The 86,188-nt window shown below is 66.6% G+C and carries 76 protein-coding genes and 3 tRNA genes; 40 read left to right on the top strand and 39 right to left on the bottom strand.

Annotated elements, in window-relative coordinates; genetic code table 11:
• Nucleotides 1-42: 42 nt before the first annotated feature.
• The 3 genes from lpdA to aceE are packed head-to-tail and all read right to left on the bottom strand — an operon-like array spanning nucleotide 43 to nucleotide 6,382.
• Nucleotides 43-1,920 carry a dihydrolipoyl dehydrogenase gene (gene lpdA, locus B2J89_RS07790; protein ID WP_169168575.1) on the bottom strand — a complete coding sequence of 626 codons (1,878 nt, stop codon included), beginning with the start codon at nucleotides 1,918-1,920 and terminating at the stop codon, nucleotides 43-45.
• 12 nt (nucleotides 1,921-1,932) lie between these two features.
• Nucleotides 1,933-3,627, bottom strand: a complete 1,695-nt coding sequence (aceF, locus tag B2J89_RS07785) for a dihydrolipoyllysine-residue acetyltransferase (RefSeq protein ID WP_169168574.1) — start codon at nucleotides 3,625-3,627, stop codon at nucleotides 1,933-1,935.
• Nucleotides 3,628-3,646: 19 nt separating this feature from the next.
• On the bottom strand, nucleotides 3,647-6,382 hold the full coding sequence (aceE, locus tag B2J89_RS07780; RefSeq protein ID WP_169168573.1) for a pyruvate dehydrogenase (acetyl-transferring), homodimeric type: 2,736 nt from the start codon (nucleotides 6,380-6,382) through the stop codon (nucleotides 3,647-3,649).
• 168 nt (nucleotides 6,383-6,550) lie between these two features.
• Here aceE and B2J89_RS07775 point away from each other — a divergent pair, with 168 nt between their 5' ends.
• From B2J89_RS07775 to B2J89_RS07755, 5 genes are all read left to right on the top strand, one after another.
• On the top strand, nucleotides 6,551-9,106 hold the full coding sequence (locus tag B2J89_RS07775) for a PAS domain S-box protein (protein ID WP_169168572.1): 2,556 nt from the start codon (nucleotides 6,551-6,553) through the stop codon (nucleotides 9,104-9,106).
• On the top strand, nucleotides 9,103-9,729 hold the full coding sequence (locus B2J89_RS07770; protein ID WP_169168571.1) for a response regulator transcription factor: 627 nt from the start codon (nucleotides 9,103-9,105) through the stop codon (nucleotides 9,727-9,729). Before B2J89_RS07775 ends, B2J89_RS07770 begins: the two co-directional genes overlap by 4 nt.
• Nucleotides 9,730-9,800: 71 nt before the next feature.
• Nucleotides 9,801-10,655: a bifunctional methylenetetrahydrofolate dehydrogenase/methenyltetrahydrofolate cyclohydrolase FolD gene (folD, locus tag B2J89_RS07765; protein ID WP_169168570.1), complete on the top strand. Its 855-nt coding sequence runs from the start codon at nucleotides 9,801-9,803 to the stop codon at nucleotides 10,653-10,655.
• Nucleotides 10,656-10,714: 59 nt separating this feature from the next.
• Nucleotides 10,715-12,745 carry a M3 family metallopeptidase gene (locus tag B2J89_RS07760; RefSeq protein ID WP_169168569.1) on the top strand — a complete coding sequence of 677 codons (2,031 nt, stop codon included), beginning with the start codon at nucleotides 10,715-10,717 and terminating at the stop codon, nucleotides 12,743-12,745.
• 49 nt (nucleotides 12,746-12,794) lie between these two features.
• On the top strand, nucleotides 12,795-13,454 hold the full coding sequence (locus tag B2J89_RS07755; protein WP_169168568.1) for a glutaredoxin family protein: 660 nt from the start codon (nucleotides 12,795-12,797) through the stop codon (nucleotides 13,452-13,454).
• A 55-nt stretch (nucleotides 13,455-13,509) separates the two neighbouring features.
• Here the strand turns inward: B2J89_RS07755 and rpiA are convergent, their stop codons facing one another.
• The gene (rpiA, locus tag B2J89_RS07750) at nucleotides 13,510-14,199 is read right to left on the bottom strand and encodes a ribose-5-phosphate isomerase RpiA (RefSeq protein WP_169168567.1); all 690 of its coding nucleotides are present in this window, start codon (nucleotides 14,197-14,199) and stop codon (nucleotides 13,510-13,512) included.
• A 36-nt stretch (nucleotides 14,200-14,235) separates the two neighbouring features.
• Between rpiA and B2J89_RS07745 the strand changes: the two genes are divergently transcribed.
• Complete coding sequence (locus B2J89_RS07745; protein WP_169168566.1) at nucleotides 14,236-15,306, top strand: quinone-dependent dihydroorotate dehydrogenase; 1,071 nt, start codon at nucleotides 14,236-14,238, stop codon at nucleotides 15,304-15,306.
• Between the two features lie 87 nt (nucleotides 15,307-15,393).
• On the opposite strand, the gene B2J89_RS07740 is transcribed toward B2J89_RS07745, so the two are convergent.
• The 15 genes from B2J89_RS07740 to uvrB all read right to left on the bottom strand — a co-directional run bounded on the left by B2J89_RS07740 (nucleotide 15,394) and on the right by uvrB (nucleotide 26,674).
• Nucleotides 15,394-15,708, bottom strand: coding sequence for a hypothetical protein (locus B2J89_RS07740; protein ID WP_169168565.1), 315 nt, complete (start codon nucleotides 15,706-15,708; stop codon nucleotides 15,394-15,396).
• Nucleotides 15,705-16,100 (bottom strand): phage holin family protein, encoded by a 396-nt coding sequence (locus tag B2J89_RS07735; RefSeq protein ID WP_169168564.1) that lies wholly within the window; start codon nucleotides 16,098-16,100, stop codon nucleotides 15,705-15,707. The genes B2J89_RS07740 and B2J89_RS07735 overlap by 4 nt, the downstream gene beginning before the upstream one ends.
• A 51-nt stretch (nucleotides 16,101-16,151) precedes the next feature.
• Nucleotides 16,152-16,463, bottom strand: coding sequence for a DUF883 family protein (locus B2J89_RS07730; RefSeq protein ID WP_169168580.1), 312 nt, complete (start codon nucleotides 16,461-16,463; stop codon nucleotides 16,152-16,154).
• A gap of 143 nt (nucleotides 16,464-16,606) precedes the next feature.
• Nucleotides 16,607-17,704, bottom strand: coding sequence for an NAD(P)/FAD-dependent oxidoreductase (locus B2J89_RS07725; protein ID WP_169168563.1), 1,098 nt, complete (start codon nucleotides 17,702-17,704; stop codon nucleotides 16,607-16,609).
• A gap of 176 nt (nucleotides 17,705-17,880) precedes the next feature.
• Nucleotides 17,881-17,955 (bottom strand) — tRNA-Val (locus tag B2J89_RS07720).
• A gap of 35 nt (nucleotides 17,956-17,990) precedes the next feature.
• Nucleotides 17,991-18,065: transfer RNA gene (locus B2J89_RS07715), tRNA-Val, on the bottom strand.
• Between the two features lie 25 nt (nucleotides 18,066-18,090).
• Entirely contained in the window at nucleotides 18,091-18,819 is a 729-nt protein-coding gene (gene dnaQ / locus B2J89_RS07710) for a DNA polymerase III subunit epsilon (RefSeq protein WP_169168562.1), read from the bottom strand.
• 1 nt (nucleotide 18,820) lies between these two features.
• On the bottom strand, nucleotides 18,821-19,159 hold the full coding sequence (gene fdx, locus B2J89_RS07705) for an ISC system 2Fe-2S type ferredoxin (RefSeq protein WP_169168561.1): 339 nt from the start codon (nucleotides 19,157-19,159) through the stop codon (nucleotides 18,821-18,823).
• 21 nt (nucleotides 19,160-19,180) lie between these two features.
• Nucleotides 19,181-21,064: a Fe-S protein assembly chaperone HscA gene (hscA, locus tag B2J89_RS07700; RefSeq protein ID WP_169168560.1), complete on the bottom strand. Its 1,884-nt coding sequence runs from the start codon at nucleotides 21,062-21,064 to the stop codon at nucleotides 19,181-19,183.
• A 67-nt stretch (nucleotides 21,065-21,131) separates the two neighbouring features.
• Nucleotides 21,132-21,650 (bottom strand): Fe-S protein assembly co-chaperone HscB, encoded by a 519-nt coding sequence (gene hscB, locus B2J89_RS07695; RefSeq protein ID WP_169168559.1) that lies wholly within the window; start codon nucleotides 21,648-21,650, stop codon nucleotides 21,132-21,134.
• A gap of 65 nt (nucleotides 21,651-21,715) precedes the next feature.
• Nucleotides 21,716-22,039 carry an iron-sulfur cluster assembly protein IscA gene (gene iscA / locus B2J89_RS07690; RefSeq protein WP_169168558.1) on the bottom strand — a complete coding sequence of 108 codons (324 nt, stop codon included), beginning with the start codon at nucleotides 22,037-22,039 and terminating at the stop codon, nucleotides 21,716-21,718.
• A 7-nt stretch (nucleotides 22,040-22,046) separates the two neighbouring features.
• A complete protein-coding gene (iscU, locus tag B2J89_RS07685) occupies nucleotides 22,047-22,451 on the bottom strand; it encodes a Fe-S cluster assembly scaffold IscU (RefSeq protein ID WP_169168557.1) in 405 nt (134 codons plus the stop codon).
• Nucleotides 22,452-22,493: 42 nt separating this feature from the next.
• Nucleotides 22,494-23,714 carry an IscS subfamily cysteine desulfurase gene (locus B2J89_RS07680; protein WP_169168556.1) on the bottom strand — a complete coding sequence of 407 codons (1,221 nt, stop codon included), beginning with the start codon at nucleotides 23,712-23,714 and terminating at the stop codon, nucleotides 22,494-22,496.
• Nucleotides 23,715-23,813: 99 nt separating this feature from the next.
• Nucleotides 23,814-24,350, bottom strand: coding sequence for a Fe-S cluster assembly transcriptional regulator IscR (gene iscR, locus B2J89_RS07675; RefSeq protein WP_169168555.1), 537 nt, complete (start codon nucleotides 24,348-24,350; stop codon nucleotides 23,814-23,816).
• A gap of 230 nt (nucleotides 24,351-24,580) precedes the next feature.
• Nucleotides 24,581-26,674, bottom strand: coding sequence for an excinuclease ABC subunit UvrB (gene uvrB, locus B2J89_RS07670; protein ID WP_169168554.1), 2,094 nt, complete (start codon nucleotides 26,672-26,674; stop codon nucleotides 24,581-24,583).
• A 114-nt stretch (nucleotides 26,675-26,788) separates the two neighbouring features.
• On the opposite strand from uvrB, the gene B2J89_RS07665 reads away from it, so the two are divergent.
• Nucleotides 26,789-27,985 (top strand): amino acid aminotransferase, encoded by a 1,197-nt coding sequence (locus B2J89_RS07665; RefSeq protein WP_169168553.1) that lies wholly within the window; start codon nucleotides 26,789-26,791, stop codon nucleotides 27,983-27,985.
• Between the two features lie 127 nt (nucleotides 27,986-28,112).
• On the opposite strand, the gene ygiD is transcribed toward B2J89_RS07665, so the two are convergent.
• Nucleotides 28,113-29,012 carry a 4,5-DOPA dioxygenase extradiol gene (ygiD, locus tag B2J89_RS07660; RefSeq protein ID WP_169168579.1) on the bottom strand — a complete coding sequence of 300 codons (900 nt, stop codon included), beginning with the start codon at nucleotides 29,010-29,012 and terminating at the stop codon, nucleotides 28,113-28,115.
• 116 nt (nucleotides 29,013-29,128) lie between these two features.
• Between ygiD and B2J89_RS07655 the strand changes: the two genes are divergently transcribed.
• Nucleotides 29,129-30,022 (top strand): CoA transferase, encoded by an 894-nt coding sequence (locus B2J89_RS07655; protein ID WP_169168552.1) that lies wholly within the window; start codon nucleotides 29,129-29,131, stop codon nucleotides 30,020-30,022.
• 373 nt (nucleotides 30,023-30,395) lie between these two features.
• On the opposite strand, the gene B2J89_RS07650 is transcribed toward B2J89_RS07655, so the two are convergent.
• Nucleotides 30,396-31,208, bottom strand: a complete 813-nt coding sequence (locus B2J89_RS07650) for a DNA-binding transcriptional regulator (protein ID WP_169168551.1) — start codon at nucleotides 31,206-31,208, stop codon at nucleotides 30,396-30,398.
• 228 nt (nucleotides 31,209-31,436) lie between these two features.
• On the opposite strand from B2J89_RS07650, the gene B2J89_RS07645 reads away from it, so the two are divergent.
• The 8 genes from B2J89_RS07645 (at nucleotide 31,437) to B2J89_RS07610 (ending at nucleotide 39,807) form a co-directional block, all read left to right on the top strand.
• Nucleotides 31,437-33,206 carry a bifunctional 3-(3-hydroxy-phenyl)propionate/3-hydroxycinnamic acid hydroxylase gene (locus tag B2J89_RS07645; protein WP_169168550.1) on the top strand — a complete coding sequence of 590 codons (1,770 nt, stop codon included), beginning with the start codon at nucleotides 31,437-31,439 and terminating at the stop codon, nucleotides 33,204-33,206.
• Nucleotides 33,207-33,239: 33 nt separating this feature from the next.
• Nucleotides 33,240-34,157 carry a 3-carboxyethylcatechol 2,3-dioxygenase gene (locus B2J89_RS07640; protein WP_240964769.1) on the top strand — a complete coding sequence of 306 codons (918 nt, stop codon included), beginning with the start codon at nucleotides 33,240-33,242 and terminating at the stop codon, nucleotides 34,155-34,157.
• A 42-nt stretch (nucleotides 34,158-34,199) separates the two neighbouring features.
• Nucleotides 34,200-34,982, top strand: a complete 783-nt coding sequence (gene mhpD, locus B2J89_RS07635; RefSeq protein ID WP_169168548.1) for a 2-keto-4-pentenoate hydratase — start codon at nucleotides 34,200-34,202, stop codon at nucleotides 34,980-34,982.
• 82 nt (nucleotides 34,983-35,064) lie between these two features.
• Entirely contained in the window at nucleotides 35,065-36,039 is a 975-nt protein-coding gene (locus B2J89_RS07630) for a tripartite tricarboxylate transporter substrate binding protein (protein WP_169168547.1), read from the top strand.
• 16 nt (nucleotides 36,040-36,055) lie between these two features.
• Nucleotides 36,056-37,006, top strand: a complete 951-nt coding sequence (locus tag B2J89_RS07625; RefSeq protein ID WP_169168546.1) for an acetaldehyde dehydrogenase (acetylating) — start codon at nucleotides 36,056-36,058, stop codon at nucleotides 37,004-37,006.
• An 11-nt stretch (nucleotides 37,007-37,017) separates the two neighbouring features.
• Nucleotides 37,018-38,085: a 4-hydroxy-2-oxovalerate aldolase gene (gene dmpG / locus B2J89_RS07620; protein ID WP_169168545.1), complete on the top strand. Its 1,068-nt coding sequence runs from the start codon at nucleotides 37,018-37,020 to the stop codon at nucleotides 38,083-38,085.
• 128 nt (nucleotides 38,086-38,213) lie between these two features.
• On the top strand, nucleotides 38,214-39,083 hold the full coding sequence (locus B2J89_RS07615; protein ID WP_169168544.1) for an alpha/beta fold hydrolase: 870 nt from the start codon (nucleotides 38,214-38,216) through the stop codon (nucleotides 39,081-39,083).
• 220 nt (nucleotides 39,084-39,303) lie between these two features.
• Nucleotides 39,304-39,807 carry a hypothetical protein gene (locus tag B2J89_RS07610; RefSeq protein ID WP_169168543.1) on the top strand — a complete coding sequence of 168 codons (504 nt, stop codon included), beginning with the start codon at nucleotides 39,304-39,306 and terminating at the stop codon, nucleotides 39,805-39,807.
• A gap of 57 nt (nucleotides 39,808-39,864) precedes the next feature.
• On the opposite strand, the gene B2J89_RS07605 is transcribed toward B2J89_RS07610, so the two are convergent.
• Nucleotides 39,865-42,231, bottom strand: a complete 2,367-nt coding sequence (locus tag B2J89_RS07605) for a YgiQ family radical SAM protein (RefSeq protein WP_169168542.1) — start codon at nucleotides 42,229-42,231, stop codon at nucleotides 39,865-39,867.
• 109 nt (nucleotides 42,232-42,340) lie between these two features.
• Nucleotides 42,341-42,796 carry an azurin gene (azu, locus tag B2J89_RS07600; protein ID WP_169168541.1) on the bottom strand — a complete coding sequence of 152 codons (456 nt, stop codon included), beginning with the start codon at nucleotides 42,794-42,796 and terminating at the stop codon, nucleotides 42,341-42,343.
• 193 nt (nucleotides 42,797-42,989) lie between these two features.
• On the opposite strand from azu, the gene B2J89_RS07595 reads away from it, so the two are divergent.
• The 4 genes from B2J89_RS07595 to B2J89_RS07580 all read left to right on the top strand — a co-directional run bounded on the left by B2J89_RS07595 (nucleotide 42,990) and on the right by B2J89_RS07580 (nucleotide 48,577).
• Nucleotides 42,990-43,583, top strand: coding sequence for a YigZ family protein (locus B2J89_RS07595; protein WP_169168540.1), 594 nt, complete (start codon nucleotides 42,990-42,992; stop codon nucleotides 43,581-43,583).
• Nucleotides 43,584-43,668: 85 nt separating this feature from the next.
• The gene (locus B2J89_RS07590; RefSeq protein ID WP_169168539.1) at nucleotides 43,669-46,569 is read left to right on the top strand and encodes an EAL domain-containing protein; all 2,901 of its coding nucleotides are present in this window, start codon (nucleotides 43,669-43,671) and stop codon (nucleotides 46,567-46,569) included.
• 179 nt (nucleotides 46,570-46,748) lie between these two features.
• Nucleotides 46,749-48,176, top strand: a complete 1,428-nt coding sequence (locus B2J89_RS07585; RefSeq protein WP_169168538.1) for a dihydrolipoyl dehydrogenase — start codon at nucleotides 46,749-46,751, stop codon at nucleotides 48,174-48,176.
• Nucleotides 48,177-48,271: 95 nt separating this feature from the next.
• Complete coding sequence (locus B2J89_RS07580; RefSeq protein ID WP_169168537.1) at nucleotides 48,272-48,577, top strand: helix-turn-helix transcriptional regulator; 306 nt, start codon at nucleotides 48,272-48,274, stop codon at nucleotides 48,575-48,577.
• A gap of 93 nt (nucleotides 48,578-48,670) precedes the next feature.
• Here B2J89_RS07580 and B2J89_RS07575 read toward each other — a convergent pair whose 3' ends face one another.
• The 4 genes from B2J89_RS07575 to B2J89_RS07560 all read right to left on the bottom strand — a co-directional run bounded on the left by B2J89_RS07575 (nucleotide 48,671) and on the right by B2J89_RS07560 (nucleotide 53,962).
• Nucleotides 48,671-49,381 (bottom strand): VIT family protein, encoded by a 711-nt coding sequence (locus B2J89_RS07575; RefSeq protein ID WP_169168536.1) that lies wholly within the window; start codon nucleotides 49,379-49,381, stop codon nucleotides 48,671-48,673.
• 345 nt (nucleotides 49,382-49,726) lie between these two features.
• Entirely contained in the window at nucleotides 49,727-51,085 is a 1,359-nt protein-coding gene (locus B2J89_RS07570; protein WP_169168535.1) for a sodium:proton antiporter, read from the bottom strand.
• Between the two features lie 153 nt (nucleotides 51,086-51,238).
• Entirely contained in the window at nucleotides 51,239-52,639 is a 1,401-nt protein-coding gene (locus B2J89_RS07565) for a sorbosone dehydrogenase family protein (protein WP_371809048.1), read from the bottom strand.
• Between the two features lie 477 nt (nucleotides 52,640-53,116).
• Nucleotides 53,117-53,962: a fumarylacetoacetate hydrolase family protein gene (locus B2J89_RS07560; protein ID WP_169168534.1), complete on the bottom strand. Its 846-nt coding sequence runs from the start codon at nucleotides 53,960-53,962 to the stop codon at nucleotides 53,117-53,119.
• A gap of 301 nt (nucleotides 53,963-54,263) precedes the next feature.
• On the opposite strand from B2J89_RS07560, the gene B2J89_RS07555 reads away from it, so the two are divergent.
• Both B2J89_RS07555 and B2J89_RS07550 read left to right on the top strand, forming a co-directional pair.
• A complete protein-coding gene (locus B2J89_RS07555) occupies nucleotides 54,264-54,875 on the top strand; it encodes a chromate transporter (RefSeq protein WP_169168533.1) in 612 nt (203 codons plus the stop codon).
• Complete coding sequence (locus B2J89_RS07550; RefSeq protein ID WP_169168532.1) at nucleotides 54,872-55,462, top strand: chromate transporter; 591 nt, start codon at nucleotides 54,872-54,874, stop codon at nucleotides 55,460-55,462. Before B2J89_RS07555 ends, B2J89_RS07550 begins: the two co-directional genes overlap by 4 nt.
• A 12-nt stretch (nucleotides 55,463-55,474) precedes the next feature.
• Here B2J89_RS07550 and B2J89_RS07545 read toward each other — a convergent pair whose 3' ends face one another.
• Entirely contained in the window at nucleotides 55,475-55,858 is a 384-nt protein-coding gene (locus B2J89_RS07545) for a glutaredoxin domain-containing protein (protein ID WP_169168531.1), read from the bottom strand.
• 149 nt (nucleotides 55,859-56,007) lie between these two features.
• On the opposite strand from B2J89_RS07545, the gene B2J89_RS07540 reads away from it, so the two are divergent.
• Nucleotides 56,008-56,964 (top strand): aldo/keto reductase, encoded by a 957-nt coding sequence (locus B2J89_RS07540; protein WP_169168530.1) that lies wholly within the window; start codon nucleotides 56,008-56,010, stop codon nucleotides 56,962-56,964.
• Nucleotides 56,965-56,971: 7 nt separating this feature from the next.
• Here the strand turns inward: B2J89_RS07540 and rlmB are convergent, their stop codons facing one another.
• Nucleotides 56,972-57,718 carry a 23S rRNA (guanosine(2251)-2'-O)-methyltransferase RlmB gene (gene rlmB / locus B2J89_RS07535; RefSeq protein WP_169168529.1) on the bottom strand — a complete coding sequence of 249 codons (747 nt, stop codon included), beginning with the start codon at nucleotides 57,716-57,718 and terminating at the stop codon, nucleotides 56,972-56,974.
• A gap of 258 nt (nucleotides 57,719-57,976) precedes the next feature.
• On the opposite strand from rlmB, the gene sstT reads away from it, so the two are divergent.
• The gene (sstT, locus tag B2J89_RS07530) at nucleotides 57,977-59,197 is read left to right on the top strand and encodes a serine/threonine transporter SstT (protein WP_169168528.1); all 1,221 of its coding nucleotides are present in this window, start codon (nucleotides 57,977-57,979) and stop codon (nucleotides 59,195-59,197) included.
• A gap of 39 nt (nucleotides 59,198-59,236) precedes the next feature.
• Here sstT and B2J89_RS07525 read toward each other — a convergent pair whose 3' ends face one another.
• On the bottom strand, nucleotides 59,237-59,929 hold the full coding sequence (locus tag B2J89_RS07525; RefSeq protein WP_169168527.1) for an ABC transporter ATP-binding protein: 693 nt from the start codon (nucleotides 59,927-59,929) through the stop codon (nucleotides 59,237-59,239).
• A 60-nt stretch (nucleotides 59,930-59,989) separates the two neighbouring features.
• Between B2J89_RS07525 and B2J89_RS07520 the strand changes: the two genes are divergently transcribed.
• Entirely contained in the window at nucleotides 59,990-60,622 is a 633-nt protein-coding gene (locus B2J89_RS07520; protein WP_169168526.1) for an arylesterase, read from the top strand.
• A gap of 8 nt (nucleotides 60,623-60,630) precedes the next feature.
• Here the strand turns inward: B2J89_RS07520 and B2J89_RS07515 are convergent, their stop codons facing one another.
• From B2J89_RS07515 to B2J89_RS07505, 3 genes are all read right to left on the bottom strand, one after another.
• Entirely contained in the window at nucleotides 60,631-60,822 is a 192-nt protein-coding gene (locus B2J89_RS07515) for a hypothetical protein (protein WP_169168525.1), read from the bottom strand.
• A gap of 98 nt (nucleotides 60,823-60,920) precedes the next feature.
• A complete protein-coding gene (locus B2J89_RS07510; RefSeq protein WP_169168524.1) occupies nucleotides 60,921-62,156 on the bottom strand; it encodes a PLP-dependent transferase in 1,236 nt (411 codons plus the stop codon).
• Between the two features lie 79 nt (nucleotides 62,157-62,235).
• Entirely contained in the window at nucleotides 62,236-62,751 is a 516-nt protein-coding gene (locus B2J89_RS07505; protein ID WP_169168523.1) for a BON domain-containing protein, read from the bottom strand.
• A gap of 117 nt (nucleotides 62,752-62,868) precedes the next feature.
• On the opposite strand from B2J89_RS07505, the gene B2J89_RS07500 reads away from it, so the two are divergent.
• Genes B2J89_RS07500 through B2J89_RS07485 form a run of 4 tightly spaced genes read left to right on the top strand, consistent with a single transcriptional unit; the run spans nucleotide 62,869 to nucleotide 67,042 of the window.
• Nucleotides 62,869-64,578 (top strand): SulP family inorganic anion transporter, encoded by a 1,710-nt coding sequence (locus tag B2J89_RS07500; RefSeq protein WP_205763744.1) that lies wholly within the window; start codon nucleotides 62,869-62,871, stop codon nucleotides 64,576-64,578.
• A gap of 45 nt (nucleotides 64,579-64,623) precedes the next feature.
• On the top strand, nucleotides 64,624-65,382 hold the full coding sequence (locus tag B2J89_RS07495; protein ID WP_206041316.1) for a diguanylate cyclase: 759 nt from the start codon (nucleotides 64,624-64,626) through the stop codon (nucleotides 65,380-65,382).
• A gap of 10 nt (nucleotides 65,383-65,392) precedes the next feature.
• A complete protein-coding gene (locus B2J89_RS07490; protein ID WP_169168522.1) occupies nucleotides 65,393-66,238 on the top strand; it encodes a MinD/ParA family protein in 846 nt (281 codons plus the stop codon).
• Nucleotides 66,239-66,289: 51 nt separating this feature from the next.
• Entirely contained in the window at nucleotides 66,290-67,042 is a 753-nt protein-coding gene (locus B2J89_RS07485; protein ID WP_169168521.1) for a sulfurtransferase, read from the top strand.
• A 56-nt stretch (nucleotides 67,043-67,098) separates the two neighbouring features.
• Here B2J89_RS07485 and B2J89_RS07480 read toward each other — a convergent pair whose 3' ends face one another.
• The 3 genes from B2J89_RS07480 to B2J89_RS07470 form a co-directional block, all read right to left on the bottom strand.
• Nucleotides 67,099-67,986, bottom strand: a complete 888-nt coding sequence (locus B2J89_RS07480) for a pirin family protein (protein ID WP_169168520.1) — start codon at nucleotides 67,984-67,986, stop codon at nucleotides 67,099-67,101.
• 92 nt (nucleotides 67,987-68,078) lie between these two features.
• Nucleotides 68,079-68,504, bottom strand: a complete 426-nt coding sequence (locus tag B2J89_RS07475; RefSeq protein WP_169168519.1) for a DoxX family protein — start codon at nucleotides 68,502-68,504, stop codon at nucleotides 68,079-68,081.
• A 35-nt stretch (nucleotides 68,505-68,539) separates the two neighbouring features.
• Nucleotides 68,540-69,241: a pirin family protein gene (locus tag B2J89_RS07470; protein WP_169168518.1), complete on the bottom strand. Its 702-nt coding sequence runs from the start codon at nucleotides 69,239-69,241 to the stop codon at nucleotides 68,540-68,542.
• 105 nt (nucleotides 69,242-69,346) lie between these two features.
• Between B2J89_RS07470 and B2J89_RS07465 the strand changes: the two genes are divergently transcribed.
• The 5 genes from B2J89_RS07465 (at nucleotide 69,347) to B2J89_RS07445 (ending at nucleotide 74,336) form a co-directional block, all read left to right on the top strand.
• Nucleotides 69,347-70,285, top strand: coding sequence for a LysR family transcriptional regulator (locus B2J89_RS07465; protein WP_169168517.1), 939 nt, complete (start codon nucleotides 69,347-69,349; stop codon nucleotides 70,283-70,285).
• A gap of 115 nt (nucleotides 70,286-70,400) precedes the next feature.
• Nucleotides 70,401-71,495 carry an NAD(P)/FAD-dependent oxidoreductase gene (locus B2J89_RS07460; protein WP_169168516.1) on the top strand — a complete coding sequence of 365 codons (1,095 nt, stop codon included), beginning with the start codon at nucleotides 70,401-70,403 and terminating at the stop codon, nucleotides 71,493-71,495.
• A complete protein-coding gene (gluQRS, locus tag B2J89_RS07455; protein ID WP_169168515.1) occupies nucleotides 71,492-72,466 on the top strand; it encodes a tRNA glutamyl-Q(34) synthetase GluQRS in 975 nt (324 codons plus the stop codon). Before B2J89_RS07460 ends, gluQRS begins: the two co-directional genes overlap by 4 nt.
• Complete coding sequence (gene trmB / locus B2J89_RS07450; protein ID WP_371809047.1) at nucleotides 72,463-73,251, top strand: tRNA (guanosine(46)-N7)-methyltransferase TrmB; 789 nt, start codon at nucleotides 72,463-72,465, stop codon at nucleotides 73,249-73,251. The genes gluQRS and trmB overlap by 4 nt, the downstream gene beginning before the upstream one ends.
• Before the next feature lie 26 nt (nucleotides 73,252-73,277).
• Nucleotides 73,278-74,336, top strand: a complete 1,059-nt coding sequence (locus B2J89_RS07445; protein WP_169168513.1) for a GGDEF domain-containing protein — start codon at nucleotides 73,278-73,280, stop codon at nucleotides 74,334-74,336.
• Between the two features lie 87 nt (nucleotides 74,337-74,423).
• On the opposite strand, the gene alaS is transcribed toward B2J89_RS07445, so the two are convergent.
• Nucleotides 74,424-77,048 carry an alanine--tRNA ligase gene (alaS, locus tag B2J89_RS07440; protein ID WP_169168512.1) on the bottom strand — a complete coding sequence of 875 codons (2,625 nt, stop codon included), beginning with the start codon at nucleotides 77,046-77,048 and terminating at the stop codon, nucleotides 74,424-74,426.
• 121 nt (nucleotides 77,049-77,169) lie between these two features.
• On the bottom strand, nucleotides 77,170-77,454 hold the full coding sequence (locus B2J89_RS07435) for a PepSY domain-containing protein (protein ID WP_169168511.1): 285 nt from the start codon (nucleotides 77,452-77,454) through the stop codon (nucleotides 77,170-77,172).
• Between the two features lie 207 nt (nucleotides 77,455-77,661).
• Between B2J89_RS07435 and B2J89_RS07430 the strand changes: the two genes are divergently transcribed.
• The 6 genes from B2J89_RS07430 (at nucleotide 77,662) to B2J89_RS07405 (ending at nucleotide 85,708) form a co-directional block, all read left to right on the top strand.
• On the top strand, nucleotides 77,662-79,152 hold the full coding sequence (locus B2J89_RS07430; protein ID WP_169168510.1) for an NAD-dependent succinate-semialdehyde dehydrogenase: 1,491 nt from the start codon (nucleotides 77,662-77,664) through the stop codon (nucleotides 79,150-79,152).
• A 192-nt stretch (nucleotides 79,153-79,344) separates the two neighbouring features.
• Nucleotides 79,345-79,418 (top strand) — tRNA-Gly (locus B2J89_RS07425).
• A 180-nt stretch (nucleotides 79,419-79,598) separates the two neighbouring features.
• The gene (locus B2J89_RS07420) at nucleotides 79,599-83,105 is read left to right on the top strand and encodes a response regulator (RefSeq protein ID WP_205763741.1); all 3,507 of its coding nucleotides are present in this window, start codon (nucleotides 79,599-79,601) and stop codon (nucleotides 83,103-83,105) included.
• 13 nt (nucleotides 83,106-83,118) lie between these two features.
• Nucleotides 83,119-83,955 (top strand): protein-glutamate O-methyltransferase CheR, encoded by an 837-nt coding sequence (locus tag B2J89_RS07415; RefSeq protein WP_169168508.1) that lies wholly within the window; start codon nucleotides 83,119-83,121, stop codon nucleotides 83,953-83,955.
• On the top strand, nucleotides 83,955-84,551 hold the full coding sequence (locus B2J89_RS07410; protein WP_371736013.1) for a chemotaxis protein CheB: 597 nt from the start codon (nucleotides 83,955-83,957) through the stop codon (nucleotides 84,549-84,551). The genes B2J89_RS07415 and B2J89_RS07410 overlap by 1 nt, the downstream gene beginning before the upstream one ends.
• A complete protein-coding gene (locus B2J89_RS07405; protein WP_169168506.1) occupies nucleotides 84,548-85,708 on the top strand; it encodes a hybrid sensor histidine kinase/response regulator in 1,161 nt (386 codons plus the stop codon). Before B2J89_RS07410 ends, B2J89_RS07405 begins: the two co-directional genes overlap by 4 nt.
• Here B2J89_RS07405 and B2J89_RS07400 read toward each other — a convergent pair.
• Nucleotides 85,685-86,185 (bottom strand): response regulator, encoded by a 501-nt coding sequence (locus tag B2J89_RS07400; protein ID WP_371809049.1) that lies wholly within the window; start codon nucleotides 86,183-86,185, stop codon nucleotides 85,685-85,687. The two genes, B2J89_RS07405 and B2J89_RS07400, sit on opposite strands and share 24 nt — an antisense overlap.
• Nucleotides 86,186-86,188: the final 3 nt, after the last annotated feature.

The raw sequence follows: 86,188 nt of genomic DNA, 5'->3' as shown, positions 1-86,188 counted from the left end.
TTCTTTGCCGCCATGGCCGGCTTTCAGTAAAAAAGGCGCTGCCTATTTCCGCGCCGGCGGCACGTCCGTGCAGCTGCCGTGCGCAATCTCGGCCGCCATGCCAATGCTCTCGCCGAGCGTCGGGTGCGGATGGATCGTTTTGCCGATGTCCACCGCATCGGCGCCCATCTCGATCGCCAGGGCAATCTCGCCAATCATGTCGCCCGCGTGCGTGCCGACCATGCCGCCGCCGAGGATCTTGCCGTGTCCATGGGCCTCGTCGCTGTCGTCGAACAGCAGCTTGGTGAAGCCTTCGTCGCGGCCATTGGCGATCGCGCGGCCCGAGGCCGTCCAGGGGAACAGGCCCTTCTTGACTTTGATGCCCTGCGCCTTGGCCTGGTCCTCGGTCAAGCCGACCCAGGCGACCTCGGGGTCGGTGTAGGCGACGCTGGGGATCACGCGGGCGTTGAAGGCGGCCGCGGCCAACTCCTTGTTGCCCTGCAGCTCGCCGGCGATCACTTCGGCCGCGACGTGCGCCTCGTGCACCGCCTTGTGCGCCAGCATGGGCTGGCCCACGATGTCGCCGATGGCGAAGATGTGCGCCACGTTGGTGCGCATCTGGATGTCGACCTCGATGAAGCCCCGGTCGGTGACGGCCACCCCCGCCTTGTCGGCGGCGATCTTCTTGCCGTTGGGCGTGCGGCCCACGGCCTGCAGCACCAGGTCGTAGACCTGCGGCGCGGGGGCGGTGCCGCCCGGCTCGGCGCTTTCAAACGCCACCTCGATACCTTCGGGCAGCGCGCGCGCGCCCACCGTCTTGGTCTTGAGCATGATGTTGTCGAAGCGCGGCGCGTTCATCTTCTGCCAGACCTTGACGAGGTCACGGTCGGCGCCCTGCATCAGGCCGTCGAGCATCTCGACCACATCGAGGCGCGCGCCCAGCGTGGAGTACACCGTGCCCATTTCGAGGCCGATGATGCCGCCGCCCAGGATCAGCATGCGCTTGGGGACTTCGGTGAGTTCCAGCGCGCCGGTCGAATCGACCACGCGCGGATCGTCGGGCATGAAGGGCAGGCGCACGGCCTGGCTGCCCGCGGCAATGATGGCTTTCTTGAAGGCGATGACCTTCTTGGTGCCGGTCTTGTCCTGGCCCGTGCCGGTGGTCTCTTCGACCTCGACATGGTGGGCGCCGACGAAGGCGCCGTAGCCGCGCACGGTCGTGACCTTGCGCATCTTGGCCATGGCCGCCAGGCCGCCGGTGAGCTTGCCAATCACCTTTTCCTTGTGGCCGCGCAGCTTGTCGATGTCGAGGCTGGGCGCGCCGAAGCTCACGCCCAGGTCGGCCATGTGGCTCACCTCGTCCATGACGGAGGCCACGTGCAGCAGCGCCTTCGAGGGAATGCAGCCCACGTTCAGGCACACGCCACCCAGCGTGGCATAGCGCTCGACGAGGACGACCTTCAGGCCCAGGTCGGCCGCGCGGAAGGCGGCGCTGTAGCCACCGGGGCCGGCGCCGAGCACGAGCACGTCGCATTCGAGGTCGGCCGTGCCGGCAAACTCGGCCGCTCCTGGAATAGGAGCAGCTGGCACTGGCGAAACCTTGGTTTCAGCCGGATTTGATACTGAAACGCTGGATGGACCTGCGCCGGCAGCTACAGATGCAGGAGCAGGAGCAGCCACCGGCGCGGGCGCTGCGGCATCGGCCGCCGCCTCGAGCGTCAGCAGCACGCTGCCTTCGGCGATCTTGTCGCCGAGCTGCACCTGGACCGTCTGCACCACACCGGCGTGGCTGGAGGGAATTTCCATCGAGGCCTTGTCCGACTCCACCGTGACCAGGCTCTGGTCCACGGCCACGGTGTCGCCGGGCTTGACCATCAGTTCAATGACCGTGACCTCGGCAAAGTCGCCAATGTTCGGAACCTTGATTTCAATGCTTGCCATCGTGCTGCTCCTTTACAGCAGGATGCGGCGGTAGTCCGCCAGCACCTGACCGAGGTAGGCGTTGAAGCGCGCGGCCGAGGCCCCGTCGATCACGCGGTGGTCGTAGGACAGCGACAGCGGCAGCACGAGGCGCGGGACAAACTTTTCCTTGTCCTCGTTCCACAGAGGCTTCATGGCGCCGCGCGAGAGGCCCAGGATGGCGACTTCGGGGGCGTTGATGATGGGCGTGAAATGCGTGCCGCCAATGCCGCCGAGCGAGGAGATCGACATGCAGCCGCCCTGCATGTCGGCCGCGCCGAGCTTGCCCTCGCGCGCCTTCTTGGCCAGTTCCGACATTTCCTGGCTGATCTGCAGGATGCCCTTCCGGTCGGCGTCCTTGAGCACCGGCACGACCAGCCCGTTGGGCGTGTCGGCGGCAAAGCCGATGTTGAAGTACTGCTTGTAAACCAGCGCGTCGCCGTCGAGGCTGGCATTGAAGTCGGGGAACTTCTTGAGCGCCGCCACCACGGCCTTGATGACGAAGGCCAGCATGGTGACCTTGGTGCCGCTCTTCTCGTTTTCCTTGTTGGTGGAGACGCGGAAGGCTTCGAGCTCGGTGATGTCGGCCTCGTCGTTGTTCGTGACGTGGGGGATCATCACCCAGTTGCGGTGCAGGTTGGCGCCGCTGATCTTCTTGATGCGGGAGAGCTCCTTGCGCTCGATGGCGCCGAACTTGGCAAAGTCCACCTTGGGCCAGGGCAGCAGGTCCAGGCCTGCGCCGCCACCGCTGGCGGCAGCGGCCTTGGGTGCGACTGCGGCCTGGGCCCGGGTCTGCACGCTGCCGACCATGACGGACTGGGTGAAGGCCTGCACATCGGTTTCGGTGATCCGGCCCTTGGGGCCACTGCCCTGCACTTCGGCCAGCGGCACGCCGAGTTCACGGGCAAACTTGCGCACCGAGGGCGATGCGTGTGGCAGCGCGCCCGTGGGTGCCACGGTGGGGTTGTGTGCCGGCACGGCGGCCTGCGGAGCCGAAGGCGTGGCAGCGGACTGGGGCGCTGCGGCCGGGGCCGCAGCAGGCGCTATGGCAGCGGCCACGGCCGCCGGAGCCGGCGCAGCGGCGGGTGCCGCGGCAGCGCCCACGCCTTCGATCTGGCCGACCATATCGCCGATGTTGACCTTGTCGCCCACTTTGATGCTGAGCGCCTTGAGCACGCCCGCGGCCGGCGATGGGATTTCCATCGAGGCCTTGTCGGACTCCACGGTGAACAGCGATTGCTCCAGGGCCACGGTGTCGCCGACCTTGACGAGCATCTCGATCACGGTGACATCCTTGAAATCACCGATGTCGGGGATGCGCAGATCCACCGTGCTCGCGGCGGCCGGCGTTGCCGGAGCAGGCGCTGCAGCGGGCGCAGGCGAAGGTGCCGCCACGGCGGGTGCCGCAACCGGTGCAGCCGCTGCGGGCGCCGGTGCGGGCGCTGCCGCGTCGGCGGTTTCCAGCACCACGATGACCGAGCCCTGCTTGATCTTGTCGCCCAGGGCCACGCGCAGCTCCTTGACCACGCCCGCGTGGCTGGACGGAATCTCCATCGAGGCCTTGTCGGACTCCACAGTGACCAGCGACTGCTCTGCCTTGATCGTGTCGCCCGGCTGGACCAGCACTTCGATCACGGCCACTTCGTCAAAGTCGCCGATGTCGGGAACTTGAATATCTACCATTGCCATAGTTGTCTCCCGTTCGTCTTCAGGCGTGCAGCGGGTTGATCTTGTCGGTGGCGATACCGTACTTGGCAATCGCTTCGGCCACCTTGGTCACCGGCACCTGGCCCCCATCGGCCAGTGCGCGCAGTGCCGCCAGCACAATGTAATGGCGGTCGATCTCAAAGTGCTCGCGCAGCTTGCGGCGGAAGTCCGAGCGGCCAAAGCCGTCCGTGCCCAGCACCTTGTAGTGGCGGCCCTTGGGCATGTAGGGGCGGATCTGCTCTGCATAGGCCTTCATGTAGTCGGTCGATGCGATCACGGGGCCGGTGCTCTTGGCGAGCTGCTCGGTCACGAACGGCACGCGCGGGGCTTCCAGCGGGTGCAGCAGGTTCCAGCGCTCCACCTCCTGGCCGTCGCGGGTCAGTTCGTTGAACGACGGGCAGCTCCACACATCGGCGGCAATGCCCCAGTCCTTTTCGAGCAGTTCTTGCGCGAAGAATGACTCGCGCAGGATGGTGCCCGAGCCGAGCAGCTGCACGCGCAGGCCGCTTTGCGGCACCTTCTGGCCAGGCTTGCACAGGTACATGCCCTTGATGATCTGCTCTTCCGTGCCGGCTTCGAGGCCCGGCATTGGGTAGTTCTCGTTGAGCAGCGTGATGTAGTAGAAGACGTTTTCCTGCTCCTGCACCATGCGGCGCATGCCGTCGTGCATGATCACCGCCACTTCGTGGGCGAAGGTCGGGTCGTAGGTCACGCAGTTGGGGATGGTGTTGGCCAGGATGTGGCTGTGGCCGTCTTCGTGCTGCAGCCCTTCGCCATTGAGCGTGGTGCGGCCCGAGGTGCCGCCGAGCAGGAAGCCGCGCGCCTGCATGTCGCCCGCCGCCCAGGCCAGGTCGCCGACGCGCTGGAAGCCGAACATCGAGTAGTACACGTAGAACGGGATCATGATCCGGTTGCTCGTGCTGTAGCTCGTGGCCGCCGCGATCCAGCTGCTCATGCCGCCGGCTTCGTTGATGCCTTCCTGCAGGATCTGGCCGGCCTTGTCCTCGCGATAGTACATGACCTGGTCTTTGTCGACCGGGGTGTACTGCTGGCCCGCAGGGTTGTAGATGCCGATCTGGCGGAACAAGCCTTCCATGCCAAAGGTGCGCGCTTCGTCGACCAGGATCGGTACGACACGCGGACCCAGTTCCTTGTCGCGCAGTAGTTGCGTGAGAAAGCGCACATAGGCCTGCGTGGTCGAGATCTCGCGGCCCTCGGGGGTCGGGTCGAGGATGGCCTTGAAAGTGTCGAGCGGCGGCACATTGAACTGCTCGTCGGCCTTGGTGCGGCGGTGCGGCAGGTAGCCACCCAGGGCCTGGCGGCGCTCATGCAGATAGCGCATCTCGGGCGTGTCGTCGGCCGGCTTGTAGAACGGCAGGTCGGCGATCTGGCTGTCGGGGATCGGGATGTTGAAGCGGTCGCGGAAAGCCTTGATGTCCTCGTCGCCCAGCTTTTTGGTCTGGTGCACGGTGTTCTTGCCTTCACCGATCTTGCCCATGCCAAAGCCCTTGACGGTCTTGACCAGCAGCACGGTGGGCTGGCCCTTGGTCTCGTTGGCAGCGTGGAAGGCGGCATAGACCTTCTGCGCATCGTGGCCACCGCGGCGCAGGTTCCAGATCTCGTCGTCGCTCATGTGCTCGACCATCTTCAACGTGCGCGGATCGCGGCCGAAGAAGTTCTTGCGGACGTAGGCGCCGTCGTTGGCCTTGAACGCCTGGTAGTCGCCGTCGTTGCACTCCATCATGATCTTGCGCAGCGCACCGTCCTTGTCCTTGGCGAGCAGATCGTCCCAGCGGCTGCCCCAGATCAGCTTGATCACGTTCCAGCCCGAGCCGCGGAATTCGCCTTCGAGCTCCTGGATGATCTTGCCGTTGCCGCGCACCGGGCCGTCCAGGCGCTGCAGGTTGCAGTTGATGACGAAGATCAGGTTGTCGAGCTTCTCGCGCGAAGCCAGGCTGATCGCGCCCAGCGATTCGACCTCGTCCATCTCGCCGTCGCCGCAGAACACCCAGACCTTGCGGTTCTCGGTGTTGGCAATGCCGCGCGCGTGCAGGTACTTGAGGAAGCGCGCCTGGTAGATGGCCATCAGCGGGCCGAGGCCCATGGACACCGTCGGAAACTGCCAGAACTCGGGCATGAGCTTGGGGTGCGGGTAGCTCGACAGGCCCTTGCCATCGACCTCCTGGCGGAAGTTGTTCAGCTGCTCTTCGGTGAGGCGCCCTTCCATGTAGGCGCGGGCATAGATGCCGGGCGAGACGTGGCCCTGGATGTAGAGACAGTCACCGCCGTGCTCTTTGCCAGGTTCGTTGCTCTCGGCGTGCCAGAAATGGTTGAAGCCGGCCGCGAACATGTTGGCCAGCGAGGCGAAGGAGCCGATGTGGCCGCCCAGGTCGCCGCCTTCGGGCGGGTGGATGCGGTTGGCCCTGACCACCATCGCCATGGCGTTCCAGCGCATATAGGCGCGCAGGCGCCCTTCGAGCTCCAGGTTGCCAGGGCAGCGCGCTTCCTGGTCTTTTTCGATGGTGTTCACATAGCCCGTGTTGGCAGAGAACGGCATGTCGATGCTGCTTTGGCGCGCGTGCTCGAGCAGCTGTTCGAGCAGGAAATGGGCGCGTTCTGCGCCTTCCTTGTCGATCACGGCGGACAGCGCATCCATCCACTCTCGGGTCTCTTGCTGGTCGGCGTCGGGGGCTGGCAATGCGCCGCTGCCGGCGCGAGGATCGGGCTGTGCTGACATGGTTTGTCTCCTGGAGATATAGACCGCAATTTAGTGCGTGCCGCCAAGTTTCTCATATTTTTTTCTTATTTCAAATTATGCTTTTAGATTTCATAATACGATAAATTGCTGCAAACGCACATTTTCCGCACCATCGCGGTGCACCCTGCGCTCCCCTACACTCGGCCCATGCACTCGCCCTCTCTCGCCCCCGCGCCATCGCGCACTGCCGCGCTCGCGCGCTCGTGGCGCGCATGGTGGCGCAGTCTCTCGCCCACGCGTCAGGACCGCTTTGCCGCGCTGGCTCCGCTGGCGGCCGTGCTGCTGTTCATGGCGGCCATCGTGGCGGCTTTCTGGTATCTGCGCATGGAGGAAGGCGAGCGCGAGCAGGAGGCGCTGCGCCGCGATGTGGAGTACGCACAGCAGCGCGTGCGCCTGCGCCTGCTCGAGCGCCAGGAACAGATCATGCGCATTGCACGCGATCTGTCGAACCAGGAGCTGGAGCGCCCCCAGTTCGACCAGCGCGCAGAGGCCCTGATCAGCCAGTACCCCGAGCTCCAGGCCATAACCTGGATCGATGCGCGCGGCCACATCCGTGCCAGCCACGCAGCGCCCACACTCTCGGGCGGCCAGATGCGCGTGCCCGGCGAGGTGCTGAAGAAAGGCGACACCGCCGACGCCTTCGACCTCACGCGCGACCTGCAGCAGCCGGTCTATGTGCAACCCGCCGCCGGCAGTGGCGAGCCCACGCCTTTGCTGCAGCTGCAGGTGCCACTCAATGTGCAGGGCAAGTTTGGCGGCGTGGTATTGGGCGAGTATTCCATCGACAGCCTGCTGCGCTACGGCACTCCCACCGAGGTACTGGCGCGCTATGCCGTGACGCTGCTCGACGCGCAGCACCAGGTGCTCGCCGGCACGCCGCTGGCGCCTCGCAGCGCCACCATGCCCTGGCAGCCCTGGAGCAAGCGCGCCAACGAATACGAAGTGCCCGTCTCGCCCGTGGGCAACGGCTTGGTGCTGCGGGCCCAGGCGTACCGCACCTCGCTGGGCGTGGTCGGCAGCGGCTTGTTCTGGCTGGTGGTCACGCTCAGCACCATGACGGCGTGGATGCTGATTGCCACCTGGCGCCACACACGCCGGCGCATGCAGGCGCAGATGGCCCTGGTGGCAGAAACCAATTTCCGCCGCGCCATGGAAAACTCGGTGCTCACCGGCATGCGCGCGCTCGACCTGCAGGGCCGCATCACCTACGTGAACGCAGCGTTCTGCCAGATGACAGGCTGGAGCGAGGCCGAACTGGTGGGCCAGACACCGCCGTTCCCCTACTGGCCCGACGCCGACCTGGACACGCTGCACGCGCGCCTGCAGGACGAGCTCAACGGCAAGACCGTGTCCGGGGGCTTCCAGGTGCGGGTGCGGCGCAAGAACGGCGCCATCTTCGATGCCCGGCTCTACGTCTCTCCGCTGATCGACGCGCGCGGCCAGCAGACCGGGTGGATGACCTCGATGACCGACATCACCGAGCCCAACCGCATCCGCGAGCAACTCTCGGCATCGCATGAGCGCTTCACCATCGTGCTCGAAGCGCTTGACGCCTCGGTCTCGGTGGCCCCCCTGGGCAGCGAAGAGCTGCTGTTCGCCAACAAACTCTACCGCCAGTGGTTTGGCTCACAGACCGACGGACACCTGCAGCTCGTGGCCCAGGCCGGCGTGCTGCCTGCCAAGAACGCCGGCAGCGACAGCGCAGACGGCGAAGACGGGCTCATGGGGCTGCCCACCGACACCCTGACCAGCGCCCACACCGAGAACGCCGAAATCTTCTTGCCCGAACTGGGCAAGTGGCTGGAAGTGCGCTCGCGCTACCTCAGCTGGGTCGACGGGCGCCTGGCCCAGATGGTGATTGCCACCGACATCACGCCCCGGCGCCAGGCCGAGGAGCAGACCGCCCGGCAAACCGAGCGCGCGCAGTCGGTCAGCCGCCTGATCACCATGGGCGAGATGGCATCGAGCGTGGCGCACGAGCTCAACCAACCGCTCACCGCCATCAACAACTACTGCAACGGCATCGTCTCGCGTATCCACAGCGGCCAGATCACGCAGGAGGCCCTGCTCGCGGCGCTGGAGAAAACCTCGCACCAGGCGCAGCGCGCCGGGCAGATCATCCAGCGCATCCGGGACTTCGTGAAGAAGAGCGAGCCCAACCGCACGCTGGCCGATGTCTCCAGCATGGTCGGCGAAGCGCTGGAGCTGGCGGACATCGAACTGCGTCGCCACAACGTGCGCCTGACGCACTATGTCGCGGCACGGCTGCCGCAGGTCATGGCCGACTCCATCCTGATCGAACAGGTGCTGATCAACCTCATGAAGAACGGCGCCGAATCGATTGCCCAGGCACGCCGCACGCCGGCAAGGCGCAGCGTGGAACTGCGTGTCGTGCCCAAGCAGATCGAGGGCCAGCAGGTGGTCGAGTTTTCGGTGCAGGACACCGGCCAGGGACTGGCGCAGGAAGTGCTCGAGCGCCTGTTCGAAGCCTTTTTCTCGACCAAGCAGGAAGGCATGGGCATGGGCCTCAATTTGTGCCGCAGCATTGTCGAATCCCACCAGGGGAGAATGCAGGCGGAGAACATCTACAATGGTTCCGAAGTCACGGGCTGCAGGTTCTCTTTTTGGCTTCCGCTTGCTGCGCCTGACAACGATGCTACGAATTCTGTAGCTAATGTACATCCCCCGAGGACAATTGCATGAGCTTGATTCCGAAAAAAGGCACTGTGTATGTGGTCGACGACGACGAAGCCGTGCGCGATTCGTTGCAGTGGCTGCTCGAAGGCAAGGATTACCGGGTGCGCTGTTTTGATTCGGCGGAATCCTTTCTCTCACGCTACGACCCGCGCGAAGTTGCCTGCCTGATCGTCGACATCCGCATGGGTGGCATGACGGGTCTGGAGCTGCAAGACCGCCTGATCGAACGCAAGTCCCCTCTGCCCATCGTCTTCATCACGGGCCACGGCGACGTGCCCATGGCCGTGAACACCATGAAGAAGGGCGCACTCGACTTCATCCAGAAACCGTTCAACGAAGAAGAGCTGATTGCCCTGGTGGAGCGCATGCTCGACCATGCGCGCGAAGCCTTCACCGGCCACCAGCAGGCGGCCAGCCGCGATGCGCTGCTGTCCAAGCTGACGAGCCGCGAAGCGCAGGTCTTGGAACGCATCGTCGCCGGCCGCCTGAACAAGCAGATCGCCGACGACCTGGGCATCAGCATCAAGACCGTGGAGGCGCACCGCGCCAACATCATGGAAAAACTCGGCGCCAACACCGTCGCCGACCTGCTCAAGATTGCGCTCGGCCAAACCACCGCCAAAGCCTGACCGCTACACTTTCAATAGCTTCTAGCGCTTACTACATAAGCGCTAGAGGCTTTTTTCATTGATATTTGACCATGACAGCCCAAACGATAGACGGCAACGCCCTTTCCCGCCAACTGCGCACCGACGTCGCCCAACGCGCCGCCACCCTGAAGGCCCGCGGCGTCACGCCTGGCCTGGCCGTGGTGCTGGTCGGCGACAACCCGGCCTCGCAGGTCTATGTGCGCAATAAGGTCAAGGCGTGCGAGGACAGCGGCCTGCACTCGGTGCTCGAGAAGTACGGCGCCGACATGACCGAGGCTGCGCTGCTGGCACGCGTCGAAGCGCTCAACAACGACCCGTCCATCCACGGCATCCTGGTGCAACTGCCCCTGCCCAAGCACATCGATGCGCAAAAGGTGATTGAAGCCATCTCGCCCGCCAAGGACGTGGACGGCTTCCACATCGCCAGCGCCGGAGCGCTGATGACCGGCATGCCAGGTTTTTGGCCCTGCACCCCATACGGCTGCATGAAGATGCTCGAATCCATTGGCTACGACCTGCGCGGCAAGCACGCGGTCGTCATCGGACGCAGCAACATCGTGGGCAAGCCGATGGCGCTCATGCTGCTGGCCCAAAACGCCACCGTCACCATCTGCCACAGCGCCACGCAGGACCTCAAGGCGCAGACCCTGCAGGCCGACGTGATCGTCGCCGCGGTGGGCAAGCGCAACGTGCTCACGGCCGACATGGTCAAGTCCGGCGCCGTCGTCATCGACGTCGGCATGAACCGCAACGACGAAGGCAAACTCTGCGGCGACGTGGACTTTGACGGCGTCAAGAACGTGGCGGGCCACATCACCCCCGTGCCCGGCGGCGTCGGCCCCATGACCATCACCATGCTGCTGGTCAATACCCTCGAAGCGGCAGAGCGCGCCGCCGGCGCCTGACACACCTCCCGCGCCCCTACCACCTTGAACCGCCCCCAGGCGACGCCATCTAAGCCCGCATGAGCAATCCCCTCCTCGACTTCTCCGCCCTGCCCGCATTCGACCGCATTGCCCCCAGTGACGTGGCGCCCGCCATGGACGCGCTGCTGGCGCGCGCCAGCCAGGCGCTCGAAACCGTCACGGCGCCCGCGTTTCCCGCGCGCTGGGACGACATCGCGCGCGTGCTGGACGTGGCCACCGAACAGCTGGGCCGCTCCTGGGGCGTGGTGAGCCACCTCAACAGCGTGGCCGACACGCCCGAGCTGCGCGCGGCCTACAACGAGGCGCTGCCGCGTGTGACCGAGTTCTGGACACGCCTGGGCGCCGACGAGCGGCTCTACGCCAAGTACAAGGCCATCGACCCGGCCGGGCTCAACACCGAACAGCGCCAGGCGCTCAAGAACGCAGTGCGCAACTTCGTGCTGTCGGGCGCCGAGCTGCAAGGCGCTGCCAAGGAGCGCTTTGCGCAGATCCAGGAGCGCCAGGCCGAGCTGCAGCAGAAGTTCAGCGAAAACGCGCTCGATGCGACCGACGCATACGCCTACTACGCCCGTGCCGACGAGCTCGACGGCGTACCCTCCGACGTCCAGCAGACCGCGCAGGCCGCCGCGCGCGCCGAGGGCAAGGACGGCTTCAAGCTCACGCTCAAGATGCCTTGCTATCTGCCGGTGATGCAGTTTGCCCGCAGCAGCGCGCTGCGCGAGACGCTGTACCGCGCCTACGTCACGCGCGCCTCCGACCAGGCCGCGGGCGAGGCCGTGAAATACGACAACACGGCCCTGATCCAGGAAATTTTGGCGCTGCGCCAGGAAGAGGCGCACCTGCTGGGCTACGCCAATTTCGGCGAGGTGTCCGTCGTGCCCAAGATGGCCGAGTCGGCCGACGAGGTGATCGCCTTCCTGCGCGACCTGGCGCACCGCGCCCGGCCCTACGCCGAAAAGGACGTGGCCGACCTGCGCGCCTTTGCCGCGGAGAGCCTGGGCCTGGGCGACCCGCAGGCCTGGGACTGGCCCTACGTTGCCGAGAAGCTCAAGGAAGCGCGTTACGCCTTCAGCGAGCAGGAGGTCAAACAGTACTTCACCGCCCCCAAGGTGCTGGCGGGGCTGTTCAAGATCGTCGAGACACTGTTCGAGGTGGCCATTCGCCCGGATGACGCGGCGGTCTGGAATCCCGCCGTGGCGTTCTACCGCATTGAGCGGGCCGGGCAGCTGGTGGGCCAGTTCTACCTCGACCAGCCTGCACGCACCGGCAAACGCGGCGGCGCGTGGATGGACGACATGCGCACGCGCTGGCTGCGACCCGACACCGGCGAGCTGCAGACGCCGGTCGCGCACCTGGTCTGCAACTTTGCCGGCGGCGTCGATGGCAAGCCGGCGCTGCTCACGCACGACGACGTCATCACCCTGTTCCATGAGTTCGGCCACGGGCTGCACCACATGCTCACGCAAGTGAACGAGCGCGACGTGTCGGGCATTGGCGGCGTCGAATGGGACGCGGTTGAACTGCCCAGCCAGTTCATGGAAAATTTCTGCTGGGAATGGGACGTGCTCAAGCACATGAGCGCGCACGTGGACACGGGCGAGCCGCTGCCGCGCACCCTGTTCGACAAGATGATGGCGGCCAAGAACTTCCAGAGCGGCATGGGCACGCTGCGCCAGATCGAATTCGCGCTGTTCGACATGCTGCTGCACACTTCGCACGATCCGGCGCACGACTTCATGCCGCTGCTGGCGCAGGTGCGCCAGGAGGTGTCCGTGCTGCAGCCCCCGGCCTTCAGCCGCACAGCGCACACCTTCAGCCACATTTTTGCGGGCGGTTATGCGGCCGGCTACTACAGCTACAAATGGGCCGAGGTGCTGAGCGCCGATGCCTATGCCGCGTTCGAGGAAACCGTCGGCCCCGACGGATCGCCCTGCCAGGAGACGGGGCGGCGCTACCGCCAGGCCATCCTGGAGGCCGGCGGCAGCCGCCCGGCCATGGAATCGTTCAAGGCCTTCCGCGGCCGCGAGCCCAACCTGGAGGCGCTGTTGCGCCACCAGGGCATGGCCTGAGCACGCCTTGCACCTTCACCCACTGCGCTGAACGTTCTGGAGATTGAGCATGCCCCTGCCCCGCCCCTTCCTTGCCCTGGCCACCCTGCTGTGCACTCTGGCCTGGGCCGGCCCGGGACAGGCCCAGCCGGTCTACCGCATCGTCGGGCCGGACGGCAAGGTGACCTTTTCCGACCGCGCGCCGGGCAACGACGCGGAGCCCGCCCGGGCCGGGCGGGCCGGCGCCGCACCAGAGGCCGGTCAGGCCACTGCCCTGCCCTACGAGCTGCGCCAGATCGCCACGCGCTTTCCGGTCACGCTGTACACGGGCGCCGACTGCACGCCGTGCGCCAGCGCGCGCAATCTGCTAGTCCAGCGCGGCGTGCCCTTCACCGAGCGCACCGTGGCCAGCAACGAAGACATCGACGCCCTGCAGCGCCTCAGTGGCGGCTCCAGCCTGCCCTTTGGCACCATCGGGGGCCAGCAGCTGACGGGTTTTTCGGACAGTGAATGGACGCAGTACCTGGATGCGGCCGGCTACCCCAAGCAGTCGCAGCTGCCCCCCCAGTACCGCCGAGCCGCGCCCACCCCTCTGGTGGCCATCCAACGCACGCCATCCCCTGCTCCCGCAACGGCGGCAGCCCCTGGCAATGCGCCGCCTGCCGTCCGCCAGGAACCGGCAGTGCCGCGCGGGCCGACGCCGCCCAACCCTGCGGGCATCCGCTTCTGAGGCACCGGCGCTCCACGCTACGTCCCCAAGCCGGCAATTCTCGCCGCGCAAACGCTCAATAGGCCAGCGTTTGCACCCCGTGCGCCGTGCCCAAAAGGCACACCGACGCCTTCTGGTGCGCAAAGATTCCTACGCAAACCACGCCGGGCCACTGGTTCACCTCGGACTCCAAGGCCAGGGGATCGGTGATCGACAGCCCTGTCACGTCCAGGATGTGCTGGCCGTTGTCGGTCACCAGCGGCGCCCCGTCCTTCAGGCGCAATGTGGCATGGCCGCCGAGCGCGGCAAACCGGCGGGCGATGTGCCGAGCCGCCATTGGAATGACCTCCACCGGCAGGGGAAACTTTCCAAGCACGGCAACGCGCTTGGACTCGTCCGCGATGCAAACAAAGCGCTGGGCGAGCGCGGCCACGATTTTTTCGCGCGTCAGCGCCGCGCCGCCGCCCTTGACCATGAAGCCGTGGTCATCGATCTCGTCGGCACCATCGACGTACACCGCCAGTTGCTCCACTTCGTTGGCATCCACCACGTCGATTCCCAGGGCGCGCAGGCGATCGGTGCTGGCGACCGAACTGGAAACGGCTGCGCGGACCTGGTCCTTGATGCCAGCCAGTGCGTCGATGAACTTGTTGACTGTGGAGCCGGTGCCGACGCCCACGATGTCGCCGGGCACGATATAGCGCAAGGCAGCCTGGCCGACTTGGGCCTTGAGTTCGTCTTGGGTCAGGGGGGAGGAGGTCGTCATGGGCGAGAATAAGAAGGTTAGCCCTGAATTATCCCCATGTCCCTGATTCCCTACGCCCTCACCCGCCCGTTTTTGTTTGGCATGGATGCCGAAGCGGCCCACGATCTCACCATGGACATGCTGGCCCGCGGTCAGGGCACGCCCCTGCAGTGGGCCTGGTGCCATGACACCGTGGACGACCCCGTCGAACTGGCGGGCCTGACATTTCCCAACCGCGTCGGCATGGCCGCCGGGCTGGACAAGAACGCACGCTGCATTGACGCACTCAGCGCCATGGGATTCGGTTTTGTCGAGGTCGGTACCGTGACGCCCCAGCCACAGCCCGGCAATCCCAAGCCGCGCATGTTCCGCCTGCCCGAGGCACGGGCGCTGGTCAATCGGCTGGGCTTCAACAACGATGGGCTCGAAGCGTTCGTGCACAACGTCCAGCGCGCCCGATTTCGCTCGCAACAACGGGCCCACCCCATGCTGCTGGGTCTGAATATCGGCAAGAACGCCAGCACGCCGATGGAAGAAGCCAGGAACGACTACCTGAGTTGCCTGGACGGTGTCTACCCGCACGCCGACTATGTGACCGTCAACATCAGTTCGCCCAACACGCAGAACCTGCGCACGCTGCAAAGCGACGCCGCCCTCGACGCGCTGCTGGGCGCGATTGCCGAGCGGCGCGAAGTGCTGGCACGCCAGCATGCGGGCACCGGCGGCAAGGAAAAGCGCGTGCCCATCTTTGTGAAGATCGCCCCGGACCTCGAGGAGGCCCAGGTCGCCGTCATTGCCAGCGCGCTCGAGCGCCACGGCATGGACGGCGTCATCGCCACCAACACCACCATACGCCGCGACGCCGTGCAAGGCCTGTGCCATGCGCAAGAGGCGGGAGGACTGAGCGGCGCCCCGGTCCTGGAGGCCAGCAACCAGGTCATACGCCAGCTGCGCGCGGCCCTGGGCAGCCGCTACCCCATCATCGGTGTGGGCGGCATCATGAGCGCGGAAGATGCCGTGGCCAAGGTGCGGGCGGGCGCAGACGTGGTGCAGATTTATACGGGGTTGATCTACGAAGGCCCTGCACTCCCCAGCCGCGTCGCACGCGCTCTCAAGACCATGGCCTGACGTCCGCCCGGGCCTGCGGACTGCCGCGCAACGCGGTTTGCCTTCGATCCGCGGCGCTCCTGAAGCACTTTTTTCCTGCCTTCCAGGCTAGCGCAAGCGCGTTAGCAACGGCAGCACGACACCGGCCCATGCCACGAGCCGCTTGGGTCCGAGCACCAAGGCCAGACCGGCCAAGGCGGCCAGTGCGGCCGGATGCTGCTTGGCAAACACCGCAACGCGCAAAGGCAAAGGCGCATCCGCGCCCAGCCCTCCCTCGGCCTTGCGCATCGCCAAGAACTGCTCGCGCCGCGCACGCCGTGCGCGCAGGCGTTCGCGTTGCGCGGCCATGCGCTCGATGATGCGTTGCTGCGCGGGCGTGGGAACAGGCAGATTCTTGTCAGAGAAAGATTCAGACTTGCTCACAGCTGCTCCTTGATGTCGTGCCAATCCTGGGCCAGTTCGCGGCGCGTGAGCGCAAACGCGCCCCCGGCCGCGTGCACCGTGGCCCACAGCGCCACCAGCGCACCAAGCCACAGCGCAAGCCACACGCCCGCGACGCTCCATGTCGCCACGGTGCGGTGCGGTGTGTCCCAGAACTGAACCACGAGCGCGAGCGACAGCAGCACCAAGGCCACCACCGTCAAGCCTGCGATCGCCAGCGCCAGCAGCACGGTGTTGCGCAGTCGGCGCTTGTGTTCTCGCCACTCCAACTGCGCCAGCTCCAGGCGGTCTTCTGCAGCCAGGGCGCCCTCCATGACAGCGGCACGCCAGCGTGCGACCATGGCCTCCAGACCAAGCAGGGAAATCCAGTTCATGCACGTCCTCCTGTCAGAGACCGGGCGGCCTGCGCAGCCGCCCACACAAGTTCAACGGCGCGACAGCAGGAAGCCGACCAGCGCGCCAACGGCGAGAGCGGCCCCGGCCACGCGCCACGGCTCGTCGTGTGCATAGCGGTCTGCCGCACGGGCGGCCTCCTTGGCTTGGCGCGCGGCCTCTTGCGCAGCTTCCACCGCGGCATCGCGCACGTTGTGCATGCCATCGTCCATGCGCTGGCGCAGGAGCTTGATCTGGGGGATGCTGTCGAGATCTCGGCTGGACAGCAACCCACGCAAATCGGAAACCAGTTTCTCAAGTTCGCTTTGGGTGGAAGAAATGGTGTCGGAAGCAGAGGTCGTCATATCAGCCTTTCGTTGTGTGAAAAACAGGAATCGATAGCGCGCAGCCTCGTGGCGGTGCTGCAGAACCCATCTTAGCGAGCTGTTCGGGCGCCAGGTACCCAAAGAGCGCATGGCGGTGCTTTTTGAGCCCCTGTCCGACAAATTCACGGCATCTTCGCTACCTGCTCCGCGATGGCCAGCGCGCTGGTCAGGCCTGGCGACTCGATGCCAAACAGGTTGACGAGCCCGCGCACGCCATGGTCGCGCTCCCCCTGGATCACGAAATCGGCGGCCGGTGCACCAGGGCCACTGAGCTTGGGCCGCATGCCGGCATAGCCCGGCACCAAGCTGCCTGCGCGCAGGCCGGGCCAGTACCGGCGCACTTCGCTGTAGAAGGCATCGCCCCGGGCCGGGTCCACGGTCAGGTCGTCGGGCGCCTCGACCCACTGCACATCGGGGCCGAACTTGGCCTGGCCGCCCAAGTCCAGCGTCAGGTGCACGCCCAGGCCAGCGGCTTCGGGCACCGGGTAAACAAGGCGGCTGAAAGGCGCCGTGCCGCTGAGGGTGAAGTAGCTGCCCTTGGCGTAATAGGGCGTGGGGACATGCCGTGGATCCAGCCCCTCGAAGCGCCGCGCCAGCAGCGGCGCCGCCAACCCGGTGGCATTGACAACGGTGCGTGCCTGCAGCTGCGTGCCATCCTCCGCTATCAACAAAATAGCATCTTGCGCGCACCGGGCATGGGCCAGAGGTGAATTCAATGCCACAAGCCCGCCCGCATGCTCCAGGTCGGCCTGCAGCGCCAGCATCAGGGCGTGGCTGTCGACGATGCCGGTGCTGGGCGAATGCAGCGCCGCCACGCACTCCAGGGCAGGCTCCAGCGCCCGCGCGGCATCGCGGTCGAGCCATTGCAAATCCACCACACCATTGGCGGCCGCGCGCGCGACGATGCCGTGCAGCTGCGCCAGCTGCTCGGCGCGGGTGGCCACGATCAGCTTGCCGCAGCGGCGGTAAGGAATGCCGCGCGCAGCGCAGTAGCCGTACAGCATCTCGCGGCCCTGCACGCACAGGCGCGACTTGAGCGACCCCTCGGGATAGTAGATGCCCGCATGGATGACCTCGCTGTTGCGCGAACTGGTGCCTGTGCCGATGGCCGGCGCGGCCTCCAGCACGATGACCTCGCGGCCACGCAGCGCCAGGGCGCGCGCAACCGCCAGGCCCACCACCCCTGCGCCGATGACGGCGCAATCCACGGAATCTGTCATTAGTAAGCTCCTGCAAGAGACCAGGGCGCCGGCCCTGGTGCGCCCGCACCGCGCAAGGTGCGGGTCGTCGCCGCCGTCCCGCAGTGCATTGTCTGTACCAATGCACGGCACCCCACGGACCCGACGTGCAAAAGGCAAAAAAAAAGACCAGCCACTGATGGCCGGTCTTTCGTTTTTGGTGGGCGATACATGGATCGAACATGTGACCCCTGCCGTGTGAAGGCAGTGCTCTACCGCTGAGCTAATCGCCCGATGAGACTGCCGACATCGGCACACTCATAAACACTGGTGGGTGATACATGGATCGAACATGTGACCCCTGCCGTGTGAAGGCAGTGCTCTACCGCTGAGCTAATCACCCGTGCTGTCTCTGTGACAGCCCGCAATTATGGCACAGCTTTTGGAGCGCTCTCTGAAGTCTTCCAAATTGTTTTGCCGCCGCTGGCCTTGTCCAGCTGCACCAGCATCTGTTCGTGGGCGGCGATCTCGGCATCGCTGGCCTGCAGGACCTGCAGCGCGATGCTGCGCAGGTCCACGGCGGCCACGTTGATGGCAGCACCACCGTCATCGCCCTCGTCGGCGATGAGCAGCGCATCCTGGCCGCGCGTGAGGTTGATGTACACGTCCGCCAGCAGCTCGGCGTCCAGCAGAGCGCCGTGCAGGGTGCGCCCCGAGTTGTCCACGCCCAGCCGATCGCATAGCGCATCGAGCGAGTTGCGCTTGCCGGGGTACATCTCCTTGGCCATGGCCAGGGTGTCGGTGACTTCGCCCACAAAGCTGCGCAGTCCCGGGCGGCCGATGAGCTCGAGTTCCTTGTTGAGAAAGCCCACGTCGAACGCGGCATTGTGGATGATGACCTCGGCGTCCTGCAGGTACTCCAGCAGCTCATCGGCCACGGCGGCGAACTTGGGTTTGTCCTTGAGAAACTCGTTGCTGATGCCGTGCACCTTCAGCGCGTCGGGGTGGCTGTCGCGCCCAGGGCTCAGGTAGAAATGCTTGTTGTTTCCGGTCAGCTTGCGCGCAAACAGTTCGACGCAGCCAATTTCGATGATGCGGTCTCCGCCCTCGGCGGACAGGCCGGTGGTTTCGGTGTCGAGAACGATCTGCCGGCTCATCTCAGTGGTTTTCCTTGGCGTGGTTGATCGAGTACTTGGGAATTTCCACCGTCACATCCTGGGCCGCCAGAATGGCCTGACAACTCAGGCGCGACTGCGGCTCCAGCCCCCAGGCGCGGTCGAGCAGGTCTTCCTCCTCTTCCTCTGCCTCGTTGAGCGAGTGGTAGCCCTCGCGCACGATGACATGGCAGGTGGTGCAGGCGCAGCTCATGTCGCAGGCATGCTCGATGTTGATGCGGTGCTCCAACAGGGCTTCGCAGATCGAGGTGCCCGCGGGGGCGGTGATCTCGGCACCGGCGGGACAGTATTCAGGGTGGGGCAGTATCTTGATGACAGGCATAAAGCGCTCTTGGGAACTGTTTTAAAGGGTTTGCACGTTTTTGCCGGCCAGCGCCTGGCGGATGCCCCGGTCCATGCGCTGCGCGGCAAAGGCTTCCGTGCCTTTGGCCAGGGCCTGCGTTGCGGCTTCCAGCGTGGCGGCGTCGCCGCCTTCGCGCAGGCTGTGCAGACGGACCATCAGCGCCTCCACGGCGGCGCGCTCGGATTGCGCCAGCAGGTCGCCGTCGGCATCCAGCGCGCTTTGCGTGGCGATCAGCATGCGGTCGGCATCCACGCGCGCTTCGGCCAGCGCGCGCGCCTGGATGTCCTGCTCGGCCGTGGAGAAGCTCTCTTGCAGCATCTGCGCAATCTGCTCGTCGCTCAGGCCGTAGCTGGGCTTGACGTCGATGTGCGCCTCGACACCGCTGAGCTGCTCGCGCGCGCTGACGCTGAGCAGGCCGTCCGCGTCCACCGTGAAGGTCACGCGGATGCGTGCGGCGCCGGCCGCCATGGGCGGGATGCCGCGCAGCTCAAACCGCGCAAGGCTCCGGCAGTCCTGCACCAGGTCACGCTCACCCTGCAGCACATGGACGGCAAGCGCCGTCTGGCCGTCCTGGTAGGTGGTGAAGTCCTGCGCTTTGGCGGTGGGGATGGTCTCGTTGCGCGAGACGATGCGCTCGACCAGGCCACCCATGGTTTCGATGCCCAGCGACAGCGGAATCACGTCGAGCAGCAGCAGGTTGCCCGCCGTGTTGTTGCCGGCCAGTTGGTTGGCCTGGATCGCCGCGCCCAGCGCCACGACTTCGTCGGGGTTCAGGTTGGTCAGCGGCGTGCGGCCAAAGAAATCGCCCACCGCGCGCTGCACCTGGGGCATGCGCGTCGAGCCCCCGACCATGACCACGCCCTGCACCTCGTCAGCCGCCAGCTGGGCGTCGCGCAACGCGCGGCGCACGGCCGCGAGCGAGCGCGCAGTCAGATGCGCGGTGGCCGCATCCAGGTCGGAGCGTTTTACGTCAAATTGCACTCCAGCGCCCGCCAGTTCTGCGCTGAAAGCTATATTTTCAGTAGCAGTCAATGCCTCTTTGCAGGCCCGCGCAGCCAGGCGTGCAGCGGTCTTGTCCGCGGGGCTGTGCACCTGCAGGTCCAGCTGCTGCAGCACCCATTCGGCCAGCGCCGCGTCGTAGTCGTCACCGCCCAGGGTGGAGTCGCCACCGGTTGCTATCACCTCGAACACGCCCTGCGTCAGGCGCAGGATGGAGATGTCGAAGGTGCCCCCGCCCAGGTCATACACGGCATAGACGCCTTCGCTGGCGTTGTCCAGTCCATAGGCGATGGCCGCCGCCGTGGGCTCGTTGATGAGGCGCAGCAGATGGATGCCTGCGAGCTTGGCCGCATCCTTGGTGGCCTGGCGCTGCGCATCGTCAAAGTAGGCCGGCACGGTGATGACGGCGCCATACAGGTCGTCGTTGAACGTGTCTTCTGCGCGGTAGCGCAGCGTGGCCAGGATGTCGGCACTGATCTCGACCGGCGACTTGACCCCGCCCGCCGTGGCCACGCTGAGCATGCCGGTGGAGGCCGCACCCGCGCCTGCCTCGGCCGCGCCCAGCAGGTCGTAGGGCAACTTCTCGGCGTTCGCAATGTCGTGCAGACCCCGCCCCATGAAGCGCTTGACGGAGGCGATGGTGTTGCGCGCATCCTGCTGCTGCTGCGCTGCGGCTTCGTGGCCAATCTGGCGTTTGCCTCCTTCGAGGTAGCGCACGATGGACGGCAGCAGCACCCTGCCCTGCCCGTCGGGAAGGCATTCGGCCACGCCGTTGCGCACGGCGGCCACCAGGGAGTGCGTGGTGCCGAGGTCGATGCCGACGGCAATGCGCCGCTGGTGGGGATCGGGAGATTGGCCGGGTTCGGAGATCTGCAACAGCGCCATGGATTCCTGTCTTCTGCGTGGGAGGAGCCTGCCTGCGCGGCAAGCCCTCGGGATATCGGGTGGGGCCTTATTGTCCCAGTTGGTCCTGGCGGCGCCCGATGTCCCCGGCAAAACGCGCAATGAACATGAGGGCTCTGACCTGCTCGGCGGCGGCCGCGAAGTCGCCGCGCGCGTCGATCAAGTCTGCGCAGCGCGCCAGCGCGGCACGCCGCGCCTGCTGCACTTCGCCGTCGAGCGCATCGATTTGCGCCATGCTGTGCGCGTCGTCCAGCGCCTCGCGCCACTCCATCTGCTGCATCAGGAAATCGGCCGGCATGGCCGTGTTGTCCTCCGCGCGGATCGGCGCGCCCTGCAGTTCGCACAGGTAGGCGGCACGGCGCAGCGGGTCCTTGATGCGCTGGTAGGCCTCGTTGATGCGCACAGACCACTGCATGGCCACGCGCTGCGCGGCCGCACCCTGGGCGGCGAAACGGTCGGGGTGCACCTCGCGCTGCAGTTCCTTCCAGCGCGCGTCGAGCACGCTGCGCTCCTGGGCAAAGCGCCGGGGCACGCCAAACAGTTCAAAGTCGTCGGATTGCAGGTTCATATCAACAAAAAACCGCCAGCACGGTGTGCGGTGGCGGTTTCACACAGGGCCGAAAAACGCGAGCATCAAACCCGGAAGCTCTCTCCACAACCGCACCGGTCGCGCTCGTTGGGGTTGCTGAAGCGGAAGCCCTCGTTGAGGCCTTCGCGCACAAAATCGAGCTCGGTGCCATCGATGTAGGCCAGGCTCTTGGGATCGATCAGCACCTTGACGCCGTGGTTCTCGAACACAACGTCTTCCGGGGCGGCCTCGTCCACGTATTCGAGCTTGTAGGCCAGGCCCGAGCAGCCGCTGGTCTTCACGCCCAGCCGCACCCCCAGGCCCTTGCCGCGCCGTGACAGGTAGCGGCTGACATGTCGGGCTGCCGCTTCGGTCAGCGTAATGGCCATGGCGTCCTCAGACCGTGGCGGCCGCTGCTGCGCCGTGCCGGGTCTTGTAATCGTTCACTGCGGCCTTGATGGCGTCTTCGGCCAGGATGGAGCAGTGGATCTTGACCGGCGGCAAAGCCAATTCTTCGGCGATCTCGCTGTTCTTCAGCGCCGCCGCCTCATCGAGCGTCTTGCCCTTGACCCATTCGGTCACGAGCGATGACGATGCAATGGCCGATCCGCAGCCGTAGGTCTTGAAGCGCGCATCTTCGATCACGCCGGTTTCAGGGTTGACCTTGATCTGCAGCTTCATGACGTCGCCGCAGGCAGGCGCACCGACCATGCCGGTGCCAACCGAGTCGTCGCCCTTGTCGAACGAGCCCACGTTGCGCGGGTTCTCGTAATGGTCAATCACTTTTTCTGAGTAAGCCATGGTGTTCTCCTCTTCAATTCGTGTGCAATGCGGCCGGGACGCTCAATGCGCCGCCCACTGGATGGTGCTCAGATCCACGCCGTCCTGGAACATTTCCCACAAAGGACTCAGCTCGCGCAACTTGGCGACGTTTTCGCGGATGGTGGCGATGGCGTAGTCAATTTCTTCTTCGGTCGTGAAACGGCCGATGGTCATGCGCAGGCTGCTGTGGGCCAGCTCATCGCTGCGTCCGAGCGCGCGCAGCACATAGCTGGGCTCCAGGCTGGCCGAAGTGCAGGCCGAACCCGACGACACCGCCAGGCCCTTGATGCCCATGATCAGCGACTCGCCTTCGACATAGTTGAAACTGATGTTCAGGTTGTGCGGTACCCGGTGCTCCAGGTCGCCGTTGACGAACACCTGCTCAATGTCCTTGAGCCCGTCGAGCAGGCGCTTCTGCAGTGCGCGCGCCTTGGCCTGGTCCTGCGCCATCTCTTCGCCGGCCAGGCGAAAGGCCTCGCCCATGCCAACGATTTGGTGCGTGGGCAGCGTGCCCGAGCGCATGCCGCGCTCGTGGCCACCGCCGTGCATCTGCGCCTCGAGGCGCACGCGCGGCTTGCGGCGCACATACAGCGCACCAATGCCCTTGGGTCCATAGGTCTTGTGCGACGCCAGGCTCATCAGGTCCACCGGCAGGGTTTGCAGGTCGATCTCGATCTTGCCCGTGGCCTGCGCAGCATCGACGTGAAGGAGAATGCCCTTTTCACGGCACAGTGCGCCAATGGCCGGAATGTCCTGGATCACGCCGATCTCGTTGTTCACGAACATCACGCTGATCAGGATGGTGTCGGGGCGGATGGCCGCCTTGAGCGACTCGAAGTCGAGCAGACCGTTTTCCTGGACGTTCAGGTAGGTCACCTCGAAGCCCTGGCGCTCCAGCTCACGCATCACGTCGAGCACAGCCTTGTGCTCCGTCTTGACCGTGATCAGGTGCTTGCCCTTGCCCTTGTAGAACTGGGCCGCGCCTTTGATGGCGAGGTTGTTCGATTCGGTGGCGCCGCTGGTCCAGACGATTTCGCGCGGGTCGGCATGGATCAGGCCGGCCACCTGGGCGCGCGCCTTCTCGACGGCCTCCTCGGCCTCCCAGCCCCAGGCATGGCTGCGGGAGGCAGGGTTGCCGAAATGCTCGCGCAACCACGGAATCATGGCGTCGACCACGCGCGGATCGACCGGTGTGGTGGCGCCGTAATCAAGGTAGATGGGAAAGTGCGGGGTCATGTCCATGGCTGGCTCAGTAAACGGTTCCGGTTGGCAAAACAGGAAAATTCGGGGCTTGCGATGCTGGGACGGGCCTTGCAGCCCGGTCCAGAACAAAAATGCGGCTCAAGACTTGGCGAAAACGTTGCCCAGGGCAAAAACCGAATTCGGTGCGTTCACGCGGATCGGCTTGACCACCGGGGTGGTGGAAATGGCACGGCGCACGGCGGGCTTGTCTTCGATCTGCACGCCCTTGGCCAGTTGCTCGTCCACCAGCTTTTGCAGCGTGACCGAATCCAGGAATTCGACCATGCGCTGGTTGAGCGCGGCCCACAGTTCGTGGGTCATGCAGCGGCCGGCTTCGCCCAGGCAGTTTTCCTTGCCGCCGCACTGGGTGGCGTCGATGGGTTCGTCCACGGACACGATGATGTCGGCCACAGTGATGTCAGCGGCTTTGCGCGCCAGGGTGTAGCCGCCGCCAGGTCCGCGGGTGGATTCCACCAGCTCGTGGCGGCGCAGCTTGCCAAACAGCTGCTCCAGGTACGACAGCGAAATGCGCTGGCGCTGACTGATGGCAGCCAGGGTGACGGGGCCGTTGTTCTGGCGCAGGGCCAGATCAATCATGGCGGTGACCGCAAAACGGCCTTTGGTAGTGAGACGCATCGCAAGCTCCTTCGTAGGCTTGTTGGTTCAAGAAACCCCTGTTTCGCTAGCTGATCGGCTGCGGGGGCGCCGTCTCCACCCAGTACCCTGCGCGGTCTTGTCGCTCAGGGCTCTTCATCGCGGGGTATTTGTTGAGTGTTTGAGGCAAGTATACCACAAATCCCCACTTAATTGGTCGGATAAGAATACCGATCGGTCACGATGTTTTCATTCGGGTCGCAAAACCCCTTTCACTTCTGGGGCAAAGCAATCACGTTGTCGCCACCGTGGGCGCCAAAGGCCTGGTCCTTGAGCCGGCTCAACTGGTCACGCACGCGGGCCGCCTGCTCGAACTCAAGGTTGCGCGCATGGTCCAGCATCTGTTTTTCGAGGCGCTTGATCTCGCGCGCGATGTCCTTCTCGGACATGTCCTCGACCCTGGCGCGCTGCAGTGTCTCCTGCTCCAGGCGCTCGGCATCCTTGCCTGCCTTCTCGCTGTAGACCCCGTCAATCAGGTCTCGCACCCGCTTGACAATGCTGCGCGGCGTGATTCCCTGGGCTTCGTTGTGTGCGATCTGCTTGGCGCGCCGGCGTTCCGTCTCGCCCATGGCTTTTTTCATCGAGTCGGTGATGCGGTCGGCGTAAAGGATGGCCTTGCCGCTCACGTTGCGCGCCGCACGGCCGATGGTCTGGATCAGGCTGCGTTCGGCGCGCAGGAAGCCTTCCTTGTCGGCGTCGAGGATCGCCACCAGCGACACCTCGGGAATGTCCAGGCCTTCGCGCAGCAGGTTGATGCCGACCAGCACATCGAATGCGCCCAGCCGCAGGTCACGGATGATCTCCACGCGCTCGACCGTGTCCACGTCCGAGTGCAGGTAGCGCACCTTGACGCCGTTGTCACTCAGGTAGTCGGTCAGCTGCTCGGCCATGCGCTTGGTCAGCGTGGTGATCAGCACGCGTTCGCCCAGGTCGGCGCGGATGCGGATTTCCTGCAGCACATCGTCCACCTGGGTCGCGGCCGGCCGCACCTCCACGAGGGGATCGACCAAGCCGGTCGGCCGCACCAATTGCTCCACCACCTGGCTCGAATGGGTCTTTTCATAGTCGGCCGGCGTGGCCGAGACGAACACGACCTGGCGCATGCGCCGCTCGAACTCCTCGAACTTGAGCGGCCGGTTGTCCAGCGCGCTGGGCAGCCGGAAGCCATATTCGACCAACGTCGTCTTGCGTGCGCGGTCGCCGTTGTACATGGCGTTGAGCTGCCCGATCATCTGGTGGCTCTCGTCGAGGAACATCAGCGCATCCTTGGGCATGTAGTCGGTCAGTGTGCTGGGCGGATCGCCCGGCGCGCTGCCCGACAGGTGGCGCGAGTAGTTCTCGATGCCCTTGCAGTGCCCCACTTCGCTGAGCATTTCCAGATCAAAGCGCGTGCGCTGCTCCAGCCGCTGGGCCTCGACGAGCTTGCCGTCGCCTACCAGCTGCTGCAGCCGCTCGGCCAGTTCGGTCTTGATGGCCTCGACCGCCATCAGCACCTGGTCGCGCGGCGTCACATAGTGGCTGCTGGGATAGACGGTAAAGCGCGGAATGCTCTGGCGCACGCGCCCCGTGAGCGGGTCGAACAGCTGCAGGCTCTCGACCTCGTCGTCGAACAGCTCGATGCGCACCGCCAGCTCCGAATGCTCGGCCGGAAACACATCGATGGTGTCGCCGCGCACGCGAAAATTGCCACGCGCGAAGTCGGTGTCGTTGCGCTGGTACTGCATGCGCACCAGCTGCCCGATCACCTCGCGCTGCCCCAGCTTGTCGCCCACGCGCAGCGTCATCACCATGCGGTGGTAGCTCTCGGGGTTGCCGATGCCGTAGATGGCCGAGACCGTGGCCACGATGACCACGTCGCGCCGCTCGAGGATGCTCTTGGTGCACGAGAGGCGCATCTGCTCGATGTGCTCGTTGATGGCGCTGTCCTTCTCGATGAACAGGTCGCGCTGCGGCACGTAGGCCTCGGGCTGGTAGTAGTCGTAGTAGCTCACGAAGTACTCGACGGCATTCTTCGGAAAGAACTCGCGAAACTCGGAGTACAGCTGCGCCGCCAGCGTCTTGTTGGGCGCGAAGACGATGGCCGGACGGCCCATGCGCGCGATCACGTTGGCCATGGTGAAGGTCTTGCCCGAGCCGGTCACGCCCAGCAGCGTCTGGAACACCTCGCCGTCGCGGACACCCTCGACCAGCTTGTCAATCGCCTCGGGCTGGTCGCCCGCCGGCGGATAGGGCTGGTACAGCTCGAACGGCGAATCCGGAAAGCTGACGAACTGCCCGGTGGCGGGCGCGGCAGAGACTTCGTGCATGGCGTGTGGTGTGGCTGCGCAGCCTGCGCGGCGCCGCTAAAATTCATGGGTTAACCCGAAAGCCTACCGTAGCTTGGGGCTAGCAGACCAATTTCCACCTCCCAAGGACTTTTCATGTCTCTGTTCTCCGCCGTCGAAATGGCCCCCCGCGACCCCATCCTGGGTCTCAACGAACAATTCAACGCCGACACCAACCCCCACAAGGTCAACCTCGGCGTGGGCGTGTATTTCGACGACAACGGCAAGCTGCCGCTGCTGCAGTGCGTCCAGGCCGCCGAAAAGGCCATGATGGACAAGCCCGCCGCACGGGGCTACCTGCCGATCGACGGCATCGTGGCCTACGACACCGCGGTCAAGGGCCTGGTGTTCGGCGAAGCCAGCGAACCCGTCACCGCGGGCCGCGTGGCCACGGTGCAGGCCATCGGCGGCACGGGCGGCCTGAAGATCGGCGCCGACTTCCTGAAGAAGGTCAGCCCCGATGCCAAGGTGCTGATCTCCGACCCCAGCTGGGAAAACCACCGCGCCCTGTTCACCAACGCCGGCTTCACGGTCGAGACCTACGCCTACTACGACGCCGAAAAGCGCGGCGTGGACTTCGACGGCATGCTGACGAGCCTGAATGCCGCCGCCCCCGGCACCATCGTGGTGCTGCACGCCTGCTGCCACAACCCCACGGGCTACGACATCACCGCCGAGCAGTGGGACCAGGTCATCGCCGCGGTCAAGGCCCGCGGCCTGACGGCGTTTCTCGACATGGCCTACCAGGGCTTTGGCCACGGCATCGCCGAGGACGGCGCCGTGATCGGCAAGTTCGTCGCCGCCGGCCTCAACTTCTTCGTCTCGACCTCGTTCTCCAAGAGCTTCAGCCTGTACGGCGAGCGCGTGGGCGGCCTGTCGGTGCTGTGCGCGGACAAGGAAGAAGCCGGCCGCGTGCTGAGCCAGCTCAAGATCGTGATCCGCACCAACTACTCCAACCCGCCCATCCACGGCGGCGCCGTGGTCGCTGCCGTGCTGGGCAACCCCGAGCTGCGCGCCCTGTGGGAAAGGGAGCTGGGCGAAATGCGCGTGCGCATCAAGGCGATGCGCCAAAAGCTGGTCGACGGCCTCAAGGCTGCCGGCGTTCGGCAGGACATGTCGTTCATGACGCAGCAGATCGGCATGTTCAGCTACTCGGGTCTGTCCAAGGACCAGATGGTGCGCCTGCGCAACGAGTTCGGCGTCTACGGCACCGACACCGGCCGCATCTGCGTGGCCGCGCTCAACCACAACAACATCGACTATGTCTGCCAGTCGATTGCCAAGGTGATCTGAGCAGCTGAACGCTGCATGCCCCTCGGGGACTGAAAAAACCGCCCGAGGGCGGTTTTTTCAGTCCTATTCAGGGCTCTAGCCCAATACCATCCATTGCCAACAGCTATTCATTCAATAGCATCCGTCCTCAACCCCACACCACCGAACGCATCGAAATCGAGGCGGCTTGGTAATTGGCATTGAAGAACCGCGGCATCTCGCCCGCATCCGCCGCCCCCGCGGCATAGAGCAGCGGCAGGTAATGCTCGTGCGTGGGGTGGGCCTGGAGCGCCACCGCGCCCAGCTTCTGAAAATCCTGCAGCGCGCCGAGATCGCCCTTCTTGATCTGCTCCTGCACCACCGTGTCAAATTCGACCGCCCAGTCGTAGGCTTCGTGCGCAGCCGTGCCGCGGCGCGTGGCGCGCAGGTTGTGCACGATGTTGCCGCTGCCCACGATCAGCACGCCGCGCTCGCGCAGCGCCTTGAGCTGCAGCCCCAGCGCGTAGTGCTCGGCCGGCGCCCGGCTGTAGTCCATGCTCAGCTGCAGCACCGGGATCTCGGCCGCGGGGAACATGGGCTTGAGCACCGACCAGGTGCCGTGGTCCAGCCCCCAGTCGCCCTCGTCCACGCTGATCGACTTGCCCGTGGACGGCGCTTTCAGCTGCGCGGCCAGCGCGCGCGCCACGGCGGGCGCGCCCGGCGCGGGGTACTGCTGGTCGAACAGCGCCTGCGGGAAACCGCCGAAGTCGTGGATGGTCTTGGGCCGGGCCATGCCCGTGAGCTGCCAGCCGCGCGTGAGCCAGTGCGCCGATATGCACAGGATCATCTGTGGCTGGGGGCCGCGTGCCGCGAGTTCAGCGCCCAGCGCCTGCCAGCTGCGGCGGTAGGCGTTGTCCTCGATGGCGTTCATGGGGCTGCCATGGCCCACGAACAGCACCGGCAGGCGCGGCGAGGGTTTCAAGGACTGCAGCGCAGGCAGCACGGCGGCGTCAGACAAGGGGGTCACGAAAGCTCCTGGAAATGTGCTCAGGCCCGCCAAGGCGGCCAGGGAAGTTCTGCGGTGCATGGTGGGGCTGATAATCTTTGCGCTTGGACCCCTGAGGGAGCGGGCCCACGGTCCGAAGTTCCAAGCGCCGCCGATTTCCTCCACGCCCGTCTTGTTCCATGAGCCTGCCCACCACACCCCAGCCCCTCCACGGTACGCGCATCCTGAGCCTGGCGCTCAACCTGCCCGGCCCGGCCGCCCTGCTGCGCTGCGTTCGCATGGGCGGCGAATGCACCAAGATCGAGCCGCTCGCGCCCACTGGCCACGCCAGCGCCGACCCCATGGGACTCTACAGCCCGTTGGCCTATGCCGCGCTGCACCCTGGCGTGCGCGTGCTGCAGGCCCAGCTCAAGACGCCCGAAGGCCAGGCCGTGCTGCAGGCCGAGCTGGCGCGCACCGACGTGCTGATCACCTCGTTTCGCCCCTCGGCCCTGGCCAAGCTGGGCCTGGGCTGGGACACGCTGCAGGCCCACCACCCGCGGCTGTCGCTGGTGCGCATCGTCGGCGCCGCCGGGTCCCGCGCCGAAGAGCCCGGCCACGACCTGACCTACCTGGCCGAGGCGGGCCTCATCACCGGCACCGAGATGCCGCCCACGCTCTACGCGGACATGGGCGGCGCGCTGATGGCCAGCGAGGCCGTGCTGCAGGCACTGCTCGAGCGCGCGCGCACAGGCCGCGGCGTGTGCATCGAGGTCGCATTGGCCGACGCGGCGGCCTGGCTCGCCCAGCCGCGCGACTGGAGACTGACCACGCCGGACGGTGACGTGGGCGGCAAGCACGCGGGCTATCGCATCTACCCCTGCGCCGACGGCCGCGTGGCCGTGGCCGCGCTCGAGCCCCACTTTGCTGCACGCCTGTGCGCCGCCGCCGGGCTGCCCGCCTTTGGCGACGCGGACATGCTGCGCGCACCCGCCACCCACCAGTCCGTGGCCGGCTTCATGCGCACCCAGACCCGTGCCCAGCTCGATGCCCTGGCCATCGCGCAGGACATCCCCCTGCACACCTTGGCCTGACCGCATCGGCTCCCTGCGAAAGCTGGACGCCATCGTCCGCAGGGACGCCACGCGCGCCCCCTTCCACGCAGCGTGAAGCCGCGCAGCGGGGACGCCGCGGCGGTGTACTGGCTAACGGTGGTGTTGCACTGTGCGCTCCTCGCGGCGGGGATCATGCATCTGGTTCGCTAGATGCCCCCGAGAAGGCATTTCAGTTTTGATAGCTGCCAGCACTTACCCAGTAAGCGCTGGCAGCCATTTTGACCAAAAATCCGGGCAGAGCGGCCCCAGCAGGCCCTCGGCTGGACGCAGCGCTCTGCCGGGGTTGCAGCGCCGCGCCCGTGGCGGCTCCTGGGCATCCCAGCGACGGCGGGCCGGGCCGGTTCTGCAGCCTTCAGTCGAGCCATTCACGGCTTGACTTTCCGATGACCGAGGCCAGCGCCTTGAGTGCAGGAACAAAACGCATCTGCAGGTCGGCCGGGGAGACCGCCGCCTTGGGAAATATCATATTGAGCACACCGAGCAGACGCTCCCCGCTGCGCAGCGGCACCGCCACTGCGGCAAAGTGCTGCTCGTGGATCCACTCGCCATCGTTGTAGGCATAACCGCGCTTCTGCGTTTCAAGCACTGTCTTGGCGACGGCCGCTTCGTCACGCGCCATGGCCCCGATCCAGTCGTTGCGCTGGGCCAGCATCGCCAGCAGTGCATTACGTTCGTCGTCCGAGCACGCCGCGAGATAGGCCCGCCCCAGCGCCGTCACAAACACCGGCATCTTCTCGCCGATCATGGCGCGGTGCTGCGACAGCGCGCTGTAACGGTGCGTCGATTCACGCACCACCATGAAGCCTGACTCCATCGTGCCCAGATCGCAGGGCCACAGCAGTTCGCGCACCGAGGCCCGCATCAGCGGCGCCGCGACCTGCGCGACCCAGGCCTCATCCTCGAAACCCTCGCTGAGGCGGCGCACCTCGAACGTGAGGTAGTACTGCCCTTCGCGCTCGCCGCGCCGCACAAAGCCCTCGGCGCGCAGGGTTTCGAGCAGCCGCTTGACCGTGGTGCGGTGCATGCCGCAGGCCTCGGCCAGCTCGGTCGTTGTGGCCATGCCGGCCGGTGCGCTGTTGAGCGCCTTCAGCACATCCAGCCCCCGCGCCAGGCTGCGCACGTCCTTGTACTGCGATTCGGTCACCAAGGGCTTGATCTGGGGCATGGGTGGGGGCTTCAAAGTCGACAATCTGCGGAAAAAACGGGGCTCAATGGCCCTCGAAATCAGGGTTAACCCGTTCGTTTGTGTGCACCTGGTGCACGCAGTTTACGGGTTGACATAGCGCAAACACAATCGCCTCCACTTGCGCTAAAGGCGCCGGCGGCCCGGGCTCTCCTCGGGCCTCCAGGTTTCCGACGCCGCGTGTTCCAACCACCCCCAGGAGCAAGGCCTATGGCCACGAAAACCGAGAAGACCCCCGCAGGATTCGATGCCGACGTCGTCATCGTCGGGGCAGGCCCCGTGGGCCTGACGATTGCCAACAAGTTGGGCATGGCCGGTGTTCCCGCGCTGCTGATCGAAAAGCTCGACAAGATCATCGACTACCCGCGTGCCATCGGCATCGACGACGAGTCCCTGCGCACGTTGCAGACCGCAGGCCTGGTCGACAAGGTGCAGGCGCACATCACGCCCGACCACTGGATGCGTTTTTTCACGGCCAGCGGCAAGTGCTTCGCCTCCATCGAGCCGCGCACCGACGAGTTCGGCTGGTCGCGCCGCAATGCCTTCATCCAGCCCCAGGTGGACGAAATCCTGTACCAGGGCCTCGCGCGCTTCAAGGACACCCAGGTCGTTTTTGGGCAGTCGGTAACTGGCGTGGTCCAAGACGCAGAAGGTGTCACGCTCACGCTGGAAGACAGCCAGGGTGGGCAGCGGACCGTGCGTGCGCGCTACGTGGTGGCCTGCGACGGCGGCAACAGCTTCGTCCGCCGCACGCTCAACGTGCCGTTTGAAGGCCGCACCAAGCCCAATAAGTGGATCGTGGTCGATGTGCGCAACGACCCGCTGGGCACGCCCCACATCGACATGCACTGCGACCCCGAGCGGCCCTATGTGTCGGCGGCGCTGCCGCACGGCATCCGCCGCTTCGAATTCATGGTGATGCCCGGAGAGACCGAGGAAGAACTCTCGAAGCCCGAGAACCTGGCCAAGCTCATGCGCAAGGTGGTGGCCGACCCGGACCAGGTCGATTACATCCGCAAGCGCGTCTACACCCACAACGCCCGCCTGGCCTCCACCTTCCGGGTGGACCGCGTGCTGCTGGCCGGGGACGCCGCGCACATCATGCCGGTGTGGCAGGGCCAGGGCTACAACAGCGGCATGCGCGACGCCAGCAACCTTGCCTGGAAGCTGGCCTGGGTGGTCAAGGGCCTGGCGGGCGACGCCCTGCTCGACACCTATGGCGACGAGCGGCGTGACCATGCCCGCTCGATGATTCACCTGTCCGAAGTGGCCGGTGACATCTTCGCACCCGAAAGCCACACCGCCGCCAAGCTGCGCGACACCGTGATGCTGGCGCTCAATGCGCTGCCCCCCGTGAAGCAGTACTTTGCCGAAATGCGTTTTAAACCGATGCCGCGCTACGAGCGTGGCGTGGTGGTGTTGCCCGAAAAACGCGCGAGCCAGCCCCTGCTGGGCAGCCTGCTCGACCGTGCGGGAGACCACCCGCTGGGCCGCCTGCTGGGCCTCATGGCCGAGAAGAAGGAATCGCCCCTGGGCCGCCTTCTCAATGGTTTCGAGGCACCGCTGGAGACGCCCGTGGGCCGCATGTTCATCCAGCCGCGCGTGACCACCGCAGCCGGCGACACCGTGCGCCTCGATGATGTGATCGGCCTGAATTTCGCCATCGTGGCGTGGGGCACCGATCCCACATTCAACCTGAGCCCCGAGGCCCGCGCCTTCTGGGAGAAGCTGGGCGCCAGGTTCATCACCGCCAAGCCCCAGGTGCAGATGGCCTATACGGGCGACCCCGCCGATGCCCGCGCCGGCGTCATCACGCTGGGCGACACGCAAGGCCGCCTCAAGGAATGGTTTGGCAAGCAATCCAAATCCATCGTGTTCGTGCGTCCGGACCGCTTTGTGGCGGCCCTGTGCTCGCCCCAGGAAGTCTCGGCCGTGACCGCGGCGCTGGCCCGCAAGCTCGCTGCATCTCTGGAGGCCTGAATGCCCAGCGCTGCCAACCGCGCCTTTCTCGGCATGTCGCACTCCCCCCTGCTCGGGCTCAACGCCATCGGCGCAGACGCCCAGGTCGCGCTGGACACCGCACTGGAGCAGGCACGTGCCCAGGTCCATGCTTTCAACCCCGCGTTGATCGTGCTGCTGGGCCCCGACCACTACCACGGCTTTTTCAACGAGCTGATGCCGCCTTTTTGCATAGGCAGCGCGGCCACTTCCGTGGGCGATTACCAAACGCCGTCCGGTGCCCTCAACACCGACGCGACGGTGGCCCTTGCGCTGACCTCGCACCTGATGGACGCGGGCTTTGACATCGCCCTGTCGCGCCGCATGCAGGTGGACCACGGTTTTGCGCAGGCCCTGCAGTTCCTGTGGGACGGCCTCGATACGCCCCCCGTGGTGCCGATCTTCATGAATGCCGTGGCCCAGCCCGGCATTCCGCGCCTGGCGCGCTGCCTGCAGTTGGGCGAGTCCATCGGCGGGTTTCTGGACACCCTGCCGCAGCGCACCCTGGTGATCGGCTCGGGCGGGCTGTCGCACGAGCCTCCCGTGCCGACGCTGGCCCACCCCGATGCGGCCGTGCGCGAACGCATCACCGTCAAGCGTGAGCCCACCGCGGCCGAACGCGACGCCCGGACCCAGCGCGTGATGGCGGCAGGCATGGCACTGGCGCGCGGCGAGTCCGGCATGAAGCCGCTCAACCCCGCATGGGACCGGCACTGGATGGACGCTCTGGAACGCGGCGCCTTTGGAGAGCTGACGGCCATGACGGAAGACTCGATCGAGCAACTGGCCGGGCTGTCGGCCCATGAATCCAAGACCTGGCTGATTGGCCGCGCCGCGCTGCCCGCCCGACCCCTGCCCTGCACGCTGCGCCACTACCAGGCCCTGCCCGAACTGATTGCCGGTTATGGCTTGCTGTTCCAGCACACCGTGTGACCGTTCCGCCCCCGCCTCGCTTCAACCCCACCGAAAGATGCCATGAGCACTCCTGAACAGATCAACGCTTGGGCCGAGCGCCTGCGCGTGGCCGAACAGACCGCGACACCGATGGCGCCGCTGCGCGAAGAAATCGCCGATGCCGCCGACGCGTATGCCGTGCAGTTGGCCAACGTGCGCCACGCGCAGGCCAATGGCCGCCGCATCGTGGGCCGCAAGATCGGCCTGACCTCGACCGCCGTGCAAAAGCAACTCGGTGTGGACCAGCCCGATTTCGGTACGCTGTTTGCCGACATGGTCTATGGCGATGACGAGGAAATTCCCTGGTCACGCACGCTGCAGCCCAAGGTCGAAGCCGAAATTGCCCTGGTGCTGGAGCGCGACCTCGACCTGCCCGACGCCACGCTGGTGGACGTGATCAACGCGACGGCCTATGTGCTGCCCGCCATCGAGATCGTGGGCAGCCGCATCGCGAACTGGAACATCAAATTCATCGACACCGTGGCCGACAACGCCTCAAGCGGGCTGGTCGTGCTGGGCGCCGTGCCTACACGCCTGAATGCGCTGGACCTCAAGCTGTGCGAGATGACCACCGAGCGCGCTGGCACCGTGGTATCGCAAGGCAATGGCAGCGCCTGCCTGGGCCACCCGCTCAACGCTGCCGTGTGGCTGGCGCGCAAGCTCGCCCCGCTGGGCCAGCCGCTGCGCGCGGGCGACCTGGTGATGACCGGCGCGCTCGGCCCCATGGTGGCAGTGCAGCCCGGCGACGCCTTCGAGGCCCGCATCAGCGGCGTGGGTACGGTGCGCACCCGGTTTGGCCAGTAGCCGCCATCGCGGCTTGGCCTCACACCCCCCAATTCAGTCGTTCATTTTCCTTCCCCCACCCTAGACAGCAAAAGAGACAAACATGACACATCGCCGCACCCTCCTCGCCGCATTGGCTACCACCATCATGGCCAGTGGCGCCTGGGCCCAGGCGCCTGCGTTTCCTTCGCGCGCGGTCACCATCGTCGTGCCGTTCCCGGCCGGTGGCATTACCGACACCATCGCCCGCGCCCTGGCCCAGAAAATGGGCGACACGCTGGGCAAGCCCGTGATCGTGGACAACAAGCCCGGCGCCGGTGGCCAGATCGCCGCGGCCCAGGTCAAGCAGGCCGAGGCCGACGGACATACCGTCTATGTGGCAGCGACCGAAATGTTTGCGATCAACCAGAACCTGTTTCGCAAGTTCTCCTACGACCCGCTCAAGGACTTCGCGCCCGTCACCTCGCTGATCGCATCGCCCCTCGTGCTGGTGGTGCCCAGCAACAGCCCCGCCAACTCGGTGGCCGAGCTGGTGCAACTGGCCAAAACCCGCAAGGACGGCCTGAACTTTGCATCGCAAGGCATGGGCTCCATCGGCCATCTGCTCGGCGAGGTGTTCCGGGGCAAGACCGGCGGCACCTTCCAGCATGTGGCCTACAAAGGATCGGCGCCGGCGCTGCAGGACGTGATGAGCGGCCAGGTCGACATGATGTTCGACCCCATCATCAGCACCGGCCCGCTGATCGCCGGCAAGAAGCTCAAGCCCCTGGCCATTGCCGCAGCCAAGCGCGCCGTCCAGATGCCCGATGTGCCCACGCTGGACGAACTGGGCATCCACGGCGTGGACGCTGGCGTGTGGTTTGGTGCCGTGGTCAAGGCCGGAACGCCGGCGCCCGCCATCGCCAAGCTCAACGAAGCCTTTCTGAAGGCGCTGAATGAACCCGACATCCAAAAGCGCTTTGCCGACCAGGGCATGCAGGCCTTCCCCTCGACCTCCGCACAGTTCGGCAGTTTCATCCAGTCCGAAATCTCGCGCTGGGCGCCACTGATCAAGGCCAGCGGCGCCACCGTTGACTGAACACGAAAGGCCCCCCATGACCCGCAAACTCCAAGCCGCCATCATCGGCAGCGGCAACATCGGCACCGACCTGATGATCAAGATCCTGCGCCACGGCCAGCACATCGGGATGGGCGCCATGGTCGGCATCGACCCCGCCTCCGACGGTCTGGCGCGCGCGGCGCGCATGGGTGTGGCAACCACGCACGAAGGCGTGGCAGGTTTGACCCGCATGCCCCAGTTCGCCGACATCGATGTGGTGTTCGACGCGACCAGCGCAGGCGCCCATGTCCAGAACGACGCCTTCCTGCGCAGCTTGAAGCCCGGCATCCGCCTGATCGACCTCACGCCTGCGGCCATCGGCCCGTACTGCATCCCGGTGGTCAACGGCGACGACCACCTCGACGCGCTGAACGTCAACATGGTCACCTGCGGCGGCCAGGCCACCATTCCGATGGTGGCCGCGGTCTCGCGCGTGGCCAAGGTGCAGTACGGCGAGATCGTCGCGTCGATCTCCAGCAAGAGCGCCGGCCCCGGCACGCGCGCCAATATCGACGAATTCACCGAGACGACTTCCAAGGCGATCGAGGTGGTGGGCGGCGCGGCCAAGGGCAAAGCGATCATCGTGCTCAACCCGGCGGAACCCCCGCTCATCATGCGGGACACGGTCTACACGCTGAGCGCTCTCGCCAACGAGGAAGCCATTGCCGACTCGATCGAGCGCATGGCCGCGGACGTGCAGGCCTATGTGCCGGGCTATCGCTTGAAGCAGAAGGTGCAGTTCGACCGCATCGAAGGCCTGAACATTCCCGGCGTCGGTAAGAACCTCAGTGGTCTTAAGACCTCGGTGTTCCTGGAGGTCGAGGGCGCCGCCCACTACCTGCCCGCCTACGCGGGCAACCTGGACATCATGACCAGCGCCGCGCTGCGCACCGCCGAGCACATGGCCCGGCGCATCCTGGCCTCTGCAACAGCCGTGGCCGCCTGAAGGAGAACCGCATGAGCACCCCCATTTCCAAAAAGATCTACATCTCTGACGTGACACTGCGCGACGGCAGCCACGCGATCCGCCACCAGTACAGCGTGGCCCAGGCCATGCAGATCGCCAAGGCCCTGGACGACGCCAAGGTCGATTCGATCGAGGTCGCCCACGGCGACGGCTTGCAAGGTGGCAGTTTCAACTACGGCTTTGGCGCCCACACCGATGTGGAGTGGATAGCCGCCGTGGCCAGCGTCGTCCAGCACGCAAAGATCGCCACCTTGCTGCTGCCTGGCATCGGCACCGTGCACGATCTGAAGGCCGCCTACGACGCCGGCGCGCGCATCGTGCGCGTGGCCACGCATTGCACCGAGGCCGACATCAGCCGCCAGCACATCGAGTACGCGCGCCACCTGGGCATGGAGGCCGTGGGCTTTCTGATGATGAGCCACATGCAGACGCCGCAGGGCCTGGCCCAGCAGGCCAAGCTGATGGAGAGCTACGGTGCCACGGTGTGCTACGTGGTCGATTCGGGCGGTGCCTTGAGCATGAACGACGTGCGCGACCGCTTCCGCGCATTCAAGGATGTCCTGAAGCCCGAAACGCAAACGGGCATGCACGCCCACCACAACCTGAGCCTGGGCGTGGCCAACTCCATCGTGGCGGTGGAGGAAGGCTGCGACCGCGTGGACGCAAGCCTGGCGGGCATGGGCGCGGGTGCGGGCAACGCGCCACTCGAAGTGTTCATTGCCGCCGCCGCCCGCCTGGGCTGGAACCACGGCTGCGACCTGTACCAGCTGATGGACGCGGCCGACGACATCGTGCGCCCGTTGCAGGACCGCCCGGTGCGCGTGGACCGCGAGACACTGGCGCTCGGCTATGCGGGTGTGTACAGCAGCTTCCTGCGCCACTCGGAAGTGGCCGCGCAGAAATACGGACTCAAGGCCGTGGACATCCTGGTGGAGCTGGGCAAGCGCCGCATGGTCGGCGGCCAGGAAGACATGATCGTGGACGTGGCGCTCGATCTGCTCAAGGCGCGCGAGCATGACCGCATTCATGCGCAGCCGGTGATGAGCGAAGCGGGCTGAGGCCCTGCGCCACCGAGCCCAGTCTTTCGCGGCACCCATCTCAGTGCCAAATCAGCCTCCAGCGCTTATTCAGTAAGCGATCTAAGCTATATTTTTGATAGTAAAAGCCACCCACACAAGGAACTCCCGTGACTGTCAACACCCCCGCCATCATCGAATCCGGTACCAGCAAGTTCGTCCGCATCAAGGAAGGCGATCTGGACCTGCAACTGCACTACAACGACGTCGGCCAGGGGGCAGAGACGGTGGTCATGCTGCATGGCTCTGGCCCCGGCGCCAGCGGCTGGGCCAACTTCAACCGCAACATCGAACCGCTCGTGAACGCGGGCTACCGCGTGGTCCTGATGGACTGCCCCGGCTGGAGCAAGAGCGACGCCATCGTCAACACCGGCTCGCGCTCGGAGTTGAACGCCCGCGCATTGAAGGGCCTGATGGATGCCATCGGCCTCGACAAAGTCCATATCGTCGGCAATTCGATGGGCGCGCACAGCACCGTGGCGTTTGCGCTGGCCCACCCTACGCGCGTGGGCAAGCTGATCCTGATGGGCGGCGGCACCGGTGGCCCCAGCCAGTTCGTGCCCATGCCCACCGAAGGCATCAAGCTGATCGGTGCGCTTTACCGCGACCCGACGATTGAAAACCTCAAGCGCATGATGAATGTGTTTGTGTACGACACGAGCCACCTGACCGACGCGCTGTTCCAGGCACGCCTCGACAATATGCTGGCCCGCCGCGACCACCTGGAAAACTTCGTCAAGAGCAGCACGGCCAACCCCAAGCAGTTCCCCGATCTGGGCCATCGCCTCGGCGAAATCTCGGCCGACACGCTGGTGATCTGGGGGCGCGACGACCGCTTCGTGCCCATGGATGTGGGCTTGCGCCTGATCTGGGGCATCCCCAACGCACAGCTGCACGTGTTCAACCAGTGTGGCCACTGGGCCCAGTGGGAGCACGCCGACAAGTTCAACCGGCTGGTGCTCGACTTTCTCACGCACTGATGGGTGCGCCGCACTGACGACCCGGCACGCCGGCCGCGGCACGCGCAGCAACAGCGCACACCACGTCCATCGTTGGTGGGCGCTTCAGCCCTCCGCCAGCTGACGGGGCCGAGGCTGCGACCGTACCTACCCGGTGCGCGCCGAGGTGAAGAGGCCTTTTCCTACATGCTGCCGGGTCGTTGCGCAGTCCAATGCAGAAACTGCACTCTGGGAGATTGGTATGCAACCGCTTGTCGTCACCTCGGCCATGACCACCCTGAACGGCGTCTTCTACCCGAAAGGACACGTGTTTGCGCTGTTCAAGGACGAAGACAGCGCAAAGCAGGCGGCAGATTCGCTGTACTCCTCACACCACCAGGGCAACATCGTGCACGCCGACCCCGACTGCATCCGGCGCGAGATCACGCACACTATCGAAGGGATAGAAACGACCTTGCCGTCCCCCGGCGCCGACAACGACCTGGTGCGCCGCATTGACGACCTGGCTCGCCGCGGCTTCCACGGCCTGCTGGTCGAGGTGCACGGCAAGGACAACATCGAGAACCTGCAGGCCGCCGTGGAGGCCCACGGCGCGGCGGCGGCGTTTTACTACCGCACCTTCATCATCGAAGAGCTGGTGGCCCAGCCCAAGGACATGGACGACCAGACGGTGGTGTCCGGCACCCACGCGGCCGGTCCGCACCCCGACGCAGGCACGCCGCCACGCACTTCAGGCCGCTCCTGACACCGCGGCAACGCCCGTTCCGCAAACGGTGTCCGCTATGTTCTCAAGCGGGAAATATCACCGTGGCCGGCGCGCCGCGGGCTTGGCGCTGCCGGTTTCGCGCGGCGGCAGGCCGGTGTGCTGCGTGAGCAGCCGACCCTTCTGCGGCTTGCCGGGCGCAGCAGCCTTGCCAGTGGTCGAATTGGTGCGGCGCGCGCTCTGGTAGCTGCCGTCCGTGGCCGGCTGGAATGTCGGGATCAGGTGGTGCTTGCCGTTGCCGATCAGGTCGGCGCGGCCCATGGCCTTGAGCGCCTCGCGCAGCAGCGGCCAGTTGTTCGGGTCGTGGTAGCGCAGGAAGGCCTTGTGCAGGCGCCGGCGCTTTTCGCCGCGCACGACAGACACCTCTTCGCTGTCGCGCGTGATCTTGCGCAGCGGGTTCTTGCCCGTGTGGTACATCGCCGTGGCCGTGGCCATGGGGCTGGGGTAGAAGGCCTGCACCTGGTCGGCGCGGAAGCCGTTCTTCTTGAGCCAGATGGCGAGATTCATCATGTCCTCGTCGCTCGTGCCCGGGTGGGCGGCGATGAAGTACGGAATCAGGAACTGCTTCTTGCCGGCCTCTTCGCTGAACTTCTCGAACAGCTGCTTGAACTTGTCGTAGCTGCCAATGCCCGGTTTCATCATCTTGTCCAGCGGACCGGACTCGGTGTGCTCGGGCGCGATCTTCAGGTAGCCGCCGACATGGTGCTGCACGAGTTCCTTGACGTATTCGGGCGACTTCACGGCCAGGTCGTAGCGCAGGCCCGAGCCGATCAGGATCTTCTTGACGCCGCGCAGCGCACGGCCCCTGCGGTAGATCTGGATCAGCGGGTCGTGGTTGGTCGTGAGGTTCTGGCAGATGCCGGGGAACACGCAGCTGGGCTTGCGGCAGGCGGCCTCGATCTCGGGGCTCTTGCAGCCCAGGCGGTACATGTTGGCCGTGGGACCGCCCAGGTCGGAGATGGTGCCCGTGAAGCCCTGCACCTTGTCGCGGATGTCCTCGATCTCCTGGATGATGGAATCTTCCGAGCGGCTCTGGATGATGCGGCCCTCGTGCTCGGTGATCGAGCAGAAGGTGCAGCCGCCAAAGCAGCCGCGCATGATGTTGACCGAGAAGCGGATCATCTCCCACGCCGGGATCTTGGTCGCGCCGTCGTGGCGCCCCTTCTCGTCGGCATAGCTGGGATGCGGGTTGCGCGCATACGGCAGGTCGAACACATGGTCCATCTCGGCCGTGGTGAGCGGAATCGGCGGCGGGTTGATCCACACATCGCGCGCCGTCGCGCCCTCGCCGTGCGCCTGCACCAGGGCGCGGGCATTGCCGGGGTTGGTTTCCAGGTGCAGCACACGGTTGGCGTGGGCATAGAGCACGGGGTCGCTCTTGACCTGCTCGTAGCTGGGCAGGCGGATCACGCTGCGCTCGCGCGGCGGCACCTTGAGCTTGGTGCGCAGCGCCGGGTTGGGCACGAAGCTGATGGCCTGCACCGACGGCTGGGCCGCTACGCTGGCCAGCGCCTTGGGGCCATTTTGGCCTGTAACGCAAGCTGCGCCTTCGTCATTAGCTCCTGAATCGGGAGCATCTTCCTTGCTGCAGCTGCTGCCCTGGGCCGCGGCCTGTTCGCTGGTCGTCTGGTAGGGGTTGATGTGTGACTCGACACGGCCGGGCTCGTCGACGCTGCGCGAGTCGATCTCGAACCAGCCGCCTGGCGCGCTGCGGCGCACAAAGGCGGTGCCGCGCACATCGGTGATGTGTTCCACGGGCTCGCGCGCGGCGATGCGGTGCGCGACCTCGACCAGGGCGCGCTCGGCGTTGCCGTACAGCAGCAGGTCGCACTTGGCGTCGACCACGATCGAGCGGCGCACCTTGTCGCTCCAGTAGTCGTAGTGCGCGATGCGGCGCAGGCTGCCCTCAATGCCGCCGAGCACGATCGGCACGTCCTTGTAGGCCTCGCGGCAGCGCTGGCTGTAGACGATGGCCGCGCGGTCGGGGCGCTTGCCGCCCACGTCGCCGGGCGTGTAGGCGTCGTCGCTGCGGATTTTGCGGTCCGCCGTGTAGCGGTTGATCATCGAATCCATGTTCCCGGCCGTCACGCCCCAGAACAGGTTGGGCTTGCCCAGCGCCTTGAACGGCTCGGCGCTCTGCCAGTCGGGCTGGGCAATGATGCCGACGCGAAAGCCCTGGGCCTCGAGCGTGCGGCCGATCACCGCCATGCCAAAGCTCGGGTGGTCGATATAGGCGTCGCCCGTGACCAGCACGATGTCGCAGCTGTCCCAGCCCAGTTGCTCCATCTCGGCGCGGCTCATGGGCAGGAACGGGGCCGTGCCAAAGCGTTTGGCCCAGTACGGGCGGTAGCTGGTCAGCGGTTTAGCGGCGCGCGCAAAAAAGGAAACGTCGACGGGGGCGTTCATGGGGCATGCATTCCGGGGGTAACCCGGCAGTGTACGTTTTAAAGGTTTCCGGCCCTGGGTAAGGGTTTCTATGCAGGATCTGCCACCGGCCCGCCGCCGGCCACGGTGCTTATTTGGCCAGCGCCAGCGTGCCCTTCATGAGGGCGGCATGGCCCGGGAACGAGCAGAAATAAGCGTAGGACTCACCCGCCTTGAGCACACTGGTGGCAAAGGTCACCGAGTCGCTCTCGCCGCCACCCACCACCTTGGTGTGCGCGATGGCGCGCGCATCGCCCGCTTTCACGTAGTTGTTGCCCAGGCCCGCGGCCGCTCCGTCGGTCACCACGCCCTGCATGTCGGCCGCCTTGCTCAGCACCCAGTTGTGCCCCATGGATGCCTTGGGCAACTTGCCCACATGCTTGAGCGTCACCGTGAACTGCTTGCAGCTCGCGGGCACCGCAATGCTGCTTTTGTTGAACTGCATCGCGTCATTGCCGTCGATTTCGGTCGCGCAGTCCGCTGCCCATACGGGCGTTGCCGCCACCAGCGCGAGCGCGAATGCCACAGGTTTCCAATGCTTTGCCATGACAAACTCCTTCAAAAATTGAAGAACAGGCGCTGCGCAGAACCAGCCCGCCGCAGCGGCCTGAAGGGAGCAGATCATGCGCTCCGGCCCGACAAGGCGCCACCACACCGCCAAAGGCTGCTTCACTGTCGCCGTCTTTCGCAGCAGGGTGCCGGGCTGCGCGCACAGGCCCCTGCGTTAAGCTCGCCCGCCCATGCCTTTCACCGTCTCCGCCCCCACCCACAGCGACCTCACCATCAAGAAAAGCCGCTTCATCGGCTGCGTCCAACCCATGGCCGACCGGGCCGCGGCCCAGGCCCATGTCGATGCGCTCTGGAAGCAGCACCCGGGCGCGGCGCACATCTGCTGGGCGCTGATGGCGGGCGGCCAGTCAGCGGCGGTGGACGACGGCGAACCCGGCGGCACCGCCGGGCGCCCCATGCTCGATGTGCTGCGCCACCACGACCTCGACGGCGTGCAGGCCACGGTGGTGCGCTACTTTGGCGGCGTCAAGCTCGGTGCGGGCGGCCTGGTGCGCGCCTACACCGACGCCGTGGCCCAGGCCCTGCTGGCAGCAGACAAGGTGCCGCTGCAGCGCATGGCAACGCTGCAATGCCTGGTGCCCTATGCGCTCGAAGGGCTGCTGCGCCGCGAGGTGGAAGCCGCCGGCGCCACGCTGCTGGACGTGCGGCACGGCTCGCTCGTCACGCTGCAACTGCGCCTGCCCGAGGCACAGGCTCACGGCTTCGTGCAGCGCGTCAACGACCACGGCCAGGGCCGTGTCGGCTGGACCGACGCACCGGATTGAGCGCGGACAAATAACAATTTGTTTCGCGCACTACACTTTCGCGCAAACTCACTTCGTCGGTTCAGCGCAACGAACCCGCCAGTCCATGCTGACCCATCCCAGCCACCAACCTGAAGCCCGCCACACCTTCCGTGCCGTGGGCACATTCTTGGTGCTGCTGCTGGCGATCTGCTGGCTGCCGTCCCTGCCGGGCACCAAGGGCGTGGCGCACTATCTGCCGTTGCACATGGCGCTGGAGACGCTGGCGATCGTGGTGGCCGGACTCACGTTTGGCGTGGTCTGGAGCGCGCGGCACGAGCAGTTGCCACGCAACGCATTGCTGCTGGCCTGCGCGTTCCTGGGCGTGGGCCTGCTCGACTTTGCCCACATGCTGTCTTACGAGGGCATGCCGGCCTTCATCACCCCCAACTCCCCCGAAAAAGCCATTCGCTACTGGCTGGCGGCACGGCTGCTGAGCGCGCTGGCCTTGATCGCGGTGGCCTGGCTGCCTTGGACCGCGAGCGCCTCGCAGCCGCGCGCCTTGCCTGTGCTGATGGTGGCCCTGGTGCTGCTGCTGGTCACTGCACTGCACGGCCTGTTTTTCTTTGACCCGCACCTGCTGCCCAACACCTTCGTGCCCGGAGAGGGGCTCACCGCCTTCAAAATTTTCTTTGAGTATGCGTTGATGGCGCTGAACCTGGCCGCGGCCGCCCTGCTGCTGTGGCACATGCGCCTGCCGCGCAGCTTCAACGCCAGCGGCCTGTTCGCGGCGGCGTGCGTCATGGCACAAAGCGAGTTCCTCTTCACACGCTACGCCGGCGTCACCGACATCTACAACCTGGCCGGCCACCTCTACAAGATACTGGCCTACGCCTTTCTGTACCGCGCCGCTTTTGGCGAAACGGTGCAGCACCCTTATGCCCTGCTGCGCGCTTCGCAGAGGCAGTTGCAGGCCACACTGGACGCCCTGCCAGACCCGCTGCTCGAGTTCGACGACGAGGGACGCACCCTGGATGTGCGCACCGGCCACGCCGGCCACCTGCTCGCTCCGTCCCGCCGTTTGCTCGGCAAAACCGTCCAGGACATTCTTCCTCCCGCAGACGCCCGGATCGCCCTGGCCGCTCTGAACGAGGCACGCCAGCACGGGTTCTCCCGCGGCCGCATCGTTGCGTTGCAGGTGCCCGACGGCACACGCTGGTTTGAACTGTCCGTGGCACGAAAGGCCCTGCACCCGGGGCAAGGACAGCGTTTCGTGGTCATACCGCGCGACATCACCCGGCGCAGGCACAATGAAGAGGCCATGCGCACTCTGTCGCAGGCGGTGTCGCAAAGCCCGGTCCCCATCGTCATCACCGACCTGCAGGCGCGCATCGAGTTCGTCAACGACGCCTTCACGCGCACCAGCGAATACACGGCAGCGCAGGTGCTGGGCAAGAACCCGCGCCTGCTGCAGTCGGGCAAGACCCCCGCATCCACCTATTGCAGCATGTGGGCCGAGTTGACACAAGGCAAACCCTGGCAGGGCGAACTGGTCAACCGCAGCCAAAGCGGGCGCGAATTCATTGAATCGGTGCTGATCTACCCGGTGCGCAACGCCGAAGGCGTGGTGACGAACTACCTCGCGCACAAAGAAGACGTGACCGAAATGAAGCGGGCGGCCGAACGCATCCAGCGGCTCTCACACTACGACCAACTCACCGGCCTGCCCAACCGCACGCTGCTGGACACCCGGTTTCAGTACGCCATCCGCCAAAGCGCAACCCTGGCGGTGCTGTGGATCGACCTTGACCGCTTCAAGGACGTGAACGATTCGCTGGGGCACAACGGAGGCAACCTGCTGCTGCTGGAAATATCCCACCGCCTGCGCTCAAGCCTGCAAGACCACGACACCCTGTCGCGCCACTCGGGCGATGATTTTGTCGCCCTGCTGCCCCACACTGGCCAGGGCGAGGCGGCCAAGCTCTGCGTCCGCCTGCTGGACGCGCTTGCACAACCGATGCTGGTGTCGGGGCACGAGGTGTTCCTGACCGCATCGATCGGCATCGCCATCTTCCCCGACGACGGCGACCACCTTGAAGCCCTGCTCAAGAATGCCGAGACCGCCATGTACCGCGTCAAGGACGACGGGCGCAACAACTACCGCTTCTTCACGCCCGAGATGCAAGTGCATTCCGCGCGTGCGCTGGCCCTGGGCAACGCCCTCAAGCAGGCCCTGCACCGGGGCGAGTTGCACCTGGTGTACCAGCCGCAGATAGCGCTCAAGGACGGCAGCGTCGTGGGTGCCGAAGCCCTGCTGCGCTGGAACCACCCGCAATGGGGCGCCGTGTCGCCGGCGGAATTCATTCCGCTGGCCGAGGCCAGCGGGCTCATCGTTCCAATGGGTGAATGGGTATTGAACACCGCGCTGCATCAGCTGCGCGCCTGGCTGGATGGCGGCCTGCCCATGATGACCATGGCGGTCAACCTCTCGGCCGTCCAGTTCGGGCAGCCCGGCCTGCCCGAACTGGTCGGAGAACTGTTGGAGCGCACCGGCGTGCCCGCCGAAGGCCTAGAGCTGGAACTGACCGAAGCCGTGGCCATGAAAGCGCCAGAAGTCGCGGCCCAGAAAATGCGGGAATTGCGCCAGCGCGGCGTCCGTTTGTCCATCGACGACTTTGGCACCGGCTACTCGTCGCTGAACTACCTCAAGCGCTTCAAGATCAACAAGCTCAAGATCGACCAGTCCTTTGTGCGCGACATCGGCACCGACCCGGACGACCAGGCCATCGCCACCGCCATCGTCCAGATGGCCCACAGCCTGGGCATGGCCACCATCGCCGAAGGCGTGGAAACCGCCGAGCAACTGGCCTTTCTGCGCGCGCGCGGCTGCGACGAAGTGCAGGGCTACCACTACAGCCGACCGCTGCTGCCCGAGCAGTTCGAATCTTTTGTGCGCGCCAACCTGCAAGAGCGCTCAGCCAAGGCCGCGCAAACGGGCCTCCGTGTGGCGGAATATTCTGCTATCTAAAAGATAGCTTTAAGCGCTTACCCTGTAAGCGATACGAGCCAAAAACCCGTCCATCCAGCGCAGGAACTCTGAAGTGGATCTGCAGCCTGGCCGTGCCCGTGCAGACCTGCCCTTCGCCTACACCGCAGCGCCATTGCCTGCGCCACACTGGCGCCTTGCCGTGCTTTCGGAGACAACCCATGGACAACGCCCCCCTCGACGCGGTCATCGTCGGCGCCGGCTCGGCCGGCCTGGCCGCGCTGCGCGAGGTGCGCAAGCGCACCGACCGTTTCCTCATCGTCAACGACGGCCCCTACGGCACCACCTGCGCGCGCGTGGGGTGCATGCCGTCCAAGCTGCTGATCGAGGCGGCCGACGCCTTCCATCGCCGCCACAGCTTCGAAGAGTTCGGCATCACCGGCGGCGCGGCCCTGGCGGCCGATCTGCCTGCCGTGCTGCGCCGTGTGCGCACGCTGCGCGACAGCTTCGTGGCCGGCACGGTGGGCATCACCGACGCGCTGGGCGCACGCAGCGTGGCCGGCCGCGCGCGCCTGCTCGGCCCCACGCAGGTGCAGGTCAACGGCCAGACCTACAGCGCCAAAAGCGTCGTTCTGGCGCCGGGATCGCGGCCCGTGCTGCCGCCCGAGTGGCAAGCGCTGGGTGCGCGCGTGCTCACCACCGATACGCTGTTCGAGCAGACCACGCTGGGCCCGCGCATGGCCGTGGTCGGCATGGGTCCGCTGGGCCTGGAGATGGCGCAGGCACTCGCCCGCCTGGGGGTAGAGGTGCACGGCTACGCCACACGCGACCTGCTCGCCGGGCTGAGCGACGCGTCGGTCAACGCCGCGCTGCGCGAGGCGCTACAGGGCGAATTCACGCTGCACGTCGGCGCCCAAGCCACGCTGCATGCCGTCGACGGCGGCATCGAAGTGCGCAGCGGCACGCAGCGCACCGTGGTCGACCAGGTGCTGGTCGCCATCGGCCGGCGCCCCCAGCTCGCCGGCCTGGGGTTGGAAACGCTCGGCGTGGCGCTCGACAAGCACGGCATGCCCCCCGTCAACCCGCAGAGCCTGCAGGTGGCCGACCTGCCCGTGTACCTGGCCGGAGACGCACACAACCACCGGCCCCTGCTGCACGAAGCGGCGGATGAAGGGCACATTGCCGGCATGAATACCATGGCGCCCGCGCCGCGCTGCTTTCAGCGCCGCACGCCGCTGGCTATCGTGTTCTCCGAGCCCAATGCCGCCGTGGTCGGCCAGGGCCTGACGGCGCTGCAACAGCAGGACGGCCTGGTGTTCGTCACCGGCAGCGTGGACTTTGCCCGCCAGGGCCGCGCGCGCGTTGGCCAGCGCAACGCAGGGCGCCTGAACGTCTATGCCGACCAGGCCAGCGGCCGCCTGCTGGGCGCCGAGCTCTGCGCCCCGGCCGGCGAGCACCTGGCCCACCTGCTGGCCCTGGCCATGGCCCAACAGCTCACCGTGGCGCAGCTGCTGGGCATGCCCTTCTACCACCCCGTCTTGGAGGAAGGCCTGCGCACCGCCCTGCGCGACGCGGATCGCCAGCTGCCCCAAACCAGCGAATCCGACCTCGCCACCTGCAGCGCCATCGGCGCAGACGCGCTCGACTGAGGCAGGCATACGGGCTGAACCATGCCATCTCGGTACCGGGGCCATGGCTGGCAGGTGGTCTGCGCCCTGGGCACAAAAAGCGTATAAAACTGCACATGGACCCCGATCTCATTCCCAGCCTGGCCCGAGCGCGCAAGGCCCACCACCTCACCCAGGCCGAACTGGCCGAACGCGCCGGCCTCAGCCGCATGACCGTGCAGCGGCTCGAAGGCGGCAGCCTGGACCCGCGCCTGTCCACCCTGCAGGAAATGGCCCGCGTGCTCGGCCTGGAGTTGGTCGCCGTGCCGCGCCACCTGCGCGCGGCGGTGCAGGACTTCATCCAGTCCGGCGGCGCCCCCCTCGGCCAGCGCGGCGGCGTGGACGCCTCGTCCTCCGCCGAGGGCAACCCGGGCGCGGTGTGAGCGCAGCAAGCGCTTCTCTATTTGCAGCTATCAACGCTTACCCAGCATGCGCTAGAGCCCATTTCGGTACATATTCTGACGGGCACGGCGCCCTCATCCCACCGACGCCCCGAACAGCGCCCCGACGCCGGCTGTGATGGCCATGGCGAGCGCGCCCCAGAAGGTCACGCGCCATGCGCCCACCCCCTGGCTGGCGCCGCCGGTGCGCGCGGCCATGGCGCCGAGCAGGGCCAAAAAGACCAGCGCGGTGCCGGGCACCCAGACCAGCAGGCTGCCCGCCGGCGCCGCGACCGCCACCAACAGGGGCAAGGCGGCGCCCGCGGCAAAGCTGGCAGCCGACGTCAGCGCGGCCTGCACCGGGCGGGCGGCCAGGGCCGGGGAGACTTCAAGCTCGTCGCGCGCGTGCGCGCCCAGCGCGTCGTGCGCCATGAGCTGCCGGGCCACCTGCTGCGCCAGCGCGGCGTCCAGGCCGCGGCGCTCGTAGATGGTGGCCAGCTCGCGCTCTTCGGCCAGCGGGTCGGCCGCCAGCTCGCGGCGTTCGCGGTCGAGGTCGGCTTTTTCGGTATCGGCCTGCGAGTGCACCGACACGTATTCGCCCGCCGCCATCGACATGGCACCGGCCACAAGGCCCGCCACCGCCGTCATGACGATGGCAGACGGGCTGACCTGCGCCGCCGCCACGCCCACCACGAGGCTCGCGGTGGAGACGATGCCGTCGTTGGCGCCCAGCACGGCGGCGCGCAGCCAGCCAATGCGGTCGCTGCGGTGGCGCTCCAGGTGCCGGCGGCGGGTGGCGGAGGTCATGCGGTCTTTCGTCGTGTGGAGCCCGGCAGGTTAGGGGCCACAGGGAGCCTCCGTCAAGCGCGGGCGGTGGCGGTGGGTAGGCGGCGTCCCCGCGGGCTCGGACACAGCGAAGACGCGGAGAGACAGGGAGTGGTGATGCCGGGCGACTTTGCGATCGAACGGGGGGACGCGGTGAAGGGCTGATCCCGGGCGCGCTGAAAGCTATTATATTCATAGCTACAAGCGCATTCCTGCATTGATCAAAAGGCCTTTTTCATTCATAAACACAAGAACAGGGGCGGCGAGTGCGCGCTGCCTTGGCTCGTCGCCGGCCGCTAGCACCGCCGTGCCATCCGCGGCTGCGCACTATTCGCCGCGCTTGCCGGAGCGCGAGCGGTGGCGAGCGTGCTTGCGCCGCTTTTCGTAGCGCTGCATCAGCGGCGTGACCGAGATGCCGTGCAGCACCACGGAGGCGACGACGACGGTGAGCGTGATGGACAGCAGCTGGCGCGCCAGCGCCGGCTCCAGCGCGTGGCCGATGGCATACACCAGGTAGTACACCGAGCCAATGCCGCGAATGCCGAACCAGGCGATCAGGCGCCGCTGCGGGCGTGCCACGGGCGCGCCCCACAGCCCGCTGACCACGGCCAGCGGCCGCACCAGCACGAACAGCAGGGGCACGAACCACAGCATGCGCCAGTCCCATTGCACCCAGGTCAACAGCGCACCTACCACCAGCACCACGGCCACCTCGGCCACGTGCTCGAGTTCGGTGTTGAAGCGGGCCACGGCACGCATGAGCTGCTCGGGCACGTCGGCGCCCTCCGCGGTGGGGGCGTGTTCTGCCGACACTGGCGCCCCCGCAGGGCTCTTGCGCACGCGCGCGGCCACCGGCGCAGCCTGCGCCACGGGTTCGAGCCGGCGCAGTGCCAGGCCGGCGGCAAACACCGCCAAAAAACCGTAGGCGTTGAGCCACAGCGCCACGCCGTACGCCAGCGCAATCAGGCCCAGTGCGAGGAATTCGTCGGCCCCGAGCGCTTCGTGGTGGCGCGTGCGCAAAACCAGAATCGCGCGCCCGACCAGGGCGCCCAGTGCATAGCCGATGGCCAGGCCGCCAGCCGCGGCCCACACCACGTCCACCGCCCACCAGCGCCAGCCTCCCGTGCCCAGGTCGTGCACATGCAGCAGGCCCAGCCCCAGCATGACGAACGGAAAGGCGGTGCCATCGTTGAGCCCGCCCTCGCCGGTCAAGCCAAAGCGCAGGCGGTCGCGGTCGCCGCCCCGGGCCACCTGCACATCGGACGCCAGCACCGGGTCGGTGGGCGACAAGATGGCCGCCAGCACCACGGCCGCCCCCAGTGACAAGCCCAGCAGCCCGTACCCCAGCGCCGTGACGACCCCCACGTTGATGCCCATCGACACCGTCGCCAAGCGCACCGGGATGCGCCAGCGCGGGTCGCGCAGCGGCAAATCCAGCTTGAGGCCGGCAGTGAACAGCGAGATCAGCACGGCAATTTCGGTCAGCCGCTCGATCAGCGCGCGGTCATCCTGGAACGGATCAAGCACCAGCAGGCCCAGACCCGCAGGCCCCAGCCCCACGCCGACCAGCAGGTAGAGCATGGACGCGCTGACCGGCAAGCGCGCGATCAGCGAGTTGCCCATGGTCATGGCAATCAGCAGCGCGCCGATCACCATGAACCCGACGGTGGCGGGCTCTACCGCCATGGGAGCCCCACCGCGCCTGCCGCCGAACGGCGGTGGCCACCGTTCGCAGAGCGCGCAAGAACCCGCCCCAGCGGCGCAAACAGAGGCTCAGGCGGGCACGGGGCAGGCCGCAGCATCGGTGCCTTACCCATTCGCGGCGGCCTGCGCTGTGGCTCAGCGTTTGCCGGGCTGTGCGGCGCTGGCAGCCGATGCGTTGGCGTTGAACTGGCCGCCGGTGACGCGCCAGACCACATTGCCGACATCGTCGGCCACCAGCAGCGCGCCACGCGGGTCGATCGCCACGCCCACAGGGCGGCCAAAGGCCTTGCCGTCTTCACTCAAAAATCCCGTGAGCACGTCCAGGGGCAGGCCGCTGGGCTGGCCCTTGTCAAAGGGCACAAACACCACCTTGTAGCCGCTCAGGGGTTTGCGGTTCCACGAGCCGTGTTCGCCAATGAAGGCACCGCTGGCGAGCTGCGGCGCAAGCGCCTGGCCTTGGGCAAATGCCATGCCCAGCGGGGCCACATGGCTGCCCAGCGCGTAGTCGGGCGCAATCGCCTTGGCCACCAGGTCGGGCCGCTGGGGCTTGACGCGCTCGTCCACGTGCTGGCCGAAATAGCTGTAGGGCCAGCCGTAAAACGCGCCGTCTTTGACGGACGTGAGGTAGTCGGGCACCAAATCGTTGCCGAGCTCATCGCGCTCGTTCACCACCGTCCACAGCGCGCCGGTGTCGGAAGCCCAGTCCATGCCGTTGGGGTTGCGCAGGCCGCTGGCAAACAGGCGCTTTGCGCCGCTGGTGCGGTCGATTTCCCAGATGGCGGCACGGCCCTCTTCGGCCGCCATGCCGTTTTCGCCAATGTTGCTGTTCGATCCCACGGTGGCATAGAGCTTCGTGGCGTCGCGGCTGGCAATCAGGCTCTTGGTCCAGTGGTGGTTGATGTTGCCGCCGGGCAAATCGGTCAACAGGGTGGGCGCGGCGGTGATGCGGGTCTGGCCCTCGGTGTACGGAAAACGGAGTACGGACTCGGTGGTGGCGACATAGAAGTCGTTGCCGACCAGCGCCATGCCAAAGGGCGAGCGCAGGTTCTGCAAAAAGACGCTGCGCGTATCGGCCACACCATCGCCATTGGTGTCGCGCAGCAGTGTGATGCGGTCGGCCGATGCCACGCCGGCACCGGCGCGCTTCATGACCTTGCCCATCACCCAGCCCTTGATGCCCTTGTTGTCCTTGTCGGCATCGGTGGGCTTGTCGGGCTTGTTGCTCTCGGCCACCAGCACGTCGCCATTGGGCAAGACATAGACCCAGCGTGGATGGTCTAGCCCGCGGGCCAGCGCCGTCACCGTCAGGCCCGCCATGGCCTGGGGGCCCTGGCCCTGCGGCCAGCCCAGCGCGGGGGCGATGTTGACGGTGGGCAGGAGGCTTTTCTCGGGCGCGGGCAGCCGTGGATGCGGCCCGACACCCACGGGCGCATCGGGTGCCGCGCCGGCGTCCGGAGCGGCCATGGAGCACCCGCACGCCGTGGCCGCCATGACCACGGCGGTCGTGCAGCGCACGGAAAAAAGCGAAGACAACATGACCGGTCCTTCGAGGGCGCCGCCCATCGCAAAAGCCCCATGCCGTTGCCACACGGTCAAGCGCGCGTGCTGCGATGGTGCGGCAGGAATGCGCGCCACCGTGTCGGTCAAATGCTGATATGGATGTCGGGCGCTACACGGCAATCGCCGCGCCTGTAGGCATGGGGCTACGGCGCGACACGGAGTCCGCCCACCTGCGCGCCTGCAGGCCACCTCTACAGTGAACGCATTCCCACCAACCTATCAGGAGATATCCATGCCCGTGATCCTCTGGATTCTTGGCGTTCCACTGACCGTCGTTCTGCTGCTGATGCTTTTTGGCGTTTTTTAAAACGCCCCGGCGCGCGGCAGCGATCTGCCTGTCGCCTGCGGCCTGGAACACCGCGCACCAGACCTCGCGTCCTGTGCGTTTTTTTGGCTTGCATGGCTGGCGCTACCACCGGAAAAACACGGGGCGGCAGCGCTCACCTCCTTACCTTAGCTTCCCACGCAGACCTGCGTCTGCTCGCCCAGGCCAGTGGCGCCCAGGCGCATGGTGTCGCCGGCTTTCAGGAACCAGGGTGCGGGCTTCTGGCCCAGGCCGACGCCGGCGGGCGTGCCGGTGAGCACGATGTCGCCGGGCTCCAGCGTCATGAACTGGCTGATGTAGGCCAGCACCGAGGGCACGCCGAAGATGAAGTTGCGCGTGTGGCCGTCTTGCATGCGCCGGCCGTTCACCTCCAGCCACAGCGCGATGGCGTGCGGGTCGGGCACTTCGTCGGCCGTGGCCAGCCAGGGGCCGATGGGGGCGAAGGTGTCGCAGCCCTTGCCTTTGTCCCATTGGCCGCCGCGCTCGATCTGGTAGCTGCGCTCCGACACGTCGTTGGCCAGCACATAGCCGGCGACGTGGGCGAGCGCGTCGGCCTCGGCGATGCGGCTGGCGCGGGTGCCGATGACGATGCCCAGCTCGACCTCCCAGTCGGTCTTTTGCGCGCCCGGCGGAATGCGCACCGGGTCGTTGGGGCCGCTGAGCGCGGTGATGGCCTTCATGAACAGCACGGGTTCGGCCGGTGTCGGCATGCCGGCCTCCAGCGCGTGGTCGGCATAGTTGAGGCCGACGCAGACGATCTTGCCCACGCCGGCCACGGGGCAGGCCAGGCGCGGGGTGCCGTCCACGGCCGGCAGGCGGCTGGCGTCGATGGCGGCCAGGGCCGACAGCGTGCGCGGGCCCAGTTGCGCCGGCCCCAGGTCGGGCAGCAACATCGACAGGTCGCGCAACACGCCCTGCGCATCCACCAGGCCCGCGCGCTCGGCGCCGGGCTGCCCATAACGAACCAGTTTCATTGTGTGTCTCCCTTGATGTGCTTGGCTTGAAAACCGATGGCGCGCTTTTTGGGGCGCACGCTGCATCTTAGAAGCCTGCGTGCAAATCCGAGGCGCAGCATGCCTCTCACGCCCACCCTGGCCATCAGCCCTGCCGATGACTGCATCGCGGTTCGCGATGCCTGCAGGGCCAGCGCTCGCGGCTTCCGACGTACCATTGGCCTCAAACACGCCAGCGTGCGGGGGATCCCGGAACTTACTCCTTATTTGATAGCTATCAGCGCTGTCCACCATTACATTTGAGACTGATCTCGTTCTTTTTATGCCAGTGCCATTGCCCTCCACGGCTGCTCTCGAAGCCCCTTTTCCCTGCATTGGCGAGCGGCCCCGGCCGCGCAACCCCGCCGACCTGTTCTGGTCCTTCACCTGGCTGGCCCTGCAGGGCTTTGGCGGCGTGATGGCGGTAGTGCAGCGCGAACTGGTCGAACACAAGCGCTGGATGACGAACGAGGAATTCATCGAAGAATGGGCCGTGGCCCAGGTGATGCCCGGGCCCAACGTGGTCAACCTGTCGATCATGATCGGCGACCGCTACTTCGGCCTGCGCGGCGCCATGGCGGCATTGGCCGGCATGGTCACCTTTCCGCTGGCGCTGGTGCTGGCCATTGCCGTGCTCTATGCGCAGTGGGCGACGCACCCGGCTGTGGCGGGCGCGCTGCGCGGCATGGGCGCCGTGGCGGCAGGGCTGATCGCGGGCACCGGGCTCAAACTGCTGTCCGCGCTGCGCCTGCACCCGCTGGGGCCGCTGCAAAGCGCGGCCTTTGCCGCTGCCACGTTTGCCGCCATGGCCTTGCTGCGCGTGCCGCTGCCATGGGTGCTGCTGGGGCTGGGCAGCGCAGCGTGCGCGCTCAGCTGGCGAAAGCTCGCGCCATGACCGGCCTGGTGCTGCAGCCTCTCGACTGGCTCAACCTCTTTGTCTACTTTCTGTCGCTGTCGCTGCTGGCCGTGGGCGGCGCCATCGCCACCGCGCCCGAAATGCACCGCCTACTGGTCGAACGCCAGGGCTGGCTGAGCGAGATGCAGTTCAACGCCAGCATCGCCCTGGCGCAGGCCGCGCCCGGGCCGAACGTGCTGTTCATCGCGCTGCTGGGCTGGAACGTGGGCCTGAACGCCGGCGGCACCGGCGCCATGGGGTGGCTGTACGGGCTGCTGGGCATGGCGGTGTGCATGCTGGGGATCATGGTGCCCAGCTCCACCCTGACCTGGTTGGCCACGCGCTGGGCGCACAAGCACCGCGAGCGCCGCGGCGTGCGCGCCTTCAAGCAGGGCATGGCGCCCATCGTGATCGGCCTGGTCATGGCCACCGCCTGGGTGCTGGGCCGCGCCCAAGGCCAGCTGGCCAGCGACTGGCCGCTGTGGCTGCTCACCGCAGCCACCATGCTGCTGGTGTGGCGCACGCGGCTGCACCTGCTGTGGATGCTGGGCGCGGGCGCGTTGCTGGGGGCGATGGGCTGGATCTAGGCGCGTGGAGATTTATCCGAGGCCGCGCAGGTGGGCGATGATTTTTTCCGAATCGTAGAGCCAGCGGCTGGCGCCGGCGGCGTCGGTGATCTTCAGGCAGGGCACCTTGGCCTGGCCGCCGCGCTCCAGCAACTCGGTCCGATCCGGGCCCGCGTGCTGCGCGTCAACGCGCCCAATGTTCAGCGACAGGCGGCGCATTTCCTGCCTGACCTTGATGCAAAAAGGGCAGGTCTTGTACTGGTACAACGCCAGGCTGCGGCACGCCAGGTCCACGCGGTCTTGCGCGGCCTGCGAGCGCACCAGGCCCCGGGGCCGGGTCAGCATTTCCCTCAGCAGCATCACCGGGCCCAGGACGGTGCGCAGGGTCTTGAAAAAGAGTCGGATAAAAAATTTCATGGGCGATTCTAGGTAATTGTCCAGGTCCGCGAATTCGCGGCCTGACAGCAGCAGCACCCCGCTGTCCTGTGTCCGGCCCACGCGCATGCGCGGCAACAATGGCGTCTGGCGGGCGCTCGGTCCCGCACAACCCACGCAAGGAGAACCCCATGCAACTTCGCTCCCTGGGCCGCTCGGGCCTGCAGGTATCGCCGCTGTGCTTTGGCGGCAACGTGTTTGGCTGGACGGTGGACGAGGCGACCGCGTTCTCGCTGCTCGACGCATGGTTGGACGCGGGGTTCAACTTCATCGACACCGCCGACGTGTATTCGCGCTGGGCGCCCGGGCACGTCGGTGGCGAGTCCGAAGCCATGATTGGCAAATGGCTTCAAAAATGCGGCCAGCGCCACCGTGTGGTGCTTGCCACCAAGGTCGGCAAGGACATGGGCGGCGGCAAGCACGGCCTGCGCCCCGAGTACATCCGCCAGGCCGTGGAGGCGTCGCTCCAGCGCCTGCAGACCGACCACATCGACCTCTACCAGTCGCACGACGACGATGCCAGCGTGCCGCTGTCCGAGACGCTCGAAGCCTATGCCGAGCTCATCAAGGCCGGCAAAGTGCGCGCCATTGGCGCCTCCAACTACAGCGCTCCGCGCCTGCTCGAAGCGCTGCACACCAGCCAGAAGCTGGGCCTGCCGCGCTACGAAAGCCTGCAGCCGCTCTACAACCTCTGCGACCGCGCCGTGTTCGAGAACGCGCTGCAGCCGCTGTGCGTGGCGCAGCAGGTGGGCGTGATCAATTTCTATGCGCTGGCGGCAGGCTTTCTGACCGGAAAGTACCGCAGCGCAGCCGACGCAGCCAAGAGCGTGCGCGGCAAGAACACCACCGACAAGTACCTCAACGCGCGCGGCCTGCGCATCCTGGCCGCGCTGGACCAGGTGGCCGAGCGCTATGCGGCGACACCCGCCCAGGTGGCGCTGGCGTGGCAGCTGGCGCAGCCGGGCATCACGGCGCCGATCGCCAGCGCCACGTCGCTCGCGCAGTTGCAGGAACTGGTGGGCGCGGTGCAACTGCAGCTCGACGGCGACGCACTGGCCAGCCTGAGCGACGCCAGCGCGGAGGCGTGACGCGGCATCAGGAGCGCTGGCGCAACGCCTCGTAGAGGCACACGCCGCTGGCCACCGACACGTTGAGGCTCTCGACGGCCCCCTTCATCGGGATGCTGACCAGTTCATCGCAGGTCTTGCGCGTGAGCTGGCGCATGCCATCGCCCTCGGCACCCAGCACCAGGGCCACGGGGCCTTTCAGGTCGACCTGGTAGATGGTCTTGGGCGCATCGTCGCTGGTGCCGATGATCCAGACGTTGCGCTCCTTGAGCTCGCCGAGCGTGCGCGCCAGGTTGGTCACCATGAAATAGGGCATGGTCTCGGCCGCGCCGCTGGCCACCTTGGCCACCGTGGCGTTGATGCCGACGGCGTGGTCCTTGGGGGCAATCACGGCGTGCGCGCCGGCGCCATCGGCCACGCGCAGGCAGGCCCCCAGGTTGTGCGGGTCGGTCACGCCGTCGAGCACCAGCAGCAGCGGCTGCGCAGTGCCGGCGGCTTCGAGGTCTTCGAGCAGTTCGTCGAGCGAGGTGACCTGCGCCACCGCCTCGACGCGCGCGGCCACGCCCTGGTGGCCGTGGCTGCCGGCCAGTTTGGCGATGCGCAGGCTGTCGGCTTCGATCAGGCGGGCGCCGGCCTCGCGGGCGCGGTCCAGGAACTGGCGCATGCGCGCGTCGCGCCGCGTGGCCTCGTAGTAGATCTCGATGATGGATTGGGGCGCGGTCTTCAGACGCACGCCCACGGCATGGAAGCCGAACAGGACTTTGGGGGAGGACATGGGGCGATTATCCGGGCAGCGGCGGTGCCGCGCCGCCGCCGGTCCGCGGGGATAAAGGCCCTCGCATAAAATCGCCGCCTCTCCCCGCCCGCAAGCCACGCCGCCCCGGTGCGCTGCTTCGGACCTTCGAAGCCTGCGGCGGTGGTTCTTGCGGGTGGCGCGGCGCGCCACCTTTTCTTCGTTGACTGCCACCTGGCTCCGGGGTTTGCACGCACAGCGTGCAGGCCTTGCGAACCGCCCTTTCTTTTTTCCATCACCATGTTTTTCACCCCCCTGCTGCGTTGGCTACAGCGCACGAGCCTGGTCGCACAAATCGTGCTTGGCCTGTTGGCCGGCATCGTTCTGGCAACGGCTTTCCCGGCCGCCACGCCCCAGGTGGCCATCCTGGGCACCCTGTTCATCTCTGCCCTCAAGGCGGTGGCGCCCGTGCTGGTGTTCATCTTGGTGATTGCGGCCATCAGCAACCACCGGCCCGGTGAAGCCACGCACCTGCGCGGCGTGCTGGTCCTGTACCTGGTGGGCACGCTGACTGCCGCCATCGTCGGGGTGGTCGCGAGCATGTGGTTTCCGTCCACGCTGGTGTTGCAGGCGCCGGCAGACGCCGCCAACGCGCCCGCGCACATCGAGGAAGTGCTGCTGGCGCTGGTGCGCAACGCCGTGGACAACCCGGTGCATGCGCTGCTGGAGGCCAACTACATCGGCATCCTGACCTGGGCGGTGGCCTTTGGCATGGCGATGCGCCACGCCAGCGCCGGCACGCGCGCAGTGATGGCCGACCTGTCGGCCGGTATCACGCTCATCATCCAGGTGGTGATCCGCTTTGCGCCGCTGGGCATTCTGGGCCTGGTGGCCAGCACGTTTGCCGAAGCGGGGGCGGGCGCGCTGTGGGTCTATGTGCACCTGCTGGCCGTGCTGATCGGCTGCATGCTGTTCGTGGCGCTGGTGGTCAACCCGCTGATCGTGTTTACCATGCTGCGCACCAACCCCTACCCGCTGGTACTGACCTGCCTGCGCGAGAGCGGCGTGACAGCGTTCTTCACGCGCAGCTCGGCGGCGAACATCCCGATCAACCTGGCCCTGGCCAAGCGCCTGGGCCTCAACGAAGACACCTACAGCATTGCCATTCCTCTGGGTGCCACCATCAACATGGCGGGCGCCGCCATCACCATCAGCGTGCTGTCGCTGGCCGCAGCCAACACCCTGGGTATCGCGGTGGACCTGCCCACTGCCATCCTCCTGTGCGTGGTGTCGGCCGTGTGCGCCTGCGGCGCCTCGGGCGTGGCCGGTGGCTCGCTGCTGCTGATCCCCCTGGCCTGCAGCCTGTTCGGCATCTCCAACGATGTGGCCATGCAGGTGGTGGCGATCGGCTTCATCATCGGCATCCTGCAGGACTCGGCCGAGACGGCATTGAACTCGTCCACCGACGTGCTGTTCACCGCCGCCGCCTGCGGCGCCGCCGAACGCAGGCTGGCGCGCTGAGCCTGGCCGCGCCGCACCCGTGCGGACCGGCGCGCTGCGTCAGGCCCTCGCGCGGCCCGCTTCGATGGTGATGCAGCGCTCGCAACGCTGCGCAATGCCCCGGTCGTGCGTGACCAGCACCAGCGTCGTGCCCTGCTCGCGGTTGAGTTCGAACATCAGTTCCATGATGGTCTCCCCGGTGGCAAAGTCGAGGCTGCCCGTGGGCTCGTCGGCCAGCAACACCGCGGGCTGCACGACAAAGGCACGCGCCAGCGCCACGCGCTGCTGCTCGCCGCCGCTGAGCACCTTGGGGTAGTGCCCCAGACGCTGTCCCAGGCCCACGTGGTCCAGCATCTCGGCGGCCGCCTTGCGCGCGTCGCGGCGGTTGGCCAGTTCGAGCGGCAGCATGACGTTCTCCAGCGCCGTGAGGTTGCCCATGAGCTGAAAGCTCTGGAAAACGAAGCCCACCTTCTGCGCACGCAGGGCGGCACGCGCATCCTCGTCGAGCGCGAACAGGTCCTGCCCGTCCAGGCGCACCGTACCGCGCGTGGGCGTGTCGAGCCCTGCGACGATCGACAGCAGCGTGCTCTTGCCCGAGCCCGAGGCGCCGACAATGGCCACGGTTTCCCTCGGTGCCAGCTGGAAATCGATATCCCGCAGAATGTCGAGCGTGCCAGTGGAATCGGTCACCGATTTGTACACATGCTCGACCGCAATGATGGGTGTGGCGGGTGCGGCGGAGAATTCGGACATGAAAGGCCTTGTACTGTGAATCAAAACGCGTATCGGCGCGACTTTATCCGGAGCCTGGCCATGGCAGCTGCCGGGCTGTGCGTTCTGCCAGCCCTGGCGCAAGGCACGAAGGCAGGCCCGGCGACGCAGCCCGCCACGCAGACCATCTTGGTCGTGGGCGACTCGCTGAGTGCGGAATATGGCCTGGCGCGCGGCACGGGCTGGGTTGCGCTGCTCGAAAAGCGCCTGACCGCGCAAAACGTGGCCGCCAGGGTGGTCAATGCCAGCGTGAGCGGCGACACCACGTCGGGCGGGCGGGCGCGTCTGGCAGCGCTGCTGGCGCAGCACCGGCCGGCGGTAGTGGTGATCGAGCTCGGCGCCAACGACGCGCTGCGCGGCCTGGCGCTCAAGAACACGGAGGAAAACCTCGCTTGGATGGCGCAGGAAGCACAAAAATCGGGGGCCAAGGTGGTGCTGGTGGGCATGCAGGTCCCGCCCAACTATGGCAGCGACTACGCCGCAAAGTTTGCCGGCCTGTTCGAGACCGTGGCACGGAAGAACAAAACGGCGCTGGTGCCGTTCCTGCTCAAGGGTGTTGCCGATGCACCCAACCCCACTGCCCTGTTCCAGGCCGACCGCATCCATCCGCGGGCCGAAGCCCATCCGCAAATGCTGGACAACGTCTGGCCCGTGCTGCGCAAGCTGCTGCGCTGAAAACCGGCTCAGCCGGGTTGGTTGCCCGGCCCGGTCCCGGAAGCATCGGACGCGCCGGCGGGGGCGCTGTCCTGCTGTTCAGGCGCATAGCCATCCGGCCTGCGCACGGCAGCGGACTTGGCCCGCAGCTTCTCTTCCTTCTTCTTCTTTTTGGCCAGCTCGCGCTGTCGTTTCTCGTATCCGTAGTTGGGTGTTGCCAAGGTAAGTGCTCTCCAAAGTGATGGGCCACTGTAACAGCTTGGTCTGGAGAGGCGCCGGGCGGCGCCATCAACCCCACGCCCCGGTGCGCTGCTTGCCCTCAGGCGGTGCCAAAGGCGCTTTGCATGGCTTGCTGCAGGTCGCACTGCAAATCCGCCACGGCTTCAAGGCCCACCGCAAAGCGCACGACCGTACCGGAGCGCAGGTGCGCACAAGGCTGGCTGCGCATGCTGGCGAGCTCGTAGGGAACGACCAGGCTCATCGGACCGCCCCAGCTGTAGCCGAGCTTGAACAGGCGCAGACCATCGCAGAATGCATCCACTTGCGCTTGCGAGTAGCGCGCATCAAAGACCACACTGAACAAACCCGCGGCCGCGCCATCGCCTCCCTTTGCGGCACCGCACAGCGCCTGCCAGTGCGCGTGTCCCGGTGACTCGGGCAAAGCCGGGTGCAGCACCTGCGCTACGGGCGCCTGCTGCTGCATCCAGCGCGCCAGGGCGCGTGCCGCCACGTCGTGCGCGCGGTAGCGCAGACCGATGCTGGGCAGAGAGCGCAGCACCGCCTCGGCATCGTTGGCGCCCACCCCCAAACCCAGGTGCATGTGCAACAACTTGATCTTCAAATGCAGCGCCGGGCTGCGCGTGATGGCGCTGCCCATGAGCACATCGCCGCCACCGCTGGGGTATTTGGTCAGCGCATGCACCGACACATCGACGGCCAGGTTGCCGCTGCCGTCCCCCTCCAGGTCGAACGGCGCAAACGCCAGCCCCGCCCCCCACGTATTGTCCAAGGCCGTAGGGACTCCGCGGGCTCGGCACAAGCGCACCATTTCGCACAGGTCGGGGAATTCCAGGGTGACCGAGCCGGGCGCCTCCAGCCATACCAAGCGCGTGGCGGAGGTGATCTTGGCGGCCAGATCGGCCAGGTCGAGCGGGTCGTACAGCATATGGCGCACGCCAAACTGTGCCAATGTGGCTTCGGCCATGGACTTGTTCGGGCCGTAGGCATTGTCGGGAATCAGCACCACGTCGCCAGTTTTGAGCAACGCGAGCGAGACGAGCGCAATGGCCGCCAAGCCGCTGGGCACCAGCACACACTGCAGGCCGCCCTCGAGTTCGCACAGGCGCTCTTCCAGGACGAACGTGGTCGGTGTGCCGTGCAGGCCGTAGGTATAGCCGCTCTTATCCTTCCATTCGCGCGTGCGCATGGCGGCCACATTCGGAAAGATGACGGTAGAGGCCTTGTAGACGCCCGGTGCGGGGGCCACAAAACCTGCCGGCGCGGTGTAGCCGTGGTGGACGATGCGGGTGGACAGTTCGTGGGCAGAGTCGTGCATGCCGCGATGTTAGCGTCCCGTGGCGGCCGCAGAAATGGCGGCCCCAAGGGCACCGCCTCAAACTGGCGCGTTGCGCCCCTCAGCCCGGCTTGATATCCAGCTGGTTGAGCACCGAACTCACGCCCTTGACGCCCTGGGCGATGGTCGCCGCTCTGTCCTTCGCCGCTTGGGAAGGGGCCGGCCCCTTGAGCGTGACCACACCGTTGTGCGTGTCCACATCAATTTTCAATGCGCTGAGATCGGGGTCCTTGGCCAAGCCCGAAGACACCTGGGCGGTGATGGCTCCGTCATCTGCCATGGCCAGGGCCGAATTGCCGGCCTGGCGCGCTGCAGCTTCCGCATCGCGCGCGGCCGCCTCTGCCTTGGTTGCGCCCTCTTCCACTTTCACCTGCGCCGCCTGCATGGCCTTCTGGGCATCTGCCTTCGCTGCTGCCGCAGCTTGCTCGGTCCGCTCCAGCGCCGAATCGATCTTCTGGCCGGTCGTGGGCTCCTTCATTTTCTCGCATGCCGCCAACCCCAGGGCCACGGCACTGACAGCCAGCAGGTTGGCAATGCGGGCGGCCGCAGGATGGCGCAAAGCCGATCGTTCTTGCATGGTATTTCTCCTATTTATGTAACTTCCGGCACTTTAGGAGATCGGTGGAGCCCGGCTGGTCGGAAAGCGCCGAAGTGCCTGTAGGACCAGGGCGACAGCCACGCGACAATACGCACCATGTTGAGCGTTGCCGTCCTTCACCGTTGGTTTCCTTTTCTTTCGTGGCCCCGGCCAGACCGCCAGATGTTGCGGGGCGAGTTCTGGGCCGGCATGACGGTGGGCCTGATGCTCGTGCCGCAAGGCGTGGCTTATGCGGCGCTGGCCGGCATGCCGCTGGTGACCGGCATCTATGCATCGCTCGTGCCGGCCATCGTGGCCGTACTGTGGAGTTCGTCGACGCGCCTGGGCGTCGGCCCGACCGCGTTGACCAGCTTGCTGATCGGCGCTTCGCTCACGGGACTGGCCGCGCCGGGCAGCGCGCAATGGGTGGCCCTGGCGGCCTGGATCGCGCTGCTGTCGGGGCTGCTGCAGTTGGTGCTGGGCGCGGTGCGCTTTGGCTGGCTGCTGAACCTCGTCACCTCGCCCGTCCTCAGCGGCTTCACGCAAGCGGCGGCCCTGCTGATCCTCGCATCGCAACTGCCTGCGTTGACCGGCCTGCGCGTGCCGCTGGAGTCGCTGGTGAGCGCGCCCCAGTGGGCCCAGTTCGACTGGAGCGCCGCTGGCTATGGTTTGGGCAGTGTGGCGGCGCTGGTGCTCGCCAAGCGCCAGTGGCCGCAGTTTCCGGCCGTGATCGTGGTCATGGGCGCAGCGGGCGCCCTGAGCTGGGCGACCGGGTTCGCCGGCCGCGGCGGCGCCGTGGTGGGTGCTCTGCCTGCGGGGCTGCCACAGCTGTACTGGCCCGGAGCCCTGACCTGGGACACGCTGGGCGCGCTGGTCATGCCGGTGCTGGTGGTGACGCTGGTGAGCTTTCTGGAGACCGCCTCCAGCGCCAAGGTCGACCACCAAAGCGGCGGCACACGCTGGGACGAGAACCAGGACCTGATCGCCCATGGCATGGCCAAGATCAGTGCCGGCCTGTGCGGCAGTTTCGCCACGAGCGCTTCGTTTTCGCGCTCGGCCATCAACCTGTATGCCGGCGCGCGCACCGGCTGGGCCACGGTGTTTGCGACCGCCCTCGTGCTGGTGGCTTTGCTGTGGCTCATGCCCGCGCTCTACCATGTGCCGCAGGCGGTGCTCGCCGCCGTGGTCGTGACGGCCATCACCGGCCTCATCAAGCCCTCCATGCTGCCCAAGCTGTGGCGCATCTCGCGCGTGGAAGCGGTCATCAGCGCCATCACCTTCGGCCTCACCCTGGTGACGGCCCCGCGCATTTACTGGGGGGTTCTGGCGGGCCTGCTGCTGAACCTCAGCCATTTTCTCTACCAGCGCCTGCATCCGCGCATCATTGAAGTGGGCTTGCACCCCGATGGCAGCCTGCGCGACCGGCACCTGTGGCAGTTGCCGCCGCTCGCAGACCATGTGCTGGCGCTGCGCATGGACGCAGAGCTCGACTTTGCCTCTGCCAATGCGCTCGAGCGCAGCGTTTCGGACCGGCTGGCCGAGCGGCCCGGCATTCAGCATGTCTGCCTGTTCGCGCTGCCCATCAACCGCATCGACGTGACCGGCGTGGAAACCTTTGCCCGGCTACAGACCTTGGTGCAAATGCACCACTGCACACTGCACCTCAGCGGCCTGAAACTGCCGGTCGAACAGGTCCTGCGCCGCGCCCAGGTGTTGCAGCCCGGCCCGCACCTGCGCATGTACCGCTCGGACACCGAGGCCCTTCAGGCGCTGCAGCAACTGCCCGTACCCGATGCCGAAGGAACAGCAACGGGCGTGGCGGCGTAAGGCTTCCGGGCCACGGTTACACTTGCGCCATTGCCCAGCTCACCCGTGCCGCACACCGTCCCCCCTGAACCCATCGACCTGCGCGAGCTGCGCTTGGACACGGCCCGCGCGCTGGTCGAGCAGGCCGGGAAACCGCTGGACGCGCGTTCGCCCCAGGCCTATCTGCAGGACCTGATCGATGGCCTGTGCGAGCTGTCGCTGCGCGACCCGCTCACCGGGCTGGCCAACCGGCGCCATTTCTATTCGGTGCTGGAGCGCGAAATCGACCGCGTGACGCGCTCGGGCGAGGCGGCCTTGCTGCTGATGCTCGACATCGACAATTTCAAGCGCGTCAACGACACCTACGGCCACCTGGCCGGCGACACCGTGCTGCAGTCCGTGGCCCAGACCCTCAGCAGCTGCGTGCGCCCCATGGACACTCTGGCGCGCTATGGCGGCGAGGAGTTTGCCGTGGTGCTGCCGGCCTGCCAGGGCAGCTTTGGCCGCGTGATCGCCGAGCGCATCCGGCGCGCGGTGGCCGACACGTCCGTGCGCATCAACGCCCACACCGAACTGCAAGTCACGGTGAGCGTCGGTGGCGCATTTGCACTGCAGTGGATACGCTCCACGACCACGCTGTGGACCGACCGCGCCGACCTGCAGCTCTACAAGGCAAAATCCCAGGGGCGCAACCGCGTATGCCTGGAAGACCCACCCGACAGCACGGTGAGTGCCGAGGAGAAAAGCCTGCTGTTCGGGCCGCTCTACACCCCTTCCGGCTGGGGCGACCTGCCCCCCCTGACTTCCACCGACAGCGCCTACTGAAAGCGATGAGATGAGTGACGCGCCGTCCCCCTCCCTCCCCACCCGCCCCTCTGCGGGACACGCCCCTGCGCCCGCCCCACAGGGCGCCCGCATCATTGCCATCACCAGCGGCAAAGGCGGCGTTGGAAAAACCTTCGTGTCGGCGAACCTCGCTACCGCGCTCACGCGGCGCGGCCAGCGGGTGCTGGTGCTCGACGCCGACCTGGGCCTGGCAAACCTCGACGTGGTGCTGAACCTGCACCCCAAAGTCACGCTGCACGACGTTTTCACCGGCAAGGCGCAGCTCGAAAATGCGCTGGTCGCTGCCCCTGGCGGGTTTTCTGTGCTGCTGGCGGGCTCGGGCATGGTCGAGTATTCGCGCCTCACGCCCGAAGTGCGCAACCAGCTGCTCCAGGTGATTCAGACCCTGGCGCCCCGCTTTGACGTGATCTTGCTCGACACCGGCGCCGGCATCTCCGACGTGGTGCTGTTTTCGGTGTCGCTGGCCTCCGAGGTGCTGATCGTGGCCACGCCCGAGCCCACCTCGCTGACCGATGCCTACGCGGCCATCAAGGTGCTGGCCTTGCAGCAAAAACGCCAGCATGTGCGCCTGGTCATCAACCAGGCTGCGCGCCCGGGCGATGGCCGCGCCATCACCGGACAACTGCAGCAGGTGCTCGACCGCTTCGTCTCCACCGAATCGGGCCGCTCCATGCGCCTGATCCACATGGGCGACATCCCTGCCGACCCGGCCGTGCGCGATGCGGTCATGCGCCGCCACCTGCTGCTGCTGCACACGCCAGGCTGCCCGGCAGCGCTGGCCATTGCGCAATTGGCCAACAAGATAGAAGACGCGCTGCTGGTGCGCGTGTCCTGAGTGCGCCCGAGCCTCCACGCCCGCAGTGCGGGCCTGCATGAGAACTGCACCGTGAATCCGATCCTCAACATCTCCTGCTACAAGTTCGTGTCCCTGCCCGATGCGCAGGCGCTGCGCGAGCTGCTGCTGGCCCGTGCCGTCGCGGCACAGCTCAAAGGCACCATCCTGCTGGCGGGCGAAGGCATCAACTTCTTTCTCGCCGGCGCCGCCGATGCGGTGCTCGGCTTCGTCGCTGCGCTGCGCGAAGACGCCCGCTTTGCCGACCTGGAGCCTAAGGAAAGCTGGTCCGCGCAGGTGCCGTTTCGCAAGATGCTGGTCAAGGTCAAGCGCGAGATCATCCGCATGGACCACCCGACCATCGAACCCGGCCGCGGCCGCGCGCCCTCGGTCGATGCCCCCACGCTGCGGCGCTGGCTGGCCCAGGGCCACGACGACGCCGGCCGCCCCGTGGTGACGCTGGACACGCGCAACGACTTCGAGGTGGACGCCGGCACATTCGACGGCGCCATCGACTGGCGCATCACCAAGTTCACCGAATTTCCGCCGGCGCTGCGCGAGCACAAGGCCGAGTTGGCCGGCAAGACCGTGGTGAGTTTCTGCACTGGCGGCATCCGCTGCGAGAAAGCTGCCATCCTGATGCGCGAGGAAGGCGTCGAGCATGTCTACCAGCTCGAAGGCGGCATCCTCAAGTACTTCGAACAGACCGATGGCGGCCACTACCACGGCGGCTGCTTTGTGTTCGACGAGCGCCGCGTGCTGGAAACCGACCTGTCGGCGAATGCGCAAAACGCTATGGATAAGTGAGCTTCAAGCGCTTGACTGGCAAGCGCTAGAGGCCGATTTGATTCGTATTTTGGGCATCAAGGCCTGAACCGGCGCTCGGGCAACGCAATCCACTCGTGGTCGCCCGGCACCTGGCCCATGCGCTGGTGCTCCCAGTCGCCAGCGGCCTGCACGATGCGCTGCTTGCGGCTGGAGACGAAATTCCACCAGATGTGGCGCGGCGCATCGAGCGCATCGCCGCCGATCACCACCAGGCGCACGCCCTGGCGGGCGGGCGCCTGCAGCCGCACGGCGCCACCAGGCGCCAGCACCGCCAACGTGTGGGCTGCCACGGCCTCGCCCGCGATGTGCAAACCGCCATCGACCGCATAGACCGCCATTTCAGGCGCCAGCGGTGGCAGTTCGAGCGTGGCGCCTGGCGCCAGTTGAACGTCCAGGTACAGCGTCGGGGCGAACGTGGCCACGGGCGAGGTCTGGCCGAACGCAGCGCCGATGAGCACGCGCACGGTGGCGCCGCCCTCCACCACCTCGGGGATGGCGGCAGCCGGCGTGTGCGCAAACGCGGGCTCGGTTTCTTCGTGCGCCAGGGGCAGCGCGGCCCAGAGCTGAATGCCGTGGTTGACATGGCTGCTCGCTGCCAACGCTTCGGGACGGCGTTCGGAATGCACGATGCCGCGCCCCGCCGTCATCCAATTGATGGCGCCAGGCTCGATCTGCTGCACGCTGCCCAGGCTGTCGCGGTGCAGCATGGCGCCCTCGAACAGATAGGTGACCGTGGCCAGACCGATGTGCGGATGGGGGCGCACATCGAACTGGTCGCTGGGCGCCACCGTGATGGGGCCAAAGTGGTCAAAAAATACGAACGGCCCCACAGCGCGGCGCTGCAGCGCCGGCAGCAGGCGCCGCACGGTGAAGCCCCCGCCCAGGTCCTTTTCGTGCCCCGCCAGTTGCAGGGAAACGCTCACGGCAGGCGCTCCTGGAACGCGGTGGTCAATGGGGTACGCATCACACAAGCTCCTTTAAGAGGCACCAAAAACAATCCCCGGTGCGCGGGCCGCTATGCAGGCACTCTGTGCCCGGCGCGCGCGTTGTCCACGCTCCAGGCGCCCGGGCCGAACGCAGCCAGCACCAGCAGGCCACCGACCACGGCGATGTTCTTGAAGAACAGCAGCTGCGTGATCATTTGCTGCTCGGCCGGCACAGCCCAGTAGGCATGGAAGTAAAAGCTGGCCACCAGGGTGAAGAAGGCCAGCACCAGGGCGGCAAAGCGGGTGCCCCACCCCAGCACCAGCGCCAGCCCGCCCAGCACTTCAATGGCCAGCGCGAGCGCTGCGGCGACCGTGGGAAGCGGCATGCCCACCGAGCCGATATAGCCCACCGTGCCCGCAAAGCCGGTGATCTTGCCCAGGCCGGCGGGCAGGAACAGCAGGGCCAGCAACAGGCGGCCGGCGAGGGCCAAGGGGTTTTGCAAGGATGCGAACATGGTCAACTCCTTCTGTGGAAAAAAGGGATGGGGTGTCAGGCCGCAAGATCAAACACTAGCACTTCCGCATCTTTTGCGTTGCCCAGGCGCAAAAGCGATTCGTTTTCGAGCAGCGCGGCGTCGCCCCCCTTCAGCGCCTGGCCATTGGCCTCCAGCGTTCCGCGCACCAAGTGCACATAGGCCTTGCGCGCCGGGTCGAGCGCCAAGTCAACGGTCTCGGCGCCGTCGAACAAACCCGCATACATGGCCGCATCGGCGTGCAGGCGCACCGAGCCTTGGGCGCTGTCGGGCGACGCCACGAGGCGCAGGGTACCGCGCTTTTCGGCCTCGGGAAAACGTTTTTGCTCATAACTGGGCTCGATGCCCGACACATTGGGCTCGATCCAGATCTGCAGGAAGTGCGTGGTCTGGCCCGCCGCGTGGTTGAACTCGCTGTGCACCACGCCGCTGCCGGCGCTCATGCGCTGCACGTCGCCCGGCGGGATGCCCTTGACGTTGCCCATGCTGTCCTTGTGCGCCAGCTCGCCGGAAAGCACGTAGCTGATGATTTCCATGTCGCGGTGGCCGTGCGCGCCAAAGCCGGTGCCGGGAGCGATGCGGTCTTCATTGATCACGCGCAGGTTGCCAAAGCCCATGTGCAGCGGATCGTAATAGCCCGCGAAAGAAAAGCTGTGGTACGAGCGCAGCCAGCCATGGTCGGCGTGGCCGCGGTCCTGGGATTTGCGAATGGTCAGCATGGAAACCTCCTTAGGGAAGCCCCCACTGTAGGCCTGCAGGCCGGGCATGCGGTGCAAGGACATTGACGGGATAATTCAAACAATTTCAACCGAATGATGCCTACCATGCAAAACGCACGCAATGTCCTGACCCCCGACAGCCTGGCGATGCTGCAGTGCATCGCCCAGGCCGGCAGCTTTGCCGCCGCCGCGCGCCAGCTTGGCTTGGTACCCAGCGCCCTGACATACCGCGTGCGCCAGATCGAGGATGCGCTCGACGTGCTGCTGTTTGACCGCAGCGCGCGCCAGGCGCGGCCCACCGAGGCCGGTGCCGAACTGCTGCGCGAAGGCGCGCGCCTGCTGCAGGAAATCGACGCCGTGGCCCACCGCGTGCAGCGCGTGGCTACGGGCTGGGAGCCGCAGCTGACCATTGCCGTGGACGGCGCCATCTCGCCCCACACCCTGCTGGAGCTGGTCGAGTCGTTTTACGCCCAGGCCCCGCCCACGCGGCTCAAGCTGCGCGACGAGATCCTGAGCGGCACGCTCGAGGCTTTGACGTCGGGCCAGGCCGACCTGGCCATCGGCGTGGCGGTGAACGCGTCCAACGTGGCGGGCCTGCAGCAGGGCCTGCTGGGCGAGACGCCCTTCATCTTCGCCGTGGCGCCGCACCACCCGCTGGCCCGCGCGCCCGAGCCGCTCAGCGACGCCACGCTGCTGCAGCACCGCGTGGTGGCCGTGGCCGACTCGGCCCGGGGCGACAACGTCAGCATGGGGATGCTCGGCGGGCAGGACGTGCTCACCGTGGGCTCCATGCAGGCCAAGGTGCAGGCGCAGCTGCGCGGCCTGGGCTGCGGCTTTCTGCCCGAGCCCATGGTGCGCCCCTACATCGAGGCCGGCCGGCTCGTGACGCGCCGGGTGGAGCGCTCGGCGCGCAGCATCCGCATGCATTACGCCTGGAACGGCACCCCGCACGGCCCCCAGGGCCGCGCGCTGCAGTGGTGGCTGGCCCAGCTGCAAAGTCCAGCCACCCAGGCCGCGCTGCTCGAGAACCACCACCATTTTTAGGCGCTGCGCTTCGCCAGGCGTGTAGAGTGGAAACATGAGACCGTGTTGCGCGGCCATCGATGGCTCGCACCCCACACGTCTTTAGACTGCCGCATCCCTATCCCGAAAGGCCGCCATGCCCCCCCGCTCCCCCGCTTCCGCCACCCGCTCCCGACGTCCCCGTGCACCCAGCGCTGCGCGCCATTTCGCTGTCATCGGCGCCGGCATCGCCGGTATCGCCTGCGCCCGCACACTGGTACAGGCCGGGCACCGGGTCACGGTGTTTGAAAAATCCGACCGGGTGGGCGGACGCACGGCCACGCACGACACGCCGTTTGGCGGCTTCGACGCCGGCGCGCAGTATTTCACCGTACGCGACGACCGCTTCGCGCAGGCCCTGGCCACGGTGCCCGGCGTGTGCCGGCCCTGGAGCGCCACGACGGTGCGCGTGCTCGACGCGGCCGGGCGCGTGGCGGCGGCGAGCCAGCCGCCCAGCGAAGCGCACTGGGTCGCCTGCCCCGGCATGGACGCCCTCGTCGGCGCCTGGGCACAGCCGCTGCAGCAGGCGGGCTGCCTGCTCACCGGCGCCCGGGTAGTGTGCATCGAGGCCGACCCCCTGCGCCCCCGCGGCTGGCAGGTCTGCACCGAAAGCGACGACGGCTCCCAGCAGGTGGTGGCCGGCTTCGACGCCGTGCTGATGGCGCAACCGGCCACGCCCGCACGCGCCCTGCTGGTGTCGTCCGACCTCTACACCCCGCTGGCCGATGCCCTGGCCGATGTGTCCATCGCCTCCTGCTGGACGCTGATGCTGGCCTTTCCCCAGGCCGTGCGCCCGGGCCTGACCACCCTCGGCCCGCAGTGGAACGCCGCGCGCAGCACGCACCACCGCATCGCGTGGCTGGCGCGGGAGTCGTCCAAGCCCCAGCGCAGCAGCGTGGAGCGCTGGACCGTGCAAGCCAGCCCGGCCTGGTCGGACGAGCACCTGGAAGACAACGCCACGCGCGTGCAGGACAAGCTGCTCAAGGCCTTTGCCGAGGTGACCGGCATCCGCGCCACGCCCAGCCACGCGCAGGTGCGCCGCTGGCGCTATGCGCAAACCCAGCAGCCGCTGGGTCGCAGCCACCTGTGGGATGCCGATGCGCAGCTGGGCGCCTGCGGCGACTGGTGCCTGGGCCACCGGCTCGAAGACGCATTCATCTCCGGACTGGAACTGGCCCTCGCGGTCGCATGACGCCGGCGGGCTACGTGGGGCGCTTTGCGCCCTCGCCCACCGGGCCGCTGCACGCGGGCTCCCTGGTGGCGGCGCTGGCGAGCTGGCTCGATGCGCGCGCATGGAACGGCGGGCACGGCGGCCGCTGGCTGGTGCGCATCGAAGACGTCGACACCCCCCGCTGCGCGCCCGGTGCTGGCGAACACATCCTGGCCCAGCTGGCCGCCTGCGGTCTGCACCCTGATGCACCGCCGCTGTGGCAGTCCACGCGCGCCGCGGCCTACCAGGGCGCGCTGGACCGGCTGTGCGCCAGCGGCCTGGCCTACCCCTGCGCCTGCTCGCGCAAGGACATCGCCGCCGCCCACGCCGCGCGCGGCCGGGCCCAGCAGCGCCACGTCGAGCACCCCTATCCGGGCACCTGCCGCCATGGCCTGCACGGGCGCAGCGCGCGCGCCTGGCGCTTCAACACCACAGATTTTTGGCCAAAACAGCCTCTAAGCCTTATGGATCAAGCGCAAGCAGCTATCCATAACGAAGCGCCGCAGGTGCTGCACTGGCACGACCGGCGCCTGGGCGCGCAGCAGCAGGACGTGGTGGCCAGCGTGGGCGACTTCGTGCTGCGCCGTGCCGACGGCCTGTGGGCCTACCAGCTGGCCGTGGTGGTGGACGACGCCGCGCAGGGCATCACCCACATCGTGCGCGGCGAGGACCTGGCCGACAACACACCGCGCCAGATCCTGCTGCAGCGCGCCCTGGGCGCGCCCACGCCGCAGTACCTGCACACGCCGCTGGTGCGCGCGGCAGACGGCGAAAAACTCTCCAAGCAGCATGGTGCGCCGCCGCTGGACCTGCAGCAGCCGCTGCAGGCGCTGGCGGCCGCGGCGGCCGTGCTGCAACTGCCCGCAGTGGCGCATCCCGACAACACCACGGTGCCCCAAGCGCTGGCGCAGTGGTGCAAGGCCTGGGCCGGTCTCTACAATCTCGCACCGTGACAGAACTTCCCTCCCCCTCCGCCCCGACGGGCACGCCCCCCGACCCCGACGCCGCTGCGCGCGCTACCCCTGTGGCGCCCGCGCCCAGCGAAGGCGTGGCCCCGGCCGGCGTGGCCCACCCCAAGACCATCAAGAGCTTCGTGCGCCGCGCCGGCCGCACCACGACCGGCCAGGCCAAAGCCTTCGAAGACCTGGGGCCGCGCTTCATCCTGCCCTACCGCGCCCAGCCGCTCGACGCCAGCGCCGCCTTTGGCCGCTCCGCGCCACTGATCCTGGAGATCGGCTTCGGCATGGGCGAGGCCACAGCCCACATTGCCCGCGTGCGCCCCGACGACAACTTCTTGTGCTGCGAAGTGCACGAACCCGGCGTGGGCGCACTGCTCAAGCGCCTGGGCGAGCAGGGCCAGACCAACGTCCGCATCGTGCAGCACGACGCAGTCGAGGTCATCGACCACATGCTCGCGCCCGCCAGCCTGGACGGCGTGCACATCTTCTTTCCCGACCCCTGGCACAAGAAAAAGCACAACAAGCGCCGCCTGATCCAGCCGCCGCTGGTGGCCAAGCTGGCCGCGCGCCTTAAGCCCGGCGGCTACCTGCACTGCGCCACCGACTGGCAGCCCTATGCCCAGCAGATGCTGCAGGTGCTGTCGCAAGAGCCGCTGCTGGCCAACAGCGCAGAAGGCTACGCATCGCAGCCCGGCTACCGGCCGCTTACCAAGTTCGAGAACCGCGGCCTGCGCCTGGGCCACGGCGTCTGGGACCTGGTGTTCATACGCAGCCGCTGAGCGCAGCCCCCCCTGCCCGCCCCGCCATGACGCACCTCCTGCAGAACCTGGTCGAGATGACGGGACACCGCGACCATCTGCGGCTCGAAGCGTCGGTGATGGCCACGCTGCACAAGCTCACCAGCGTCGTCGAGGTGCGTGCGCTGGAAGTCTTCCAACGGGAGGGTGAAGCCTGCCTGCGCCCGCGCAGCTGGATGGAAAACGGCCAGTGGGTGTCTACCGAAGCCGAGGCGCAGGCCGATGCACGGCGCCAGCCGCTCACGCACTTCCCGGCACTCCAGGCCTGCTTCGAGGCGCGCACAGAGCATGCGCGCTCGGCGCCCCAGAAGGGGCGCTATGTGGTCTGGCTGCCGGTGTGGGTGCACGACCAGGTCACCAGCTGCCTGGAGGTGAGCCAGTCGCGGCCGATTTCGGCCCACCGGCTCGATGTGCTGATGGGCATCTTCAACGTCTACAAGAATTACCAGAGCCTGCTGGACTACAGCGAACGCGATGCGCTGACCGGCCTGTTCAACCGCAAGACCTTCGACGAGCAGTTTGCGCGCCACGCCTCGTGCGGGGATGAGCGCGCTCGCGCGCCCCAGTCCGCCCCCGGTGCGCCCGCAGCACTGCCCGAGGGCGGCGGAAACCGCGAGCCGCTGCGGCAATGGCTCGCCGTGATCGACATCGACCATTTCAAGCAGGTCAACGACCGCTTCGGCCACCTCTATGGCGATGAAGTGCTGATCCTCATGGCCAACCTCCTGCGCAGCTCATTTCGCAGCCACGACCGCATCTTCCGCTTTGGTGGCGAAGAGTTTGTGGTGCTGCTGCGCGCCACCACGCTGGAGACGGCGCACAAGGTGTTCAACCGCTTCCGCCAGACGGTCCAGGACCACCACTTCCCGCAGGTGGGCCAGATCACGGTGAGCGTGGGCTTCACCGCGAGCGCGTCGGGCTCTCCGGTCGAAATTCTGGGCCAGGCCGACCAGGCGCTGTACTTTTCCAAGGAAAATGGCCGCAACCAGGTGCGTTTCTATGACGACCTCGTGGCCAGCGGGCACCTGCAGTCGCGCATCAGCCACGAAGACATGGAACTGTTCTGATCTTCCGCCTGTGCTGCGGGCACAAAAAAAGCACCCGGCCCACACCGGGCGCTTCAACCACAGCGGGGCGCGAGCGCCCCGCTCCTTTCAAAGGCGCTCTGCGACCCAGCTGGCCACCGACGCCAGCGCCGCCGGCACGCCCGCCGGATGCGTGCCGCCCGCCATCGCCATGTCGGGCTTGCCGCCGCCCTTGCCGCCGACCTGTTGCGCGACAAAGTTGACCAACTCGCCGGCCTTGACCTTGCCCACCACATCCGGCGTCACACCCGCGGCGATCTGCACCTTGTCGCCATCGACGGCGACGAGCACGATGGCGGCGCTCTTGAGCTTGTCCTTGAGCTTGTCCATGGTGTCGCGCAGCGTCTTGGCGTCCGCGCCTTCGAGCCGCGCGGCCAGCACCTTCAGGCCCTTGACATCGACCGCCTGCAGCAGCAGCTCGTCGCCCTGCGAGGACGCCAGCTTGCCCTTGAGCGCAGCCACTTCCTTCTCCAGCGACCGGACCTGCTCCAGCACCTGGCCAACGCGGTTCTGCAACTCCAGCGGATGGGCTTTGAGGCTGCCCGCGGCCGACTGCACGGTGGCTTCGAGCGACTGCAGGTAAGCCAGCGCGTTTTCGCCCGTGACGGCTTCGATGCGGCGCACGCCCGAGGCCACGCCGCTCTCCGCCACGATCTTGAACAGACCGATGTCACCGGTGCGGCCGACGTGGGTGCCACCGCACAGCTCCTTGCTGGAGCCAATGCTGAGCACGCGCACGGTCTCGCCGTACTTTTCGCCAAACAGCATCATGGCGCCGGTCTTCTGCGCCGATTCCATGTCCATCTCGCTGGCATCGGTGGCCTGGTTGGCGAGGATTTCGGCGTTGACGCGCGCTTCGATCTCGCGGATCTGCGCGTCCGTCACAGGCGCGTTGTGCGCAAAGTCAAAGCGCGTGCGCTCGGCGTTGACCAGGCTGCCCTTCTGCTGCACATGGCCGCCGAGCACTTCGCGCAGCGCCTTGTGCATCAGGTGCGTGGCGCTGTGATTGCGCACGGTGGCGGCGCGCAGCGCGGTGTCGACGCGCGCGCTGACGTGGTCGCCGACGTTCAGCGTGCCCTGCTCCAGCGTGCCATGGTGGCCGAACACATCGGCCTTGATCTTGAGCGTGTCGCCGACGGCAAAGCGGGCCGAGCCGCTGACCAGCTCGCCCTGGTCGCCGACCTGGCCGCCGCTCTCGGCGTAGAACGGGGTGCTGTCGAGAACCACCACGCCGTTTTGACCGGCTTTGAGTGCTGCAACGCTGATGCCATCTGCGTAGAGTGCTACGATTTTTGAAGCATCCTGCTCCAGTTGCGCATAGCCGACGAAGGCATTGCCACTGCCGGCGTATTCGAGCGCCCGGTCCATCTTGAACTTGCCGGCGGCGCGCGCCTGGGTTTTCTGCTTTTCCATGGCCACGGCAAACCCGGCCTCGTCCACGCGCAGCCCGCGCTCGCGGCAGACGTCGGCCGAGAGATCGAGCGGGAAGCCGTAGGTGTCGTGCAGCTTGAAGGCCACGTCGCCCGGCAGCACCTGCACACCGTCGGCCAGCGCCGCGTCCAGGATCTGCATGCCGACTTCGAGCGTCTCGAAAAAGCGCTCTTCCTCGGCCTTGAGCACAGCCGTGATGTGCGCCTCCTGCGCGCGCAGCTTGGGGTAGGCGTCGCCCATCAACCGGGCCAGCTCGGCCACCAGCTTGTGAAAGAAAGGCGTCTTCTTGCCCAGCAGGTAGCCGTGGCGGATCGCGCGGCGGATGATGCGACGCAGCACGTAGCCGCGGCCTTCGTTGGACGGGTTGACGCCGTCGGCCACCAGGAAGGCGGTCGCGCGGATGTGGTCGGCAATCACGCGCAGGCTCTTGTGGTCCAGATCCTGCACGCCGGTCTCTCGGGCGGCGGCCTGGATCAGGGCGGCGAAGATGTCGATCTCGTAGTTGCTGTGCACGTGCTGCAGGATGGCGGCCAGGCGCTCCAGACCCATGCCGGTGTCCACGCAAGGTGCGGGCAGCGGCGTGACCGAGCCGTCCTCGGCCATGTTGAACTGCATGAACACGTTGTTCCAGATCTCGATGAAGCGGTCGCCGTCTTCATCGGGGCTGCCTGGCGGGCCGCCGGGGATGTGGTCGCCATGGTCGTAGAAGATCTCGCTGCACGGGCCGCAGGGGCCGGTGTCGGCCATCATCCAGAAGTTGTCGGACTTGTAGCGACCTCCCTTGTTGTCGCCGATGCGGATCACGCGCTCGGGCGGCAGGCCGATTTCTTTCGTCCAGATGTCGTAGGCCTCATCGTCCTCTTCATAGACCGTGGCCAACAGGCGGTCGGCCGGCAGCTTATAGACCTCGGTCAGCAGCTCCCAGGCCCATTTGAGCGACTCGCGCTTGAAGTAGTCGCCAAAGCTCCAGTTGCCCAGCATCTCGAAGAAGGTGTGGTGGCGCGCCGTGTAGCCCACATTTTCCAGGTCGTTGTGCTTGCCGCCGGCGCGCAGGCAGGCTTGTACCGAAGCTGCGCGCACGTAGGGGCGCCTGTCGGTGCCCAGGAACACATCCTTGAACTGCACCATGCCCGAGTTGGTGAACATCAGCGTCGGGTCGTTGCCCGGCACCAGCGAGCTCGACGGCACCACGGTGTGGCCCTTGGAGGCAAAGAAGTGCAGAAAGGTCTTGCGGATGTCGGCAACGGTGAATGTGGGAGTCATGGGCTTTTTCTTCACGAAACGAAAATGCTGCGGCAGGCCTGCGCTGCAAACGCAGGCGAACCGCAGATTTTAGGGGGTTTCACGCACCACGCCCGCCCCCAGCTCGCCCTGAAGCGCAGCATCAAGAGGACCGCGACGCCATTTTCATTTTCATGACGCGGCCATCAACGGGATGGTGGACGATCTTGACGCGGTTGCCGTCCTTGTCCCAGCCACGCATTTGGTAGCAGCTTCCCTGCGTGATGCCGAAGCTCTCGATCGTGTAGCCGGCAGCGACCAGCTTGCCCAGCATCTGATCCTGTGTGAGCGGCGTGTCTTTCGGCGTAACCGTGCAGGGGGTTGCGGCAAAGGCGGATGTGCCCAGCAGCAATGCGGCGGCTGCGGTGCAAAGGGTACGTGTGTTCATGGTGGACTCCAGTGTGCATGCCGGTTTGGCATGGGGTCCATTCTGGAAAGCCTCTCTGAAGATGTGCTGAACACCCCCAGCACCCTTGGCAGCCCACAGAGAGGGCCCCTGGACAGGCCCGCATTCCCCGCTTCGGCGCAAGGGCCTGTGCGGCCAGGCGCCGTGCCTGGTGCTACGCTGCACCTGTCACCCCCCTGCGAGACAACCATGGACATGAAGACCTCTCCCCTTGCTCAGCTGAGCGACCCCAGCCTGCTCCAGACCGACGCGCTCATCAACGGCCAGTGGCTGTCCGGCAGCAGCCGCTTTGCCGTGCACGACCCGGCCACCGGCCGGCACCTGGCCGACGTGGCCAACCTGGGCGCGCCAGAGGCCGAGGCCGCCATCGCCGCCGCCAATGCCGCCTGGCCCGCCTGGCGTGCCAAGACGGCCAAGGAGCGCAGCGGCATCCTGCGCCAGTGGTTTGACCTGCTGATGGCGAACCAGGACGACCTGGGCCGCATCATGACCGCCGAGCAGGGCAAGCCCCTGGCCGAAGCCAAGGGCGAAGTGGCCTACGGTGCGAGCTTCGTCGAGTGGTTTGCCGAAGAGGCCAAGCGCGTCAACGGCGAGACCCTGCCGCAGTTCGACAACAACCGCCGCCTGATGGTGCTGAAAGCGCCGATCGGCGTGTGCGCGGCCATCACGCCGTGGAACTTCCCGCTGGCCATGATCACGCGCAAGGTGGCGCCCGCGCTGGCCGCCGGCTGCCCCGTCGTCATCAAGCCGGCCGAACTCACGCCGCTCACGGCCCTGGCCGCCGCCGAGCTGGCCGTGCGCGCGGGCATCCCGGCCGGCGTGCTCAACATGCTCAGCGCCGACGCGGCCCACTCGATCGCCATCGGCAAGGTGCTGTGCGCCAGCGACGTGGTGCGCCACATCAGCTTCACGGGCAGCACCGAAGTCGGCCGCATCCTGATGGCCCAGTCGGCGCCCACGGTCAAGAAAATGAGCCTGGAACTCGGCGGCAACGCACCCTTCATCGTGTTCGACGATGCCGACATCGACTCCGCCGTCGAAGGCGCCTTTGCCAGCAAGTACCGCAATGCGGGCCAGACCTGCGTGTGCACCAACCGCTTCTACGTGCAGGAAGGCGTCTACGACCAATTCATCGCCAAGTTCGCGGCCAAGGTCAAGACCGCCAAAGTCGGCAACGGCTTTGACGAAGGCGTGAACCAGGGCCCGCTGATCGAGGAAGCGGCGCTCGAGAAGGTGCAGCGCCACCTGGATGACGCCGTGGCCAGGGGCGGCCGCGTGGTGGCGGGCGGCAAGCGCCTGTCCACGCTGGGCAGCGGCCAGTTCTTCGAGCCCACGGTGCTGGCGCACGCCACGCCCGACATGCTGTGCGCGCGCGAGGAAACCTTCGGCCCGTTCGCTCCCGTGTTCCAGTTCAAGACCGAGCAGGAGGCCATTGATGCGGCAAACGCCACCGAGTTCGGCCTGGCGAGCTACTTCTACAGCCGCGACGTGGGCCGCATCTTCCGCGTGGCCGAAGCGCTCGAATACGGCATGGTGGGCATCAATGTCGGCATCCTGGCGACCGAGCATGTGCCGTTCGGCGGCGTCAAGCAGTCGGGCCTCGGGCGCGAAGGCTCGCACCACGGCATGGAAGACTATGTCGAGATCAAGTACCTGTGCCTGGGCGACATCCAGAAATAGACTGAACCGCTCTGCTTTTGATAGCTTTCAGCGCTTTATTCATAAGCCCTGGAGTAAAAAAACACTTCGCATTTCGCGCATCCCGCCGGCCAGTCCGCGGCGGCAGGGTGCGCAAAAGACGCACCCTTGGGCAAACCCTGGGCCGACGGGCTTCACTCCGGCGGGCGCAGGGTGCCTATAATCCGCAGCTTCGCGGGTGTCGTTCAATGGCAGGACTCTTGCTTCCCAAGCAAATAACGTGGGTTCGATTCCCATCACCCGCTCCAGTTTTTGCGCTGCGTGCCCCGACCGGGGCCACTGGCTGCGGCCCCTCCCGCAGCCGCAGACCGCAGCCCTCTGAAGTGGCCCAGGCCCCGGTGTTCCAACGCCCGCGGCACCAGGCGCACGCACTCTGACAGAATCGACCGCTTGCCACCGCGTCCGATCCACCTGATCTTTGAATGCGCATGACTTCTTCCTCTTCGTCTCTTGTGGCAGACCCAAGCTGGCGCGACCGCAATACTTTTCCCTACCGCCTCCTGGTCTGGTTCATGCTGGCAGCGATGGCCACCGTGCTGATCGCGCTGGTGTCGTACCGTGCTTCCGAAGAGCGCACGCGCTCGGTGCACCAGATGAACCGCTCGGTCAAGGCGATCGACCTGACCCAGCTGGTGCTGCTGTCGCTGCGTGATGCGGAAACGGCCCAGCGCGGCTATTTGCTCACCAACGACATGCGCTACCTGCAGCCCTACCTGGCGACCAAGGAAGGGTTGGCGCAGACCTTCAAGGGTCTGGATGCCCTCGAATGGTCGGAAGCGCAGAAAACGCAGTTGCAGCAGTTGCATGCACTGGCGCAGCAGAAGATGGACGAGCTGGCTGAAACGATCGCCCTGCAACGCGACGGAAAGCGTGACGCGGCAATGGCCGTGCTCGCCACGGATGTGGGCCGCCTGACCATGAACAGCATCCGCACCCTGGTGCGCGAGATGCTCGTCGCCGAGCGCGAGGAATGGGAAAAGCGCCGTCTGCTCTGGGAGGATGCGTCGCGATTTTCCACCGCAGCGACGTGGCTGGGGGCCGCGGTGCTGCTGATGCTGATCCTGATATCGGCAGTGATCAATGCGCGCGACCACCGGCTGAAAATGCAGCAAAGCTGGATCAAGTCCGGCCTGATGGGCTTGAGCGCACGTCTGCAGGGCGACCTGCGGCTGAACGATCTGGGCCAGCATGCGCTGGATTACCTGGCGCGTTTCATGGATGCCAAGGTGGGCGCGGCCTACGCGGCCGACGGTGCACTGGCGCTGCAGCGCTTTGGCCGCTACGCGATCGCCGAAGCGGACGCGCCGGCCCATATCGCCCCCGGCCAGGGCCTGGCGGGCCAGGTGGCGCAGTCGCGCACCTTGTTGCACCTGCACGATGTCCCGCCGGGCTACCTCACGGTCTCATCGAGCACCGGACGCGGCACACCGGCCGAGTTGACGGTCGTGCCCGCCGTGCAGCGCGACCAGCTGCACGCCGTGCTGGAGATGGGATTTTTTCGCAAACTCGACGCCACCGATCTGGAGTTCCTGGTGCGTGCCGCCGAACTGCTGGCCACGACCATCCGCTCGGCCACCGACCGCTCGCAGCTGGAGGAATTGCTCGAAGAGACGCAACGCCAGTCGGAAGAACTGCAGGCGCAGCAAGAAGAATTGCGCGTCAGCAATGAAGAGCTGGAGCAGCAAAGCCGCATCCTGCAAGACTCGCAGGCGCAGATGGAAACCCAGCAAAACGAACTGGAGCAAAGCAACCATTTCCTGGAAAAGCAGACGCGCCAGCTCGAGCGCCAGACCTCCGAACTGCTGCGGGCCCAGGAGGCCTTGTCCGAAAAGGCGCGCGACCTGGAAGCGGCCAGCCAATACAAGAGCGAGTTTTTGGCCAACATGAGCCACGAGCTGCGCACACCGCTCAATTCGAGCCTGATCCTGGCCAAGCTGCTGGCAGACAACAAGACCGGCAACCTGACGGACAGCCAGGTGAAGTACGCCCAAACCATTTCGGCGGCCGGGAACGACCTGCTGCGGCTGATCAACGACATTCTGGATTTGGCCAAGATCGAGGCGGGGCAGGCGACGGTCACGCCCGAACCGGTGGCGCTGGCGCGCACGGTGCAGGCACTGGTCGAGCCGATGGTGCCCCTGGCAGAAGAAAAGCACCTGGCGTTGCGCTGGACCGTGACGCCAGGCGTGCCCGAGCGCATCGACACCGATCCGCAGCGCCTGGGCCAGGTGATCAAGAACCTGCTCTCCAACGCCATCAAGTTCACCAGCCACGGCGAAATCACCGTGCGGGTCAGCGCGCCGACAGATGCCAGCGTCTCGTTTGCGGTCAGCGACACCGGCATCGGCATCCCTGCGCACCAGCAGCAGCTTATCTTCGATGCCTTCCGCCAGGCCGATGGCAGCACCCACCGCAAATACGGCGGCACCGGGCTGGGCCTGTCGATTTCCCGGAACCTCGCGCACCTGCTCGGCGGCCACCTCACGGTGCACAGCGTGCCGGGTGAAGGCAGTGTCTTCACCCTGACCCTTCCCACGACGCTGGTGGTGGCCGACCACGCGGAGGCGATGGCAGAGGCCCCTTCGCCCGCAACCGCGCCCCCCGCGTCGGGCGCGCAGCCTCCCGTGCCGGCGCAACGCGCGGCGGCCTTGCCAGCCTCGGCGCCGCCTGCGCTGGCGCCCTCCCCTGTGCCCGCGCCTGCCGCCGGCAGCGGGGCCCTCGACGACCGGGAGCACAGAGACCCGCGTGCCCGCACCATCCTGGTGGTGGAGGACGACGTGCGGTTTGCCCGCATCCTGCATGAGCTGGCGCACGAGATGGGTTTTCAGTGCCTGATGGCCGCCAGCGGCAGCGACGGCCTGGCCGCGGCCCTGCAGTACCTGCCCGACGCTGTGGTACTGGACGTGAACCTGCCGGATTTTTCGGGCCTCGGCGTACTCGACCAACTCAAGCGCAACCCGCTCACGCGCCATATCCCGGTGCACATGGTGTCCGTCGCCGACTATGCCCAAGAGGCCATGGGACGCGGCGCCGTCGGCTACGCGCTCAAGCCGGTCAAGCGCGAGGAACTGGTGCATGCATTCCAGCGCCTGGAGGCCAAGTTCACGCAGGTGCTGCGCCGCGTTTTGGTGGTGGAAGATGACGAAAACCAGCGCGAGAGCATGCGCGAGCTGCTCGGCAACGGGGAGGTGGAGATCGTGGGCGCAGAAAATGCGCAGCGTGCGCTGGAGCTGCTGCGCAGCACCACCTTCGACTGCATGGTGATGGACCTGAGCCTGCCCGACATGAGCGGCTACGAGCTGCTCGAACAGATGGCCGAGCAGGAAGACGTCGCCTTCCCTCCGGTGATCGTCTACACCGGGCGTTCGCTCTCGCACGGGCAAGAGCAGCAGCTCAGGCGCTTCTCCAAATCCATCATCATCAAGGACGCGCGCTCGCCCGAGCGCCTGCTCGACGAGGTCACGCTGTTCCTGCACCAGGTCGAGTCGACGCTGCCGGCCGACCACCGGCGCATGCTGCAGGTGGCGCGCGACCGCGACGCATCGCTCGAAGGGCGCACGGTTCTGGTGGTGGAGGACGATGTGCGCAATGTCTTCGCGCTCTCGAGCGTGCTCGAACCGACCGGCATTCGGGTGGAGATCGCACGCAATGGCCTCGAGGCGCTGGCCGCGCTGGAGCGCTCGCAGGCGCCGCAGGGCACGCCGGTCGATCTGGTGCTGATGGACATCATGATGCCCGAGATGGATGGCTTTACCGCCATGCGCGAAATCCGCAAAAATGCGCAGTGGCGCAAGCTGCCGATCATTGCGCTGACCGCCAAGGCCATGAAAGACGACCAGGAAAAATGCCTCGCGGCAGGCGCCAACGACTACATCGCCAAGCCCCTGGACGTGGAAAAGCTGCTGTCTCTGGTGCGGGTGTGGATGCCCAAATAGCAGGAAGAGCGCATTGCCGCACCGCAAAACGACCACCCTCGACATCGAGCAGCGCCTGCTGATCGATGCGATCTACTACAAGTACCATTTCGACTTTCGCGGCTACGCACAGGCCTCGCTCAAGCGGCGCCTGCAGGCCGCCTTGGTCCATTTCGGCTGCAAGACCGTCTCACAATTGCAGGACAGCGTTTTACACGACCGCGAGACCTTTCCCGCGCTGCTCGAATACCTCACGGTCCAGGTGAGCGAGATGTTCCGCGACCCCGGCTATTTCCGCGCCTTGCGCGAGCAGGTGGTGCCGCTGTTGCGCACCTACCCTTCGCTCAAGGTCTGGGTGGCCGGCTGCAGTGCGGGCGAAGAGGTCTATTCCCTGGCCATCCTGCTGCGCGAAGAAGGCCTGTTGGAGCGCTCCCTCATCTACGCGACCGACATCAACCCCGCGGCCCTCAAGAAGGCCGAAGCCGGCGTCTATGACATTGCGCGCATTCCGGCCTGCGCCGAAAACCATGTGCGCTCGGGCGCGCGCTCCTCGCTGTCCGACCATTACAGCGCCGCCTACGGCCGGGTCGTGTTCGACAAGTCCCTGCGCCGGCACATGGTCTTTTCAGACCACAGCCTGGCCACCGACAGCGTCTTTTCAGAAGTGCACTTGGTGTCGTGCCGCAATGTGTTGATCTACTTTGACCGCGACTTGCAAGACCGTGCCCTGGGGCTCTTCAAGGACGCGCTGTGCCGCAAGGGATTTCTGGGGCTGGGCTCCAAGGAGTCGCTGCTTTTTTCATCGCATGCAGCTGCGTTCGACAACTTCGTGCCGAAAGACCGCATTTACCAAAAGAAGGCTGTGCTGTGATCCCCCGATTGCCATCTGATTCTGCGTTCAAGGCCATTGTCATCGGTGGCTCCGCAGGCAGTGTCGAGGCGCTGGGCATCTTGCTGCCCGCACTGCCGGCGACATTGCGCGCATCCCTGCTGGTCGTTCTGCACCTGCCGCGCGAGCGTCCCAGCCTGCTGTGCACCATTTTTCAAGGGCGCTGCGCCTTGCCGCTGCGCGAGGCTCAGGACAAAGAGCCCATTGCGCCCGGAACGCTGTACTTTGCACCGCCGGACTACCATTTGCTGGTGGACACCGGGCCAGCCCTGGCCTTGTCGGTCGATGCGCCTGTGCACTATTCGCGCCCTTCGATCGATGTGCTGTTCGAGTCGGCTGCCGACATCTATGCGCGACAGCTCATCGGCATCGTGCTCTCGGGCGCCAACGAGGACGGCGCGCGCGGCCTTGCTGCAGTGCACGGCGGCGGCGGACTGGCCCTGGTGCAAGCCCCTGCCAGCGCGCCCATGCGCACCATGCCCGAGGCCGCGCTGCAACGCACCGCGGCGAGCCAGGCCTTGGAGCCGCAAGCCATTGCGGCGCTGTTGACGTCTTTGCATCTGGAGGGAAGCCTGTGACATACCGCAGCGCGGAACCGGCAGCACCCCCGTCTCCGCGGGTCAAATGCCTGCTGGTCGATGACACCGAAGAAAACCTCACGGCGCTCGAAGCCGTGCTGCAACGCAGCGACATCGAGATCCTCAAGGCCAGCTGCGGCTCCGAAGCCCTGGAACTGCTGCTGCAGCACAACGACGTGGCACTGGCCCTGCTCGATGTGCAAATGCCCGAGATGAATGGCTTCGAGCTGGCAGAACTGATCCGCGGCAGCGAACGCACGCGCCACGTGCCGTTGATCTTCATGACGGCCGGATCGCGCGACCAGAACTGGCAGTTCAAGGGCTACGAAACCGGCGCCGTGGACTTCCTCTACAAACCGATCGACACGCATGCGCTGGTCAACAAGGCCAACATTTTTTTCGAACTGCACCGGCAAAAACGCGCACTGGCCCACGAACTGCAGGAACGCACCGAAAGCCTGCGCCTCAACGAGATGTACATGGCCGTGCTCAGCCATGACCTGCGCAATCCGTTGACGGCCATTTTGACGGGCGCCATGGCCCTGCAACGCCCGCTGGCCGACCCGGATAAGCTGCTCGCCCTGGCCCAGCAGATACAGAGCAGTGGCCGGCGCATGGGCCAGATGATCGAAGACCTGCTGGACGTGGCACGCGTTCGCCAGGCCGGCAGCATGCCGCTCAAGCGGGGCCCGGCGTCGCTCGACACCCTCGTGGGCCGCGCAGCCCAGGAACTGCGCGAGGGCGGCACCGGCCGCCGCATCGAAGTGGCTGCGCGCGGTGACCTCGCCGGTGTATGGGACAGCGAGCGCATGCTGCAGGTGGCTTCGAACCTCATCGGCAACGCGCTGCAGCATGGTGTCACCGGCACTGCGGTGCAGGTCACGGCAGACGGCACCGCAGCACACCGCGTGGTGTTGACCGTGGACAACGAAGGCGCCATTGCCGAGAGCCTGATGGCGCATTTGTTCAACCCGTTTCGCGAGCGCATCCACCAGCCCGGTCGCCACCAAGGCCTGGGCCTGGGGCTGTACATCGCCCAGCAGATCGTGCTGGCGCACGGCGGGACCATCGAGGCGTCCTCCGGTGACGCACGCACAACGTTCCGGGTGCAATTGCCACGGATAGCGTGCGAATCAGACGGCAGGGGTGGTTTTTAGGGTAGCGCCGATCTCGGCAAGCAAGGCGTCCAGGTCTTCCAGTTCGAAGGGTTTGACCAAGGCCCGCACGCGCGGCCCCAGAGACGAAAGCGCAGCGCCGAATTGGTAACCCGAGCACAGCACCACCCAGCGGGTCGGGTCTTTGGCCAGCACCTTGCGTGCCAGGTCCGTGCCAGACATGCCCGGCAAACTCACATCGGTGACCAAGACATCGAACGTTTCTTGGGTTTCCAGCTCCAGGGCAGCCTCTGCGGTCGCGCACTTGGTGATGAAGCGCCCTTCCAGCTCCATCAGCATGCCGATGGTCTCTCTGAGTTCCTCGTTGTCTTCGACGTACAGGATGCGCAAGGGAACCTTTCTCAGATGCGTTGAACAGGCCAACCGGGAGCCGCATGGATGCGCAGCAACCCTCTGGCGGCAGAGCCGGCATCTTCGTTCAAAACCCGATGCGGCCTTGTAGGACAAATGGCCGGGCACTGC

The sequence above is a fragment of the Acidovorax sp. SRB_24 genome (assembly GCF_012931925.1).
The sequence above is the reverse complement of the archived record's forward strand: the minus strand, read 5'-3'. Positions and strand labels throughout refer to the sequence as shown.

Coding starts and splice junctions, on each gene's coding strand:
- lpdA (WP_169168575.1), bottom strand. CDS start 1,920: ATGGCAAGCATTGAAATCAAGGTTCCGAACATTGGCGACTTTGCCGAG.
- aceF (WP_169168574.1), bottom strand. CDS start 3,627: ATGGCAATGGTAGATATTCAAGTTCCCGACATCGGCGACTTTGACGAA.
- aceE (WP_169168573.1), bottom strand. CDS start 6,382: ATGTCAGCACAGCCCGATCCTCGCGCCGGCAGCGGCGCATTGCCAGCC.
- B2J89_RS07775 (WP_169168572.1), top strand. CDS start 6,551: ATGCACTCGCCCTCTCTCGCCCCCGCGCCATCGCGCACTGCCGCGCTC.
- B2J89_RS07770 (WP_169168571.1), top strand. CDS start 9,103: ATGAGCTTGATTCCGAAAAAAGGCACTGTGTATGTGGTCGACGACGAC.
- folD (WP_169168570.1), top strand. CDS start 9,801: ATGACAGCCCAAACGATAGACGGCAACGCCCTTTCCCGCCAACTGCGC.
- B2J89_RS07760 (WP_169168569.1), top strand. CDS start 10,715: ATGAGCAATCCCCTCCTCGACTTCTCCGCCCTGCCCGCATTCGACCGC.
- B2J89_RS07755 (WP_169168568.1), top strand. CDS start 12,795: ATGCCCCTGCCCCGCCCCTTCCTTGCCCTGGCCACCCTGCTGTGCACT.
- rpiA (WP_169168567.1), bottom strand. CDS start 14,199: ATGACGACCTCCTCCCCCCTGACCCAAGACGAACTCAAGGCCCAAGTC.
- B2J89_RS07745 (WP_169168566.1), top strand. CDS start 14,236: ATGTCCCTGATTCCCTACGCCCTCACCCGCCCGTTTTTGTTTGGCATG.
- B2J89_RS07735 (WP_169168564.1), bottom strand. CDS start 16,100: ATGAACTGGATTTCCCTGCTTGGTCTGGAGGCCATGGTCGCACGCTGG.
- B2J89_RS07730 (WP_169168580.1), bottom strand. CDS start 16,463: ATGACGACCTCTGCTTCCGACACCATTTCTTCCACCCAAAGCGAACTT.
- B2J89_RS07725 (WP_169168563.1), bottom strand. CDS start 17,704: ATGACAGATTCCGTGGATTGCGCCGTCATCGGCGCAGGGGTGGTGGGC.
- dnaQ (WP_169168562.1), bottom strand. CDS start 18,819: ATGAGCCGGCAGATCGTTCTCGACACCGAAACCACCGGCCTGTCCGCC.
- fdx (WP_169168561.1), bottom strand. CDS start 19,159: ATGCCTGTCATCAAGATACTGCCCCACCCTGAATACTGTCCCGCCGGT.
- hscA (WP_169168560.1), bottom strand. CDS start 21,064: ATGGCGCTGTTGCAGATCTCCGAACCCGGCCAATCTCCCGATCCCCAC.
- hscB (WP_169168559.1), bottom strand. CDS start 21,650: ATGAACCTGCAATCCGACGACTTTGAACTGTTTGGCGTGCCCCGGCGC.
- iscA (WP_169168558.1), bottom strand. CDS start 22,039: ATGGCCATTACGCTGACCGAAGCGGCAGCCCGACATGTCAGCCGCTAC.
- iscU (WP_169168557.1), bottom strand. CDS start 22,451: ATGGCTTACTCAGAAAAAGTGATTGACCATTACGAGAACCCGCGCAAC.
- B2J89_RS07680 (WP_169168556.1), bottom strand. CDS start 23,714: ATGGACATGACCCCGCACTTTCCCATCTACCTTGATTACGGCGCCACC.
- iscR (WP_169168555.1), bottom strand. CDS start 24,350: ATGCGTCTCACTACCAAAGGCCGTTTTGCGGTCACCGCCATGATTGAT.
- uvrB (WP_169168554.1), bottom strand. CDS start 26,674: ATGCACGAAGTCTCTGCCGCGCCCGCCACCGGGCAGTTCGTCAGCTTT.
- B2J89_RS07665 (WP_169168553.1), top strand. CDS start 26,789: ATGTCTCTGTTCTCCGCCGTCGAAATGGCCCCCCGCGACCCCATCCTG.
- B2J89_RS07655 (WP_169168552.1), top strand. CDS start 29,129: ATGAGCCTGCCCACCACACCCCAGCCCCTCCACGGTACGCGCATCCTG.
- B2J89_RS07650 (WP_169168551.1), bottom strand. CDS start 31,208: ATGCCCCAGATCAAGCCCTTGGTGACCGAATCGCAGTACAAGGACGTG.
- B2J89_RS07645 (WP_169168550.1), top strand. CDS start 31,437: ATGGCCACGAAAACCGAGAAGACCCCCGCAGGATTCGATGCCGACGTC.
- B2J89_RS07640 (WP_240964769.1), top strand. CDS start 33,240: ATGTCGCACTCCCCCCTGCTCGGGCTCAACGCCATCGGCGCAGACGCC.
- mhpD (WP_169168548.1), top strand. CDS start 34,200: ATGAGCACTCCTGAACAGATCAACGCTTGGGCCGAGCGCCTGCGCGTG.
- B2J89_RS07630 (WP_169168547.1), top strand. CDS start 35,065: ATGACACATCGCCGCACCCTCCTCGCCGCATTGGCTACCACCATCATG.
- B2J89_RS07625 (WP_169168546.1), top strand. CDS start 36,056: ATGACCCGCAAACTCCAAGCCGCCATCATCGGCAGCGGCAACATCGGC.
- dmpG (WP_169168545.1), top strand. CDS start 37,018: ATGAGCACCCCCATTTCCAAAAAGATCTACATCTCTGACGTGACACTG.
- B2J89_RS07610 (WP_169168543.1), top strand. CDS start 39,304: ATGCAACCGCTTGTCGTCACCTCGGCCATGACCACCCTGAACGGCGTC.
- B2J89_RS07605 (WP_169168542.1), bottom strand. CDS start 42,231: ATGAACGCCCCCGTCGACGTTTCCTTTTTTGCGCGCGCCGCTAAACCG.
- azu (WP_169168541.1), bottom strand. CDS start 42,796: ATGGCAAAGCATTGGAAACCTGTGGCATTCGCGCTCGCGCTGGTGGCG.
- B2J89_RS07595 (WP_169168540.1), top strand. CDS start 42,990: ATGCCTTTCACCGTCTCCGCCCCCACCCACAGCGACCTCACCATCAAG.
- B2J89_RS07590 (WP_169168539.1), top strand. CDS start 43,669: ATGCTGACCCATCCCAGCCACCAACCTGAAGCCCGCCACACCTTCCGT.
- B2J89_RS07585 (WP_169168538.1), top strand. CDS start 46,749: ATGGACAACGCCCCCCTCGACGCGGTCATCGTCGGCGCCGGCTCGGCC.
- B2J89_RS07580 (WP_169168537.1), top strand. CDS start 48,272: ATGGACCCCGATCTCATTCCCAGCCTGGCCCGAGCGCGCAAGGCCCAC.
- B2J89_RS07575 (WP_169168536.1), bottom strand. CDS start 49,381: ATGACCTCCGCCACCCGCCGCCGGCACCTGGAGCGCCACCGCAGCGAC.
- B2J89_RS07570 (WP_169168535.1), bottom strand. CDS start 51,085: ATGGCGGTAGAGCCCGCCACCGTCGGGTTCATGGTGATCGGCGCGCTG.
- B2J89_RS07565 (WP_371809048.1), bottom strand. CDS start 52,639: ATGTTGTCTTCGCTTTTTTCCGTGCGCTGCACGACCGCCGTGGTCATG.
- B2J89_RS07560 (WP_169168534.1), bottom strand. CDS start 53,962: ATGAAACTGGTTCGTTATGGGCAGCCCGGCGCCGAGCGCGCGGGCCTG.
- B2J89_RS07555 (WP_169168533.1), top strand. CDS start 54,264: ATGCCAGTGCCATTGCCCTCCACGGCTGCTCTCGAAGCCCCTTTTCCC.
- B2J89_RS07550 (WP_169168532.1), top strand. CDS start 54,872: ATGACCGGCCTGGTGCTGCAGCCTCTCGACTGGCTCAACCTCTTTGTC.
- B2J89_RS07545 (WP_169168531.1), bottom strand. CDS start 55,858: ATGAAATTTTTTATCCGACTCTTTTTCAAGACCCTGCGCACCGTCCTG.
- B2J89_RS07540 (WP_169168530.1), top strand. CDS start 56,008: ATGCAACTTCGCTCCCTGGGCCGCTCGGGCCTGCAGGTATCGCCGCTG.
- rlmB (WP_169168529.1), bottom strand. CDS start 57,718: ATGTCCTCCCCCAAAGTCCTGTTCGGCTTCCATGCCGTGGGCGTGCGT.
- sstT (WP_169168528.1), top strand. CDS start 57,977: ATGTTTTTCACCCCCCTGCTGCGTTGGCTACAGCGCACGAGCCTGGTC.
- B2J89_RS07525 (WP_169168527.1), bottom strand. CDS start 59,929: ATGTCCGAATTCTCCGCCGCACCCGCCACACCCATCATTGCGGTCGAG.
- B2J89_RS07520 (WP_169168526.1), top strand. CDS start 59,990: ATGGCAGCTGCCGGGCTGTGCGTTCTGCCAGCCCTGGCGCAAGGCACG.
- B2J89_RS07510 (WP_169168524.1), bottom strand. CDS start 62,156: ATGCACGACTCTGCCCACGAACTGTCCACCCGCATCGTCCACCACGGC.
- B2J89_RS07505 (WP_169168523.1), bottom strand. CDS start 62,751: ATGCAAGAACGATCGGCTTTGCGCCATCCTGCGGCCGCCCGCATTGCC.
- B2J89_RS07500 (WP_205763744.1), top strand. CDS start 62,869: ATGTTGAGCGTTGCCGTCCTTCACCGTTGGTTTCCTTTTCTTTCGTGG.
- B2J89_RS07490 (WP_169168522.1), top strand. CDS start 65,393: ATGAGTGACGCGCCGTCCCCCTCCCTCCCCACCCGCCCCTCTGCGGGA.
- B2J89_RS07475 (WP_169168519.1), bottom strand. CDS start 68,504: ATGTTCGCATCCTTGCAAAACCCCTTGGCCCTCGCCGGCCGCCTGTTG.
- B2J89_RS07470 (WP_169168518.1), bottom strand. CDS start 69,241: ATGCTGACCATTCGCAAATCCCAGGACCGCGGCCACGCCGACCATGGC.
- B2J89_RS07465 (WP_169168517.1), top strand. CDS start 69,347: ATGCAAAACGCACGCAATGTCCTGACCCCCGACAGCCTGGCGATGCTG.
- B2J89_RS07460 (WP_169168516.1), top strand. CDS start 70,401: ATGCCCCCCCGCTCCCCCGCTTCCGCCACCCGCTCCCGACGTCCCCGT.
- gluQRS (WP_169168515.1), top strand. CDS start 71,492: ATGACGCCGGCGGGCTACGTGGGGCGCTTTGCGCCCTCGCCCACCGGG.
- B2J89_RS07445 (WP_169168513.1), top strand. CDS start 73,278: ATGACGCACCTCCTGCAGAACCTGGTCGAGATGACGGGACACCGCGAC.
- alaS (WP_169168512.1), bottom strand. CDS start 77,048: ATGACTCCCACATTCACCGTTGCCGACATCCGCAAGACCTTTCTGCAC.
- B2J89_RS07435 (WP_169168511.1), bottom strand. CDS start 77,454: ATGAACACACGTACCCTTTGCACCGCAGCCGCCGCATTGCTGCTGGGC.
- B2J89_RS07430 (WP_169168510.1), top strand. CDS start 77,662: ATGGACATGAAGACCTCTCCCCTTGCTCAGCTGAGCGACCCCAGCCTG.
- B2J89_RS07420 (WP_205763741.1), top strand. CDS start 79,599: ATGACTTCTTCCTCTTCGTCTCTTGTGGCAGACCCAAGCTGGCGCGAC.